93 protein-coding genes, 2 tRNA genes, 1 pseudogene and 1 riboswitch (2 of these 97 only partly in view) are annotated in these 115,343 nt (G+C 56.0%); of the genes and pseudogenes, 55 read left to right on the top strand and 41 right to left on the bottom strand.

The window, feature by feature from the left end:
- Both macA and macB read left to right on the top strand, forming a co-directional pair.
- Window positions 1–156 carry the final stretch of a macrolide transporter subunit MacA gene (macA, locus tag I6L58_RS04795; protein ID WP_006174387.1) on the top strand. 960 nt of this gene lie to the left of the window's left edge, so 156 of the gene's 1,116 nt are visible here — the last part of the coding sequence; the start codon falls outside the window, past its left edge; its stop codon occupies window positions 154–156.
- Entirely contained in the window at window positions 153–2,093 is a 1,941-nt protein-coding gene (gene macB / locus I6L58_RS04790) for a macrolide ABC transporter ATP-binding protein/permease MacB (protein WP_088207579.1), read from the top strand. The genes macA and macB overlap by 4 nt, the downstream gene beginning before the upstream one ends.
- Before the next feature lie 70 nt (window positions 2,094–2,163).
- Here macB and cspD read toward each other — a convergent pair whose 3' ends face one another.
- Window positions 2,164–2,385, bottom strand: a complete 222-nt coding sequence (cspD, locus tag I6L58_RS04785; RefSeq protein ID WP_006174390.1) for a cold shock-like protein CspD — start codon at window positions 2,383–2,385, stop codon at window positions 2,164–2,166.
- 267 nt (window positions 2,386–2,652) lie between these two features.
- Between cspD and clpS the strand changes: the two genes are divergently transcribed.
- Window positions 2,653–2,973 (top strand): ATP-dependent Clp protease adapter ClpS, encoded by a 321-nt coding sequence (clpS, locus tag I6L58_RS04780; protein WP_006174393.1) that lies wholly within the window; start codon window positions 2,653–2,655, stop codon window positions 2,971–2,973.
- A 27-nt stretch (window positions 2,974–3,000) separates the two neighbouring features.
- Window positions 3,001–5,280, top strand: a complete 2,280-nt coding sequence (gene clpA, locus I6L58_RS04775; protein ID WP_088207578.1) for an ATP-dependent Clp protease ATP-binding subunit ClpA — start codon at window positions 3,001–3,003, stop codon at window positions 5,278–5,280.
- A gap of 205 nt (window positions 5,281–5,485) precedes the next feature.
- Here clpA and infA read toward each other — a convergent pair whose 3' ends face one another.
- The 5 genes from infA to trxB form a co-directional block, all read right to left on the bottom strand.
- Complete coding sequence (gene infA / locus I6L58_RS04770; protein WP_002211347.1) at window positions 5,486–5,704, bottom strand: translation initiation factor IF-1; 219 nt, start codon at window positions 5,702–5,704, stop codon at window positions 5,486–5,488.
- A 284-nt stretch (window positions 5,705–5,988) separates the two neighbouring features.
- On the bottom strand, window positions 5,989–6,696 hold the full coding sequence (aat, locus tag I6L58_RS04765; RefSeq protein WP_088207577.1) for a leucyl/phenylalanyl-tRNA--protein transferase: 708 nt from the start codon (window positions 6,694–6,696) through the stop codon (window positions 5,989–5,991).
- Between the two features lie 45 nt (window positions 6,697–6,741).
- Entirely contained in the window at window positions 6,742–8,463 is a 1,722-nt protein-coding gene (gene cydC / locus I6L58_RS04760; protein WP_088207576.1) for a heme ABC transporter ATP-binding protein/permease CydC, read from the bottom strand.
- A complete protein-coding gene (cydD, locus tag I6L58_RS04755) occupies window positions 8,463–10,229 on the bottom strand; it encodes a heme ABC transporter permease/ATP-binding protein CydD (RefSeq protein ID WP_088207575.1) in 1,767 nt (588 codons plus the stop codon). Before cydD ends, cydC begins: the two co-directional genes overlap by 1 nt.
- 114 nt (window positions 10,230–10,343) lie before the next feature.
- A complete protein-coding gene (gene trxB / locus I6L58_RS04750; RefSeq protein ID WP_006174416.1) occupies window positions 10,344–11,312 on the bottom strand; it encodes a thioredoxin-disulfide reductase in 969 nt (322 codons plus the stop codon).
- Between the two features lie 544 nt (window positions 11,313–11,856).
- On the opposite strand from trxB, the gene lrp reads away from it, so the two are divergent.
- The 10 genes and pseudogenes from lrp to I6L58_RS04700 all read left to right on the top strand — a co-directional run bounded on the left by lrp (window position 11,857) and on the right by I6L58_RS04700 (window position 26,127).
- Window positions 11,857–12,351, top strand: coding sequence for a leucine-responsive transcriptional regulator Lrp (lrp, locus tag I6L58_RS04745; protein WP_002439523.1), 495 nt, complete (start codon window positions 11,857–11,859; stop codon window positions 12,349–12,351).
- Window positions 12,352–12,486: 135 nt separating this feature from the next.
- The gene (gene ftsK / locus I6L58_RS04740) at window positions 12,487–16,335 is read left to right on the top strand and encodes a DNA translocase FtsK (RefSeq protein WP_088207574.1); all 3,849 of its coding nucleotides are present in this window, start codon (window positions 12,487–12,489) and stop codon (window positions 16,333–16,335) included.
- 125 nt (window positions 16,336–16,460) lie between these two features.
- Window positions 16,461–17,072 carry an outer membrane lipoprotein chaperone LolA gene (lolA, locus tag I6L58_RS04735; RefSeq protein ID WP_006174426.1) on the top strand — a complete coding sequence of 204 codons (612 nt, stop codon included), beginning with the start codon at window positions 16,461–16,463 and terminating at the stop codon, window positions 17,070–17,072.
- A 9-nt stretch (window positions 17,073–17,081) separates the two neighbouring features.
- Window positions 17,082–18,425 carry a replication-associated recombination protein RarA gene (gene rarA / locus I6L58_RS04730; RefSeq protein WP_058609241.1) on the top strand — a complete coding sequence of 448 codons (1,344 nt, stop codon included), beginning with the start codon at window positions 17,082–17,084 and terminating at the stop codon, window positions 18,423–18,425.
- Window positions 18,426–18,642: 217 nt separating this feature from the next.
- On the top strand, window positions 18,643–19,935 hold the full coding sequence (serS, locus tag I6L58_RS04725) for a serine--tRNA ligase (RefSeq protein WP_006174430.1): 1,293 nt from the start codon (window positions 18,643–18,645) through the stop codon (window positions 19,933–19,935).
- Window positions 19,936–20,144: 209 nt separating this feature from the next.
- Window positions 20,145–22,589, top strand: coding sequence for a dimethylsulfoxide reductase subunit A (gene dmsA, locus I6L58_RS04720; protein WP_088207573.1), 2,445 nt, complete (start codon window positions 20,145–20,147; stop codon window positions 22,587–22,589).
- A gap of 10 nt (window positions 22,590–22,599) precedes the next feature.
- Window positions 22,600–23,217 carry a DMSO/selenate family reductase complex B subunit gene (locus I6L58_RS04715; RefSeq protein ID WP_058609238.1) on the top strand — a complete coding sequence of 206 codons (618 nt, stop codon included), beginning with the start codon at window positions 22,600–22,602 and terminating at the stop codon, window positions 23,215–23,217.
- Window position 23,218: 1 nt separating this feature from the next.
- Window positions 23,219–24,082, top strand: a complete 864-nt coding sequence (locus tag I6L58_RS04710; RefSeq protein ID WP_058609237.1) for a dimethyl sulfoxide reductase anchor subunit family protein — start codon at window positions 23,219–23,221, stop codon at window positions 24,080–24,082.
- Between the two features lie 274 nt (window positions 24,083–24,356).
- Window positions 24,357–25,505 (top strand): MFS transporter, encoded by a 1,149-nt coding sequence (locus I6L58_RS04705; protein WP_006174438.1) that lies wholly within the window; start codon window positions 24,357–24,359, stop codon window positions 25,503–25,505.
- A 123-nt stretch (window positions 25,506–25,628) separates the two neighbouring features.
- Window positions 25,629–26,127: pseudogene (locus I6L58_RS04700) on the top strand (anti-virulence regulator CigR family protein).
- Between the two features lie 34 nt (window positions 26,128–26,161).
- Here I6L58_RS04700 and pflA read toward each other — a convergent pair.
- The 4 genes from pflA to ycaO form a co-directional block, all read right to left on the bottom strand.
- A complete protein-coding gene (gene pflA, locus I6L58_RS04695; protein ID WP_006174441.1) occupies window positions 26,162–26,902 on the bottom strand; it encodes a pyruvate formate lyase 1-activating protein in 741 nt (246 codons plus the stop codon).
- A 203-nt stretch (window positions 26,903–27,105) separates the two neighbouring features.
- Window positions 27,106–29,388, bottom strand: coding sequence for a formate C-acetyltransferase (pflB, locus tag I6L58_RS04690; RefSeq protein WP_006174442.1), 2,283 nt, complete (start codon window positions 29,386–29,388; stop codon window positions 27,106–27,108).
- A gap of 51 nt (window positions 29,389–29,439) precedes the next feature.
- Window positions 29,440–30,297: a formate transporter FocA gene (gene focA / locus I6L58_RS04685; RefSeq protein WP_042319447.1), complete on the bottom strand. Its 858-nt coding sequence runs from the start codon at window positions 30,295–30,297 to the stop codon at window positions 29,440–29,442.
- Window positions 30,298–30,703: 406 nt separating this feature from the next.
- Window positions 30,704–32,464, bottom strand: a complete 1,761-nt coding sequence (gene ycaO, locus I6L58_RS04680; RefSeq protein ID WP_088207572.1) for a 30S ribosomal protein S12 methylthiotransferase accessory factor YcaO — start codon at window positions 32,462–32,464, stop codon at window positions 30,704–30,706.
- A gap of 127 nt (window positions 32,465–32,591) precedes the next feature.
- Here ycaO and I6L58_RS04675 point away from each other — a divergent pair, with 127 nt between their 5' ends.
- The 13 genes from I6L58_RS04675 to I6L58_RS04615 all read left to right on the top strand — a co-directional run bounded on the left by I6L58_RS04675 (window position 32,592) and on the right by I6L58_RS04615 (window position 47,516).
- The gene (locus I6L58_RS04675; protein WP_006174448.1) at window positions 32,592–33,284 is read left to right on the top strand and encodes a DUF421 domain-containing protein; all 693 of its coding nucleotides are present in this window, start codon (window positions 32,592–32,594) and stop codon (window positions 33,282–33,284) included.
- Window positions 33,285–33,446: 162 nt separating this feature from the next.
- Entirely contained in the window at window positions 33,447–34,535 is a 1,089-nt protein-coding gene (serC, locus tag I6L58_RS04670; RefSeq protein ID WP_088207571.1) for a 3-phosphoserine/phosphohydroxythreonine transaminase, read from the top strand.
- 68 nt (window positions 34,536–34,603) lie between these two features.
- Window positions 34,604–35,887, top strand: coding sequence for a 3-phosphoshikimate 1-carboxyvinyltransferase (gene aroA, locus I6L58_RS04665; protein ID WP_088207570.1), 1,284 nt, complete (start codon window positions 34,604–34,606; stop codon window positions 35,885–35,887).
- A gap of 185 nt (window positions 35,888–36,072) precedes the next feature.
- Window positions 36,073–36,756 (top strand): (d)CMP kinase, encoded by a 684-nt coding sequence (gene cmk, locus I6L58_RS04660; RefSeq protein WP_006174460.1) that lies wholly within the window; start codon window positions 36,073–36,075, stop codon window positions 36,754–36,756.
- A gap of 111 nt (window positions 36,757–36,867) precedes the next feature.
- Window positions 36,868–38,541 carry a 30S ribosomal protein S1 gene (gene rpsA, locus I6L58_RS04655; protein ID WP_006174462.1) on the top strand — a complete coding sequence of 558 codons (1,674 nt, stop codon included), beginning with the start codon at window positions 36,868–36,870 and terminating at the stop codon, window positions 38,539–38,541.
- Window positions 38,542–38,711: 170 nt separating this feature from the next.
- A complete protein-coding gene (ihfB, locus tag I6L58_RS04650) occupies window positions 38,712–38,999 on the top strand; it encodes an integration host factor subunit beta (protein WP_003858233.1) in 288 nt (95 codons plus the stop codon).
- 211 nt (window positions 39,000–39,210) lie between these two features.
- Window positions 39,211–41,475, top strand: coding sequence for a ComEC family protein (locus tag I6L58_RS04645; RefSeq protein WP_088207569.1), 2,265 nt, complete (start codon window positions 39,211–39,213; stop codon window positions 41,473–41,475).
- Between the two features lie 36 nt (window positions 41,476–41,511).
- Window positions 41,512–43,260, top strand: a complete 1,749-nt coding sequence (msbA, locus tag I6L58_RS04640) for a lipid A ABC transporter ATP-binding protein/permease MsbA (protein ID WP_088207568.1) — start codon at window positions 41,512–41,514, stop codon at window positions 43,258–43,260.
- A complete protein-coding gene (lpxK, locus tag I6L58_RS04635) occupies window positions 43,257–44,234 on the top strand; it encodes a tetraacyldisaccharide 4'-kinase (RefSeq protein ID WP_088207567.1) in 978 nt (325 codons plus the stop codon). The genes msbA and lpxK overlap by 4 nt, the downstream gene beginning before the upstream one ends.
- A gap of 44 nt (window positions 44,235–44,278) precedes the next feature.
- A complete protein-coding gene (locus tag I6L58_RS04630; RefSeq protein WP_088207566.1) occupies window positions 44,279–45,508 on the top strand; it encodes a winged helix-turn-helix domain-containing protein in 1,230 nt (409 codons plus the stop codon).
- A 45-nt stretch (window positions 45,509–45,553) separates the two neighbouring features.
- A complete protein-coding gene (gene ycaR / locus I6L58_RS04625; RefSeq protein ID WP_006174474.1) occupies window positions 45,554–45,736 on the top strand; it encodes a protein YcaR in 183 nt (60 codons plus the stop codon).
- Window positions 45,733–46,479, top strand: coding sequence for a 3-deoxy-manno-octulosonate cytidylyltransferase (kdsB, locus tag I6L58_RS04620; protein WP_088207565.1), 747 nt, complete (start codon window positions 45,733–45,735; stop codon window positions 46,477–46,479). Before ycaR ends, kdsB begins: the two co-directional genes overlap by 4 nt.
- A 143-nt stretch (window positions 46,480–46,622) precedes the next feature.
- A complete protein-coding gene (locus I6L58_RS04615; protein ID WP_058609227.1) occupies window positions 46,623–47,516 on the top strand; it encodes a YcbJ family phosphotransferase in 894 nt (297 codons plus the stop codon).
- On the opposite strand, the gene elyC is transcribed toward I6L58_RS04615, so the two are convergent.
- The gene (gene elyC, locus I6L58_RS04610; RefSeq protein ID WP_088207564.1) at window positions 47,493–48,272 is read right to left on the bottom strand and encodes an envelope biogenesis factor ElyC; all 780 of its coding nucleotides are present in this window, start codon (window positions 48,270–48,272) and stop codon (window positions 47,493–47,495) included. The genes I6L58_RS04615 and elyC overlap by 24 nt on opposite strands.
- Before the next feature lie 124 nt (window positions 48,273–48,396).
- Here elyC and cmoM point away from each other — a divergent pair, with 124 nt between their 5' ends.
- The 7 genes from cmoM (at window position 48,397) to I6L58_RS04575 (ending at window position 59,038) form a co-directional block, all read left to right on the top strand.
- The gene (cmoM, locus tag I6L58_RS04605; protein WP_006174481.1) at window positions 48,397–49,176 is read left to right on the top strand and encodes a tRNA uridine 5-oxyacetic acid(34) methyltransferase CmoM; all 780 of its coding nucleotides are present in this window, start codon (window positions 48,397–48,399) and stop codon (window positions 49,174–49,176) included.
- A gap of 3 nt (window positions 49,177–49,179) precedes the next feature.
- A complete protein-coding gene (mukF, locus tag I6L58_RS04600) occupies window positions 49,180–50,502 on the top strand; it encodes a chromosome partition protein MukF (RefSeq protein ID WP_088207562.1) in 1,323 nt (440 codons plus the stop codon).
- The gene (mukE, locus tag I6L58_RS04595) at window positions 50,483–51,187 is read left to right on the top strand and encodes a chromosome partition protein MukE (protein ID WP_042319452.1); all 705 of its coding nucleotides are present in this window, start codon (window positions 50,483–50,485) and stop codon (window positions 51,185–51,187) included. The genes mukF and mukE overlap by 20 nt, the downstream gene beginning before the upstream one ends.
- Window positions 51,187–55,635 carry a chromosome partition protein MukB gene (gene mukB, locus I6L58_RS04590; protein ID WP_088207561.1) on the top strand — a complete coding sequence of 1,483 codons (4,449 nt, stop codon included), beginning with the start codon at window positions 51,187–51,189 and terminating at the stop codon, window positions 55,633–55,635. Before mukE ends, mukB begins: the two co-directional genes overlap by 1 nt.
- A 184-nt stretch (window positions 55,636–55,819) precedes the next feature.
- Window positions 55,820–57,643 carry a L,D-transpeptidase gene (gene ldtD / locus I6L58_RS04585; RefSeq protein ID WP_088207560.1) on the top strand — a complete coding sequence of 608 codons (1,824 nt, stop codon included), beginning with the start codon at window positions 55,820–55,822 and terminating at the stop codon, window positions 57,641–57,643.
- Window positions 57,644–57,818: 175 nt separating this feature from the next.
- Window positions 57,819–58,370: a YcbK family protein gene (locus I6L58_RS04580; RefSeq protein ID WP_006174497.1), complete on the top strand. Its 552-nt coding sequence runs from the start codon at window positions 57,819–57,821 to the stop codon at window positions 58,368–58,370.
- Between the two features lie 20 nt (window positions 58,371–58,390).
- Entirely contained in the window at window positions 58,391–59,038 is a 648-nt protein-coding gene (locus I6L58_RS04575) for an MBL fold metallo-hydrolase (protein WP_088207559.1), read from the top strand.
- A 47-nt stretch (window positions 59,039–59,085) separates the two neighbouring features.
- Here I6L58_RS04575 and I6L58_RS04570 read toward each other — a convergent pair whose 3' ends face one another.
- The 4 genes from I6L58_RS04570 to pncB all read right to left on the bottom strand — a co-directional run bounded on the left by I6L58_RS04570 (window position 59,086) and on the right by pncB (window position 64,898).
- A complete protein-coding gene (locus I6L58_RS04570; protein ID WP_006174501.1) occupies window positions 59,086–60,276 on the bottom strand; it encodes an amino acid aminotransferase in 1,191 nt (396 codons plus the stop codon).
- Between the two features lie 184 nt (window positions 60,277–60,460).
- Entirely contained in the window at window positions 60,461–61,519 is a 1,059-nt protein-coding gene (ompF, locus tag I6L58_RS04565) for a porin OmpF (protein WP_006174505.1), read from the bottom strand.
- A gap of 607 nt (window positions 61,520–62,126) precedes the next feature.
- Complete coding sequence (gene asnS / locus I6L58_RS04560) at window positions 62,127–63,527, bottom strand: asparagine--tRNA ligase (RefSeq protein ID WP_042319454.1); 1,401 nt, start codon at window positions 63,525–63,527, stop codon at window positions 62,127–62,129.
- A gap of 168 nt (window positions 63,528–63,695) precedes the next feature.
- Window positions 63,696–64,898 (bottom strand): nicotinate phosphoribosyltransferase, encoded by a 1,203-nt coding sequence (gene pncB / locus I6L58_RS04555; RefSeq protein WP_088207558.1) that lies wholly within the window; start codon window positions 64,896–64,898, stop codon window positions 63,696–63,698.
- A 253-nt stretch (window positions 64,899–65,151) separates the two neighbouring features.
- Between pncB and pepN the strand changes: the two genes are divergently transcribed.
- Complete coding sequence (gene pepN / locus I6L58_RS04550) at window positions 65,152–67,764, top strand: aminopeptidase N (protein ID WP_088207557.1); 2,613 nt, start codon at window positions 65,152–65,154, stop codon at window positions 67,762–67,764.
- A gap of 84 nt (window positions 67,765–67,848) precedes the next feature.
- Here pepN and ssuB read toward each other — a convergent pair whose 3' ends face one another.
- The 5 genes from ssuB to ssuE are packed head-to-tail and all read right to left on the bottom strand — an operon-like array spanning window position 67,849 to window position 72,086.
- Entirely contained in the window at window positions 67,849–68,619 is a 771-nt protein-coding gene (gene ssuB / locus I6L58_RS04545; RefSeq protein ID WP_088207556.1) for an aliphatic sulfonates ABC transporter ATP-binding protein, read from the bottom strand.
- The gene (ssuC, locus tag I6L58_RS04540; protein WP_088207555.1) at window positions 68,616–69,407 is read right to left on the bottom strand and encodes an aliphatic sulfonate ABC transporter permease SsuC; all 792 of its coding nucleotides are present in this window, start codon (window positions 69,405–69,407) and stop codon (window positions 68,616–68,618) included. Before ssuC ends, ssuB begins: the two co-directional genes overlap by 4 nt.
- Window positions 69,408–69,416: 9 nt before the next feature.
- The gene (gene ssuD / locus I6L58_RS04535) at window positions 69,417–70,562 is read right to left on the bottom strand and encodes an FMNH2-dependent alkanesulfonate monooxygenase (protein ID WP_088207554.1); all 1,146 of its coding nucleotides are present in this window, start codon (window positions 70,560–70,562) and stop codon (window positions 69,417–69,419) included.
- Window positions 70,559–71,521 carry a sulfonate ABC transporter substrate-binding protein gene (locus I6L58_RS04530; RefSeq protein ID WP_088207553.1) on the bottom strand — a complete coding sequence of 321 codons (963 nt, stop codon included), beginning with the start codon at window positions 71,519–71,521 and terminating at the stop codon, window positions 70,559–70,561. The genes ssuD and I6L58_RS04530 overlap by 4 nt, the downstream gene beginning before the upstream one ends.
- The gene (gene ssuE, locus I6L58_RS04525; RefSeq protein ID WP_006174520.1) at window positions 71,514–72,086 is read right to left on the bottom strand and encodes an NADPH-dependent FMN reductase; all 573 of its coding nucleotides are present in this window, start codon (window positions 72,084–72,086) and stop codon (window positions 71,514–71,516) included. Before ssuE ends, I6L58_RS04530 begins: the two co-directional genes overlap by 8 nt.
- A gap of 249 nt (window positions 72,087–72,335) precedes the next feature.
- Here ssuE and pyrD point away from each other — a divergent pair, with 249 nt between their 5' ends.
- Entirely contained in the window at window positions 72,336–73,346 is a 1,011-nt protein-coding gene (pyrD, locus tag I6L58_RS04520) for a quinone-dependent dihydroorotate dehydrogenase (RefSeq protein ID WP_088207552.1), read from the top strand.
- Window positions 73,347–73,512: 166 nt separating this feature from the next.
- Window positions 73,513–74,055, top strand: a complete 543-nt coding sequence (gene zapC, locus I6L58_RS04515; protein WP_006174525.1) for a cell division protein ZapC — start codon at window positions 73,513–73,515, stop codon at window positions 74,053–74,055.
- Here the strand turns inward: zapC and I6L58_RS04510 are convergent.
- The gene (locus I6L58_RS04510; protein WP_088207551.1) at window positions 74,052–75,161 is read right to left on the bottom strand and encodes a YcbX family protein; all 1,110 of its coding nucleotides are present in this window, start codon (window positions 75,159–75,161) and stop codon (window positions 74,052–74,054) included. The two genes, zapC and I6L58_RS04510, sit on opposite strands and share 4 nt — an antisense overlap.
- A gap of 98 nt (window positions 75,162–75,259) precedes the next feature.
- On the opposite strand from I6L58_RS04510, the gene rlmKL reads away from it, so the two are divergent.
- From rlmKL to rmf, 6 genes are all read left to right on the top strand, one after another.
- Window positions 75,260–77,368: a bifunctional 23S rRNA (guanine(2069)-N(7))-methyltransferase RlmK/23S rRNA (guanine(2445)-N(2))-methyltransferase RlmL gene (gene rlmKL, locus I6L58_RS04505; protein ID WP_006174528.1), complete on the top strand. Its 2,109-nt coding sequence runs from the start codon at window positions 75,260–75,262 to the stop codon at window positions 77,366–77,368.
- Between the two features lie 12 nt (window positions 77,369–77,380).
- Window positions 77,381–79,288, top strand: coding sequence for an ABC transporter ATP-binding protein (locus I6L58_RS04500; protein ID WP_088207550.1), 1,908 nt, complete (start codon window positions 77,381–77,383; stop codon window positions 79,286–79,288).
- 12 nt (window positions 79,289–79,300) lie between these two features.
- A complete protein-coding gene (pqiA, locus tag I6L58_RS04495; protein ID WP_042319461.1) occupies window positions 79,301–80,569 on the top strand; it encodes a membrane integrity-associated transporter subunit PqiA in 1,269 nt (422 codons plus the stop codon).
- A complete protein-coding gene (gene pqiB / locus I6L58_RS04490; protein WP_006174533.1) occupies window positions 80,559–82,199 on the top strand; it encodes an intermembrane transport protein PqiB in 1,641 nt (546 codons plus the stop codon). The genes pqiA and pqiB overlap by 11 nt, the downstream gene beginning before the upstream one ends.
- On the top strand, window positions 82,196–82,762 hold the full coding sequence (pqiC, locus tag I6L58_RS04485) for a membrane integrity-associated transporter subunit PqiC (RefSeq protein WP_088207549.1): 567 nt from the start codon (window positions 82,196–82,198) through the stop codon (window positions 82,760–82,762). Before pqiB ends, pqiC begins: the two co-directional genes overlap by 4 nt.
- Window positions 82,763–83,015: 253 nt before the next feature.
- Complete coding sequence (rmf, locus tag I6L58_RS04480) at window positions 83,016–83,183, top strand: ribosome modulation factor (RefSeq protein ID WP_010429337.1); 168 nt, start codon at window positions 83,016–83,018, stop codon at window positions 83,181–83,183.
- Between the two features lie 73 nt (window positions 83,184–83,256).
- On the opposite strand, the gene fabA is transcribed toward rmf, so the two are convergent.
- Window positions 83,257–83,775, bottom strand: coding sequence for a 3-hydroxyacyl-[acyl-carrier-protein] dehydratase FabA (gene fabA / locus I6L58_RS04475; RefSeq protein ID WP_006174537.1), 519 nt, complete (start codon window positions 83,773–83,775; stop codon window positions 83,257–83,259).
- A 68-nt stretch (window positions 83,776–83,843) separates the two neighbouring features.
- Window positions 83,844–85,604 (bottom strand): AAA family ATPase, encoded by a 1,761-nt coding sequence (locus I6L58_RS04470; protein ID WP_006174539.1) that lies wholly within the window; start codon window positions 85,602–85,604, stop codon window positions 83,844–83,846.
- A gap of 186 nt (window positions 85,605–85,790) precedes the next feature.
- On the opposite strand from I6L58_RS04470, the gene matP reads away from it, so the two are divergent.
- Window positions 85,791–86,243 carry a macrodomain Ter protein MatP gene (gene matP, locus I6L58_RS04465; RefSeq protein ID WP_006174540.1) on the top strand — a complete coding sequence of 151 codons (453 nt, stop codon included), beginning with the start codon at window positions 85,791–85,793 and terminating at the stop codon, window positions 86,241–86,243.
- A 63-nt stretch (window positions 86,244–86,306) separates the two neighbouring features.
- On the opposite strand, the gene ompA is transcribed toward matP, so the two are convergent.
- Both ompA and sulA read right to left on the bottom strand, forming a co-directional pair.
- Entirely contained in the window at window positions 86,307–87,359 is a 1,053-nt protein-coding gene (gene ompA / locus I6L58_RS04460; RefSeq protein ID WP_127463528.1) for a porin OmpA, read from the bottom strand.
- Between the two features lie 355 nt (window positions 87,360–87,714).
- A complete protein-coding gene (sulA, locus tag I6L58_RS04455; protein ID WP_088207548.1) occupies window positions 87,715–88,224 on the bottom strand; it encodes an SOS-induced cell division inhibitor SulA in 510 nt (169 codons plus the stop codon).
- 217 nt (window positions 88,225–88,441) lie between these two features.
- Between sulA and I6L58_RS04450 the strand changes: the two genes are divergently transcribed.
- A complete protein-coding gene (locus I6L58_RS04450; RefSeq protein WP_088207547.1) occupies window positions 88,442–89,068 on the top strand; it encodes a TfoX/Sxy family DNA transformation protein in 627 nt (208 codons plus the stop codon).
- On the opposite strand, the gene yccS is transcribed toward I6L58_RS04450, so the two are convergent.
- Window positions 89,025–91,187, bottom strand: coding sequence for a YccS family putative transporter (yccS, locus tag I6L58_RS04445; RefSeq protein WP_088207546.1), 2,163 nt, complete (start codon window positions 91,185–91,187; stop codon window positions 89,025–89,027). The genes I6L58_RS04450 and yccS overlap by 44 nt on opposite strands.
- 19 nt (window positions 91,188–91,206) lie before the next feature.
- A complete protein-coding gene (locus tag I6L58_RS04440; protein ID WP_006174548.1) occupies window positions 91,207–91,653 on the bottom strand; it encodes a YccF domain-containing protein in 447 nt (148 codons plus the stop codon).
- 121 nt (window positions 91,654–91,774) lie between these two features.
- On the opposite strand from I6L58_RS04440, the gene helD reads away from it, so the two are divergent.
- Window positions 91,775–93,829 carry a DNA helicase IV gene (helD, locus tag I6L58_RS04435; protein ID WP_088207545.1) on the top strand — a complete coding sequence of 685 codons (2,055 nt, stop codon included), beginning with the start codon at window positions 91,775–91,777 and terminating at the stop codon, window positions 93,827–93,829.
- An 84-nt stretch (window positions 93,830–93,913) separates the two neighbouring features.
- Here the strand turns inward: helD and mgsA are convergent, their stop codons facing one another.
- Complete coding sequence (gene mgsA, locus I6L58_RS04430; protein ID WP_042319468.1) at window positions 93,914–94,372, bottom strand: methylglyoxal synthase; 459 nt, start codon at window positions 94,370–94,372, stop codon at window positions 93,914–93,916.
- Window positions 94,373–94,452: 80 nt separating this feature from the next.
- The gene (gene csgI, locus I6L58_RS04425; protein WP_088207544.1) at window positions 94,453–95,115 is read right to left on the bottom strand and encodes a curli synthesis inhibitor; all 663 of its coding nucleotides are present in this window, start codon (window positions 95,113–95,115) and stop codon (window positions 94,453–94,455) included.
- A gap of 170 nt (window positions 95,116–95,285) precedes the next feature.
- Here csgI and I6L58_RS04420 point away from each other — a divergent pair, with 170 nt between their 5' ends.
- Window positions 95,286–95,699 carry a CoA-binding protein gene (locus I6L58_RS04420; RefSeq protein WP_042319470.1) on the top strand — a complete coding sequence of 138 codons (414 nt, stop codon included), beginning with the start codon at window positions 95,286–95,288 and terminating at the stop codon, window positions 95,697–95,699.
- A gap of 37 nt (window positions 95,700–95,736) precedes the next feature.
- Here I6L58_RS04420 and hspQ read toward each other — a convergent pair whose 3' ends face one another.
- Window positions 95,737–96,054, bottom strand: coding sequence for a heat shock protein HspQ (gene hspQ, locus I6L58_RS04415; protein ID WP_006174557.1), 318 nt, complete (start codon window positions 96,052–96,054; stop codon window positions 95,737–95,739).
- Window positions 96,055–96,114: 60 nt separating this feature from the next.
- On the bottom strand, window positions 96,115–97,305 hold the full coding sequence (rlmI, locus tag I6L58_RS04410; RefSeq protein WP_042319473.1) for a 23S rRNA (cytosine(1962)-C(5))-methyltransferase RlmI: 1,191 nt from the start codon (window positions 97,303–97,305) through the stop codon (window positions 96,115–96,117).
- A 93-nt stretch (window positions 97,306–97,398) separates the two neighbouring features.
- Between rlmI and yccX the strand changes: the two genes are divergently transcribed.
- Window positions 97,399–97,680, top strand: a complete 282-nt coding sequence (yccX, locus tag I6L58_RS04405; RefSeq protein ID WP_088207543.1) for an acylphosphatase — start codon at window positions 97,399–97,401, stop codon at window positions 97,678–97,680.
- Here the strand turns inward: yccX and tusE are convergent.
- Together tusE and yccA are read right to left on the bottom strand one after the other, a co-directional pair.
- A complete protein-coding gene (tusE, locus tag I6L58_RS04400) occupies window positions 97,677–98,006 on the bottom strand; it encodes a sulfurtransferase TusE (protein WP_006174562.1) in 330 nt (109 codons plus the stop codon). The two genes, yccX and tusE, sit on opposite strands and share 4 nt — an antisense overlap.
- 87 nt (window positions 98,007–98,093) lie before the next feature.
- Window positions 98,094–98,753, bottom strand: a complete 660-nt coding sequence (gene yccA, locus I6L58_RS04395) for an FtsH protease modulator YccA (protein ID WP_042319476.1) — start codon at window positions 98,751–98,753, stop codon at window positions 98,094–98,096.
- Between the two features lie 269 nt (window positions 98,754–99,022).
- On the opposite strand from yccA, the gene I6L58_RS04390 reads away from it, so the two are divergent.
- The 3 genes from I6L58_RS04390 to I6L58_RS04380 all read left to right on the top strand — a co-directional run bounded on the left by I6L58_RS04390 (window position 99,023) and on the right by I6L58_RS04380 (window position 101,093).
- Window positions 99,023–100,651, top strand: a complete 1,629-nt coding sequence (locus I6L58_RS04390; RefSeq protein ID WP_088207542.1) for an ABC transporter substrate-binding protein — start codon at window positions 99,023–99,025, stop codon at window positions 100,649–100,651.
- Window positions 100,652–100,796: 145 nt separating this feature from the next.
- A tRNA-Ser gene (locus tag I6L58_RS04385) sits at window positions 100,797–100,884 on the top strand.
- Window positions 100,885–101,005: 121 nt separating this feature from the next.
- Window positions 101,006–101,093: transfer RNA gene (locus tag I6L58_RS04380), tRNA-Ser, on the top strand.
- Between the two features lie 57 nt (window positions 101,094–101,150).
- Here I6L58_RS04380 and puuE read toward each other — a convergent pair.
- From puuE to puuD, 5 genes are all read right to left on the bottom strand, one after another.
- On the bottom strand, window positions 101,151–102,416 hold the full coding sequence (gene puuE / locus I6L58_RS04375) for a 4-aminobutyrate transaminase (RefSeq protein ID WP_088207541.1): 1,266 nt from the start codon (window positions 102,414–102,416) through the stop codon (window positions 101,151–101,153).
- Between the two features lie 39 nt (window positions 102,417–102,455).
- Window positions 102,456–103,736, bottom strand: coding sequence for an NAD(P)/FAD-dependent oxidoreductase (locus tag I6L58_RS04370; RefSeq protein ID WP_088207540.1), 1,281 nt, complete (start codon window positions 103,734–103,736; stop codon window positions 102,456–102,458).
- 2 nt (window positions 103,737–103,738) lie between these two features.
- Window positions 103,739–105,226: an aldehyde dehydrogenase PuuC gene (puuC, locus tag I6L58_RS04365; RefSeq protein ID WP_058609194.1), complete on the bottom strand. Its 1,488-nt coding sequence runs from the start codon at window positions 105,224–105,226 to the stop codon at window positions 103,739–103,741.
- 159 nt (window positions 105,227–105,385) lie between these two features.
- On the bottom strand, window positions 105,386–105,943 hold the full coding sequence (puuR, locus tag I6L58_RS04360) for an HTH-type transcriptional regulator PuuR (protein ID WP_006174575.1): 558 nt from the start codon (window positions 105,941–105,943) through the stop codon (window positions 105,386–105,388).
- 25 nt (window positions 105,944–105,968) lie between these two features.
- Window positions 105,969–106,721, bottom strand: a complete 753-nt coding sequence (gene puuD / locus I6L58_RS04355; protein ID WP_161975893.1) for a gamma-glutamyl-gamma-aminobutyrate hydrolase — start codon at window positions 106,719–106,721, stop codon at window positions 105,969–105,971.
- Between the two features lie 224 nt (window positions 106,722–106,945).
- Here puuD and I6L58_RS04350 point away from each other — a divergent pair, with 224 nt between their 5' ends.
- Window positions 106,946–108,364 (top strand): glutamine synthetase family protein, encoded by a 1,419-nt coding sequence (locus I6L58_RS04350; protein WP_006174579.1) that lies wholly within the window; start codon window positions 106,946–106,948, stop codon window positions 108,362–108,364.
- Between the two features lie 359 nt (window positions 108,365–108,723).
- Complete coding sequence (locus tag I6L58_RS04345) at window positions 108,724–110,115, top strand: APC family permease (protein WP_088207539.1); 1,392 nt, start codon at window positions 108,724–108,726, stop codon at window positions 110,113–110,115.
- A 52-nt stretch (window positions 110,116–110,167) separates the two neighbouring features.
- Here I6L58_RS04345 and I6L58_RS04340 read toward each other — a convergent pair whose 3' ends face one another.
- A complete protein-coding gene (locus I6L58_RS04340) occupies window positions 110,168–111,169 on the bottom strand; it encodes a magnesium transporter (RefSeq protein WP_088207538.1) in 1,002 nt (333 codons plus the stop codon).
- A gap of 60 nt (window positions 111,170–111,229) precedes the next feature.
- Window positions 111,230–111,399: riboswitch (M-box (ykoK) riboswitch) on the bottom strand.
- A gap of 142 nt (window positions 111,400–111,541) precedes the next feature.
- Window positions 111,542–112,996, bottom strand: coding sequence for a UbiD family decarboxylase (locus I6L58_RS04335; RefSeq protein WP_088207537.1), 1,455 nt, complete (start codon window positions 112,994–112,996; stop codon window positions 111,542–111,544).
- Between the two features lie 130 nt (window positions 112,997–113,126).
- Here I6L58_RS04335 and I6L58_RS04330 point away from each other — a divergent pair, with 130 nt between their 5' ends.
- Window positions 113,127–113,591 (top strand): MarR family winged helix-turn-helix transcriptional regulator, encoded by a 465-nt coding sequence (locus I6L58_RS04330; RefSeq protein ID WP_058609191.1) that lies wholly within the window; start codon window positions 113,127–113,129, stop codon window positions 113,589–113,591.
- On the top strand, window positions 113,591–114,604 hold the full coding sequence (locus tag I6L58_RS04325; protein WP_058609190.1) for a GlxA family transcriptional regulator: 1,014 nt from the start codon (window positions 113,591–113,593) through the stop codon (window positions 114,602–114,604). The genes I6L58_RS04330 and I6L58_RS04325 overlap by 1 nt, the downstream gene beginning before the upstream one ends.
- A gap of 46 nt (window positions 114,605–114,650) precedes the next feature.
- On the opposite strand, the gene I6L58_RS04320 is transcribed toward I6L58_RS04325, so the two are convergent.
- On the bottom strand, window positions 114,651–115,343 hold the end of the coding sequence (locus I6L58_RS04320; RefSeq protein ID WP_088207536.1) for an MFS transporter. Its footprint extends 693 nt past the window's final position; the window shows 693 of its 1,386 coding nt (coding positions 694–1,386); its start codon lies beyond the right edge, outside the window; its stop codon occupies window positions 114,651–114,653.

The raw sequence follows: 115,343 nt of genomic DNA, 5'->3' as shown, positions 1-115,343 counted from the left end.
CGCCGCTATAAGGTTAAAGTGCTGCGCAACGGCGAGACCCGCGAGCGTGAGGTCACAATCGGCGCGCGTAACGATACCGACGTGGTGATCGAGAAAGGGCTGGAAGAGGGCGAAGAGGTGGTTATCAGCGAAAGTTTACCCGGAGCCGCTAAATGACGGCGCTGCTTGAGCTGAATGATATTCGTCGCAGCTATCCTTCCGGAGACGGGCCGGTGGAGGTGCTCAAGGGTATCTCCCTGCGCGTTGAAGCGGGCGAGATGGTGGCGATTGTGGGGGCCTCCGGCTCCGGCAAATCCACGCTGATGAACATCCTCGGGTGTCTGGATAAGCCGACCAGCGGCACCTATCGGGTGGCCGGGACGGACGTCTCTACGCTGGACAGCGACGCGCTGGCGAAGCTGCGTCGGGAACACTTCGGGTTTATCTTCCAGCGCTATCATCTGCTGTCGCACCTGAGTGCGGCGCAAAACGTGGAAGTGCCTGCCGTCTATGCGGGTGTGGAACGTAAAAAACGCCTGGAGCGTGCGAAGGCGCTGCTCACGCGGCTGGGGCTGGCGGAGCGGGTGGACTATCAGCCGTCGCAGCTATCCGGGGGCCAGCAGCAGCGCGTGAGTATCGCGCGCGCCCTGATGAACGGCGGGCAGGTGATCCTCGCGGATGAACCCACCGGGGCGCTCGACAGCCATTCCGGCGAAGAGGTGATGGCGATCCTCCACCAGCTGCGCGATCAGGGGCATACGGTGATTATCGTTACCCACGATCCGCAGGTGGCGGCGCAGGCGGAGCGGATTATTGAGATCCACGACGGCGAGCTGGTCAGCAATCCGCCGCCGCGTGCGTCCAAAGCGGCCGCGCCGAAAGAAGCGCTGCCTGTTTCAACGGGCTGGGGACAATTCTCCAGCGGATTTCGCGAGGCGCTGACCATGGCCTGGCTGGCGATGGCGGCCAATAAGATGCGCACATTGCTGACCATGCTCGGCATCATCATCGGCATCGCCTCGGTGGTGTCGATTGTGGTGGTGGGAGATGCCGCCAAACAGCTGGTGCTGGCGGATATCCGCGCGATTGGCACCAACACCATTGATGTCTATCCCGGCAAGGATTTTGGTGACGACGAGCCGCAGAATCAGCAGGCGCTGAAATATGACGACCTGGCGGCGCTCCAGAAGCAGCCGTGGGTTAACTCGGCGACGCCTGCAGTATCGCAGAACCTGCGTTTGCGCTACGGCAACATTGACGTCGCGGCCAGCGCCAACGGCGTGAGCGGGGACTATTTCAACGTCTACGGCATGACCTTCAGCGAGGGCGCAACCTTTAATGCCGAACAGCTGGCGGGCAGGGCGCAGGTGGTGGTGCTGGACGCCAACTCGCGCAAGCAGCTGTTCCCGGATAAGACCAGCGTGGTGGGCGAAGTGATCCTCGTCGGAAATATGCCGGCCACGGTCATCGGCGTGGCAGAAGAAAAGCAGTCTATGTTTGGCAGCAGCAAGATCCTGCGCGTCTGGCTGCCCTACAGCACCATTTCCGGGCGCATTATGGGACAGTCGTGGCTTAACTCCATTACCGTTCGCGTGAACGAGGGCTACGACAGCGCGCTTGCTGAGCAGCAGATTGAGCGGCTGTTAACTTTACGCCACGGGAAGAAAGATTTCTTCACCTGGAACATGGACGGGATCTTGAAAACGGCAGAAAAGACCACACGTACTCTGCAGATGTTCCTGACGCTGGTGGCGGTGATCTCTTTAGTCGTCGGCGGTATTGGGGTGATGAATATCATGCTGGTGTCGGTCACGGAGCGTACGCGCGAAATTGGCATCCGTATGGCGGTGGGCGCCCGTGCCAGCGACGTGTTGCAGCAGTTTTTGATTGAAGCGGTGCTGGTGTGTCTGGTGGGCGGCGCGATGGGTATTGCGCTGTCGATGATGATTGCTTTCGCGCTCCAGCTCTTTTTACCCGGCTGGGAGATTGGTTTTTCGCCGCTGGCAATTCTCACCGCGTTTTTGTGCTCAACCTTTACCGGCATCCTGTTCGGCTGGCTACCGGCACGCAATGCGGCGCGGCTCGATCCGGTGGATGCCCTGGCGCGGGAATAGCCCGAAAATAAAAATGCCAGCCGATCGGGCTGGCATTTTGCCTGCAGGGTGTACACAATGAAACTAAGCGCTATGCAACCGCTTCAGCTTCTACGGGCACGATAAGACTGGCGTGATTGCCTTTTGGCCCCTGGTGTACATCGAACCGAACGGATTGCCCGGCTTTGAGCGTCCTGTAACCATCCATCTGAATGGTGGAATAGTGAGCGAAGATATCTTCGCCGCCGCCTTCAGGGCAGATGAAGCCAAACCCTTTGGCGTTGTTGAACCACTTAACAGTACCCATTTCCATGCTTCGACATCCTTCGTAAATCTTATAAATTAAGATGGAATGAACCGGTGGTGGAGTGGGGGCTGTTCAAAACCTCGCCAACTCACGCTTGTACAATTTAGATAAACGAAAGAAGCCGTCAAGCGTTTGGCGCTGGAGTTGGGACAATAATCAACCAAAATTTGAGGCAGTTAACGCTATTGCAGCGGTTTGTGACAGACATCGCGGATGACAGTAATAGATGATTGTTATCTAACTTCTGAGGTAGATTCAACGTGGTTATGCAAAATGGGTAAGACCAACGATTGGCTGGATTTTGACCAGCTGGCGGAAGATAAAGTGCGCGACGCGCTAAAACCGCCATCTATGTATAAAGTTATGTTAATGAACGATGATTACACGCCGATGGAATTTGTTATTGACGTGCTACAAAAGTTCTTTTCTTATGATGTAGAACGTGCAACGCAACTGATGCTTACCGTTCATTATCGAGGCAAAGCCATCTGCGGCATCTTTACGGCAGAAGTGGCGGAAACCAAAGTGGCGATGGTGAACGATTATGCGAGGGAGAACGAGCATCCGTTGCTGTGTACGCTGGAAAAAGCCTGATAAGGCATAAAATTGGGGGAGGTGCCTATGCTCAATCAAGAACTGGAACTCAGTTTAAACATGGCTTTCGCCAGAGCGCGTGAGCACCGACATGAGTTTATGACCGTCGAGCATTTACTGCTCGCACTGCTTAGCAACCCATCTGCCCGCGAAGCGCTGGAAGCCTGCTCCGTGGATCTGGTGGCGCTACGTCAGGAACTCGAGGCCTTCATCGAACAAACCACACCGGTGCTGCCAGCCAGTGAAGAAGAGCGCGACACGCAGCCGACGCTCAGCTTCCAGCGCGTGTTGCAGCGTGCGGTATTCCACGTCCAGTCTTCCGGGCGTAGCGAAGTGACTGGCGCGAACGTATTGGTCGCCATCTTCAGCGAGCAGGAGTCTCAGGCGGCTTATCTGCTGCGCAAACATGAAGTCAGCCGACTCGACGTGGTGAACTTTATCTCTCACGGTACGCGAAAAGACGAGCCGAATCAGGCATCCGATCCCGGCAACCAGATTAACAACACCGACGAGCAAGCAGGCGGGGAGGATCGTATGGAAAACTTCACCACCAACCTTAACCAGCTTGCTCGCGTGGGCGGTATCGACCCGCTGATTGGCCGCGACAAAGAGCTGGAGCGCGCAATCCAGGTGCTGTGTCGCCGCCGTAAAAACAACCCGCTGCTGGTGGGGGAATCCGGCGTCGGTAAAACGGCGATTGCCGAAGGCCTGGCCTGGCGGATCGTGCAGGGTGACGTGCCGGAAGTGATTGCCGATTGCACCATCTACTCGCTGGACATCGGCTCGCTGCTGGCGGGCACCAAATACCGCGGCGATTTTGAAAAACGTTTCAAGGCGCTGCTGAAACAGCTGGAACAGGACACCAACAGTATCCTGTTTATCGATGAAATCCATACCAACATCGGAGCAGGTGCCGCCTCCGGTGGCCAGGTGGATGCCGCTAACCTGATCAAACCGCTGCTTTCCAGCGGCAAGATCCGCGTGATGGGCTCCACTACGTACCAGGAGTTCAGCAACATTTTCGAGAAAGACCGTGCGCTGGCGCGTCGCTTCCAGAAAATCGACGTCACCGAACCGTCGGTTGACGAAACGGTGCAGATCATCAACGGCCTGAAAACCAAGTACGAAGCGCACCACGACGTGCGTTATACCGCGAAAGCGGTGCGTGCGGCGGTGGAGCTGGCGGTGAAATACATCAACGATCGTCACCTGCCGGATAAAGCCATTGACGTGATTGATGAGGCAGGGGCGCGTGCGCGTCTGATGCCGGTCAGTAAGCGTAAGAAAACCGTTAACGTGGCCGATATTGAGTCCGTGGTGGCACGTATCGCGCGTATCCCTGAGAAAAGCGTTTCTCAGAGCGACCGCGACACGCTTCGCACCCTCGGCAATCGCCTGAAAATGCTGGTCTTTGGTCAGGATAAAGCCATTGAGGCCTTAACCGAAGCGATCAAGATGGCCCGCGCCGGGCTGGGGCATGACCATAAGCCTGTTGGTTCCTTCCTGTTCGCTGGCCCAACCGGCGTCGGGAAAACCGAGGTGACGGTGCAGCTCTCCAAAGCGCTGGGCATTGAGCTGCTGCGCTTTGATATGTCCGAGTATATGGAGCGTCACACCGTCAGCCGTCTGATTGGTGCGCCTCCGGGCTACGTGGGCTTTGATCAGGGCGGCCTGCTCACCGACGCGGTGATCAAGCATCCGCATGCGGTACTGCTGCTCGATGAAATCGAGAAAGCGCACCCGGACGTGTTCAACATCCTGCTGCAGGTGATGGACAACGGGACGCTGACCGATAATAACGGGCGCAAGGCGGACTTCCGCAACGTGGTGCTGGTGATGACCACCAACGCCGGCGTGCGTGAAACCGAGCGTAAATCCATCGGCCTGATCCACCAGGATAACAGCACCGATGCGATGGAAGAGATCAAGAAGATCTTCACGCCGGAGTTCCGTAACCGTCTGGACAACATTATCTGGTTCGATCACCTCTCTACCGAAGTGATCCATCAGGTGGTGGATAAGTTCATCGTCGAGCTGCAGGTTCAGCTGGATCAGAAAGGCGTGTCGCTGGAAGTCAGCCAGGAGGCCCGCAACTGGCTGGCCGAGAAAGGCTACGACCGTGCGATGGGCGCGCGTCCGATGGCGCGAGTGATTCAGGATAACCTGAAGAAACCGCTGGCGAACGAGCTGCTATTTGGCTCGCTGGTGGACGGCGGCCAGGTCACCGTAGCGCTGGATCAGGCCAAGAATGAGCTCACCTACGACTTCCAGAGTGCGGCGAAGCACAAGCCGGAAGCGGCTCACTGATTTGTTTTAGTTTACAAGCCGGGTTAAAAACCCGGCTTTTTTTGTGCCTGCTTTTCTTCCTCTCCCACCGGGAGAAGGCTGGGATGAAGACACTGGCGACAATACATCTTCCATTTAGGCCACACTAAAGCCATTAATAAAAAAGGCCGGGGTTATCCCGACCTTTTCAATTTCAATATTCATCTGCCATTACAGGCGAAAACGATTAGCGACTACGGAAGACAATGCGGCCTTTGCTCAGGTCGTACGGGGTCAGTTCAACAGTCACTTTGTCGCCCGTTAAAATGCGGATGTAGTTTTTGCGCATTTTACCGGAGATGTGCGCAGTTACCACGTGACCGTTTTCCAGCTCTACGCGAAACATGGTATTAGGCAACGTATCAAGTACGGTACCCTGCATTTCAATATTGTCTTCTTTGGCCATCTAATCCTCTGGGGTATCACTACCAAGTTTTGAACCGGCAAGATAATGCCGAAATTCATCAATTAAGTAAAGAATTGCGCGTTTAAAACGCAGCAAAACAGTCTCAGCGTATTGCCCAGGCGTCACGGTACAACCGAACAGGAAGCGCATTCGTAAAGGGGAGACAACAGGATAAACGTCAGGACGTTATCTGAAGCGGGGGTCCCAAACGGCGGCGGGGCAACAGGCAGAACCTATTCTGCGGCGTAATTATAACACCCTCATAAAAAATGTGCGGAAAACATTTAGGCTCCGGGCATAAAGAGTGTTCTGGGTAGCCAAAAATCGCGTGGGAGCGTCTCCTGGCGGCAGGTATCCAGGTGCTCAATGTAATGGCGACGGGGGATTTCAACCGCGCCCAGCGAGGCGGTATGGTCGTTAAGTACCTGACAATCCATTAGCTTTCCGCCGCGCCCGGCAAATTCCTCGCAAAAAACCAGCAGCGCCGTTTTGGATGCGTTTACGGCGCGGGAGAACATCGATTCACCGCAGAACAGCGTGCCTTGAGCAACGCCGTACATGCCGCCAATCAGTTCGCCGCCCTCATTCCAGACCTCGATTGAATGCGCATAGCCAAGCTCATGCAGCTGATGGTAAGCGGTAATAATGTCGCGCGTGATCCACGTGCCTTCATGACGATCTTCAGCGCAACCTTCAATCACCTGGCCAAAGGCGTGGTTCAGGGTGACGCGCCAGGTTGACCTGGCGTGAAAACGTCTCATGCTGCGGCTCAGGTGAAACTGCGCGGGCCACAGCACGGCACGGGGATCGGGCGACCACCATAAAATGGGATCGCCGGGGGAAAACCACGGGAAAATGCCGCGCTGGTACGCCATCAACAGCCGCGCCGGGCTGAGATCGCCACCCAGGGCCAGCAGCCCGTTAGGCTCACGTAGCGCGCCCTCCGGGGAGGGGAACGCAATATTATGACGAGAAAGCTGGACCAGGCGCATGACAGCAGAACTCCAGTACGCGAGTAGTATCGGTACAATATTAGTCTACAGACGTTGTTTAAACTGGTAGTAGCGACCCTGTTTCGCCAACAATTCTGCGTGACTACCTTGCTCAATAATGTGTCCGTTGTCCATCACAATTATCCGATCAAAGCTCGCCAGGCCGCGCAGACGGTGGGTGACCATCAGCACGGTTTTGCCTTCCATGACGTTTGCCAGTAAATCAAGAATTTGGCTCTCGGTGGTGGCATCCAGCCCCTCGGTGGGTTCATCGAGCAGCATCAGCGGCGCATCGTGCAGCAGCGCGCGTGCAATCGCCAGACGGCGCAACTCGCCGCCGGAGAGCTGACGCCCGCCTTCTCCGAGCCAGCTGTTTAACCCCTCGTCTTCGAGCAGTTTATGCAGCCCGACCTGCTCCAACATCGCACGCAGCGCGTCGTCGGATGCCTGAGGGGCCGCCAGAAGCAGGTTATCGCGAAGCGTAGCGCTAAACAGATGTACGCGCTGTGGCACGACGCTGACGGTCCGACGTAAGCTCTGCTCGCTAAAGTCGGCCAGCGGCGTGGCGTTAAGCTGAATGTGACCCTGCTGCGGATCCCAGGCGCGCGTTAACAGCTGTAAAAGGGTCGATTTGCCGCAGCCAGTGCGCCCAAGAATGGCAATACGCTGGCCCGCCTTCACCGAAAGGTTAATGCCTTCCAGCGCGTTCTGCGCCTGGTTGTCGTAGGCGAAGGTGACATCGCTGAGCGTCAGGGAAACCTGGTCGGGCACGGCAGTTTGCGCTGCGGTGAACGTAACCTGCGGATCCTGCTCAGCGATCTCCGTAATGCGCAGGGCAGAGGCGATAACCTGACCGAGATGCTGAAACGCCCCCGTAACCGGGGCCAGGGCTTCGAAAGCCGCCAGCGCACAGAATACAAAGAGGGCAATCAGTGCGCCGGGCTGGGTATTGCCGCCCACGCCGCCCGAGGCCATCCACAGCATAGCGATGACCGCCACGCCGCCGATTAACATCATCACAGCCTGTGAAAAGGCGGTCAGCTCTGACTGGCGGCGCTGGGCTTCGTGCCAGTTCAGCTCGGTGCTTTCCATGCGCGCGCGGTAGCGTTTGCTGGCACCAAAGATGGTGAGTTCGGCCTGACCCTGCAGCCAGGCGGTCAGCTCCTGACGGTACTCTCCACGCAGGCGCGTCAGGTTTTCGCCGGTGGACTTACCGGCACGATAAAACAGCGGCGGCAGGACAATCAGCGTCAGCAGCATGATCCCGCCGAGCGTCAGGGCAATCGGAACATCGAGAACGCACAGCCCCAGAGTGACCACCACAATCACCACAAACGCGCCGACGATCGGGGAAATCACCCGCAGGTACAGATGGTCCAGCGTATCGACATCCGCCACCACGCGGTTAAGCAGTTCGCCCTGACGAAAACGGGCCAGCCCGGCAGGGGAGAGGGGCAGCAGTTTGCTGAAGGTGTAGATACGCAGGTGCTGAAGCACACGGAACGTCGCATCGTGGCTGACCAGACGCTCAAAATAACGCCCGGCAGTACGGGTAATGGCGGTGCCACGGACGCCCGCTGCCGGAAGCATGTAGTTAAAACTGTATAAGCCGGCGAAACCCGCGACGGCGGAGGCAGACAAGAACCAGCCGGACAGCGTGAGCAGACCAATGCTGGCAAGCAGGGTCACGATGGCGAGGATTATCCCCAGCGTCAGCATCCATTTGTGGCGTTTATACAGTGCGAGGTAAGGTAACAGGGCGCGCATCAGATATCCTCCTGACGGTTCGCCAGCAGAGTGGCAAACGCCCCCTGCGAAGCAACAAGAGAGGCGTAATCGCCTTGTTCCACGAGCTGACCGTTTTCCATAACCCAGATCTGATCCCACTCGGCAATCCCTTCCAGATGGTGCGTAACCATCAGGGTGGTTTGCTGCACTGACGCGGCATTCAGGGCCGCCATCACGCGCTGTTCACTGTGTGCATCCAGGCTGGCGGCAGGTTCATCCAGCAGCATTAGCTGGCAGGGATTCAGTAACGCACGGGCAACCGCAATGCGCTGCGCCTGACCAACGGATAGCCCGGCGGACTGATCGCCGACCACCGTGTCTACGCCCTGCGGGAGCAGCGGCAGAAACTCGCTGACCCAGGCGCGATCCAGCACCGACTGCAGCTCATCTTCACGGGCATCCGGGCGAGCCAGAAGCACATTTTCGCGAAGCGTAGAGGCAGGCAGTTGCGGATTTTGACCGACCCAGCTCAGCTGTTTGCGCCAGGCGTCGGGGTCCAGATCGCGCAGCTCGGTTTTGTTGATTTGCAGCGAGCCGGTATAGGCCATAAACCCGGCGAGGGCGTTCAGCAGGGAGCTTTTCCCGGAACCACTGATCCCGACCAGAACCACACGTTGCCCGGCCTGGAGAGTAAAGTCCAGCGGGCCTGCCAGAACGTTGCCCTCGGGGGACAGGACGCAAAACTGACGCGCTTCGATGGTCACCGGCTCTTTGGCATTCAGCGTGATTTCACCGCGCTCCGGATGCGCCAGCGGCGTCTCCATGAAGGTTTTCAGGCTATCGGCTGCGCCTACCGCCTGCGCTTTGGCATGATAAAAGGTGCCGAGATCGCGAAGCGGCTGGAAAAATTCCGGTGCCAGGATCAGGGCGAGGAAACCGGCGGAAAGGGTGACCGCCGTGCCGTAATGGCCGAAATCCAGGGCACCGAGATAGGAGAAGCCAAAGTAAACCGCCACCAGAGCAATCGACAGGGAGGTAAAGAACTCAAGCACACCGGACGAAAGAAACGCCAGACGGAGCACTTCCATGGTGCGCTGGCGAAAATCCTGCGAGGCCAGACGAATGTTCTCGGTTTCTGCTTCACCCCGGCCAAAGACGCGCAACGTTTCCATGCCGCGCAGGCGGTCAAGGAAATGGCCGCTTAAACGGCCCAGTGCGAGGAAGTTACGGCGGTTGGCATCCGCAGCGCCCATTCCGACCATTGCCATGAATAACGGGATCAGCGGGGCGGTGCCCAGCAGAATCAGTGCCGCGACCCAGTTAATCGGGAATATCGTGATAACGATAAGCAAGGGGACGAAAACAGCCAGCGCCATCTGGGGAAGGTAGCGGGCATAGTAGTCGTGCATATCGTCAATCTGTTCCAGGATCAGCGTCGCCCAGCTTCCGGCAGGCTTACCCTGGATCCACGCAGGGCCAGCTTCCTGAAGGCGATCCAGCACCTGACGGCGTATCGCATAGCGAATTTGCTGCCCGGCGTGGAAGCCGACGCGCTCGCGCAGCCAGACCACCCACGCGCGCAGGACAAAAACCAGCACCAGAACGACAAACGGCATCAGCAGCGCTTCGCGCGGGATGTTCTCCATGATCATATGGTTGAGAATGCGGGCCAGCAGCCATGCCTGGGCAACAATCAACAGACCGCTGATTAGCCCCAGAACGCGGGAAAACATAAGCCAGCGGCGGGAAAGAACGCTTTGCTGTTTTAGCCAGCGGGTTAATTCTTGTTGACGGTTTTTTTCCATTGCGTACTTTGCAGGTGACGTTATAAGAAATTAGACACCAGCATGTTACACGCGGGGCAAAATAAAGGCGACCAGTGGCCGCCTTTATTTACGTTTGTTACTGACTTGTAAAGATTATTTGGCCTGCTCAGCCAGTCCGTCCAGATAGCGTTCGGCGTCCAGCGCGGCCATGCAGCCGGTGCCCGCAGAGGTGATCGCCTGGCGGTAAATATGGTCCATCACGTCGCCTGCAGCGAACACGCCCGGGATGCTGGTCTGGGTCGCGTTGCCGTGAATACCAGACTGAACCTTGATGTAGCCGTTTTCCAGCGCCAGTTGACCTTCGAAGATGCCGGTGTTCGGGCTGTGACCGATTGCCACAAACAGACCCGCCACGTCCAGGGATTCGATGTTATCCGCGTTCTGGGTATCGCGCAGACGCAGGCCGGATACGCCCATCTGATCGCCGGTGACCTCTTCCAGCGTGCGGTTGGTGTGCAGCACGATGTTGCCGCTCGCCACTTTATCCATCAGACGTTTGATCAGGATCTTCTCCGCGCGGAAGGTTTCACGACGGTGGATCAGGTGAACCTCTGAGGCGATGTTCGCCAGATACAGCGCTTCTTCTACCGCCGTGTTGCCACCGCCAATGACCGCCACTTTCTGATTACGATAGAAGAAACCATCGCAGGTTGCGCAGGCAGACACGCCGCGGCCTTTAAACGCTTCTTCAGACGGCAGGCCGAGGTAGCGAGCAGATGCGCCGGTCGCGATGATCAGCGCGTCGCAGGTGTATTCGCCGCTGTCGCCCGTCAGGCGGAACGGACGGTTCTGCAGATCGACTTTGTTGATATGGTCGAAGAGAATTTCAGTTTCGAACTTGGTCGCATGCTCGTGCATACGCTCCATCAGCAGCGGCCCGGTCAGGTCGTTCGGGTCGCCTGGCCAGTTTTCGACTTCGGTCGTGGTGGTCAACTGACCGCCTTTTTCCATGCCGGTGATTAATACCGGCTGCAGGTTAGCGCGTGCAGCGTAGACCGCTGCGGTATATCCCGCAGGTCCAGAGCCAAGGATTAGCAGCTTACTGTGTTTAGCCGTGCCCATGAGATCCCCATTGTTGTTGGCAGACGTTTGGCTGGATTGTAGGGAATTTGTTGCCGTAAAAAAAGAGCACAGCAGTTTTGATACCGATATGTGCAATAGCCACGAGCGATGGAAGTGGCGCTATAACATAACGCTTCATCTGTTAATCCGCTCGTTTATAAGACAATAAAATGAGGATTAATACCCTGCCGTAATGAATATCCGGCATGTTGTACTAAAAATCGATGTTTTGCTTTGACAATCCCCTGCGCTTTTGCGAAAACATTCAAGGAAGAAAAAAAACCGCGTTAACTGCATGTCGCATAGACATGCACGTAAATGCCATTTTTACCGGGTCAGTGAAATCTACGCATGGCGTGGACAGACGCCATACGTGATGTCGGTGACAGCCTTCGGGCAACGGTTTTCTTACCATCAGAACCCGAATCTGCGTCGCGTCTAATACATAACCAGGCGATGTGATAAACAACGGGTACAGGCTCTGAACAGTGATGTGCACAGGGTCCAGGCAGGAGTAGGGAAGGAATACAGAGAGACAATAATAATGGTAGATAGCAAGAAGCGCCCTGGCAAAGATCTCGACCGTATCGATCGTAACATTCTTAATGAATTGCAAAAGGATGGGCGTATTTCCAACGTCGAGCTTTCAAAACGTGTGGGACTTTCCCCGACGCCGTGCCTCGAGCGTGTGCGCCGACTGGAAAGACAGGGTTTTATTCAGGGCTATACGGCTCTGCTGAACCCGCATTATCTGGATGCCTCACTTCTGGTATTTGTTGAGATTACTCTGAATCGTGGCGCACCGGATGTGTTTGAGCAATTTAACTCCGCTGTACAAAAACTTGAAGAGATTCAAGAGTGTCACCTGGTTTCCGGTGATTTCGACTACCTGTTGAAAACCCGTGTGCCTGATATGTCCGCCTACCGTAAGTTGCTGGGTGAAACCCTGCTGCGTCTGCCAGGCGTGAACGACACCCGTACCTACGTGGTGATGGAAGAGGTCAAACAGAGTAATCGTCTGGTTATTAAGACCCGCTAACACGGAACAGGTGCATTATCAGCGTAGTTTGATTACACTCCTGTTAATCCATACAGCAACAGTGCCGGGGATACCCGGCGCTGTTGTCCGTTTTAGCAAACAGGCAGGATATGCCTGATACCTGGAGAGCCTTTCTTGAGCCAGGAATACACTGAAGACAAAGAAGTCACACTATCGAAGCTAAGCAGCGGACGTCGTCTCCTTGAGGCGTTACTGATTGTTATTGCCCTTTTTGCCGTCTGGCTGATGGCAGCGTTACTGAGTTTCAATCCTTCCGATCCCAGCTGGTCGCAAACCGCCTGGCATGAGCCTATCCATAATTTAGGCGGCGTTCCCGGTGCCTGGCTTGCTGACACGCTCTTTTTCATTTTCGGTGTGATGGCGTACACCATTCCCGTCATTATTATTGGCGGATGCTGGTTTGCCTGGCGTCACCGTCAGAACGACGACTACATCGACTATTTTGCGGTTTCACTGCGCCTGATAGGGGCGCTGGCGCTGATCCTGACCTCCTGTGGCCTGGCGGCCATTAACGCCGATGATATCTGGTACTTTGCTTCCGGCGGGGTGATTGGCAGCCTGTTAAGCTCCGCCTTGCAACCGATGCTTCACAGCAGCGGCGGCACGCTGGCGTTGCTTTGCATCTGGGCCGCCGGTTTGACGCTGTTCACCGGCTGGTCGTGGGTGAGCATCGCCGAGAAGATTGGCAGCTTTATCCTGACGGTTCTCACTTTTGCCAGCAACCGCACCCGCCGCGATGATACGTGGGTCGATGAAGACGAATATGAAGATGACTATGAGGATGACGATGCACCCGTTGAGCGTCGTGAATCCCGCCGTGCGCGCATTCTGCGCGGTGCGCTGGCGCGTCGTCAGCGCGTAGCGGAAAAATTTGCCAACCCGCTTGGCCGTAAAACGGATGCGGCGCTTTTCTCCGGCAAACGTATGGATGAAGAGGATCGGGTTGAGTACCGCGCCGGGGGCAGCGCCGTTGACCCGGATGACGTTCTTTTCTCAGGGCATCGCGCAACGCCAGACGATTATGACGAGTACGATCCGCTAATGAGCGGTCACTCTGTCACGGAGCCGGTTGCCGCTGCTGCCGCGGCGACAACCGCTGCGCAGGCTTATGCTGCACCGGCTGATGCAGTCATGCCGTCCGCGGCTGTACCCGCGCCGGATTCTGTGATTCAGCAGCCGCAGGTTGCCTGGCAAACCGCGCCGGGTGTCCACACGCCTGAACCGACTATTGCGCCGGAGCCGGAAAGCTATGTGCCCGTGCAGCAGGAGCCGTGGCAGCAGCCTTATCAGCCAGAGCCTGCTTACGCACCGCAAGAGTATCCGCACTACGAGCAGCCGGTGGCCCAGCCGTATCATGAACCTGTGTATGAGCCGGTGGAACCTGCCCAGCCGTATGCTGCGCCTGAGCCGGTTGAATCCGTGCAGCCGTATGTCGCTCCTGCGCCAGAACCGGAACCAGTAGAAGAGGCGAAACCGTCTCGTCCGCCAATGTATTACTTTGAAGAGGTTGAAGAGCGCCGCGCCCGCGAACGCGAGCAGCTGGCGGCCTGGTATCAACCTGTGCCGGAACCGGCGCAGCCAACGTCATCACCTGCACCGTCTGTTTCCGTACCACCGGTCGACCCAACGCCAGCCGTTGCGCCAGTGGCTGAAAGCGTTAAACAGGCGACGGCTGCCGCCGCCGCAGCGGCACCGGTATTTGGCCTGGCCGGAGGCGCACCGCGTCCCCAGGTAAAAGAAGGCATTGGCCCACAGCTGCCTCGCCCTAACCGCGTGCGCGTACCTACTCGCCGCGAGCTGGCCTCCTACGGTATCAAGCTGCCTTCTCAGCGCATGGCGGAAGAGAAAGCGCGCGAGGCTGACTACGAAGATGATGGCGATGAGCTGCATCAGGATGAGCTGGCTCGCCAGTTCGCCGCACAGCAGAATCAGCGTTACGGTGATGAGTATCAGCACGATGTGCAGACTGCCGAAGACGATGACGATGCCGCAGAGGCAGAATTAGCACGTCAGTTTGCGGCCACGCAGCAGCAGCGCTACTCCGGTGAGCAGCCTTCTGGCGCAAATCCGTTCTCGCTGTCGGATTTCGAATTCTCGCCGATGATAGATCTGGTGGATGATGGCCCGAGCGAACCGCTGTTTACGCCGAGCGTCATGCCGGAAGCGGAACCCGTTCGTCAGCAACCGGCTCCACAGGCTTATTCGCAGCCGCAGCAGCCGGCTCCGCAGACTTATGCCCAGCCGCAGCAGCCGGCTCCGCAGGCTTATGCGCAGCCGCAGCAACCGGCTCCACAGGCTTATGCGCAGCCGCAACAGCCGGCCCCACAGGCTTATGCACAGCCGCAGCAACCGGCTCCACAGCCGTATGCACAACCGCAACCGCAGCAGCCGCAGTTCCAGCAGCCACCGGCACAGCCGCAGGAGAGCCTTATTCATCCGCTGCTGATGCGTAACGGCGACAGCCGTCCGCTGCAGCGTCCGAGCACGCCGCTGCCGTCTCTGGATCTGTTAACGCCGCCACCGGCAGAAGTCGAGCCAGTCGATACTTTTGCGCTGGAGCAGATGGCCCGTCTGGTGGAAGCTCGCCTCGCGGACTTCCGCATCAAGGCCGATGTGGTGAACTACTCACCGGGTCCGGTGATCACCCGCTTCGAGCTGAATCTGGCCCCGGGCGTTAAGGCGGCACGGATTTCAAACCTGTCCCGTGACCTGGCGCGTTCGCTGTCGACGGTTGCGGTGCGTGTGGTTGAAGTGATCCCAGGCAAGCCGTACGTCGGGCTTGAACTGCCGAATAAAAAGCGCCAGACCGTTTACCTGCGCGAAGTGCTGGATAACACCAAGTTCCGTGACAACCCATCCCCGCTGACCGTGGTGCTGGGCAAAGATATCGCGGGCGACCCGGTGGTCGCCGATCTGGCGAAAATGCCGCACCTGCTGGTAGCGGGTACCACTGGTTCCGGTAAATCCGTCGGTGTGAACGCCATGATCCTGAGCATGCTTTACAAAGCACAGCCGGAAGACGTGCGCTTCATTATGATCGACCCGAAAATGCTGGAACTCTCCGTCTACGAAGGTATTCCGCATCTGCTGACCGAAGTTGTGACCGACATGAAAGATGCTGCTAACGCGCTGCGCTGGAGCGTCAATGAGATGGAACGTCGCTACAAACTGATGTCGGCGCTGGGCGTGCGTAATCTGGCGGGCTATAACGAGAAAATCGCCGAGGCGGCACGCATGGGCCGCCCGATCCCGGATCCTTACTGGAAGCCGGGCGACAGCATGGATGCGCAGCATCCTGTACTGGAAAAACTGCCTTACATCGTGGTGCTGGTGGACGAGTTCGCCGATCTGATGATGACCGTGGGTAAGAAAGTCGAAGAGCTGATTGCTCGCCTGGCGCAGAAAGCGCGTGCGGCCGGTATTCACCTCGTTCTGGCGACCCAGCGTCCGTCCGTTGACGTTATTACCGGGCTTATCAAAGCGAACATCCCGACCCGTATTGCGTTTACCGTCTCCAGTAAAATTGACTCGCGTACCATCCTCGATCAGGGCGGCGCAGAGTCATTGCTGGGTATGGGTGACATGCTGTACTCCGGCCCGAACTCGACGTCTCCGGTGCGCGTACACGGCGCATTTGTCCGCGATCAGGAAGTGCACGCGGTTGTTCAGGACTGGAAGGCCCGCGGTCGTCCGCAATACGTGGATGGCATTACCAACGACACCGAAAGCGAAGGCGGCGGTGGCGGGTTTGACGGCGGCGAGGAGCTGGATCCGTTATTCGATCAGGCGGTTAATTTCGTCACCGAAAAACGCAAGGCCTCTATCTCCGGCGTGCAGCGTCAGTTCCGTATCGGCTACAACCGCGCGGCGCGCATCATCGAGCAGATGGAAGCGCAGGGGATTGTCAGCGAGCAGGGGCATAATGGTAACCGTGAGGTGCTGGCTCCGCCGCCGTTTGAATGATCCTTCGAGATTGCAAAGAAGGGTAAATCAGTCAAAATTAAGCATATTCTTCTGTCACCTGCCTGCGGGCAGGTCCAGAATAGAAACGGAACCCGCTTCGGGACGACGTATTTTAAGGAATAAGAATGAAAAAAATCGCAATCGCCTGTGCATTACTTACCAGTTTTGTTGCCAGCAGCGTCTGGGCTGATGCCGCCAGCGACCTTAAAAGCCGCCTGGATAAAGTGAGCAGCTTCCACGCCAGCTTTACCCAAAAAGTCACAGACGGCAGCGGCAACGCGGTGCAGGAAGGCCAGGGAGATTTATGGGTAAAACGCCCTAATCTGTTCAACTGGCATATGACACAGCCGGATGAAAGCATCCTTGTGTCTGACGGCAAAACGCTGTGGTTCTATAACCCGTTTGTTGAGCAGGCTACCGCGACCTGGCTGAAAGACGCCACGGGCAACACGCCGTTCATGTTGATTGCCCGTAACCAGGCCAGCGACTGGCAGCAGTACAATATCAAGCAGACCGGTGACGAGTTTGTTCTGACGCCAAAAGGCAACAACGGTAACCTGAAACAGTTCACCATCAACGTGAGCAGCAACGGGACCATTAATCAGTTCGGTGCAGTTGAGCAAGACGATCAGCGCAGCAGTTATCAGCTCAAATCACAGCAAAACGGCGCTGTCGATGCATCGAAATTCACCTTTACCCCGCCGCAGGGCGTAACGGTGGACGACCAACGTAAGTAAGAGGCATGAGTGGGCAACCTGTCGCTCGATTTTTCAGATAACGCGTTTCAACCTCTGGCCGCGCGTATGCGGCCAGAAAATTTAGCGCAGTACATCGGCCAGCAGCATCTGCTGGCTGCGGGAAAACCCTTGCCGCGCGCCATTGAGGCCGGGCATCTGCACTCCATGATCCTCTGGGGGCCGCCGGGAACCGGTAAAACCACCCTCGCAGAAGTGATTGCCCGCTACGCTAACGCGGACGTTGAACGTATCTCCGCCGTCACCTCCGGCGTGAAGGAGATCCGCGAGGCTATCGAACGCGCGCGACAGAATCGCAACGCCGGGCGGCGTACCATTCTTTTTGTCGACGAAGTCCATCGCTTCAACAAAAGCCAGCAGGATGCTTTCCTGCCGCACATTGAAGATGGCACCATCTTCTTCATTGGTGCGACCACCGAAAACCCGTCGTTTGAACTCAATTCAGCGCTGCTTTCCCGGGCGCGTGTCTATCTGCTTAAATCGCTGACGACCGAGGATATTGAGCACGTCCTGACGCAGGCCATGAGCGATAAAGCGCGCGGCTACGGCGGACAGGATATCGTTCTGCCTGACGAAACGCGTCTGGCGATAGCGCAGCTGGTGAACGGCGATGCGCGGCGGGCACTCAATACGCTGGAAATGATGGCCGATATGGCCGAAGTTGACGATGCCGGCAAGCGCGTGCTGAAACCCGAACTGCTCACTGAAATTGCGGGTGAGCGCAGCGCGCGGTTCGATAATAAAGGCGATCGTTTTTACGATCTTATCTCGGCGCTGCATAAATCCGTGCGCGGCAGCGCGCCGGATGCGGCGCTGTACTGGTATGCGCGCATTATCACCGCCGGTGGCGATCCGCTGTACGTGGCGCGTCGCTGCCTGGCCATTGCCTCGGAAGATGTCGGCAATGCCGATCCGCGTGCGATGCAGGTGGCGCTCTCCGCCTGGGATTGTTTCACCCGCGTCGGGCCTGCTGAAGGCGAGCGCGCCATTGCCCAGGCGATTGTTTATCTTGCCTGTGCCCCGAAAAGCAACGCCGTCTATACCGCCTTTAAAGCGGCTATGGCCGACGCGCGCGAGCGCCCGGATTACGATGTCCCGGTTCATCTGCGCAACGCCCCGACCAAACTGATGAAAGAGATGGGTTACGGGCAGGCGTACCGCTACGCCCATGATGAACCCAACGCCTATGCTGCCGGAGAGGAGTATTTTCCGCAGGAGATGGCACAAACTCGCTACTATCAGCCGACAAACAGAGGTCTTGAGGGCAAGATTGGCGAAAAGCTCGCCTGGCTTGCCGGACAGGATCAAAATAGCCCTATAAAACGCTACCGTTAGCGCTAACGTTGCGGTAATGTTGGCAATCTATACCCGTTATACTTCAAGTTGCATGTGCGTTGGCTGCGCTTGCTCACCCCAGTCACATAGTTTTCTATGCTCTTGGGGAATTCGCTCGCTTGCCGCCTTCCTGCAACTCGAATTATTTAGGGTAAAACCTTGTGGCCGCAGGCTGTGGTCACTTTTCCTCTTTTAATTCGATAAGCACAGGATAAGCATGCTCGATCCCAATCTGCTGCGTAATGAGCCAGACGCAGTCGCTGAAAAACTGGCACGCCGGGGCTTTAAGCTGGATGTAGATAAGCTGCGCGCTCTTGAAGAGCGTCGTAAAGTTCTGCAGGTACAAACTGAAAATCTGCAGGCAGAGCGTAATTCTCGATCGAAATCCATCGGCCAGGCGAAAGCGCGCGGGGAAGACATTGAGCCATTACGCCTGGAAGTGAACAAACTGGGTGAAGAACTGGATCAGGCGAAAGCCGAACTTGACGTTCTTCTGGCCGAAATTCGCGATATTGCGCTGGCGATCCCGAACATTCCTGACGACAGCGTGCCTGTGGGTAAAGACGAAAACGACAACGTTGAAGTGAAACGCTGGGGTACGCCTCGCGAGTTCGACTTCGAGGTTCGCGATCACGTTACGCTGGGCGAAATGCACGCGGGGCTGGACTTTGCGGCCGCGGTTAAGCTGACCGGCTCACGCTTTGTGGTGATGAAAGGCCAGATTGCCCATCTGCACCGCGCGCTGGCGCAGTTCATGCTGGATCTGCACACTGAACAGCACGGCTACAGTGAAACCTACGTCCCGTATCTGGTTAACCACGATACGCTGTACGGTACGGGCCAGCTGCCGAAATTTGCCGGCGATCTGTTCCATACCCGTCCGCTGGACGAAGAAGCGGACAGCAGCAACTACGCGCTGATCCCGACGGCGGAAGTGCCGCTGACCAACCTGGTACGCGATGAGATCATCGACGAAGACGATCTGCCGATCAAACTGACCGCGCACTCTCCGTGCTTCCGTTCTGAAGCGGGTTCTTACGGTCGCGATACCCGCGGCCTGATCCGTATGCACCAGTTCGATAAAGTCGAGATGGTGCAGATCGTGCGTCCGGAAGACTCCATGGATGCGCTGGAAGAGATGACCGGTCACGCGGAGAAAGTGCTGGAGCTGCTCGGCCTGCCGTACCGCCGTATGGCGCTCTGCACGGGCGACATGGGCTTTGGTGCCTGCAAAACCTTCGACCTTGAAGTCTGGGTGCCTGCGCAGAACACCTATCGTGAAATCTCCTCCTGCTCTAACGTCTGGGATTTCCAGGCGCGCCGTATGCAGGCACGTTGCCGCAACAAATCCGACAAGAAAACCCGTCTGGTTCATACCCTGAACGGTTCGGGTCTGGCTGTAGGCCGTACGCTGGTTGCCGTCCTGGAAAACTACCAGCAGGCGGACGGTCGTATTGAGATCCCGGAAGTGCTGCGCCCGTATATGAAAGGCCAGCAGTTCATCGGCTAACGAAAGCCGTAATGTAAAAAGCGCCTCCCGGCGCTTTTTTTATGCCCCTCGTTTGATACTAAGCAATAACCCATCCCTCTAAAGTAGTAATACTTCGGTAGATGATATTTAGCGTAACTCGCTGAAAACGAAGTACTTCGTTATAAATAAAAATATACAGCGGCTGGGGCCGCCTCTCTTTTCTTTGTGAGCAACCAAAGTGAGTTTTTATGAAAATCAAAGCGCCTGATGCATTAATGGCTGCCGAGGTCACTCGCCGTGGGTTAATGAAAACCACGGCAATAGGCGGCCTGGCCGTTGCCAGCAGCGCCTTCACGCTCCCTTTTTCTCGTCTGGCTTCGGCGGCGGATGCACTGTCTCCGTCTGCTGCCCAGGAAAAAGTGGTGTGGAGCGCCTGTACCGTGAACTGCGGAAGCCGCTGTCCACTGCGTATGCATGTGGTGGACGGTGAAATCAAATATGTCGAAACCGATAACACCGGGGATGACAACTACGAAGGGCTACACCAGGTCCGTGCCTGCCTGCGCGGGCGCTCGATGCGCCGTCGGGTCTATAACCCGGATCGTCTGAAGTATCCGATGAAGCGCGTAGGCAAGCGCGGGGAAGGTAAGTTCGAGCGCATCAGCTGGGACGAAGCCTACGACATCATCGCGACCACGATGCAGCGGTTGATTAAAGACTACGGCAACGAGTCCATCTACCTGAACTACGGTACGGGCACGCTGGGCGGCACCATGACCCGTTCATGGCCACCTGGAAAAACGCTTATCGCCCGCCTGATGAACTGCTGTGGCGGTTATCTTAACCATTACGGCGACTACTCTTCAGCGCAGATCGCTGCGGGGCTTAACTACACCTACGGCGGCTGGGCCGACGGCAACAGCCCGTCCGATATCGAAAACAGCAAGCTGGTGGTGCTGTTCGGTAATAACCCCGGCGAGACGCGCATGAGCGGCGGTGGGGTAACCTACTATCTTGAGCAGGCGCGCGCCAAATCAAACGCCCGAATGATCATTATCGATCCGCGCTACACCGATACCGGGGCAGGGCGAGAAGATGAATGGATCCCGATTCGTCCTGGCACCGATGCGGCACTGGTCAACGCCCTGGCGTGGGTGATGATCACCGAAAATCTGGTCGATCAGCCTTTCCTCGATAAATACTGCGTCGGCTACGATGAGAAAACCTTGCCTGCCAGCGCCCCGGCCAACGGTCACTATAAAGCCTATATTCTCGGCCAGGGCAGCGACGGCGTGGCGAAAACGCCGGAGTGGGCTTCCACCATCACTGGTATTCCGGCTGAGCGCATTGTTCAACTGGCGCGCGAAATCGGCTCGGCGAAACCGGCTTATATCAGCCAGGGCTGGGGGCCGCAGCGTCACGCCAACGGTGAAATCGCCACCCGCGCGATCTCTATGCTGTCGATTCTGACGGGTAACGTCGGCATTCACGGCGGTAACTCCGGCGCGCGTGAAGGCTCTTATGAAGTGCCGTTTGAACGTATGCCCACGCTGGACAACCCGGTACAGACCAGTATCTCCATGTTTATGTGGACCGATGCCATTGAGCGTGGCCCGGAAATGACCGCCCTGCGCGACGGTGTGCGGGGCAAAGACAAGCTGGACGTGCCGATCAAGATGATCTGGAACTACGCCGGAAACTGTCTGATCAACCAGCACTCTGAGATCAACCGCACGCACGAGATCCTGCAGGACGACAAGAAGTGCGAAATGATTGTGGTGATCGACTGCCACATGACCTCGTCGGCGAAATATGCCGACATTCTGCTGCCGGACTGCACCGCCTCCGAGCAGATGGACTTCGCGCTGGACGCCTCATGCGGCAACATGTCCTACGTGATCTTCACCGACCAGGCCATCAAGCCGCGCTTCGAGTGCAAAACCATCTATGAGATGACTACCGGGCTGGCGAAACGTCTGGGCGTGGAGCAGCAGTTTACCGAAGGGCGTACTCAGGAAGGGTGGATGCGCCACCTGCATGAACTGTCCCGCCAGGCCATCCCGGACCTGCCTGACTTCGACACCTTCCGCAAGCAGGGGATGTACAAGCAGCGCGACCCGGAAGGGCACCATGTGGCTTACAAAGCCTTCCGTGAAGATCCGCAGGCGAATCCGCTGACCACGCCGTCGGGCAAAATTGAAATTTACTCTGAAGAACTGGCCAAAATTGCCTCTACCTGGGAGTTGCCGGACGGGGATGTTATCGATCCGCTGCCTGTCTATACGCCTGGATTCGAAAATTATAACGATCCGCTGACGGCGAAATTCCCGCTGCAGCTGACAGGCTTCCATTACAAAGCCCGCGTTCACTCCACCTATGGCAACGTTGACGTTCTGAAAGCCGCCTGCCGTCAGGAGATGTGGATCAACCCGATGGATGCTAAAGCGCGTGGCATCAGCAACGGCGACCGCGTGCGCATCTTCAATGGCCGCGGTGAGGTGCACATTGAGGCCAAAGTCACACCGCGCATGATGCCTGGCGTTGTCGCGCTGGGGGAAGGGGCCTGGTATAGCCCGGATGCAAACCGCATCGACCAGGCAGGCAGTATTAACGTACTGACCACGCAGCGCCCGTCGCCGCTGGCGAAAGGCAACCCGTCCCACACGAACCTTGTTCAGGTTGAAAAGGTGTAAGGAGTAACCGATGACAACCCAGTATGGATTTTTTATTGATTCGAGTCGGTGCACCGGGTGCAAAACCTGCGAGCTGGCCTGTAAGGACTACAAAAACCTCACCCCGGACGTCAGCTTCCGCCGTATCTACGAATACGCGGGCGGCGACTGGCAGGAGGATAACGGCGTCTGGCACCAGAATGTGTTTGCCTACTATCTGTCCATTGCCTGTAACCACTGCGAAGATCCGGCCTGTACCAAGGTCTGCCCGAGCGGCGCGATGCACAAGCGTGAGGACGGTTTTGTGGTGGTGGATGAAGATGTCTGTATCGGCTGCCGCTACTGCCACATGGCCTGCCCGTACGGCGCACCGCAGTATAACGCCGCCAAAGGCCACATGACCAAGTGCGACGGCTGCCACACCCGCGTGGCGGACGGCAAAAAGCCGATCTGCGTTGAGTCCTGCCCGCTGCGCGCGCTGGACTTTGGCCCGATTGAGGAGCTGCGTAAAAAGCACGGCCAGCTGGCGGCGGTTGCGCCGCTGCCGTCCGCGCACTTCACGAAGCCGAGCATTGTGATAAAACCTAACGCCAACAGCCGCCCGACCGGGGATACCACCGGCTATCTGGCAAACCCGAAGGAGGTGTGAGATGGGAAGTGGATGGCATGAATGGCCGCTGATGATCTTCACGGTCTTTGGGCAGTGCGTGGCGGGCGGGTTTATCGTGCTCGCGCTGGCGATGTTAAAGGGCAATCTGAATGCCGAACAGCAGCAGCGTCTGGTACTCAGCATGTTTGGCCTGTGGGTGCTGATGGGGATTGGCTTTATCGCCTCTACGCTGCACCTGGGTTCGCCGATGCGCGCCTTTAACTCCCTGAACCGCGTGGGTGCCTCTTCGCTCAGTAACGAGATTGCCAGCGGGGCGATCTTCTTTGCCGTCGGCGGCCTTGGCTGGCTGCTCGCGGCGCTGAAAAAACTCCCAGCAGGGCTGCGTAGCCTGTGGCTTATCGTGACGATGGTGCTCGGCGTTGTGTTCGTCTGGATGATGGTGCGGGTGTATAACACCATCGACACCGTGCCGACGTGGTACAGCGTCTGGACGCCGATGAGCTTCTTCCTGACGATGTTTATCGGCGGGCCGATCCTGGGCTTCCTGCTGCTGCGTGTGGCGGGTGTGGATGGCTGGGCAATGCGTCTGCTGCCGGCGGTTTCGCTGCTGGCGCTGGTGGTCAGTGCGATGGTTGCCCTGATGCAGGGCGCTGAACTGGCAACCATTCACAGCTCTATTCAGCAGGCGTCCGCGCTGGTGCCGAATTACGGCACGCTGATGGCCTGGCGTCTGGCGTTGCTGGTGGTTGCGTGCGTATGCTGGATTGCACCTCAGTTGAAAGGCTATCAGCCTGCGCTGCCGTTGTTGTCGCTGGCCTTCGTGCTGGTGCTGGCAGGGGAGCTCATTGGTCGTGGTGTCTTCTACGGTTTGCATATGACCGTGGGTATGGCTATCGCCAGTTAATCATACTCTTCGTTATAAAAAGCCGGGACAGCGTGCCCGGCTTTTCATTTTTCAATCATGAAATTTTTCGACTGTCGTTTGGCTTCGATTTTAGCCATAAATAAATAAAAACAAATACATAATAAAAATTTATAACTCGCCCGGCATGGGCTGGATGAGTTTTTTAAATCGACGAGGAACATATTGTGCGAGCGGCCTGAAACGGCGGATTGACTTTGTTTTTGCCAGTGGCATGATGCGCACGAAATCTGAACTTCCTCACGGTTTTTAATCCATGACCACCTATACCCGGCCAGTGCTCCTGTTGCTCTGTGGCCTGCTTTTGTTGACCCTGGCGATCGCCGTGTTAAACACGCTCGTCCCGCTTTGGCTCGCCCATGAAAACTTACCGACCTGGCAGGTGGGTATGGTTAGCTCGTCCTTTTTTACGGGTAACCTGCTCGGCACGCTGCTTACCGGCAGCCTGATAAAGCGCGTGGGATTTAACCGCAGCTACTATCTGGCCTCGCTGATTTTCGCCGCCGGATGCGCCGGACTGGGCCTGATGGTCGGCTTCTGGAGCTGGATGGCCTGGCGCTTTATCGCGGGCGTCGGCTGCGCGATGATCTGGGTGGTGGTGGAAAGCGCCCTGATGTGCAGCGGCACCTCGCGCAACCGTGGACGCCTGCTGGCGGCCTACATGATGGTCTATTACATCGGTACCGTACTGGGGCAACTGATGGTCAGCAAACTGCCGACCGATCTGGTGAGCGTCCTGCCGTGGGTGACGGGCATGGTCCTGGCTGCGATCCTGCCGCTGCTGTTCACCCGCATCGTGAACCAGCACAGTGAACATCAGGAAGCCACGCACGTCTGGCCGATGCTCAGATTGCGCCAGGCGCGTCTGGGCGTGAACGGCTGTATCATCTCCGGTATTGTGCTCGGCTCGCTCTATGGCCTGATGCCGCTTTATCTTAACCACCAGGGCGTCAGCGACTCCGGCATTGGCTTCTGGATGGCGGTGATGGTCAGCGCAGGCATCGTCGGGCAGTGGCCTGTTGGTCGCCTGGCCGATCGCTTTGGCCGTTTGCTGGTTCTGCGCGTGCAGGTCTTCGTGGTTATCATGGGATGCCTGGCGATGCTCAGCAACGCCGCGATGGCGCCCGCGCTGTTTATCCTGGGCGCAGCGGGCTTTACTCTCTATCCGGTGGCGATGGCCTGGGCCTGTGAAAAGGTCGAGCACCACCAGCTGGTGGCGATGAACCAGGCGCTGCTGCTGAGCTACACCATCGGCAGTTTATTAGGGCCAACCTTTACCGCCATGCTGATGCAAAATTATTCTGACAATCTGCTGTTTATTATGATCGCCAGCGTGTCGTTTATTTACCTGCTCATGCTTTTGCGAAAAGTGGGAGAGCACCCGACGCCGGTTGCGCATGCCTGATGAAATAAAAGCCTGTCGATGACGGGCTTTTTTGTCTCCATCACATATCAGAGTTTTACGCATTGTGTGTTTATTGCGCCAGGCGATAATTCAGGTGAGTTCTATCACTAAAAGGCAGCCATCATGTCTACTCGTCGTCTTACCACTACTGCCCTGGCCGTAGTGTTGTCTTTAACCTTTGCCAGTGCGCCGGTTATGGCCAACCCCGGAAACGGGAATGGAAATGGTCACGGTAATAAGCAAGGCAATAGCGGCAACCATAGGAACGGTAATTCCGGCAACCATGGCAATAAGCACAATAACGATAACCAAAAACCGGGGAAATCGAATAAGAGCGTGAGTGATGATGTCGACGCCCGCGTGAGCTTCGATCATGCCCGTCATCTGGCGTTGAACTACGGTTTGACGGGTTATGATTCACTGCCGCCGGGCATTGCAAAGAACCTCGCGCGCGGTAAACCGCTGCCTCCGGGCATTGCGAAAAAAACGGTACCCGCCTCTATGCTCGGCCAGCTTCCGTCTTATCCCCGGATATGAATGGCGGGTGGTGGGGGACGACCTGGTCTTAATTGCGCTCAGCACGGCCATCGTCACGACCATTATTAACGGCGTATTTAAATAGAATACAAAAAGGCCCGGTTTAACCGGGCCTTTTATTAATACATCACCTTGTGACCGTACTGCTCAAGAATACCTTTGACGCGCTCCATGGTCTCTTTCTTCGGCGGCTTAACGCCATCGAGCTTATACTCTTCACCCATCGCCACCCACTTATGTTTACCCAGTTCGTGATAGGGCAGCAGCTCAATTTTTTCGACATTGCCCATGTCGCGGGTAAATTCGCCCAGACGATGCGCGGAGTCGTCATCATCTGACCAGCCCGGCACCACCACATAGCGGATCCAGGTTTTAATGCCTTTGCCCGAGATGTATTTCGCAAACTCCAGCGTACGGTGGTTGGACACGCCCACCAGATTCTGGTGGATCTCGTCGTTCATCTGTTTGAGATCGAGCATCACAAGATCGGTCACTTCAAGCAGCTCATCAATGACCGGATCGTAACGGCGCACAAAGCCGTTGGTATCGAGGCAGGTATGAATGCCTTCTTTGCGGCAGGCGCGGAACCAGTCACGCACGAACTCTGCCTGCAGGATCGCCTCGCCGCCGGATGCGGTCACGCCGCCGCCGGATGCGTTCATAAAGTGGCGGTAGGTCACCACCTCTTTCATTAAATCTTCAACGGTGACTTCTTTTCCGCCGTGGGTATCCCACGTGTCGCGGTTGTGGCAGTACAGGCAGCGCATCAGGCAGCCCTGGAAGAAGGTAATAAAGCGGATCCCCGGGCCATCGACGGTGCCACAGGATTCAAAGGAGTGAATGCGACCAATAGTTGACATTGCGGTGATATCTCCGAATTTGGCCCATCCGGGGGCCTATGTAGTTGCACAGCTCAAAGGCTATGTCGAGTCTGTTTTGGCTGTTATCCATTAAGTATAGATAGCGGACAAAAGAGACTGATGAAGCGAGGGTGTTAAAAAGGCCCCACTTGCGTGGAGCCTTTATTGTACGCCTTTTAACGCGTGATTTCAGTCAAATCCACTTACATGGACTGAGTGAAAGTACGGGTGATAACGTCCTGCTGCTGTTCTTTAGTCAGGGAGTTAAAACGTACTGCATAGCCAGATACGCGGATGGTCAGCTGAGGATATTTCTCAGGATGTTCCATTGCGTCGAGCAGCATTTCACGGTTCATCACGTTCACGTTCAGGTGTTGACCACCTTCGATGGACGCTTCGTGGTGGAAGTAACCATCCATCAGACCCGCGAGGTTGGTTTTACGCACTTCGTCGTCTTTACCCAGCGCGTTTGGCACGATGGAGAAGGTATAAGAGATACCATCTTTCGCGTAGGCAAACGGCAGTTTAGCAACGGAGGTCAGAGAGGCAACAGCACCTTTCTGGTCACGACCGTGCATTGGGTTAGCACCTGGGCCGAATGGCGCGCCAGCACGACGACCGTCTGGGGTATTACCGGTTTTCTTACCATACACAACGTTAGAGGTGATGGTCAGAACAGACTGAGTCGGGATAGCGTTACGGTAAGTCGTCAGTTTCTGAATTTTCTTCATGAAACGTTCTACCAGGTCAACCGCCATGTCATCAACGCGTGAATCGTTGTTACCAAACTGCGGATATTCGCCTTCGATTTCGAAGTCGACAGCCAGACCGTCTTCGTCACGAATTGGCTTAACTTTCGCATATTTGATTGCAGACAGGGAGTCAGCTGCAACGGACAGACCCGCGATACCGCATGCCATGGTGCGAACAACGTCACGGTCGTGCAGCGCCATCAGAGAAGCTTCGTAGCTGTACTTGTCGTGCATGTAGTGGATAACGTTCAGCGCAGTCACGTACTGCTTAGCCAGCCAGTCCATGAAGTGGTCCATGCGTTCCATGACTTCGTCATAGTTCAGCACGTCGCCTTTGATTGGTTCAGACTTAGGACCAACCTGCATTTTCAGTTTTTCATCAACGCCGCCGTTGATTGCGTACAGCATGGTTTTCGCCAGGTTTGCACGCGCACCGAAGAACTGCATTTGCTTACCAACAACCATTGGGCTTACGCAGCAAGCGATAGCGTAGTCGTCGTTGTTGAAGTCCGGACGCATCAGGTCATCGTTCTCGTACTGCAGAGAAGAGGTATCGATGGACACTTTAGCGGCGAATTTCTTGAAGTTCAGAGGCAGTTTTTCAGACCACAGAACGGTGATGTTCGGCTCCGGAGAAGGACCCATGGTGTACAGGGTGTTCAGGAAGCGGAAGCTGTTTTTGGTTACCAGGGTACGGCCATCAACGCCCATACCGCCGATAGATTCGGTTGCCCAGATTGGGTCACCAGAGAACAGCTCATCATATTCTGGGGTACGCAGGAAGCGAACCATACGCAGTTTCATGACCAGGTGGTCAATCATTTCCTGAGCGTCTTGCTCGGTGATTTTGCCAGCTTTGATGTCGCGTTCGATGTATGCATCCAGGAAGGTGGATACACGGCCGAAGGACATGGCTGCACCGTTCTGAGACTTAACTGCGGCCAGGTAGCCGAAGTAGGTCCACTGGATAGCTTCCTGAGCGTTAGTCGCAGGACCAGAGATATCGCAGCCGTATTTCGCTGCCATTTCTTTGATCTGACCCAGCGCACGGTGCTGTTCAGCAATCTCTTCGCGCAGACGGATAGTCGCTTCCAGGTTTACGCCGTTTTCCAGATCAGACTGCAGGGAAACAAACTGCGCGTATTTGTCTTTCATCAGGAAGTCGATACCGTACAGCGCAACGCGACGGTAGTCACCGATGATACGGCCACGGCCATACGCATCTGGCAGACCGGTCAGAACGCCAGACTTACGGCAGTTCAGAATGTCTTTGGTGTAAACATCGAATACGCCCTGGTTGTGGGTTTTGCGGTATTCGGTGAAGATTTTTTTCAGCATTGGGTCCAGCTCGCGGTTATACGCTTTGCAGGAACCTTCAACCATTTTGATACCACCGAACGGGATAATCGCACGTTTCAGTGGCGCTTCAGTTTGCAGACCAACGATTTTCTCAAGGGCTTTGTTGATGTAGCCAGCATCGTGAGAAGTGATGGTGGAAGCAACGGAGGTGTCAAAATCAACTGGCGCGTGAGTGCGGTTTTCCAGTTTAACGCCTTCCATTACGCTGTCCCACAGCTTGGTGGTCGCGTCAGTTGCGCCAGCCAGGAAGGATTCGTCACCTTCATACGGGGTATAGTTTTTCTGAATGAAGTCACGGACGTTTACTTCATTCTGCCAGTCACCTTTAGTAAAACCTTCCCAGGCTGTGGCTAACTTTTCATTAAGCTCGGACATGTAACACCTACCTTCTTAAGTGGATTTTTTATTTACTGCCTGAGGAAACCATTAATGATGGTCGCCGCCACGCAGGTAAATGACCCAGTATGTCAACCCAACTAATAAACCCCCACCGATAATGTTCCCTATAGTGACTGGGATCAGGTTATCAGTAATGAAATTCATAATAGTCAGGTGAGAGAAACTATCCGGGGTTGAACCAACTGCAGTCCAAAACTCCGGGCTCGCAAAGTTGCGGATTACGATACCCATCGGGATCATAAACATGTTCGCGATACTGTGCTCAAAGCCGCTGGCAACAAACATCGCAACCGGCAGAACCATAATCATGGCTTTGTCCATCAGGCTACGACCCGAGTAGCTCATCCATACAGCCAGGCAGACCATCAGGTTAGCCAGGATGCCGAGAGCAACGGCTTCGATAAATGTGTGATGCATTTTGTGGTCGGCGGTTTGCAGGACGTTCAAGCCCCAGCCGCCGTTGGCGGTCATGTACTCGCCAGAGAGCCACATCAACAGAACAAAGAGCAGACAGCCAATCAGGTTGCCAACGTATACGTTAAGCCAGTTGATTGCCAGTTGACCCCAGGTAATTCGTCCGCTGGCTTTCGCCACAACAATCAGCACCGTCGAGGTGAAGAGGTCGGCGCCGCAGATGACGCAGAGGATAAGACCCAGTGAGAAGCAGATACCGCCAATCAGTTTGGCTATGCCGAAAGGCATGGCAGCAGTACCGGTAGTGGCAGTGATGTAGAAGACGAAGGCGATTGAGATGAACACACCGGCCGTGATCGCCAGATAGAACGTCTTCATCGGGTGCTTCGTTGCTTTATAGACGCCCGCTTCCTCGGCAACTTTTGCCATCGCAGCAGGGAGTAAAAGATCAAAAGGGTTGTCAGCTTTCACACTAACTCTCTCTTTATTAAGTCGGCGACGAGATACTAACAAAGCATTATAGAAGAGAAATTGATATAGATCATATCTCGCCTGGCTTATAGGCCCGCTATGTGTATGGTTTTACAGCAAAAGCGGAGTAAGTATTTGATTATCCGTATAAAAATAAATTTTAAAAGTTACAAAAAGAGTTGAGTTTTTTTGGTCCACCCCCTCTGAAACGGTTAATTAAAATGGAGTATTTGCCATAATAAGTAACAGTAATACCCAGGTAAGTATTCATATATTTACCCGTATTTAACTTAATTATTACATTCAAACATCATTGCTTATAAAATAAAAAAACGGGGCAATGAAATTGCCCCGTAATATAGCCCAGACGACAGAATACGCCTACTGCCAATAATGTTATATGCGCTTATTTTGACCAGTACGCCGCTTTGGCTTTCTGCAGCTTCTCATAGGCTTTCAACAGCGACTGATGTGCAGGGAAGGCGTGAAGATCGCTGTCGACAGCCTGCAAACCGTAGAATGGCTCTTCACCGCTCAGCGCCGCGCTGGCCGCTTCAACCGCCTCTGCGCCGTACATACGCACGAAGGCATTAAGATATTGCAGCGGCTCGCGGTCTTCTTCCTGAGAGAGCAGCAGCAGCGTCTGCAGGCAGCGGTAGTAATTGGTGCGCTCGGGAGAGAATACGGACTGGTTGAATTCCATGGTCCATTCCGTCCACGCAAGAGCCTGATCCAGATCGCCGCCCGCCAGCGCCAGCATTGCCTTCAGCTCGCCAATGCGCAGGGTATACCAGCCGTTGTCTTTTCCGGTTGCCAGACCCAGCAGTTCACGCACGCGGGTAAAGTCATCGTGACCTTCTTCGTCCAACTGAGCGATCAGGTTCAGATAATCTTCTTTCTCCCACTCGCTGCCCGGCAGGGACAGCAGCGTTTCACGCAGGTGTGCGCCCATGCTGTTATTTGCCAGCCACAAATCTTCTGACGGATAGATGTCGGACATGCCCGGAACAATAATGCGGCACGCGTAAACGCTCAGGTGTTCGTAATCCGCGATGTAAACGTCCTGGTCTTCCGCTTTAAAGATGGCCATCAGGGTGGCGAACTCTTCTTCCGTGGTGCCGGCAAAGCTCCAGTCCACGAATGGATAGTCTGCGTCCTGCTTAAACATATCCCAGGAGATCAGGCCGCTGGAGTCGATGAAGTGCGTTTCGAGGTTAGTGTGCTCGGCCACTTCTTCGTCATCAAACGTAGGCGGCGTGAACACGTCCAGATCTTTCAGGCTACGGCCCTGCAGTAGTTCGGTTACCGTACGCTCCAGCGCCACGCCGAAGTCCGGGTGAGCACCGAAGGAGGCGAAGCAGGTTCCGTTTGCCGGGTTAAACAGCACCACGCAGATAACCGGATACTTGCCGCCCAGCGAGCCATCGTAGGCAAAGATAGGGAAACCTTCCGCTTCGAGTTTGGCGATGGATTCCACCACGCCCGGATAACGCGCCAGCACATCGGCCGGGATTTCAGGCAGGCTGATAGATTCGGCAATAATGCGGTTTTTAATATGGCGTTCAAACACTTCAGACAGGCCCTGAACGCGCGCTTCGTTGCGAGTGTTCCCGGCGGACATCCCGTTGGATACGTACAGGTTGCCGACGATGTTCATCGGTATATAGACGGTCTGTTCATCCGACTGGCGGGTGAACGGCAGGGCGCAGATCCCACGATCTTCATTACCTGACTGCAGATCGATCAGCATGCTGGCGGTCAGTTCGTTTTCCGGATCGTAAAACGCACGCAGGCGCGCATCCAGAATGCCCTCCGGCAGTGCGTCGTCTTCGGTCAGCGGGAACCATTTTTCGTTCGGATAGTGTACGAACGGGCCATTGGCAATGGTTTCGCCCAGCCAGAAATCGGCGAAAAAGTAGTTGGTCGACAGACGTTCAAAATACTCACCCAGCGCAGAGGCCAGTGCCGCTTTTTTGGTCGCACCTTTACCGTTGGTAAAGCACAGCGCACAGTCTTTGTCGCGAATATGGACGGACCAGACGTGAGGCACCGGGTTCAGCCAGGAGGCTTCTTCGATATTAAAGCCCAGGTCGGTCAGTTTCTGCTGGAAGCGAGCGATGGAATCTTCCAGAGCGGCGTCTTTGCCGGGGATAAACGTTTGAGTCATGGCGTTCACTTTTATCGTACGTAAAGCGCGCAATGATACGGGTTTTGCGTGACGGGTGCTATCTTCGGCGAAAATAAAAGGCTGGACTATGCTTAGAGTCAGTAACCTACTGTTAAGGCATAGAAAAATGAAAGCATTTGATCTCCAGCGGATGGCGTTTGATAAAGTTCCTCCCGAGTTTTTAGGCGAAGTGGCGCTGCGCAGCCTCTATACCTTCGTGTTGGTCTTTCTGTTTCTCAAAATCACTGGCCGCCGCGGCGTCCGCCAGATGTCGCTCTTTGAGGTGCTGATCATCCTGACGCTCGGCTCGGCGGCGGGGGACGTGGCCTTTTATGACGATGTCCCCATGGTGCCGGTGTTTATCGTCTTCCTCTCGCTTGCCCTGCTGTACCGGCTGGTGATGTGGCTGATGTCGAAAAGCGAAAAGCTGGAAGATTTGTTTGAAGGCAAGCCGGTGGTTATCGTGGAAGAAGGGCAACTGGCGTGGGAAAAAGTGCAACGCGCCAACATGACGGAATTTGAATTCTTCATGGAACTGCGTCTGAACAGCGTCGAGCAGCTGGGCCAGGTCCGGCTGGCTATTATGGAAACCAATGGGCAAATCAGCGTTTACTATTATTCTGACGATGAGGTTAAGCCCGGTCTGTGTATCTTGCCCGATAATTTAATTGAGCGATTTACCACCGTGCCCGACGCCGGAGAATATGCCTGCATAAAATGCAGCCATGTAATTACGATGCAGGCAGGTTCTCATCAATTATGTCCGCGCTGTGCCAATCCAGAATGGACCAGGGTTAGCAGGGCTAAACGTATCACCTGACAGCCATTTTGTCGGTTTCTTATGACCAGGGTGGCAGATTGTTTTGTGTGACGGCGGACACATTTTACCGCTCGTCAGTTTTAGACATTGCGGCGCGTGTCACTGAATGATAAAACCGATATCCACAGTTATAACTTATGGCTTTTAGCGTGGTGAGGGGAAATGACTCAAGTCTTTAATTTCAGTTCAGGTCCGGCAATGTTACCGGCGGATGTACTCAAGCAGGCTCAGCAGGAACTGTGTGACTGGAACGGTCTGGGTACGTCGGTGATGGAGATCAGCCACCGTGGTAAAGAATTTATTCAGGTGGCGGAAGAGGCAGAAAAGGATTTTCGCGATCTGCTGAACATCCCCTCGAACTACAAAGTATTGTTCTGCCACGGCGGGGGACGCGGTCAGTTTGCTGGCGTTCCGCTCAATATTCTGGGCGACAAAACGACCGCTGACTACGTTGATGCGGGATACTGGGCTGCCAGCGCGGTGAAAGAGGCGCATAAATACTGCACCCCAAACGTCATCGACGCCAAAGTGACCGTTGACGGCCTGCGTGCCGTGAAGCCAATGAGCGAATGGCAGCTCTCCCGCAATGCGGCTTACCTTCACTACTGCCCGAATGAAACCATTGACGGCATCGCCATTCACGAAGAGCCAGATTTCGGCGAAAACGTGGTCGTGGCGGCGGATTTCTCCTCCACCATTCTCTCCACACCGCTGGATATCAGCCGCTACGGCGTGATTTACGCCGGTGCGCAGAAGAATATCGGTCCTGCCGGCCTGACGCTGGTTATCGTGCGGGAAGACCTGCTCGGAAAAGCGCATAAAGCCTGCCCGTCGATTCTGGATTACACCGTCCTGAACGATAACGATTCGATGTTCAACACCCCGCCGACCTTTGCCTGGTACCTCTCTGGCCTGGTCTTCAAATGGCTGAAACAGAACGGCGGCGTGGCGCAGATGGACAAAATCAACCGGCAGAAAGCTGAACTGCTGTATGGCGTCATTGATAAGAGCGACTTCTACCGCAACGATGTCGCAAAAGCCAACCGCTCCCGCATGAACGTGCCGTTCCAGCTGGCGGACAACGGCCTGGATAAGCTTTTCCTGGAAGAGTCCTTTGCTGCAGGCCTGCACGCGCTGAAAGGCCACCGTGTTGTTGGCGGCATGCGTGCCTCCATTTATAACGCCATGCCGCTGGAAGGCGTTCAGGCGCTGACCGACTTCATGATTGACTTCGAACGTCGTCACGGTTAATTGCACCGTTTTCACCCCCGTAGCCTGGCTGCGGGGTTTTTATTCAGTTGAGTTGAGAGTTAAGTTTCATGGAATCCCTGACGTTACAACCTATCGCGCGGGTAGATGGCACCATCAATCTGCCTGGTTCAAAAAGTGTCTCGAACCGCGCTCTGCTGCTGGCAGCTCTGGCAAACGGCACCACCGTCCTCACGAATCTGCTGGACAGCGATGACGTGCGCCATATGCTCAATGCGCTGAAAGCGTTGGGAGTTCACTACACGCTCTCCGAAGACCGTACCCGCTGTGACGTCACCGGCAACGGCGGCGCGTTACGCTCGTCTGAGGCGCTGGAACTGTTTCTCGGCAACGCCGGGACGGCAATGCGCCCGCTGGCGGCGGCGTTGTGTCTCGGCAGTGGCGACGTTGTGCTGACCGGCGAGCCGCGCATGAAAGAGCGTCCGATTGGTCATCTGGTGGATGCCCTGCGTCAGGGCGGCGCGCAGATTGACTATCTGGAGCAGGAAAATTATCCGCCGCTGCGTCTGCGCGGAGGTTTTACCGGCGGTCATGTTGAGGTTGACGGCAGCGTGTCAAGCCAGTTCCTGACGGCACTGCTGATGACCGCGCCGCTGGCACCGCAGGACACGACGATTGTCATCAAAGGCGACCTGGTCTCTAAGCCCTACATCGATATTACGCTGCACCTGATGAAGACCTTCGGTGTTGAGGTCGACAACCAGTCGTATCAGCGTTTCGTGGTGCGCGGTGCGCAGCAGTATCAGTCGCCGGGCCACTATCTCGTTGAAGGGGACGCCTCGTCAGCCTCCTATTTCCTGGCGGCGGGCGCGATTAAAGGCGGCACCGTAAAAGTCACCGGTATTGGTCGCAACAGCGTGCAGGGCGATATTCGTTTTGCTGACGTGCTGGAGAAAATGGGCGCGGTTGTGACCTGGGGAGAGGATTTTATCGCCTGCACCCACGGTGAACTGAACGCCATTGATATGGACATGAACCACATTCCGGATGCGGCGATGACCATTGCGACGGCGGCGCTGTTCGCCAAAGGTACCACGACGTTACGTAACATCTACAACTGGCGCGTGAAAGAGACTGACCGCCTGTTTGCGATGGCGACCGAGCTGCGTAAAGTGGGCGCAACGGTTGAAGAGGGTGAAGATTACATTCGCGTCACACCGCCAAAAACGCTGCAATTCGCCGAGATTGGGACTTACAACGATCACCGCATGGCGATGTGCTTCTCGCTGGTGGCGCTGTCCGATACGCCGGTCACCATCCTCGATCCGAAATGCACGGCAAAAACCTTCCCGGACTATTTCGAACAGCTGGCCCGCATAAGCACGCTGGCCTGATAACGTTCTGCCGCATCTCCCGGTGCGGCATTTCCTTACGCTTTCTGACACGCATTCCCGTCCATTTCTTCTACACTCTGCTTCATTAATTCCGTAATTTGCACGCAAAGGTAACAGTTGCGTACATTGGCGCGTATAATGCGCGGCGTTTATGTTAACGGTATGCCTTTATTAAGGAGAAAACGATGACGGCAGTTGCCCCGGTAATCACCATTGATGGGCCAAGTGGCGCAGGGAAAGGGACCTTGTGCAAAGCGATGGCAGAAGCCTTGCAATGGCATCTTTTAGATTCGGGAGCAATCTATCGCGTGCTGGCTCTGGCTGCACTGCATCACCATGTAGATGTTGCCTCAGAAGAGGCCCTGGTTCCCCTGGCCGCGCATCTGGATGTCCGTTTTGTCTCAACCAACGGCAATCTTGAAGTGATCCTTGAAGGGGAAGACGTCAGCGGTGAAATCCGCACCCAGGACGTCGCGAATGCGGCCTCTCAGGTCGCCGCGTTCCCACGCGTACGCGAAGCACTGCTGCGTCGCCAGCGAGGTTTCCGTGAGGCCCCTGGGCTGATTGCTGACGGACGTGACATGGGAACGGTGGTTTTCCCTGATGCACCGGTGAAGATTTTCCTTGATGCCTCTTCGGAAGAACGTGCTCAACGCCGCATGCTTCAGTTGCAGGAAAAGGGGTTTAGTGTTAACTTTGAACGCCTTTTATCCGAGATAAAAGAGCGCGATGACCGCGATCGTAACCGCGCCGTCGCCCCACTTGTTCCCGCAGAAGATGCATTAGTTCTGGATTCCACCAGTTTAACTATTGAGCAAGTGATTGAAAAAGCGCTACAATATGCGCGCCAAAAACTGGCACTCGCGTAATCGCGACAGATTTAGCAGTACCCCCGCTGCAAAGGATTGACGGCGGGTATGTGAAACAACCCCATCCGGCACGGAGCCAGGTGGACGTTAATATTAACCTGAAGATTAAACATGACTGAATCTTTTGCTCAACTATTTGAAGAATCCTTAAAAACAATCGAAACCCGTCCGGGTTCCATCGTTCGCGGTGTTGTTGTTGCTATCGACAAAGACGTAGTACTGGTTGACGCCGGTCTGAAATCTGAGTCCGCCATTCCGGCTGAGCAGTTCAAAAACGCCCAGGGCGAGCTGGAAATCCAGGTCGGTGACGAAGTTGATGTTGCACTGGACGCAGTAGAAGACGGCTTCGGCGAAACCCTGCTGTCTCGTGAGAAAGCTAAACGTCACGAAGCATGGATCACGCTGGAGAAAGCTTACGAAGAAGCTGAAACTGTGGTCGGTGTTATCAACGGCAAAGTTAAAGGTGGCTTCACTGTTGAGCTGAATGGTATTCGTGCGTTCCTGCCAGGTTCACTGGTAGACGTTCGTCCAGTCCGTGACACCCTGCACCTCGAAGGCAAAGAGCTTGAGTTCAAAGTAATCAAGCTGGACCAGAAGCGTAACAACGTTGTTGTATCCCGTCGTGCCGTTATCGAATCCGAAAACAGCGCAGAACGCGATCAGCTGCTGGAAAACCTGCAGGAAGGCATGGAAGTCAAAGGTATCGTTAAGAACCTCACTGACTACGGCGCATTCGTTGACCTGGGCGGCGTTGATGGCCTGCTGCACATCACCGACATGGCGTGGAAACGCGTTAAGCACCCAAGCGAAATCGTGAACGTGGGCGACGAAATCACTGTTAAAGTGCTGAAGTTCGACCGCGAGCGTACTCGTGTATCCCTCGGCCTGAAACAGCTGGGCGAAGATCCATGGGTAGCTATCGCTAAGCGTTACCCAGAAGGTACTAAACTGACTGGTCGCGTTACCAACCTGACTGACTACGGCTGCTTCGTTGAAATCGAAGAAGGCGTTGAAGGTCTGGTGCACGTTTCCGAAATGGACTGGACCAACAAAAACATCCACCCATCCAAAGTTGTTAACGTTGGTGATGTAGTGGAAGTGATGGTTCTGGATATCGACGAAGAACGTCGTCGTATCTCCCTGGGCCTGAAACAGTGCAAAAACAACCCATGGCAGCAGTTCGCGGAAACCCACAACAAGGGCGACCGTGTTGAAGGTAAAATCAAGTCTATCACTGACTTCGGTATCTTCATCGGCCTGGACGGCGGCATCGATGGCCTGGTTCACCTGTCTGACATCTCCTGGAACGTTGCAGGCGAAGAAGCAGTACGTGAATTCAAGAAAGGCGACGAAATCGCTGCAGTTGTTCTGCAGGTTGACGCAGAACGTGAGCGTATCTCCCTGGGCGTTAAACAGCTCGCAGAAGATCCGTTCAACAACTGGGTTGCACTGAACAAGAAAGGCGCAATCGTAAACGGTAAAGTGACTGCAGTTGACGCTAAAGGCGCAACCGTAGAACTGGCTGACGGCGTTGAAGGTTACCTGCGCGCTTCCGAAGCTTCACGTGACCGCGTTGAAGATGCAACTCTGGTTCTGAGCGTTGGTGACGACGTTGAAGCTAAGTTCACCGGTGTTGACCGTAAGAACCGTGCAATCAGCCTGTCTGTTCGTGCGAAAGACGAAGCTGATGAGAAAGATGCAATCGCAACTGTTAACAAACAGGAAGATGCAAACTTCTCTAACAACGCAATGGCTGAAGCTTTCAAAGCAGCTAAAGGCGAGTAATATCAGGTTCTCTCCTTCTCTTGACCTGTAAAGCATTTACAGCGCAAAGGATGTGAGGCGGACTTGACAGATTGCAGGATTCATCCTGTAATCAATAACAAAGGGCGGCTACGGCCGCCCTTGTTTAATGAGCTGTTAAGCTAATTGGTTTGAAAGGAACCGGAGGAATCATGACCAAGTCAGAATTGATTGAAAGACTTGCCAGTCAGCAACCGCATATCCCTGCCAAGGCAGTGGAAGATGCCGTAAAAGAGATGCTGGAGCATATGGCCACCACTCTTGCCCAGGGCGAGCGCATTGAAATCCGCGGTTTCGGTAGTTTTTCTCTGCACTATCGTGCACCACGTACCGGGCGTAACCCGAAGACGGGCGATAAAGTTGAGCTGGAAGGCAAGTACGTTCCGCACTTTAAGCCGGGTAAAGAGCTGCGCGATCGCGCCAATATTTACGGTAACTGAGTTTAGCCATCGGGTTAAACTGGGTTTAAAAGAAAGCACCTGCGGGTGCTTTTTTTGTTTTTCTCGCCTTAGATCCTGAAGGCGCCTCGCAACGCTTTCTGTCCTTCCTGCAAACGCGTGAAAAAGTTTACAGCCAGGGCTGTAACGTGCATTTTTTCTGTCTGACCACGCCCTGAACTGCCCGCATACTTCCCAAAACAGGGAGGGACATGTGGGAATATCCGTCATCAGCGTCTGCGCCATACTGGCCATTATTCCATTGTATTGGTTACCCGTACTGCCAGGGCTTCATAGCGTCTGGGTGTTGATTGCGGCCGGGGTAGCACTTGGCGTTCAGAAAAAAAATGCACTGAAACTAACGGGGGCAGGATTACTCTTTTTTTGCTGGGGCATTCTCGCCGCGCAAGAAAGCGTCTGGCCTATGGCGCATTTAACCGCGGGGCCACAGCAGGCCGAGGTGATGATCACCGCCACCGATGGGGCAACGATGCATCAGGGAAAGATCGTTACCCTGAACGGAAAACGCTGGTGGGCCTCAACGGGTATCACGCTGTATGGAAACTATCTGCCGCAGCCCGTGTGCGTGGGACAGCGCTGGGCCATGACGTTTCGCCTGCGGGCGGTGCATGGTGAACTCAATGATGGAGGCTATGACACGCAGCAAAGCGCCATTGCCCGCCATCAAACGCTGAGCGGGCGGTTTACTCAGGCCACCATCGTCGACGCGCATTGCAGTTTACGCGCAACCTATCTGACATCACTGCAAAACAGGCTCACATCCTATGTATGGGGGCCGGTAATGTTGGGGTTGGGGATGGGAGAGCGGCTTAACGTCACGCGCGAAATAAAGGACCTGATGCGTGAGACAGGGACGCTGCATCTGATGGCGATATCAGGATTGCACATTGCGCTGGCGGCATCCCTCGCCTGGTTGCTCGCCCGGGGGCTTCAGTTTTTATTACCGGTGCACTTGATCTGCTGGCAGGTACCGGTGCTGGCGGGGCTGCTCTTCGCTGTGTTTTATTCGTGGCTTACCGGCATGCAGCCGCCCGCATTGCGAACGGCTGTTTCGCTTGCCGTGCTCGCCGCGCTGCGAATAAGTGGCCGCCAGTGGTCCTCCTGGCAGGTCTGGCTGAGCTGTGTCGCAATGTTTTTGATCCTCGACCCGCTGGCCGTGCTGTCACAAAGCTTTGCGCTGTCGGCTTTTGCCGTAGCCGCGTTAATTTTCTGGTTCCAGTGGCTGCCGTTGCCAGACTGGCGCTGGAGCCGTCGGTTACGCCCAATCGTGAATCTGGTTCACCTGCAGGCGGGAATGCTGGTGCTGCTTCTGCCGCTGCAGGTATTGATATTTCACGGCGTGAGTCTCTCCTCGCTGGTGGCAAACCTTTTTGCCGTGCCGCTGGTGACGTTTGTTTCGGTCCCGTTGATTCTGCTCGGCATGGCACTGCATTTACTTCCGCTGACCTCGCTGGAAACCATAATCTGGTTTGCCGCGGATAAATCCCTCGGTGTGCTCTTCTGGCTGTTAATGCGCTTGCCGGATGGCTGGCAGGGGGTCGATCAGCGCTGGCAATATCTCACCTTATTCCCCTGGTTTGCCCTGATTGGGTGGCGTTTCCGTGCATGGCGTGTTGTTCCTGCGGTGTGTCTGGCCACAAGCGTGATGCTGGCATTTCCACTCTGGCGCATGGATAAAAACGCGGGCTGGACCCTGCATATGCTGGATGTCGGACAGGGGCTGGCGATGGTGGTGGAACGCCACGGCAAAGCGATCCTGTACGATACAGGTCTCGCCTGGCCCGGGGGAGACAGCGGCCAGCAGCTCATCATTCCCTGGCTACGCTGGCATAACCTGAAACCAGAAGGGATTGTCCTCAGCCACGAGCACCTCGATCACGCTGGAGGGTTAGCATCTTTGCAGAAAACGTGGCCACAGCTGTGGGTCAGAAGCCCGTTGGGGTGGGCCGGACATCTTCCATGCTTTCGTGGGCAGCGGTGGCAGTGGCAGGGCTTAATCTTTACCGTGCACTGGCCTCCGGCGGGCTTTGTGGGGAAGGGCAATAATCGCTCCTGCGTTGTTAAAATTGATGATGGTGAGCAAAGCGTGCTTCTGACAGGGGATATTGAGGCAGCGTCTGAACAGGCGATGCTGAGCCATCGCTGGCGCGATCTTACGTCTACACTGATTCAGGTACCTCACCATGGCAGTAATACATCGTCATTTGCCCCCATGGTGCAGCGTGTTGAAGGCAAAATAGCGTTAGCTTCCGCGGCGCGTTATAACGCCTGGCATTTTCCTTCAGCGAAAGTGGTCAGGCGCTACAGGAAAGAGGGATATGCCTGGTTTGACACGCCGCATTCCGGGCAAATTTCGGTAACATTTTCGCTACACGGCACGCAAATCCGACGGTTACGGGATGGCTGTTTAACTCGTTGGTATCATCAGTGGTTTGGCGTGCGCGTAGATAACGGGTAGAATATGCGGCTATTTCAACAAATGCTGGTTTTTTGAATGCATAACGACAAAGATCTCTCCACGTGGCAAACGTTCCGCCGACTCTGGCCGATGATTGCACCTTTTAAATCAGGCTTGATCGTGGCGGGCGTAGCGTTAATCCTCAACGCAGCCAGCGATACCTTTATGCTATCGCTTCTTAAACCGTTACTGGATGACGGTTTTGGTAAAACAGATCGATCGGTGCTGCTATGGATGCCGCTGGTGGTTATTGGCCTGATGATCCTGCGCGGTATCACCAGCTACGTCTCCAGCTACTGCATCTCCTGGGTATCGGGAAAAGTGGTAATGACCATGCGTCGTCGACTGTTCAGCCACATGATGGGCATGCCGGTCGCATTCTTTGACAAGCAGTCTACCGGCACATTGCTGTCGCGTATTACCTATGATTCAGAACAGGTTGCCTCTTCCTCGTCCAGCGCGTTGATCACCGTGGTGCGTGAAGGTGCTTCGATCATCGGCCTGTTTATCATGATGTTCTACTACAGCTGGCAGCTGTCGATCATTCTTATCGTCTTAGCGCCGATTGTTTCGTTCGCTATCCGCCTTGTTTCTAAGCGTTTCCGCAATATCAGTAAAAACATGCAGAATACGATGGGGCAGGTGACTACCAGCGCAGAGCAGATGCTCAAAGGTCATAAAGAAGTGTTGATATTTGGTGGCCAGGAAGTCGAAACCAAACGTTTTGATAAGGTCAGCAATAAAATGCGTCTGCAGGGGATGAAGATGGTGTCGGCCTCTTCCATTTCCGATCCGATTATTCAGCTGATTGCTTCTCTGGCGCTGGCCTTTGTTCTGTATGCGGCGAGCTTCCCGAGCGTGATGGATACCCTGACGGCAGGTACAATTACCGTTGTCTTCTCGTCTATGATTGCGCTGATGCGTCCGCTGAAATCGCTGACTAACGTCAACGCGCAGTTCCAGCGCGGGATGGCGGCGTGCCAGACCTTGTTCAGCATCCTCGATTCCGAGCAGGAAAAAGACGAAGGTACGCGCGAAATTGTCCGCGCCAAAGGAGACCTTGAGTTCCGCAACGTCACTTTCACCTATCCTGGCCGCGAAACGCCTGCGCTGCGTGATATCAGCCTTAACCTCCCGGCGGGTAAAACCGTTGCGCTGGTTGGGCGTTCTGGCTCCGGTAAATCAACGATTGCCAGCCTGATCACCCGCTTCTACGACATCGACCAGGGCGAGATTCTGCTGGACGGTCACGATCTGCGGGAATATACCCTGCAGTCGCTGCGTAACCAGGTTGCGCTGGTTTCCCAGAACGTACATCTGTTTAACGACACGGTTGCCAACAACATTGCGTATGCGCGTACGGAAGAGTACAGCCGCGAGCAGATCGAAAACGCCGCTCGCATGGCCTATGCCATGGACTTTATCAACAAGATGGATAACGGCCTGGATACGATCATCGGCGAGAACGGCGTTCTGCTCTCTGGTGGTCAGCGCCAGCGTATTGCCATTGCGCGTGCCCTGCTGCGCGACAGCCCAATCCTGATCCTTGATGAAGCCACCTCTGCGCTGGATACCGAGTCTGAGCGTGCCATCCAGTCCGCGCTGGATGAGCTGCAAAAGAACCGTACGTCGCTGGTCATTGCGCACCGTCTGTCGACCATTGAAAAGGCTGACGAAATTGTTGTCGTTGAAGATGGCGTTCTCGTTGAACGCGGCAGCCATGCGGATCTGCTGGCTCACCGCGGCGTGTATGCCCAGCTTCATAAGATGCAGTTTGGTCAATGATTGCACGCATCTGGTCAGGTGAATCTCCTCTCTGGCGACTGCTGCTGCCGCTCTCCTGGCTGTATGGCCTGGTGAGCGGTGCTATTCGCTTGCTGTACCGGCTTGGGCTGAAACGTGCATGGCGAGCGCCGGTGCCGGTTGTTGTGGTGGGGAATTTAACCGCAGGCGGAAACGGTAAAACGCCGGTGGTGATCTGGCTGGTAGAGCAATTGCAAAAACGCGGTATCCGCGCCGGGGTTGTGTCGCGGGGGTATGGCGGAAATGCGGTGCAGTATCCGTTGCTGCTGACCCCTGACACCACTACCGCCGAAGCGGGTGATGAGCCGGTGCTGATTTTTCAGCGTACCCACGCGCCGGTAGCAGTCTCGCCGGTGCGCAGCGAGGCCGTGCAGGCCCTGTTGGCAGAACATCCGGTTCAGATTGTCATCACTGACGATGGCCTGCAGCATTATGCCCTTGCGCGTGACAAAGAGATTGTTGTGATTGACGGTGTTCGCCGTTTCGGGAACGGCTGGTGGTTACCGGCCGGGCCAATGCGTGAGCGAGCCTCTCGCCTGAAAAGCGTTGATGCGGTTATTGTCAACGGCGGTGAAGCCAGAGCGGGGGAGATCCCGATGCACCTTCATCCGGGGCTGGCGGTAAATCTGCTTACCGGTGAAAGGAAAGCGGTCGCCCAACTGACGTCACTGGTGGCGATGGCGGGCATCGGCCATCCTCCGCGTTTCTTCGCGACGCTGGAACAGTGCGGCGCAAAACTTGAAAAGCGTGTTCCGCTAGCCGACCATCAGGCGCTGATATCGGAGCAGGTTAACGCCCTGGCGTCGCCTGAGCAGACGCTGATCATGACCGAAAAAGACGCGGTGAAATGCCGTGCCTTCGCGAAAGAAAACTGGTGGTATCTGCCGGTTGACGCTGAGCTTAGCGGCGAGCAACCGGAGCAACTGCTTAAAGAACTGATTGCGTTAGTGCATTAACAGCAACTGCGGTTCTGGTGGCGCTTTTACGGACAGGAAAACGCATGTCTTTACCGCAACTCTCGCTTTCAGCCGCACGTCATCTTCACCTTGCCGCGCAGGGGCTTTTGAAAAAGCCGCGTCGTCGCGCTCAGCCCACTGATATTCTCTCTACCGTGCAGCGCATGTCGCTACTGCAAATCGAAACCATCAATATCGTGGCGCGCAGCCCTTATCTGGTGCTGTTTAGCCGTCTGGGGAACTATCAGCCTCAGTGGCTCGACAACGCCCTCAGGCAGGGCGAGCTGATGGAATATTGGGCGCACGAGGCCTGTTTCCTTCCGCGCAGCGACTTCGCGCTGGTCCGCCATCGGATGCTCTCCCCGGATAAGATGGGCTGGAAATACCGCCAGGAGTGGATGCTGGAGCACGCCGCTGAAATTGAGCAACTGATCGCGCATATTCAGGAGAAGGGGCCGGTACGGTCCGCTGATTTTGAACATCCCCGTAAAGGGGCCAGCGGCTGGTGGGAATGGAAGCCGCACAAACGTCATCTGGAAGGGTTATTTACTTCCGGCAAAGTCATGGTGATTGAGCGGCGTAACTTTCAGCGTGTATATGACCTGACGCACCGCGTGATGCCGCACTGGGACGACCTGCGCGATCTCCTCACTCAGGAGGCGGCTGAGGCCGTCATGCTTGAGAACAGCGCCCGCAGCCTGGGGATTTTCCGCCCGCAATGGCTGGCGGATTACTATCGTCTTCGCCAGCCAGCGCTGAAACCGCTGCTGGAGAGGTGGCAGCAGGAGCAGCGCGTCGTCCCCGTTTCGGTGGACACGCTGGGCGAAATGTGGCTGCATGCGGATCTCCTCCCGCTGCTGCCACAGGCGCTTGATGGCAAACTGCAGGCAACCCACAGCGCGGTACTCTCGCCATTCGACCCGGTAGTCTGGGACAGAAAACGGGCTGAGCAGCTCTTTAATTTCAGCTACCGGCTGGAGTGCTATACCCCGGCACCGAAACGCCAGTTCGGTTACTTCGTGTTACCGTTACTGCACAAAGGGCAGCTTGTCGGGCGGATGGATGCCAAAATGCACCGTAAAACCGGCACGCTTGAAATCATTGCGCTTTACCTTGAGGACGGCGTGAAAGTCACCGCGACCTTAGAAAAAGGATTAACGTCCGCGATTAGCGAGTTTGCGCGCTGGCAGGACGCCCACCGCGTGACGCTGGAGCGTCTGCCCGACGGGCTGTTTAACGCCTGTCGACATGGCTGGGAAACAGGCACTCCCTGAAAAAGGAATGTGTTAAGATTTAGCGATTACCCCTACGGAGGAACTATGGATCACCGTTTACTTGAAATCATTGCCTGCCCGGTATGCAACGGCAAGCTGTACTACAGCCAGGACAAACAAGAGCTGATTTGCAAACTGGATAGCCTGGCGTTCCCGCTGCGTGACGGTATTCCGGTCCTGCTGGAAAACGAAGCCCGTTCCCTGGTCGCGGAAGAGAGCAAACCATGAGTTTTGTTGTCATCATTCCTGCCCGCTACGCCTCAACGCGCCTGCCGGGTAAACCGCTGGTGGACATCAACGGCAAGCCGATGATTGTGCACGTTCTTGAGCGTGCCCGTGAATCGGGGGCCGAGCGCGTGATTGTTGCCACCGATCACCCGGACGTAGCGCGTGCGGTGGAAGCGGCAGGCGGAGAAGTTTGCATGACCCGTGCCGATCATCAGTCCGGTACCGAACGTCTGGCGGAAGTGGTTGAAAAATGCGGCTTCAGTGACGACACGGTTATCGTGAATGTCCAGGGCGACGAGCCGATGATCCCGGCGGTTATCATTCGTCAGGTGGCGGAAAACCTGGCGCAGCGTGATGTGGGGATGGCGACGCTCGCCGTGCCGATTCACCACGTAGAAGAAGCCTTCAATCCGAATGCGGTGAAAGTGGTGATGGATGCCGAAGGGTATGCCCTCTATTTTTCACGCGCCACCATTCCCTGGGATCGCGATCGTTTTGCCGTCTCAAAAGAGGCGATTGGCGACACCTTCCTGCGCCATCTGGGCATCTACGGCTATCGCGCCGGTTTCATTCGCCGTTATGTCACCTGGGCACCAAGCCCGCTGGAACATATCGAGATGCTGGAGCAGCTTCGCGTCCTGTGGTACGGGGAGAAGATCCACGTTGCGGTTGCCCAGGAAGTGCCGGGTACTGGCGTAGATACCCCTGACGATCTTGAGCGCGTTCGCGCCGAAATGCGTTAATTTTTCCGTCGTCCCCCCGCCTGGGGGGACAGTTTCCCGCCAGGTTATTTCCCTTTTCAGTGCCTTAATTGATCTCTATCGGGTGACATCTTTCCCTGACGCGCTCATTATAAAAGCAGTAGTCTTAATGGGGGTAATCTCATATGGAACAACTGCGTGCCGAACTCAGCCATCTGCTCGGGGAGACATTAAGCCGGGTGGAGTGCGTGAATGAAAAGGCCGATACCGCGCTTTGGGCGTTGTATGACAGTCAGGGAAACCCGATGCCGCTAATGGCGAGGAGTTTTTCCTCGCCGGGCGTTGCCCGACAGCTGGCCTGGAAAATGTCGATGCTGGCGCGCGAAGGGACGGTCCGTATGCCGACAGTCTACGGTGTGATGACCCATGAAGAACATCCCGGCCCGGACGTGTTGTTGATTGAGCGGTTACGCGGTGTCCCGGTGGAAGCCCCGGCGCGCACGCCAGAGCGCTGGGAGCAGTTAAAAGACCAGATTGTGGAAGCGCTGCTCGCCTGGCACCGGCAGGACAGCCGTGGTCTCGTTGGCCCGGTCGACAGCACGCAGGAGAACCTGTGGCCGCTCTGGTATCGCCAGCGCATTGAGGTGCTGTGGGGAACCTTAAACCAGTTCAACAACACCGGTTTAACCATGCAGGACAAACGCATTCTGTTCCGCACCCGGGAATGCCTGCCGGCCCTGTTCGAAGGTTTTAACGACAACTGTGTGCTGGTACACGGTAATTTTACCCTGCGCAGCATGCTTAAAGATCCGCGCAGCGACCAACTGCTGGCAATGGTCGGGCCGGGCATCATGCTTTGGGCACCGCGTGAGTACGAGTTGTTCAGGCTAAGCGACAGCGGCGCGGCAGAAGGTTTACTCTGGCACTACTTGCAGCGCGCGCCGGTGGCAGAGGCCTTCCTGTGGCGGCGCTGGCTCTACTTGCTCTGGGATGAAGTCGCGCAACTGGTCAATACCGGGCGTTTCAGTCGCGCCAACTTCGATCTTGCGGCGAAATCACTCCTGCCGTGGCTCGCCTGACACACCTTTGAGCCACTGCCAGATCCGCCCAAGCGTCTCATAGCCCACGCGATCGCTGTGCATTAACCACACCGGGGACGGGATCGCCCGCTCCCACGGATTCAGCGGTGCGGTGATGGCCAGTTGGTTAGCCGGTGCCGGCAGCGGGTGTAGCCCCTGGCTCTCAAAGAAAATCATCGCTCTCGGCAGATGGGAAGCAGAGGTTACCAGCAGGAACGGAACGTCGCCGATGGCTTTTTTCACCGCGGCGGCCTCTTCTTCAGTGTCTTTGGGGCTGTCCAGCGTGATGATTGACGAGCGCGGTACACCCAGTGATTCCGCCACTCTCGCCCCGGCTTCCGCCGTGCTGACCGGGTTCGTTTTCGCGGTGGCACCGGTGAAAATCAGTTTGGCACCCGGATTAGCCAGCCACAGGCGAATGCCTTCATTAAGCCGCGGCAGGCTGTTGTTGATCAGATTTGAACTGGGCGCCCAGTCCGGGTCCCAGGTATACCCTCCGCCGAGCACGACGATATACCCCACTTTCTGATTGCCCTGCCAGGTTGGATATTTATTCTCAATGGGGCGCAACAGCCCATCCGCCACCGGCTGCAGGCTTAACAGCAGCAGCGCCAGCCAGCCCAGGGTAATAAGCGATTTTCCACTTTTCTGGAAACGGCTAAACCACACCAGCGCCAGACCAAGCGCGATGACGAGCAGCAGCAGGGGAAGGGGAAGCATCATGCCGCCGATGTATTTTTTTAGGGTAAAAAGCATCCTTTTTGGTTCCTTTTTTAACCATATAGCAGATGAATGCCAGTGATATTACACCAGAGAGGTTCATTCTCCGCTCGGGTGTGACAAAATAGCGGTTTTGCAGTTAGCGAGTGGAACTCTCCCAATGCGGGATCGCAATTTTGATGACATCGCGGAAAAGTTTTCGCGCAACATTTATGGCACGACTAAAGGCCAGCTGCGTCAGACGATCCTCTGGCAGGATCTCGACAAGCTTCTTGCCGACTATCCGGGCCAGAGATTGCGTGTGCTTGATGCGGGCGGTGGCGAAGGCCAGACTGCCATCCTGATGGCACAGCGGGGTCATCACGTCACCTTGTGCGATCTCTCTGCTGAAATGGTGGCGCGTGCCCGGCAGGCGGCAGACGAGAAAGGTGTGAGCGACAACATGCATTTTATACATTGCGCCGCTCAGGACATTGCGCAGCATTTGGAAACGCAGGTTGATCTGATATTGTTTCATGCTGTGCTGGAATGGGTGGCCGATCCGCAGGCGGTGCTAAAAACGCTGTGGTCGATGTTGCGCCCGGGCGGGGCGTTATCGCTGATGTTCTACAACGCAAACGGCTTGTTAATGCGAAACGTGCTGGTGGGCAATTTCGGCTACGTTCAGCAGGGCATGTATAAAAAGAAACGGCGCACGCTGTCGCCGGATTTCCCGCGTGAACCGCAGCAGGTCTATGGCTGGCTGGAGGAGATCGGCTGGGAGATCACCGGTAAAACGGGCGTGAGGGTGTTTCATGACTATCTGCGTGATAAACAAAAACAGCATGACTGCTTAGACGCCTTAACAGAAATTGAAACGCGGTACTGCCGCCAGGAGCCTTATTTAAGCCTTGGCCGCTATATCCACGTCACCGCGCGCAAGCCGCAGATGCAAGGATAATCTATGAGTGAATTTTCCCAGACAGTCCCCGAACTGGTTGCCTGGGCCAGAAAAAATGATTTCTCCATCTCGCTGCCGGTAGACAGACTCTCTTTCCTGCTGGCGGTGGCTACGCTGAACGGCGAGCGGCTTGATGGTGAAATGAGCGAGGGTGAACTGGTGGATGCCTTCCGCCATGTCAGTGATGCGTTTGAGCAAACCAGCGAAACCATTAGCGTGCGTGCCAACAACGCGATCAACGACATGGTGCGTCAACGTCTGCTGAACCGCTTTACCAGCGAGCAGGCGGAAGGAAACGCCATTTATCGTCTGACGCCACTGGGTATCGGCATTACCGACTATTACATCCGCCAGCGTGAGTTTTCGACGCTGCGCCTCTCTATGCAGCTCTCGATTGTCGCGGGCGAGCTGAAGCGTGCCGCCGATGCGGCAGATGAGAATGGCGATGAATTCCACTGGCACCGCAACGTCTACGCGCCGCTGAAATATTCGGTAGCCGAGATCTTTGACAGTATCGATCTGACCCAGCGTCTCATGGACGAACAGCAGCAGCAGGTGAAAGACGATATCGCACAACTGCTGAATAAAGACTGGCGGGCGGCCATCTCCAGCTGCGAACTCCTGCTGTCAGAAACCTCTGGTACGCTGCGCGAACTGCAGGACACCCTCGAGGCGGCAGGGGATAAGCTGCAGGCTAACCTGCTGCGTATTCAGGATGCCACGCTTGCCCATGACGATCTGCACTTTGTCGACCGTCTGGTATTTGATTTACAAAGCAAGCTTGACCGCATTATTAGCTGGGGCCAGCAGTCGATTGACCTGTGGATTGGCTACGACCGCCACGTGCATAAATTTATCCGTACCGCGATTGATATGGATAAAAACCGCGTCTTTGCTCAGCGTTTGCGCCAGTCGGTACAGACCTATTTCGATGCGCCCTGGGCGCTGACCTACGCAAGTGCCGATCGCCTGCTGGATATGCGCGATGAAGAGATGGCGTTGCGTGATGAAGAAGTGACCGGTGAACTGCCACCGGATCTGGAATTCGAAGAATTCAACGAAATTCGCGAGCAGCTTGCGGCGATGATCGAAGAACAGCTCGCGGTCTACAAAACCAGACAAGTGCCGCTGGATCTTGGTCTCGTGGTGCGCGACTATCTGGCGCAATATCCTCGGGCGCGCCATTTCGATATCGCCCGCATTGTCGTCGACCAGGCCGTACGCCTGGGCGTCGCGCAAGCAGATTTCACCGGGCTGCCGCCGAAGTGGCAGCCGATTAACGATTACGGAGCCAAGGTACAGGCGCATGTCATTGACAAATATTGAAAACGTGATGCCAGTTAAGCTGGCACAGGCGCTGGCGAATCCGTTGTTTCCGGCGCTGGACAGCCAGCTACGTGCCGGTCGTCACATTGGCCTTGACGAGCTGGATAATCACGCCTTTTTGATGGACTTCCAGGAGTATCTGGAAGAGTTTTACGCGCGTTACAACGTTGAGCTTATTCGTGCGCCGGAAGGTTTTTTCTATCTGCGCCCGCGCTCCACGACGCTCATTCCGCGCTCCGTGCTTTCCGAGTTAGACATGATGGTCGGGAAAATTCTCTGCTATCTCTATCTCAGCCCGGAACGTCTGGCGAACGAAGGTATCTTCACGCAACAGGAGCTTTACGATGAGCTGCTGGCGCTGGCGGATGAAAGCAAGCTGCTCAAGCTGGTGAACAACCGTTCGACGGGGTCCGACCTTGATCGTCAGAAATTGCAGGAAAAAGTTCGCTCTTCTCTGAACCGTCTGCGCCGACTGGGTATGGTCTGGTTTATGGGCCATGACAGCAGCAAGTTCCGCATTACGGAATCGGTCTTCCGCTTTGGTGCCGACGTGCGCGCGGGCGACGATGCGCGTGAGGCGCAGCTACGCATGATCCGTGACGGTGAAGCGATGCCGGTGGAAAACCATTTGCAGCTCAATGATGAGCATGAAGAGAATCAGCCGGAAAGCGGGGAGGAAGAGTAATGATTGAACGCGGTAAATTTCGCTCACTGACGCTGATTAACTGGAACGGCTTCTTTGCCCGAACCTTCGATCTGGATGAGCTGGTCACCACGCTCTCCGGCGGTAACGGGGCGGGTAAATCTACCACCATGGCGGCGTTCGTCACGGCGCTGATCCCCGATTTGACCCTGCTGCACTTCAGAAACACCACCGAAGCGGGCGCGACAAGCGGCTCCCGTGACAAAGGCCTGCACGGTAAGCTGAAAGCGGGCGTCTGTTATTCGGTGCTGGACGTGATCAACTCCCGTCACCAGCGCGTGGTGGTTGGCGTGCGTCTGCAGCAGGTGGCGGGCCGTGACCGTAAGGTTGATATCAAACCTTTCGCCATTCAGGGCCTGCCGACTTCCGTGCAGCCGACCGCGCTGCTGACGGAGACCTTAAACGAACGTCAGGCGCGCGTGCTGACGCTTCAGGAACTGAAAGACAAGCTTGAAGCTATCGAAGGCGTGCAGTTTAAGCAGTTCAACTCCATTACCGAATACCACTCCCTGATGTTCGATCTGGGCGTGGTTGCCCGACGTCTGCGGACTGCATCCGACCGTAGCAAATATTACCGTCTGATCGAAGCGTCCCTGTACGGCGGTATCTCCAGCGCCATTACCCGCTCGTTGCGCGACTACCTGTTGCCAGAAAACAGCGGCGTGCGTAAAGCCTTCCAGGACATGGAAGCCGCACTGCGTGAAAACCGCATGACGCTGGAAGCGATCCGCGTGACCCAGTCTGACCGCGATCTGTTTAAACATCTGATCAGCGAAGCCACTAACTACGTGGCGGCAGACTATATGCGTCACGCCAACGAACGCCGCATACACCTCGATCAGGCCCTGGAGTACCGCCGCGAGCTGTTCACATCCCGTAAGCAGCTGGTGGCTGAGCAGTATAAGCACGTCGAAATGGCGCGCGAACTGGGTGAGCACAACGGTGCGGAAGGGGATCTGGAAGCCGATTACCAGGCCGCCAGCGATCACCTGAACCTGGTGCAGACCGCGCTGCGTCAGCAGGAAAAAATCGAGCGCTACGAAGCGGATCTCGATGAGCTGCAAATTCGTCTTGAAGAGCAAAACGAAGTGGTGGCCGAAGCCGCCGATCTGCAGGAAGAGAACGAAGCGCGCGCCGAAGCGGCCGAACTGGAAGTGGATGAGCTGAAAAGCCAGCTCGCCGATTACCAGCAGGCGCTGGACGTGCAGCAGACCCGTGCGATTCAGTACACCCAGGCGCTGCAGGCCCTGCAGCGTGCGAAAGAGCTGTGTCACCTGCCGGACTTAACGCCAGAGAGCGCGGAAGACTGGCTGGACACCTTCCAGGCGAAAGAGCAGGAAGCCACCGAAAAGCTGCTGTCGCTCGATCAGAAAATGAGCGTGGCGCAAACGGCGCACAGCCAGTTTGAGCAGGCATACCAGCTGGTCGTGGCGATCAATGGCCCGGTTGCGCGTAGTGACGCCTGGAGCGTTGCCCGCGAACTGCTGCGTGACGGTATGAACCAGCGCCATCTGGCCGAACAGGTTCAGCCGCTGCGTATGCGTCTGAACGAACTGGAACAGCGTCTGCGCGAGCAGCAGGAAGCCGAGCGTCTGCTGGCCGATTTCTGCAAACGTCAGGGCAAAAATTACGATTTCGACGATCTTGAAGCCCTGCATCAGGAGCTGGAAGCGCGAATTGCTTCACTTTCTGACAGCGTTTCCAGCGCCAGCGAACAGCGCATGAACCTGCGTCAGGAAATGGATCAGCTCCAGTCTCGTTCGCAAAAGCTCCTGCAACGCGCGCCGATCTGGCTTGCCGCGCAAAGCAGCCTGAGCCAGCTCAGCGAGCAGTGCGGGGAAACGTTTGAATCCGGCCAGGACGTTACGGAATACCTGCAACAACTGCTGGAGCGTGAGCGTGAAGCGATCGTTGAGCGTGATGAAGTCGGTAACCGTAAACGTGAAGTTGACGAAGAGATTGAACGCTTAAGCCAGCCGGGCGGTGCAGAAGATGCGCGCCTGAATGCGCTGGCGGAACGTTTTGGCGGCGTACTGCTGTCGGAAATTTATGACGACGTGGGTCTGGATGACGCGCCGTACTTCTCGGCGCTGTACGGCCCGTCGCGTAATGCGATCGTCGTGCCCGATCTGTCGCAGATTTCTGAGCAGCTGGCCGGTCTGGAAGATTGCCCGGAAGATCTCTATTTAATCGAAGGGGATCCGCAGTCATTCGATGACAGCGTGTTCAGCGTGGACGAGCTTGAAAAAGCGGTGGTGGTGAAAATTGCCGACCGCCAGTGGCGCTATTCTCGCTTCCCGGAACTGCCGCTGTTTGGCCGTGCCGCGCGTGAAAACCGTATCGAAAGTCTGCATGCCGAGCGTGAAACGCTGTCAGAGCGTTTTGCCACCCTGTCGTTCGACGTTCAGAAAACCCAGCGCCTGCATCAGGCCTTTAGCCGCTTTATCGGTAGCCATCTGGCGGTGGCGTTTGACGCCGACCCGGAAGCCGAAATTCGCAAGCTCAACACCCGCCGGGGTGAACTGGAACGCGCGCTGGCGAATCATGAAAATGATAATCAGCAGAGCCGCGTACAGTTCGAACAGGCGAAAGAGGGCGTAGCCGCGCTCAACCGCATTCTGCCGCGTCTTAACCTGCTGGCGGACGAGACGCTGGCCGATCGCGTCGATGAAATTCAGGAACGTCTGGATGAAGCGCAGGAAGCGGCACGTTTCATTCAGCAGCATGGCAATCAGCTGGCGAAACTGGAACCGGTGCTCTCGGTGCTCCAGAGCGATCCGGAACAGTATGAGCAGCTGAAAGAAGATTACGCCTGGTCTCAGCAGGTACAACGCGAAGCCCGCCAGCAGGCATTTGCCCTGACGGAAGTGGTGCAGCGTCGCGCCCACTTTGGCTACTCTGATTCCGCTGAAATGCTCAGCGGTAACAGCGATCTTAACGAGAAACTTCGCCAGCGTCTTGAGCAGGCGGAAGCGGAACGTACTCGCGCCCGTGAAGCTATGCGTACGCACGCCGCGCAGCTGAGTCAGTACAGCCAGGTCATGGCCTCGCTGAAAAGCTCCTATGACACCAAGAAAGAGCTGCTTAACGATTTACACAAAGAGCTGCAGGATATCGGGGTTCGCGCCGACAGCGGCTCGGAAGAGCGGGCGCGTATTCGCCGCGACGAATTGCATGCCCAGTTAAGCAACAACCGCGCGCGCCGTAATCAGCTGGAAAAAGCACTGACCTTCTGTGAAGCGGAGATGGACAACCTGACGCGTCGCCTGCGCAAGCTGGAACGCGACTATCACGAAATGCGCGAGCAGGTTGTGACCGCCAAGGCGGGCTGGTGCGCGGTGATGCGCATGGTGAAAGACAATAACGTTGAGCGTCGTCTGCACCGTCGCGAGCTGGCGTACCTTTCCGGGGATGAACTGCGCTCCATGTCGGATAAGGCATTGGGTGCGCTGCGTCTGGCGGTGGCGGATAACGAACATCTGCGCGACGTGCTGCGCATGTCCGAAGATCCAAAACGTCCAGAGCGTAAAATCCAGTTCTTCGTGGCGGTTTACCAGCACCTGCGCGAGCGTATTCGCCAGGATATCATCCGCACCGACGATCCGGTCGAAGCCATCGAGCAGATGGAAATCGAGCTGGGTCGCCTGACGGAAGAGTTAACCTCCCGCGAGCAGAAGCTGGCAATCAGCTCCCGCAGCGTGGCAAATATCATCCGCAAAACCATTCAGCGCGAGCAGAACCGTATTCGTCAGCTGAACCAGGGACTGCAGAGCGTGTCGTTTGGTCAGGTTAACAGCGTGCGTCTGAACGTGAACGTGCGTGAAGCCCACTCGACGCTGCTTGATGTGTTGTCCGAGCAGCACGAACAGCATCAGGATCTGTTTAACAGCAACCGCCTGACCTTCTCGGAAGCACTGGCGAAGCTGTACCAGCGCCTGAACCCGCAGATTGATATGGGGCAGCGCACGCCGCAAACCATCGGCGAAGAACTGCTGGATTACCGTAACTATCTTGAGATGGAAGTGGAGGTCAACCGTGGTTCAGACGGCTGGCTGCGCGCCGAGTCCGGTGCGCTCTCAACAGGTGAGGCTATCGGTACCGGGATGTCTATTCTGGTGATGGTGGTGCAGAGCTGGGAAGATGAGGCGCGTCGTCTGCGCGGCAAAGATATCTCCCCATGCCGCCTGCTGTTCCTTGATGAAGCGGCGCGTCTTGATGCCCGCTCTATCGCCACGCTGTTTGAGCTGTGCGACCGTCTTGATATGCAGCTTATCATCGCGGCACCAGAGAACATCAGCCCGGAAAAAGGCACTACCTATAAGCTGGTGCGTAAAGTCTTCCAGAACAGCGAGCACGTACACGTCGTGGGTCTGCGCGGCTTTGCACCGCAGCCACCGGAGTCGTTACCCGGCACGGCTGACGCTTCCTGAGGCGTTTTGTTACAAAGAGCGGCGCAGTAGCGCCGCTTTCTTTTATTCACTTAACTTGTGCTGATAGCGGGGTTATCTTTAAACTTCTTTACATAAGGCAAGGCAACTGCGGTTATGCCTTCCTATACTAACTAAACATAAGCCCCAGAATGATGGGCATGTCGTGAAAAACAGGGGGCAAGGGATGTTGCTAAAGAAAAATCGTGGTCGTCAGCTGTCAGCGCTGGGTTTGTGCCTGACAGTGATGTTTGCTCCACTGTTTACCGCACAGGCGGATGAGCCTGAAGTTGTACCTTCGGACAGCTCTGCAACGACGGGTACACAACCGATGTCGCTGTCTCTGCCGCTGGATCAATCTCCGGCGACGGCGATCATGGCGGGAATCCGGCCGCTACCCGAAGGGATCGACACCGGTTCACTTCGCCAGCAGCTGATGACGGGCTTGCCGTCAGGCTACACGCCAGCCTATATCAACCAGCTCACGCTGCTGTATGCCGCGCGTGATATGAAACCTATGTGGGAAAACCGCGACGCGGTGCGTGCGTTTCAGCAACAGCTTGCGGAAGTCGCGATTGCAGGTTTCCAGCCGCAGTTCACCACCTGGGTAGAGCTGCTGACTGACCCTTCCGTTACCGGCCAGGCGCGGGATGTGGTGTTGTCTGATGCGATGATGGGCTACCTGCAGTTTGTGGCGGGCATTCCGGTTAATGGCAACCGCTGGCTGTATAGTCAAAAGCCGTACAAGCTGGCGACCCCGGCGCTGTCAGTGATTAACCAGTGGCAGCTGTCGCTGGATAATGGTGAACTGCCGCGCTTTATCGCAAGCCTTGCGCCTGCGCATCCGCAATACGCCACGATGCATCAATCCTTACTGGCGCTGGTGGCGGACTCGCGGCCGTGGCCGCAACTGCGCGCCACCGCGACGCTTCGCCCTGGCCAGTGGAGCAGCGATGTTCCCGCCCTGCGTGAAATCCTCAGCCGTTCCGGCATCCTCGACGGCGGGCCTAACATTGCTCTTCCTGGCGACGATTCGCAAAACGTGGTGGTCAGCCCGTCTGCCCCGGTCAAAGAGAAAAAAGCCGTAGGGCTAAACAACAAGCCCGCGGCGTACGATCGTGAACTGGTGGCAGCCGTGAAGCAATTTCAGGCCGCGCAAGGGCTGGGGGCTGATGGCGTCATTGGTCAGTCCACGCGTGACTGGCTGAACGTCTCTCCTGCGCAGCGGGCAGGGGTGTTGGCGCTGAATATCCAGCGTTTGCGTTTGCTGCCGGGTACGCTTTCGACCGGCATCATGGTGAATATTCCTGCTTACTCTCTGGTTTATTATCAGGACGGAAACGAAGTGCTGGCGTCCCGCGTCATTGTCGGGCGGCCAGATCGTAAAACGCCGATGATGAGCAGCGCGCTGAACAATGTCGTGGTGAACCCGCCGTGGAACGTTCCGCCGACGCTTGCGCGCAAAGACATCCTGCCTAAGGTGTGGAACGATCCGGGCTATCTGGAACGCCACGGTTATACGGTGATGCGCGGCTGGAACAGTAAAGAAGCGATTGACCCGTATATGGTCGACTGGTCTACGATTACGGCCTCGAACCTGCCGTTCCGTTTCCAGCAGGCACCGGGCGCGCATAACTCGCTGGGACGTTACAAGTTCAATATGCCGAGTTCCGACGCTATCTATTTGCACGATACGCCAAACCACACCCTGTTCCAGAAAGACACCCGCGCACTCAGCTCCGGCTGCGTTCGTGTAAACAAAGCGTCTGAACTGGCGAACATGCTGTTGCAGGATGCCGGCTGGAACGATACGCGGATCTCTGATGCGCTGAAACAAGGTGATACCCGGTATGTGAATATCCGCCACAATATTCCCGTCAATCTTTACTACCTCACGGCGTTTGTCGGGGCCGACGGGCGTACCCAGTATCGTACAGATATTTACAATTATGATCTCCCCGCGCGATCCGGCGCACAAATTTTGCCAAAAGCGGAACAATTAATCAGGTAAATGAAGTAGTTCGGGAAAAATGATTGTCGTAAGTTATGGTGAATACGGGGCAATATGGCTGTAGGCCGCGTATTTACTGGGGTTGGGCGCCTTGACGTTGTCGGCTTTGCCAGTTAAGGTGCCCTTCGTGCGCTAAGCATATTGACGATTTCATTGACCTGTAGACCTGATTATCATGGACAAATTTGACGCTAATCGCCGCAAACTGCTGGCGTTAGGTGGTGTTGCGCTGGGCGCAGCGGCCATCTTGCCGACGCCAGCATTTGCCACCCTCTCGACCCCACGTCCGCGTATTTTAACGCTCAACAATCTTCACACCGGTGAGTCGCTTAAAGCGGAGTTTTTCGATGGCAGAGGCTATATTCAGGATGAATTAGCAAAACTAAACCATTTTTTCCGTGATTTCCGCGCGAATAAAATAAAAGCCATCGATCCAGGACTGTTTGATCAGTTGTTTCGCCTTCAGGGCCTGTTGGGGACCAGCAGACCTGTGCAGCTCATTTCTGGCTATCGCTCGCTCGATACCAATAACGAACTGCGTGCCCACAGCCGTGGGGTAGCGAAAAAAAGCTACCACACCAAAGGGCAGGCAATGGATTTCCACATTGAAGGCGTTTCGTTAGCCAATATTCGCAAAGCTGCGTTATCTATGCGCGCAGGTGGTGTAGGATATTACCCACGTAGCAACTTTGTGCATATTGATACCGGGCCGGTCAGGCACTGGTAATAACGAAACACAGGAGCAGTATGAACTATCGTATTATTCCGGTTACCGCGTTCTCCCAGAACTGTTCATTAATCTGGTGTGAGCAAACCAAACTGGCCGCGCTTGTTGATCCCGGCGGCGACGCTGAGAAAATCAAGCAGGAAGTCGCTGCAAGCGGCGTCACGCTGATGCAGATCCTGCTCACTCACGGTCACCTTGACCACGTGGGGGCAGCAGCTGAACTGGCGCAGCACTACGGTGTGCCGGTTATCGGTCCGGAAAAAGAAGATGAGTTCTGGCTTGAGGGGTTACCTGCCCAAAGTCGCATGTTTGGCCTTGATGAGTGTCAGCCGTTGACGCCCGATCGCTGGCTGAACGAAGGAGATCGTGTAAGCGTAGGGAATGTGACGTTACAGGTGTTGCATTGTCCCGGGCACACGCCGGGCCATATCGTCTTTTTTGATGACCATTCGCGTCTGCTGATTTCCGGCGATGTGATTTTCAAAGGTGGGGTAGGACGCAGTGATTTTCCGCGCGGCGATCACGGACAGCTGATCCAGTCGATTAAGCAGAAGTTATTGCCGTTAGGCGATGACGTGACGTTTATCCCCGGACACGGCCCGATGTCGACGCTGGGCTATGAACGGGTACACAATCCGTTCCTTCAGGATGAAATGCCTGTCTGGTAACCAGAATGAAAAAAGCCTGCATATGCAGGCTTTTTTGTGGGCGCGAGTTACAGAACGGCGACAATCGCCTCGCACAGCGGTGCCATATTATCTGGCGTCATGCCCGCCACGTTTACGCGGCCAGAGGCAACGGCGTAGACGCCGAACTCTTCACGCAGACGCAGAACCTGTTCTTTAGTCAGGCCGCTGAACGAGAACATGCCGTTTTGCTTGATGATGAAGCTGAAATCACGGTCAGCCCCTTTCTCCGCCAGCGTGCTCACAAACAGCAGACGCATGCGCTGGATACGCTGGCGCATATCGTTCAGCTCCTGCTCCCAGATCGCGCGCAGCGCGTCGTTGCTCAGGATGGTCGCGACCACAGAGGCACCGTGTGCCGGTGGGTTAGAGTAGTTTGCACGGATCACGGATTTCATCTGGCTGAACGCGCGGTCGACGGTCTGGTCGTCGGCGGCGACCAGCGTACAGGCACCCACGCGCTCATTGTACAGACCGAAGTTCTTGGAGTATGAGCTTGCGACAATCAACTCCTGATGAACAGCCGCGAACGCGCGCAGGCCTTCGGCATCTTCTTCCAGCCCGCGAGCAAAGCCCTGGTAGGCGAAGTCGAACAGCGGCAGCCAGCCTTTTTCAACGGACAGTTTTGCCAGCTGTTCCCACTGTTCCAGCGTCGGATCGATACCGGTTGGGTTATGGCAGCAGCCATGGAACAGAACAACGTCACCCGCCTGCGCGTCGTTCAGGCTGGTCAGCAGACCGTCAAAGTCCAGCGCGTGGTTTGCTGCATCGTAGTAGGCGTATTCACGCACTTCCAGACCCGCAGAGTTAAAGACGCTTTTATGGTTTGGCCAGCTTGGGTTGCTGACCCAGACGCGCTTAACGGAGGTGTTTTTCGCCAGGAAATCCGCCGCAACGCGCAGGGCACCGGTGCCGCCTGGCGTTTGCGCTGTACGAGCGCGTTTGCTGCTCACAATCTCACTGCCTTTACCGAACAGCAGTTCCTGCGTGCAGCGACCAAATTCAGGGATACCATCAATACCGAGGTAGTTCTTGGTGGTTTCGTTTTCCAGCAGGTACTGTTCCGCTTTTTTAACGCTGGTCAGTACCGGTGTTTTGCCGGTTTCATCTTTATATACACCAATACCCAGGTTGATTTTGCCAGGGCGGTCATCGGCACGAAACAGATCGGCCAGGCCCAGAATTGGGTCGGCAGGAGCGGCGGTAATGTTCTCAAACATGACGAAGTTCCATTGTGATTACAGAAGTGAAATCCGCTATCAGGTTAACGGTAGATTTACAAAATGCCAACCGTTTGCGACGAAAAGCGTGCAGCTTCTCAAAAGTCGCCATTTTTTGCTTTCAGGCAAAAAAAAACAGGGCCGAAGCCCTGTTCATTAAGCATATAACATTGTGGCGTGCTGATTAGAACTGGTAAACGATACCCAGAGCAACGGTGTCATCATTGTTGATACCGAGCTTGTTGTCGTCTTTCAGCTGGTTGATCTGGTAGTCAACATAGGTGGACATGTTTTTGTTGAAGTAGTAAGTCGCACCCACTTCGATGTAGTTGATGAAGTCTTCGTCGCCGATACCTTCTACGTCTTTCGCTTTAGATTTGTAGTAGGAAATGGACGGACGCAGGCCGAAATCGAACTGGTACTGTGCAACAACAGAGAAGTCCTGAGACTTGTTAGCGAAGCCACGGCTGCCCAGACGCGCTGCGTTCTGCATTTCGCCGTACAGTGCTGCCAGGTAGATGTTGTTCGCGTCGTATTTCAGACCGGTCGCCCACTGCTCAGCTTTATCACCGTTACCCCATTCCAGAGTCTGCTGGTTGTTGGTACGGTCAGCGGCGCCGTAAGCACCCAGTACTGCGAAGCCATCAAACTCGTAGCTCAGAGAGGTTGCCCAGCCGTCACCGTTAGAACGGGTAGCGTCGGTACGCTCGTTTTTACCCAGGTACTGAACGCCGAAGTTCAGACCGTCAACCAGACCGAAGAAGTTGTTGTTACGGTAAGTTGCCAGACCACCGGTACGGCCCGCGAAGAAGTCATCGCTTGCGCCAGTGTCGCCGCCGAACTCAGGCAGCATATCGGTGATACCGATAACGTCATACACCAGGCCATAGTTACGACCGTAGTCGAAGGAGCCTGCGTCACCGAATTTCAGACCTGCGAATGCCAGACGGGTTTTGTTGCCGCTCTGCGCGTCGCTGCCTTCAGAGTTGTTACCCTGGAAGTTGTATTCCCACTGGCCGTAACCGGTCAGCTGGTCGTTGATCTGGGTTTCGCCTTTGAAGCCCAGACGCGCGTAAGTCATGTCGCCATCGTTGCCATCATTGTCAGAGAAGTAATGCAGGCCAACAGCTTTCCCGTAAAGATCTAATTTGTTGCCGTCTTTGTTATAGATTTCTGCAGCGTTAGCTGCACCGGCTACCAGCAGGGCAGGGATAACCACTGCCAGGATATTGCGCTTCATCATTATTTATTACCCTCATTGGTTTTTTTATGACACTCGCCACTGCCGCCAATAAATTCTGTCAATAAATATTTCCGGAACTATTGATGAGAGTTAGGTGTCTTTATGTGTCTGACAGGCATCTTTCCATTCATAGAACCGTTTCGCTAGCCTGAAAGTGCTACAATCCTCAATATTCAGTAACAAAAAGAAATAATGTGTAAGAATTTGTGTATTTTCGGGAACTTTGTGAACCACCTCAAACTTCAGAACTGATTGCCTAAATAAACAGCGTTTTCATTCCTATATATATGAAATGCTTATATTTATTTTCGATAAAAGGATTTCATATAAACAGAAGTTAAACGGTACATCTTTTCTTATGACCACGAATAGCCTTCCGGAAGGCTGCATAATGGCGTTAATTTTGTGCTATTGCTTAAGAATTCAATAAGCACAATAAGACTGTGGTTTATTTTTTGTTCGCAGATGTTTCGTGGAAATAAAACGTAACAAGCAGGGGATTTGACGGGGTTGCAGCTTAAGCAAGCTGACTTTGACCTGACGAAAATTGACATTGCAGAATAAAATAATGGCCAGCATGTGCTGGCCATTATCATTAATAACGCGATTAGAAACTGGCGTTACGCGGCGTGCGTGGGAAAGGAATCACATCACGCACGTTCTGTACACCGGTGACGTAGGCAATAAGACGTTCAAAGCCAAGGCCAAAACCGGAGTGCGGAACGGTGCCGTAACGACGCAGATCGCGATACCAGCCGTAGTCAGCAGGGTTAAGCCCCATCTCTTCCATACGGGCGTCCAGCACGTCCAGACGCTCTTCACGCTGAGAACCGCCGATGATTTCGCCGATGCCCGGCGCAAGCACGTCCATCGCTGCCACGGTTTTACCGTCTTCGTTAAGGCGCATGTAGAAGGCCTTAATGTCTTTCGGATAGTTTTTCACAACCACCGGTGCTTTGAAGTGTTTCTCTGCCAGATAACGCTCGTGTTCGGAGGAGAGGTCAACGCCCCAGTAAACCGGGTTCTCAAACTTCTCGCCGCATTTTTCGAGGATAGCAACCGCATCGGTGTAATCCACCTGCGCAAAGTCAGCGGAAACGAAACGCTCAAGACGGGCAATCGCGTCGTTATCCACGCGTTCAGCGAAGAATTTCATATCATCAGCACGTTCTTCAAGAACCGCTTTGAACACGTACTTCAGCATGGCTTCTGCCAGACCTGCTACGTCATTCAGATCCGCGAAAGCCACTTCTGGCTCCAGCATCCAGAACTCCGCCAGGTGGCGGCTGGTGTTGGAGTTTTCGGCACGGAAGGTTGGGCCGAAGGTGTAGATTTTAGACAGCGCACAGGCGTAGGTTTCGCCGTTGAGCTGGCCGGACACCGTCAGGAAGGCTTCTTTTCCGAAGAAGTCTTTGTCGTAATCCACTTTGCCTTCCGGCGTGCGCGGCAGGTTTTCCATATCCAGCGTTGAAACGCGGAACATTTCGCCGGCACCTTCGGTGTCAGACGCGGTGATAAGCGGGGTAGAAACCCAGAAATAACCCTGCTCGTCGAAGAAGCGATGCAGCGCCTGCGCCAGCGTGTGACGCACGCGGGCAACCGCCCCAATCAGGTTGGTGCGCGGACGCAGGTGCGCCACTTCACGCAGATACTCAATGCTGTGGCGTTTTGCCGCCATCGGGTAGGTATCAGGATCTTCAACCCAGCCCGTGACTTCGATAGCGGAAGCCTGAATTTCGAAACTCTGACCCTGACCAGGCGATGCCACAACCACGCCGGTGACAATAACGGAACAACCCGTTGTCAGGTGCAGAACGTCATCATTGTAATTGGGCAGAGAATTATTGATGACGGCCTGTACAGGATCAAAGCAGGAACCGTCATAGACGGCGAGGAAGGAGATGCCAGCTTTAGAATCTCGGCGAGTACGCACCCATCCGCGCACGGTGACTTCTTGGTCAACGGCGACACGGCCCTGGAGTACGTCGGCTACAGGCACAACGCTCATAATATTCTCTCTGTTAATAGTCGGAAAAAATAAACACTTGTCCGCCCTTATAGGGGGGATATCTATGTTACCTGGCATCCGCCATCAGACAAGCAGATTTCGCAGTCAAAAGAGAAGAAATCAGAAATAAATAAGGTGAGAGGGAGCCTGAAAGGCTCCCTGAGGCGGTCAGCTTGCTTTTTTAACCTGCGGCAGATCGAAGGCTTCGCGCAGGGCGCGGACAAATGCTTTGTCGTGACAGATGGTTTTGCCCGGGCTGTCAGAGAGTTTTGCCACCGGCTTGCCGTTACATTCCACCAGCTTTATGACGATGTTCAGCGGTTTTACCTGTGGGATATCACAGGTCAAACGGGTCCCGATACCGAAACTCAGGTTCACTCGGGAAGAGAAGTGGCGATAAAGGTCGACGGCTTTCGCCAGATCGAGGTTATCGGAGAAGACCAGCACCTTGCTCATTGGGTCGATGCCCAATTTTTGGTAATGGGCGATGGCCTTCTCGCCCCATTCAACCGGGTCGCCGGAGTCATGACGCAAGCCCTGATAGCGTTGTGCAAACTCAGGACCAAAGTCACGCAGGAACGCGTCCATGGTAATGCAGTCGGTGAGGGCGATACCCAGCTGGTCAGGGTACTCGTCCAGCCAGGCGGCAAGCGCAGCGCGCTGGCTGTTGGCAAGATCGGGGCTGATCTGCTGGTGTGCCTGGAACCATTCGTGTGCCTGGGTGCCCATGGGGGTCAGATCCAGACGACGGGCCAGGTCATAATTGCTGGTGCCTACAAACCACGGTTCCTGCTTCAGACGCTCAACAATGGCTTGCTGTACCTCGCGGGAGAAACGGCGGCGCGTGCCGAAGTCCATCAGACGGAAGCGGGACATATCCAGCCCTTCGGTCAGATGCGAGAATTCAACGAGTTTATGTTCAAGCGAAGCAATCGCCTGCTCAACGCCGGTGTCGGGCGAGCGGTAGCGGTGGGCCAGTTCACTGATGACGGCCAGCAGCGGCACTTCCCACATAATGACTTCACGCCACGGGCCTTCAAGGCGAATGTCCAGCTTGCCATTGTCATTGGTCACGGTCACCTGATCGGGGTTATAGCGGAACTCGCGCAGCCAGTTCAGGTAATCGGCGTGGAAGAAAGGCAGGCCCGAAAGCCAGTGATATTCGTCGTCCTGCAGCGCCAGATGCCGCATGGCATCGACCTGCTCACGAATGGAATCTGCGTAGATACCCAGCAAGTCGTCGCCCCGGCAGCGAAACTCAGCCGCAACCTGAACGTCATGGTAATGGTGAAAAACGGCTTGCTGCATATGCAGTTTATACGCGTCGGTATCCAGCAACGTATGCAGAACAGGAGAAGCGAATCGAGTCATAGGTGCGCAGTAGCATCCTCTCACAGGAGCGTTTAGTACATTAAACAACTCCGGAGTATACCTTGTTTAGTGATTTATTGAACCCCGATCACAACATAAGCTGACTTTAGGGTCGAGCGCATTTCGTGCCCCTGTTAAATAAATGTAGCGAAAAAGCGGTTTGTAACTGAAAAGATGAACATTCTGCGTAGCGCGTTTTACGCAACAGGAATATATTGAAACGTTACTCGACAAACGATGCATAAGGTTTTCTATGACACAACAGCCTCAAGCCAAATACCGCCACGACTACCGTGCGCCGGAATACCTGATTAGCGATATCGATCTGACTTTTGACCTGGATGCCACTAAAACCGTTGTAACGGCGGTAAGCCAGGTGACGCGTCAGAGCGCGACGGCCGTCCCGCTGCGTCTTGATGGTGAAGACCTGACGCTGGTTTCTCTGCATATTAATGACGCCGCCTGGACCGACTATAAAGAAGAAGACAATCAGCTGGTCATTAACAACCTGCCTGAACGCTTTACCCTGCGCATCGTGAATGAAATTAGCCCTGCCGCCAACACCGCGCTGGAAGGGCTTTACCAGTCAGGCGTGGCGCTGTGCACCCAGTGTGAAGCGGAAGGTTTCCGCCACATTACCTGGTATCTGGATCGCCCGGACGTTCTGGCGCGCTTCACCACCAAAATCATCGCCGATAAAACTCTCTATCCGTTCCTGCTCTCCAACGGTAACCGTGTGGGCGAGGGTGAGCTGGAAAACGGACGTCACTGGGTACAGTGGCAGGATCCGTTCCCGAAACCATGCTACCTGTTTGCGCTGGTGGCGGGCGATTTCGACGTGCTGCGCGACACCTTTAAAACCCGCTCCGGACGCGACGTGGCGCTGGAACTGTTCGTTGACCGTGGCAACCTCGATCGTGCGCCGTGGGCGATGACCTCGCTTATCAACTCCATGAAGTGGGACGAGGAGCGTTTTGGCCTCGAATACGACCTCGACATCTACATGATCGTCGCCGTCGACTTCTTCAACATGGGGGCGATGGAGAACAAAGGTCTTAACGTCTTTAACTCGAAATATGTGCTGGCGCGTACCGATACCGCGACCGATAAAGATTACCTGGATATCGAACGCGTCATTGGCCACGAATATTTCCACAACTGGACCGGTAACCGTGTGACCTGCCGCGACTGGTTCCAGCTGAGCCTGAAAGAGGGCTTAACCGTGTTCCGCGATCAGGAGTTCAGCTCCGATCTGGGTTCGCGTGCGGTTAACCGCATCAACAACGTGCGCACCATGCGCGGCCTGCAATTTGCCGAAGATGCCAGTCCGATGGCGCACCCGATTCGTCCGGACAAAGTGATTGAGATGAACAACTTCTACACCCTGACGGTGTATGAGAAGGGCGCTGAAATCATCCGCATGATCCACACCCTGCTGGGCGAAGAGAATTTCCAGAAAGGGATGCAGCTCTACTTCGAACGTCACGACGGCAGTGCCGCCACCTGCGACGACTTCGTGCAGGCGATGGAAGATGCCTCAAACGTCGACCTGTCTCATTTCCGCCGCTGGTACAGCCAGGCCGGTACGCCGATTGTGAGCGTAAAAGACGACTACAACCCGGAAACCGAGCAGTATTCTCTGACCATCAGCCAGCGCACGCCGCCAACGGCTGAGCAGGAAGAGAAACACCCGCTGCACATTCCGTTCAGCATTGAGCTGTACGATAACGAAGGGAACGTCATCCCGCTGCAGAAGGGCGGCCATCCGGTGCACCACGTGCTGAACGTTACCCAGGCAGAGCAGACCTTTATCTTCGATAACGTTTACTTCCAGCCGGTGCCAGCGCTGCTGTGCGAATTCTCTGCCCCGGTCAAGCTGGAGTACAAGTGGAGCGATCAGCAGCTGACGTTCCTGATGCGTCACGCGCGCAATGACTTCTCTCGCTGGGATGCGGCACAAAGCCTGCTGGCAACCTACATTAAGCTCAACGTCAACCGTTACCAGCAGGGCCAACCGCTGACGCTGCCGGTGCATGTGGCCGACGCGTTCCGTGCCATCCTGCTCGATGAGCAGATCGATCCGGCCCTGGCGGCGGAAATTCTGACGCTGCCTTCTGCCAGTGAAATCGCTGAGCTGTTCGACATCATCGACCCGATTGCGATCGTGACCGTTCGCGAAGCGCTGACCCGCACTTTGGCGACCGAGCTGGCAGACGAATTCCTGGCGATTTACAACCTCAACAAGCTGGATGCCTATCGCGTAGAGCATGAGGACATCGGTAAGCGCTCCCTGCGTAACACCTGCCTGCGCTACCTGGCCTTCGGTGACGTCGAGCTGGCGAATACGCTGGTGAGCAAACAGTATCACGAGGCGGACAACATGACCGATGCGCTGGCGGCGCTGGCGGCAAGCGTTGCTGCCGAACTGCCGTGTCGCGATGCGCTGATGCAGGAGTACGATGACAAATGGCATCAGGACGGCCTGGTGATGGACAAGTGGTTTGTTCTGCAGGCCACCAGCCCGTCGGCAGATGTGCTGAGCACCGTGCGCAGCCTGCTGAAGCACCGCTCCTTCACCATGAGCAATCCGAACCGCGTACGTTCTCTGATTGGCGCGTTTGCCAGCGCCAACCCGGCAGCGTTCCACGCCGAAGACGGCAGCGGTTATCAGTTTATGGTTGAAATGCTGACCGAGCTGAACAGCCGTAACCCGCAGGTGGCGTCACGTCTGATTGAGCCGCTGATCCGCCTGAAGCGTTATGATGCCGAGCGTCAGGCGAAAATGCGCGCCGCGCTGGAGCAGCTGAAAGGGCTGGAAAACCTGTCTGGCGATCTGTACGAGAAGATCGCTAAAGCGTTAGCGTAAAAAAATTGCCCGGTGGCGCTGCGCTTACCGGGCCTACATAGGGTTTTCTCCCTCTCCCTGTGGGAGAGGGCCGGGGTGAGGGCATCAGGCATTAGCCGTAATTAACGCCCGCACATTCACCCCGCGCTTCATCACCCGATCCAACACCTCTGCTTCCAGTTCCGCCAGCCTTGCCGAGCCCACGCGGCGCGGGCGCGGGATATCCACGTTCAAATCCAGGCCAATTTTCCCTTCTTCTATAAGCAACACGCGATCGGCCATCGCAACGGCTTCGCTAACGTCATGCGTTACCAGCAGTACCGTAAACCCATGTTCCTGCCATAGGGACTCAATCAAGGCCTGCATCTCAATCCGCGTCAGGGCATCAAGCGCGCCGAGCGGCTCATCCAGCAGCAACAGCCCCGGACGGTGGATCAGCGCGCGCGCCAGCGCCACGCGCTGCTTCTGCCCACCGGATAACGCCGCAGGCCATTCACCGGCGCGATCCGCCAGGCCCACGGCGGCCAGCGCCTGCCTTGCCGCCTCCCGCCAGTCACCTTTCAGGCCCAGCCCAACGTTATCGATAACCGTTTTCCACGGCAGCAGGCGCGCGTCCTGAAACATCATGCGGGTATCGTCCTGAATATTTGCCAGCGGCGTGGTACCAGCCAGAATATCGCCGCCGTTTGGCACCTCCAGCCCGGCCAAGAGCCGTAGCAAGGTACTCTTTCCGCCGCCGCTGCGGCCCACTACCGCCACAAACTGTCCGGCGGGAATATGTAAATCCAGCGCGTTCAGAATGGTGTTATCGCCGTAGCGTTTCGTGACGCCGCTGAGCAACAGCGGCGTTCCCTGGTTAATTCGGGCAGTGTTCATGCTTTAGCCTCCTGAGGGGAATAGGCCGGGTTCCAGCGAAGCCAGCTGCGTTCCAGCCACTGGGCGCTGACGTCGGCGAGTTTGCCGAGCAGGGCGTAAAGAACGATGGCGACCACCACCACGTCCGTTTGCAAAAACTCGCGGGCATTCATCGCCAGATAGCCGATGCCGGAGTTGGCCGAAATGGTTTCTGCCACAATCAGCGTCAGCCACATCAGCCCGAGCGCGAAGCGCACGCCAACCATGATTGAGGGCAGGGCACCCGGCAGGATCACATGGGTAAAGAGCGCAAAGCCGGAAAGCCCATAGCTGCGCGCCATCTCCACCAGGCCACGATCGATATTACGTATGCCATGCCAGGTGTTGATGTAAATCGGGAACAACGTCCCGAGCGCCACGAGGAAAATTTTGGCGCTTTCATCAATGCCAAACCACAGGATCACCAGCGGGATCAGCGCCAGATGCGGCACGTTGCGCAGCATCTGTATCGAGGTATCCAGCAACCGCTCACCCCAGCGGGACAAACCGCTAATCAGCCCAAGCGTCAGGCCGATGCTTCCACCGATCGAGAAGCCGATCACCGCGCGCCATGAGCTGATTGCCAGGTGCTGCCACAGCTCACCGCTCACGCTCAGCGACCAGAACGCTTCGACCACGCCCTCCGGAGAGGGCAGAATGCGGCTGGATAACCAGCCAGCAGACGACGCCAGCTGCCAGACGAGGACAATACCGACGGGTAAAAACCATGGAGCAGCGCGTAACAGCCATTTTTGCGGGGTGGCAGACATAGCGGCTCCTTAGCTCTGTGCGACGCGGCGCGGAATAAATTCATTCGCTATCGCTTCGCCCTGCAGTTGATGCTGTTGAGGCTGCGGGATCGCCGGAATGGCGACATCCAGATGCGGGAACAACAGCTCGCCGACCTTGTATGCCTCTTCCAGATGCGGATAGCCCGAGAGAATAAAGCTGTCGATACCGAGATCCGCATATTCGTTGATGCGCGCCGCCACGGTCGGGCCATCCCCCACCAGCGCAGTGCCCGCTCCGCCGCGAACCAGGCCAACGCCTGCCCACAGGTTTGGACTGATCTCCAGGTTCTCGCGCTTGCCGTTATGCAGCGAGGCCATGCGGTGCTGCCCGACGGAATCGGTTTTCGCAAACGCCGCCTGTGCTTTCGCGATGGTGGCATCGTCAAGGTGGGATATCAGCTTGTCTGCCGCCTGCCACGCCTCTTCGTTGGTTTCGCGCACAATCACGTGCAGGCGAATACCGAAGCGCACCTGACGGCCATGCGCTGCGGCTTTGGCGCGCACCTGCGCAATCTTTTCTTTTACCAGCTCGGGCGGCTCGCCCCACGTCAGATAGAGATCGACCTGCTCGGCTGCCAGATCCTGCGCGACATCAGACGAGCCGCCGAAATAGAGGGGAGGGCGGGGCTGCTGGAGCGGCGGGAAGTAGAGCTTCGCGTCTCGAACATGAATATGTTTGCCCTCGAAGGTGACGGTTTCACCTTCGAGCAGGCGTCGCCAGACGCGGGTAAACTCTGCGGAGGCTTCGTAACGCTCGGTATGATCGAGAAACACGCCATCGCCCGCCAGTTCCTGCGGGTCGCTGCCGGTCACCAGGTTAAACAGGGCGCGTCCGTTAGAAAGCCTGTCCAGCGTCGCAGCCTGTCGTGCCGCCACGGTGGGGGAAACCACGCTCGGACGCAGGGCGACCAGGAATTTCAGGCGCTGCGTCACCGGGATCATCGACGCGGCCACCAGCCAGGCATCTTCGCACGAGCGTCCCGTCGGGATCAGCACGCCGGTAAACCCGATTCTGTCCGCGGCCTGCGCAATCTGTTGCAGGTAGCCATGGTCAACCGGGCGAGAGCCCGCGTCGGTGCCAAGATAGTGCCCATCGCCGTGGGTCGGTAAAAACCAGAAAAGGTTAAGGCTCATGATTTTGCTCCTTCTTTGCCTGCGGGTTGCCAGATACGGTCGCGGATATCCACCTGTTTGGGGACCAGGCGGTTTTGATAGAAGAGATCGGCGGTTTGCTGCTGGAGAGCGGCGACGTGGGCGTCCACCGGGGCGATGGTGGTGGGTGGCCGATGGTCGAGATAGCTGGCGATCACCGGCTCGGGCAAGCCCATCGTTTTCGCCAGCAGTGTGATGCTCTCCTGGCGCTGGCTTTGCGTCAGCGCATCCGCCTGGGTAAAGGTCTCCAGCACGCCCTGTATAAAGGCTCCGTTCTTTTCGGCATACGGGCGTGCCGCCAGGTAAAACGAGCCGGTCTGTTTCAGCGTGGTACCGTCTTTCAGGACGCGCACGCCACCCTGCAGAAGCGCGGCGGAGTAATACGGGTCCCAGATTGCCCAGGCATCCACGTTTTTCTGCTGGAACGCCGCGCGGGCGTCAGCTGGCGTCAGGTACACAGGCTGGATATCGGCGAACGTAAGTCCAGCCTCCTGCAACGCACGCAACAGCAGGTTGTGCGAGCTGGAACCTTTCTGGAAAGCGACCTTATGTCCTTTGAGGTCGGCGACGCGTTTTATGTCGCTATTTTCCGGCACCAGGATCACTTCGGCCTTAGGCTTGGCAGGTTCAACACCCACGTACACCAGATCGGCCCCAGCCGCCTGAGCAAAGATCGGCGGGATATCGCCGGTGCTGCCAAGATCGATACTGCCGACGTTAAGCGCCTCCAGCATCTGCGGACCGGCCGGAAACTCCACCCACGAAAAGTGCGTATCCGGGTAGCGTTTTTCCAGCAGCTGGTGACTTTTTGCCAGCACCATGCTGACGCTGCCTTTTTGATAGCCGATACGCAGGCTTTCCGGCGCCGTCTCAGCCGCATGGCTCAGAGAGGAAACGGTCAGCACGCCTGCCAGGGCGAGACGGGTCAACATTTTACGCATGGGCCACTCCTTGAGATGTCCACGCGGGTACCTGCACATCACGGCGGTGCAAAGCCTGCCAGAAGGTTTCGAGGGCGCTATCGAGGCGGGTCTGCAGGTTCGGCGTGAACTGCGGTTTATGCTGATAATCGATGACCTGAGAATCGTCGGCGAATACGCCGTGCAGGATCTCCTGGGCCTTCAGGGCGTTCAGCACCGGCTTCAGGGCATAATCGACGGCCAGCAGATGGGCGACCGTTCCCCCTGTCGCCAGCGGCAGCACCACTTTGCCGTCCAGCGCACGTTCGGGCAGCAGGTCGAGCAGGGTTTTCAGCCCGCCGGCAAAAGAGGCTTTATATATCGGCGTCGCGACGATCAATCCGTCTGCGTCCTTGAGTTGCTCGGTCAGGGCCATCAGCGCCGGGCTGTCGAAACGGGCATAAAGCAGATCTTCGGGTTCAAAGTTATGCAGGTTCCAGTGGCACACCTCCACGTCCAGGGCGCTGAGCCTGTCGCGGGCGTACTCCAGCAGGGCGCTGGAACGAGAAGGGAATCGTGGACTTCCGGCCAGGGTGATGACGCGCATGCTTGCTCCTTATAACTAATTGTTTGCTTTTATCTAACATTCATAACAATTTTCAGGAGTGTGACATCGCAGGCTTATTCCACTAAATGATTTATCCGCAATTAAACTGCCGGAAACTGCATAAGAAACGAACGGCGAAGTAAACGATTGCGTTTTAACCCGCTTTTTTTGCCACAGGTCAATTCCCTTTCCGGGCCGGATCGCTGATAATCCCCTCCCGGTTTGCACACCGGGAATCCAGGAGAGTTCATGTACTACCCCTTCGTTCGTAAAGCCCTTTTCCAGCTCGATCCTGAGCGCGCTCATGAATTTACATTCCAGCAATTACGCCGTATCACCGGAACGCCGCTGGCCGCTCTGGTGCGTCAAAACGTGCCGGAAAAACCTGTGCAATGCATGGGGCTGACCTTTAAGAACCCGCTGGGCCTGGCTGCTGGCCTGGATAAAAATGGCGAGTGCATCGATGCCCTGGGCGCGATGGGCTTTGGCGCCATTGAAATCGGTACGGTGACTCCGCGTCCGCAACCGGGTAACGATAAGCCGCGCCTGTTCCGCCTGGTTGAAGCCGAAGGGCTAATCAACCGTATGGGCTTTAATAACCACGGCGTTGATCATCTGGTCGAGAACGTGAAAAAAGCCCATTTCGACGGCGTACTAGGCATCAATATTGGCAAAAATAAAGACACGCCGGTCGAGCAGGGTAAAGATGACTATCTGATTTGTATGGAAAAAATCTATGCCTATGCCGGATATATTGCGGTCAATATCTCCTCACCCAATACGCCGGGCCTGCGTTCACTGCAATATGGTGAAGCGCTGGACGATCTGCTTAGCGCGATAAAAAATAAACAAAATGCACTCCAGGCGATCCACCATAAATATGTGCCGGTGGCGGTGAAGATCGCACCCGATCTTTCAGTTGAAGAATTGATCCAGGTCGCCGACAGTTTAGTGCGCCATAATATTGATGGCGTCATTGCGACCAATACCACCCTCGATCGTTCTCTGGTTCAGGGAATGAAAAACTGTAACGAAGCGGGTGGGTTAAGCGGACGTCCAGTACAATTAAAAAGCACTGAAATTATTCGGGCATTGTCTGCTGAATTAAAAGGTCAGCTGCCGATTATTGGCGTGGGCGGTATCGACTCGGTTATTGCGGCGCGCGAGAAGATGGCGGCTGGCGCTTCGCTGGTCCAGATTTATTCCGGCTTTATTTTTAAAGGCCCGCAACTGATTAAAGAAATCGTCACGCATATCTAATCTTTTCCCTTTATCAGACAACCAGGGCTTTATTTCCAGCCCTGGTTGATTTATATTCCCTCGTTGTTGCTTATTTAGACGTTATGGTCTTTTATTAATGTTGCTAAAAGCGAGACGGCAAACGAGACATTTTTAGAACAGGACGTTCGGGAAGGGGGGAAGTCACATGCGAATTAAACCTGACGATAACTGGCGCTGGTATTATTGTGACGAGCACGATCGAATGATGCTCGATTTAGCCAATGGCATGTTATTTCGCTCACGTTTTGCGCGCCGAATGTTGACCCCGGATGCCTTTGATCCGTCAGGATTTTGCGTTGATGATGCCGCGCTGTATTTCTCTTTTGAAGAAAAATGCCGCGATCTGGAACTCACTAAAGAACAACGCGCTGAGCTGGTGCTAAATGCACTGGTCGCGATCCGTTTCCTGAAACCGCAAATGCCCAAGAGCTGGCATTTTCAGGCGCACGGCATGAGCTGGACGCCTGCCGTGGGTGATGCCGCCAGCGTAAACTTAAGCGATACCGCGGAAGAGGTGAGCCTGCTGGTGGTTGAGCCGGGTGAAAACGCCGCGCTTTGTCTGCTGGCCCAGCCCGGTGTGACCATTGCCGGTCGAGTGATGCAGCTTGGCGATGCGATCAAGGTGATGAATGACAGGCTGAAGCCCCAGCTTCGCGTGGATGCCTTCAGCCTTGAGCAGGCCGTTTAAGCCTCTAACTGTACCGACGTTTTTGGAATACAGCTGCAGCAGAGGATCGTACCGTCATCCCCAATCGCGGATTTCTTCAGACCCTGGACTTCGCCACTCACCAGCTTGATTCGACAACATCCGCAGATGCCCGCCCGACAGGAATACGGCACGCGAATGCCCGCCTGTTCCAGCTGCTCCAGTAACACCTGTTGATTATTGCCACGGATCGCTTTGCCTTCCCAGTGAATATCGACAGGCGCGCTTGCCTCTGTGACGACGTCCACGAACGCGTCTTCCTGACTCGCACCGTACACTCTGGCAGGCCCACGGGCGAGGATCTCCACCTCGTCACCCACGCGGATCACACCGCTGGCGCGGGGGATCAGGTTCTGGCCGAAATCGACATCGCCGTTATCCTGGGCGGTACGGAACGACTGCAGCGTTTTCAGCGGTTCACCGGAAGGATGCTTCTGGCCTTTCTCCGGGCTGACGGTGGTGAAGATACAGCGGCTGCACGGCTTCACCACGTCAAAAATGACGCTGCCGATGCGGATCGTTTTCCAGGTGTCTTCTTCCCAGGCGTCTGCTCCGGTTACGACCAGATTGGGGCGGAACTGTTCCATCTGGACGCTGGCGCGACAGCGGCTCTGCAGATCGCGCAGCGAGGCTTCGTTTGTCAGCAGGTAAGGAAAACCGTCGGCAAAGGAGAGGGGAACTGCATCGTGGCGCTTAACGCGACGCGTCAGCGCCGGACCCACCCAGCGCAACTGGACGTCGCGGGAGAAGTACCCGGTTAGCCAGCGGTTAATCTCGTCCGGGGCAATGCGTGCGGTAAAATGATTCCCCCACACTTCCGTTGGCGCGTCGACTGGCGCAAAATCAGCAAAGCGGATCACCGCGCTGGCACCGTCCGGTGCGGTCAGGTGCAGGCCGTCATGCAGCGGCGAAGGGGTAAAGCGAACCATTTGCGGGAACTGGCGCGCGGTGATAAACGTACCGTCAGGCTCGGTGACCATAAAAATACGATCGAAGGCAAAACCGCTCATGTCAGCGAGTGCGTGAGACACGCCAATCCCGCGCATGGATTTCACCGGATGAATAAAAAGCCTGGATAACGTTGCCACCGCACACTCCTGCAAATGAAAATAAGCCTTCAACTTTATGACATACACGCCATATTAGCTATAATGCGCGACAATTTTCTAAGAGTAAAAGTGACGATATGAATTCTCTGTTTGCCAGTACGGCCCGTGGGCTGGAAGAGCTGTTAAAAACTGAACTGGAAGCCTTAGGCGCGCAAGCGTGTCAGGTGGTTCAGGGTGGTGTCCATTTCGAGGGCGACACGCGGCTTATTTACCAGAGCCTGATGTGGAGCCGTCTGGCGTCGCGCATCATGCTGCCGATGAAAGAGTGCAAGGTCTACAGCGATCTCGACCTCTATACCGGCGTTCAGATGATCGACTGGACAGAGATCTTCTCCCCTGACGCAACCTTTGCGGTGCACTTTAACGGCGTCAACGATGAGATCCGCAACAGCCAGTACGGTGCCCTGCGCGTAAAAGACGCCATCGTGGACTGTTTCACCCGTAAAAATAAGGAACGTCCAAACGTCGATCGTGAAAACCCCGATCTGCGGATCAACGTCTGGCTCAATGGCGACACCGCCAGCATCTCTCTTGATCTGAGCGGAGCGGGCTTACACCTGCGCGGCTACCGCGACAGCACCGGTATGGCACCCATTAAAGAAACCCTCGCCGCCGCCATTGTTATGCGCTCTGGGTGGCAACCGGGTACCCCACTACTCGATCCGATGTGCGGTTCCGGTACGCTGCTGATTGAAGCGGCCATGCTGGCAACCGACCGTGCGCCAGGGCTGCATCGCGGGCACTGGGGCTTCAAAGGGTGGGCACAGCACGACGAAGCGATCTGGAAAGAGGTGAAAGCCGATGCGCAGACCCGTGCGCGTAAAGGCCTGGCAGAATACACCTCCCATTTCTACGGCTCTGACAGCGACGCACGCGTCATTGAACGCGCGCGCAGCAACGCCCGCCGTGCAGGTATCGGCGAGCTGGTGACCTTCGAGGTAAAAGACGTTGCCAACCTGACCAATCCGCTGCCAAAAGGCCCATACGGCACCGTTATCAGCAACCCGCCATACGGTGAGCGCCTTGACAGCGAACCGGCGCTGATTGCCCTGCACAGCCTGCTCGGTCGCAATATGAAAGACCACTTCGGCGGCTGGAACCTGTCGCTGTTTAGTGCCTCGCCCGAGCTGTTAAGCTGCCTGCAGCTGCGCGCCGATCGCCAGTTTAAGGCCAAAAACGGTCCGCTGGATTGCGTGCAGAAAAACTACCATCTGGCAGAGAAAACGGCGGACAGCAAGCCTTCTGGCGTGGCGGAAGATTACGCCAACCGTCTGCGTAAAAACCTGAAGAAGTTTGAAAAGTGGGCGAAACAGGAAGGCATTGAATGTTATCGCCTGTACGATGCCGATCTGCCGGAGTATAACGTCGCGGTAGACCGCTATGCGGACTGGGTAGTCGTTCAGGAATATGCCCCGCCTAAAACTGTTGATGCACAGAAAGCGCGTCAGCGTATGCTGGACGTGATCGCGGCGACCATCAGCGTGCTGGGTATTGCCCCTAACAAGCTGGTCCTCAAAACCCGCGAGCGCCAGAAGGGTAAAAATCAGTACCAGAAGATGAATGAGAAGGGTGATTTTATCGAAGTGGGTGAATACAACGCCCGTCTTTGGGTCAACCTGACCGACTATCTTGATACCGGACTGTTCCTCGATCACCGTATTGCCCGTCGTATGCTGGGCCAGATGAGCAAAGGTAAGGACTTCCTGAACCTGTTCTCCTACACCGGCAGTGCCAGCGTCCATGCTGGCCTGGGCGGGGCGCGCAGCACGACCACCGTCGACATGTCTCGCACCTATCTGGAATGGGCGGAGCGGAACCTGCGCCTGAACGGTTTGACCGGGCGTCAGCATCGTCTGATGCAGGCCGACGTGCTGGGCTGGCTGCGCGACACCCATGAACAGTTCGATCTGATCTTTATCGATCCACCAACGTTCTCTAACTCCAAGCGTATGGAAGATAGCTTTGATGTTCAACGCGATCACCTGCGCCTGATGACCGACCTGAAACGCCTCCTGCGCAAGGGCGGCACCATTATGTTCTCGAATAACAAACGCGGATTCCGCATGGATCACGACGGCCTGGCCGCTCTGGGACTGAAAGCACAAGAAATCAGTCAAAAAACGCTGTCTCAGGACTTTGCCCGTAATCGTCAGATCCATAACTGCTGGTTAATCTCCGCGGTCTGAAAGGAAAATTAAATGTCACTAATTAGCATGCACGGCGCCTGGCTGTCCTTCAGCGATGCGCCTCTTCTCGACGACACAGAACTGCATATCGAAGATAACGAGCGCGTTTGTCTGGTAGGCCGTAACGGCGCGGGTAAATCCACGCTGATGAAGATCTTAAACCGTGAGCAGGGTCTGGATGACGGACGCATCGTTTACGAGCAGGATCTGATTGTTTCCCGCCTGCAGCAGGATCCACCGCGTAACGTGGCGGGGACCGTGTACGACTTCGTCGCGGAAGGGATCTCTGAGCAGGCTGAATACCTGAAGGGCTATCACGAAATTTCGCATCTGGTGATGACCGATCCGAGCGAGAAAAACCTGAATGAGATGGCGCGCCTGCAGGAGCTGCTGGATCACCACGGCCTGTGGCAGCTTGAAAGCCGTATCACCGAAGTGCTGGATCAGTTAGGCCTGGATGCGGACATGGAACTGGCGTCGCTCTCCGGTGGCTGGCTGCGTAAAGCGGCGCTTGGCCGCGCGCTGGTCAGCGGCCCGAAAGTACTGCTGCTGGACGAACCGACCAACCACCTGGATATTGAAGCCATCGACTGGCTGGAAGGGTTCCTGAAAACCTTCAACGGCACGATCATCTTCATCTCGCACGACCGTTCGTTTATTCGCAATATGGCCACCCGCATTGTCGATCTCGATCGCGGTAAGCTGGTGACCTATCCTGGCGATTACGATACCTATCTGCTGGAAAAAGAAGAAAACCTGCGCGTTGAGGAGCTGCAAAACGCCGAGTTCGACCGCAAGCTGGCGCAGGAAGAGGTCTGGATCCGCCAGGGCATTAAAGCCCGTCGTACCCGTAACGAAGGCCGCGTGCGCGCGCTGAAAGCGATGCGCAACGAGCGCAGCGCCCGCCGTGAAGTGATGGGTAGCGCGAAGATGCAGGTAGAAGAAGCCGCCCGCTCAGGCAAGATTGTGTTTGAGATGGAAGATGTCAATTACCAGGTCGACGGCAAAGTTCTGGTGAAAGATTTCTCCGCGCAGGTACAGCGTGGCGACAAAATCGCGCTTATCGGCCCGAACGGCTGCGGTAAAACCACGTTGCTGAAGCTGATGCTGGGTCAGCTGCAGGCTGACAGCGGCCGCGTGCACTGCGGTACTAAGCTGGAAGTGGCCTATTTCGACCAGCACCGCGCGGAGCTGGATCCAGACAGAACGGTGATGGATAACCTTGCCGAAGGTAAGCAGGAAGTGATGGTCAACGGCAAGCCGCGCCACGTGCTGGGCTACCTGCAGGACTTTCTGTTCCACCCTAAACGGGCGATGACGCCGGTACGCGCGCTGTCCGGTGGGGAACGAAATCGTCTCCTGCTTGCACGTTTGTTCCTGAAACCGAGCAATCTGTTAATTCTCGATGAACCGACCAACGATCTGGATGTCGAAACGCTGGAACTGCTGGAAGAGTTGATCGACGGCTATCAGGGCACCGTCATGCTGGTGAGCCACGATCGTCAGTTCGTTGATAACACCGTTACCGAATGCTGGATCTTCGAAGGCGAAGGCCGCATTGGTCAGTACGTGGGCGGGTATCACGACGCGCGTGGACAGCAGACGCAGTCCCTGGCGTTAAAGCAGGCGAAAGCCAAAAACGTCCCAGAACCTGCTGTCGCGAAAGCAGAAAGTGCGAAAAAATCACCTGCTAAAATGAGCTATAACCTGCAGCGCGAGCTGGAAGCATTGCCGCAGCGTCTTGAAGAGCTGGAAGCGGCGCTTGAAGCGCTGCAAACCCAGGTGGCGGATGCCTCCTTCTTTACGCAGCCTCACGACTATACTCAGAAAGTACTGGCAGACCTGACCCAGGCAGAGAAGGCGCTGGAAGAGGCGTTTGAGCGCTGGGAATACCTTGAATCACTGAAAAACGGCGCATAACAGGGATCAACAATGTGTGACCAGCACCATGCCGACCGACATATATTATGTTCGCAATGCGATATGCTCGTGGCGATACCAGAGCTGGGTCACGGACATAAGGCGACGTGCCCGCGCTGCGGAGCAACCTTAACGACGGAGTGGGACGCGCCAAGGCAGCGTCCTACCGCCTACGCTATTGTCGCGCTGTTCATGCTGGTGCTCTCGAATCTCTTCCCCTTCATTTATATGAAGGTGGGAGGGATGACCAGCCAGGTCAAATTACTTGAAATACCGGGCGTGATGTTCACCGAAGATTATGCCAGCCTCGGTACCTTCTTTCTGTTATTCGTCCAAATCGTTCCGGCGTTTTGCCTGATCGCCATCCTGCTTCTGGTCAACCGCGTCCGGATGCCCACGCCCGTTAAAATCAGGCTCGCGCGAACCCTGTTCCTGCTGAAAAGCTGGGGAATGGCAGAGATTTTTCTGGCGGGGATCCTGGTGAGCTTTGTGAAGCTGATGGCCTACGGCGACGTCGGGATTGGCAGCAGCTTTATTCCCTGGTGTCTCTATTGTGTGCTGCAGCTGCGTGCGTTTCAGTGCGTGGACCGACGCTGGACGTGGGACGACATCGCGCCTGCTCCCACCCTTAACCAGACGGTTAAGGTGGGCGTGCCGGGTATCCGCCAGGGGCTGCGCTCCTGCTCTTGCTGTACTGCCGTGCTGCCGGCCGATCGGGAAGTGTGCCCGCGCTGTGGAACGACGGGGCATGTGCGGCGTAAAAATAGCCTGCAGTGGACCATGGCGCTGCTGTTGACGTCGATCATGCTCTATCTGCCCGCCAATATTTTGCCGATCATGATTACCGATCTGCTCGGTGACAAAATGCCCTCGACAATCCTTGCCGGGGTCATTTTGCTGTGGGGGGAGGGGTCCTACCCCGTTGCTGGCGTGATATTCATTGCCAGTATTATGGTGCCCACCTTAAAGATGATCGCCATCGCCTGGCTGTGCTGGGATGCGAAAGGGCACGGCAAGCGCGACAGCGAACGTATGCACCTGATTTATGAAGTGGTGGAGTTCGTCGGGCGCTGGTCAATGATCGATGTCTTTGTGATTGCGGTGCTCTCTGCGCTGGTGCGCATGGGGGGACTCATGAGTATTTATCCCGCGCTGGGCGCGCTAATGTTTGCATTGGTCGTGATTATGACCATGTTTGCGGCCATGACCTTCGACCCTCGTTTATCGTGGGATCGTGAGCCAGATTCAAGCCATGAGGAAGAGTTAGAGCATGGAAAATAAGAGTGGAGAGGCGAAAGTGCGCAAGGTCAAGAACTGGTCACCGGTGTGGATTTTCCCCATCGTGACCGCGCTGATCGGTGCATGGATCCTGTTTTATCATTATAGCCATCAGGGACCGGAAGTCACGCTTATCACCACTAACGCGGAAGGCATTGAGGGTGGGAAAACCACCATCAAAAGCCGCAGCGTGGACGTCGGTGTGGTAGAGAGCGCGACGCTGACGGATGATTTAACGCACGTTGAAATCAAGGCGCGCTTACATGCCGGGATGGAGAAACTGCTTCATAATGATTCCGTATTCTGGGTGGTTAAACCCCAGGTCGGGCGAGAAGGGATCAGCGGCTTAGGCACGCTCTTGTCCGGTGCCTATATTGAGCTGCAGCCGGGGAGCAAAGGCACCCAGCCTGCCCAGTATCAGCTGTTAGACTCACCGCCGCTTGCGCCACCGGATGCAAAAGGGATTCGCGTCATCCTCGACAGCAAAAAAGCCGGGCAGCTTTCGCCTGGCGACCCGGTATTGTTCCGGGGCTATCGCGTTGGCTCGGTTGAAACCAGCACTTTCGATCCGCAAAAACGCACCATCAGCTATCAGCTGTTTATCAATGCACCAAACGATCGTCTGGTGACCAGCAACGTTCGTTTCTGGAAGGACAGCGGGATCGCCGTGGATCTGACCTCTGCCGGAATGCGCGTTGAAATGGGGTCCCTGACCACACTCTTTGGCGGCGGTGTGAGCTTCGATGTGCCTGAGGGGATCGACATCGGCCAGCCTGTTGCGGAAAAAACCGCCTTCAGGCTCTTTGACGATCAGAAAAGCATTCAGGATGCGCTCTATACCGATCACATCGACTACCTGATGTTCTTTAAAGATTCCGTTCGTGGCCTGCAGCCGGGTGCGCCGGTTGAGTTCCGTGGGATCCGCCTGGGTACGGTCGGACAGGTACCGTTCTTCGTTCCTGGCCTGCGTCAGGTGCTGGACGACGATTACCGCATTCCGGTGCTTATTCGCATTGAGCCAGAGCGTCTCATCAACCAGATTGGCGAAAATCAGGATATCGGCGCGCATATCACCGAGCTGATGAACCGCGGGCTGCGCGGCTCGCTGAAGACCGGCAACCTGGTGACGGGCGCGCTGTATGTCGATATGGATTTTTATCCTAAAGCACCTGCCATCACCGGCCAGCGCGAATTTGGCGGCTACAAAATCATTCCAACGGTCAGCAGTGGTCTGGCACAGATCCAGCAGCGTCTGATGGATACGCTGGATAAGATTAATAACCTGCCGTTGAACCCGATGATTGAAGCGGCGACCAACTCGTTGAGTCAGAGCCAGGCGACCATGCGCCGTCTGCAGACCACGCTTGATAATATCAACAAGATCACGGCAAGCCAGTCCATGCAGCAGCTGCCGCAGGACATGCAGAAAACGCTGCGTGAACTGAATCGCAGCATGCAGGGCTTCCAGCCGGGATCGGCGGCCTACAATAAGATGGTGGCCGATATGCAGCGTCTTGATCAGGTGTTGCGTGAACTCCAGCCGGTTCTGAAAACGCTCAACGAGAAGAGCAACGCGCTGGTGTTTGAAGCGAAAGATAAAAAGGATCCTGAGCCTAAGAGGGCGAAACAATGAAAAAATGGCTGGTAATTGTCGGAGCGCTGGTATTAACGGCCTGTAGCTCGGGGAGTGAAAATAAAAGTTACTATCAGCTGCCGTTGAACGTCCAGTCGGGCGCGCAAAGCAGCGCTTCGCAGGGTAACCGTCTGCTGTGGGTAGAACAGGTAGCGGTTCCGGATTATCTGGCGGGTAACGGCGTGGTGTACCAGACCAGCGATGTCCAGTACGTGATTGCCAACAATAATCTGTGGGCCAGCCCGCTGGATCAGCAGTTGCGTAACACGCTGGTGGCGAATCTGAGCAGCCAGCTTCCCGGGTGGATTGTCGCGTCTCAGCCGCTGGGAAGCGATCAGGATACGCTGAACGTCACGGTAACGGGCTTCCATGGCCGCTATGACGGTGCCGTGGTGATCAGTGGCGAATGGCTGCTGAATCACCAGGGACAGCTGATTAAACGCCCGTTCCATCTGGAAATGAAGCAGCAAAAAGATGGTTATGACGAGATGGTGAAAGTGCTGGCCCAGGGCTGGGCACAGGAATCGGCGAATATCGCGCGTGAGATCGCCCGGCTTCCATAAGTAAAATTCATAATCAAAAACCGCCGTCAGCCATCCGCTCACGGCGGTTTTTTTTCGGTTTACCATCAGGTTGTTACTTGTGCTTCATCACATTTTTTGTACAAATGAACTTCCGTATAGTTCACAAATATGACATCCGTATGAATTTTGACCGTTGACGCAGAAGATGATTCGGGTTATTCGTTTACTGTGCTTGCATACTTTGCAACCACTGTTTTCTTTCCACCAGACAAAAGAATGAGGGAAACGAGGCATGAAGAGACAGAAACGAGATCGCCTGGAAAGGGCTCATCAACGTGGTTATCAGGCTGGCATCGCCGGACGTTCAAAAGAAATGTGTCCCTATCAAACCTTAAATCAGAGGTCGCAATGGTTAGGGGGCTGGCGAGAAGCCATCGGAGACAGGGCAGTACTTGCTTGATAACGTCTCTTTAAAAAAGAAACCTCCGCACTGCGGAGGTTTCGCCTTTCTGGGGAGTGCTACAGCGCGGTCATCAGAACGCGGAGGTGTCCTGGAACAGACCCACTTTAAGATCGCTCGCGGAGTAGATCAGACGACCGTCTACCAGCACTTCGCCATCCGCCAGGCCCATGATCAGGCGACGGTTAACAATACGTTTGAAGTGAATACGGTAAGTCACTTTCTTCGCAGTAGGCAGAACCTGGCCGGTGAATTTCACTTCGCCCACGCCCAGCGCGCGGCCTTTACCTTCGCCACCCAGCCAACCCAGGTAGAAGCCAACCAGCTGCCACATAGCGTCCAGGCCCAGGCAGCCAGGCATTACCGGATCACCAATAAAGTGGCAACCGAAGAACCACAGGTCCGGGTTGATATCGAGTTCCGCTTCAACATAACCTTTATCAAAGTTGCCGCCGGTTTCGGTCATTTTCACGACACGATCCATCATCAGCATGCTTGGGGCCGGTAACTGCGGGCCGTTAGCGCCAAACAGTTCACCACGACCAGAGGCAAGAAGGTCTTCTTTTGTATAGGATTCGCGTTTATCTACCATGTTCTCAGTAAGCCTTATTTTAGTGAAGCACGCAGGATAGCTAACACGTGTACGCTGAACAAGTCCGATCAGTTCGGACTAAACCAGCTTAACCAGCGTAACGGCCATGGATAACGATGGCGTGCATCCTGTTGTGTCGCCTGAGCGATGCGTTCCTGAATGGTCTGCATGAGGGTTGTCTGGCCTTCACCATCCCAGTTCAGGTTTGTCAGTAAGGGTAGTGCATCCTCGATGCCTTCGATGGCCCAGATGGCGAATTGCTCCTGTTCTACGGCCTCGAGCAACGCCTGGCTAAGGCTCAGATGGCGAGCGTTCGGCGCAGGAATGATCACACCCTGTTTGCCGTTCAGGCCGCGCTGCTGGCAGATGGAGAAGAAGCCTTCGATTTTCTCGTTCAGGCCGCCAACCGGCTGGGCGCGACCAAACTGATCGACTGAACCCGTAATCGCAATATTCTGGTTAATGGGCACTTCTGCCAGGGCGCTGATTAACGCACACAGCTCCGCCATCGAAGCGCTGTCACCGTCTACTTCACTGTAGGATTGCTCAAAGGTCAGTGAGGCCGAGAAGGGGATCTGCTGCTCAAGCTGCAGTTCCGACATCAGGAACGCCTGCATGATCATCATGCCTTTGGCGTGAATATTCCCGCCCAGCTCTGCTTTACGCTCAATGTCGGTAAACTCACCGTCACCAACGTGAACAACGCAGCTGATACGGGAAGGTTCGCCAAACGCGCGCGGGTGCCCCGGGAACTCAATCACGGAGAGGGCGTTAATCTGCCCAATACGCTCGCCTTCGGTTTCGACGAGGATCTGCTCCAGCAGGATCTCATCCTGCATGCGCTCGGCCAGATACCCTTCGCGCCATTCACGCTGCGCAAGCATCTGGGAAAGTTGCTCGCCGCTGAAGGCCGCGTCACCGCTTATCACGCCCACTTCGCGCAGCTGTCTGGCGATCCACAGCGGAGAGAGCGGCAGGGTTTCCTGATCGCCGGTGTAGCGTACGGCTTCCCGGATGAGACCGGGCCAGGCATCCGGAGCAGGCGTTGGCAGCGAAGCACGCTGCGCCAGGCCCATCACCCACTGGCACCATTGCGCCATATCATCCGCATCGGTTATCTGGAGCGTATCTTCAAATTCGCTGTAAATAGCCTGCTCGGCCAGCTCTGGCTCCATTTCCTGGAAATCGGCCAGAGATTCACGATCGCCGGTCAACACCACGGTAAGGGACAGCGGCATCGACGGTACTGCGACGGGAAGAGGGCGCGATTCATCGTAACTCACCCAGTCGAAGCGTTGCTGGGTCACGATCGTTTTCAGGCGCATCCACAGCAGCGGCTGAGAGAGGAGGGTGCGCAGCGAGATAATCAACACGCCGCCATTTGCGCGGTGCACCAGCCCAGGCTGCAGCGTCAGCTCGCCGTTAAACTGACGGAGGCAGCCAAAGAGCTGTTCTGCTTCTGCCCAGTTGGCGGTAATGACATCCCCTTTCGACGCAAAAAGCCCATCCGCCTCGTCAGCGGGTGTAAAGGTGATATGTTGCCCTGCGATACGATAGTGGCCGCCAAAGACGTCGTTCGTTTCTGACCGCAACTGGCGCATGGCATCACCCAGAAGCGTCAAATACTCGGCTTCTTCCGGGGCTTTGAGCAGCATGAAAGGAGATGTCGCCCACGGGCTTAACACCTGCTCCAGCGCATAATGCAAACGCGGTTGTGTATCGCTAAGTATGAATTCGTTTTCTTTTGTGAGGTCTGGCTGTGCAAACAGCTCCTGATAGCTCTCGGTATCGGGAACCAGGTCACGCCATGCAAGTTTCGTAATGGTCAAAGTTGATGTTTTTTAGTCAGATGTAAAACCGTGGAGTATACCGTAAGCGGAGGCCTCTTCCCAAGCGGGAATGGGGATTTCGACAGGGGATTCTCCTGCAATGCTGCACAGGTTATGATTTCTTTTCAGCAGATTGCTAAAAAACTGATATTCTGAACAGAGTTACGTGGTAACACTGAGATCGCAATGAAATATCAACAACTGGAAAACCTCGAAAGCGGCTGGAAATGGAAGTACCTGGTCAAAAAGCACCGTGAGGGCGAGTTGATCACCTGCTACCTCGAAGCCAGCGCGGCGCAAGACGCCGTAGATATTTTGCTGACCCTCGAAAACGAACCGGTATTGGTTAACGGCTGGATTGAAAAGCATATCAACCCGGCACTGTTGAACCGGATGAAACAGACGATTCGGGCGCGTCGCAAGCGGCATTTTAATGCCGAGCATCAGCACACCCGTAAAAAATCAATCGATCTGGAGTTTATGGTCTGGCAACGGCTGGCGGGGCTTGCGCAACGGCGCGGGAAAACCCTGTCGGAAACGGTGGTGCAGCTGATTGAAGATGCGGAACATAAAGAAAAGTATGCCAGTCAGATGTCGACGCTGAAAAACGATCTGCAGGCCCTGCTGGGCAAAAAATAGTTTCTGGCTTTCTTCAGGCAATAAAAAACCCCGCAATGCGGGGTTTTTTTATAAGACGATAACTTATGCCGCTGGCTGAGTTACAACGTCTTTGATGCCTTTAACTTCGATCTCTACGCGACGATCTGGAGCCAGGCAGTCGATCAGTGCAGCGCGAGGTTTCACGTTGTCACAGGTGTTGCCAGTCACTGGGTTAGATTCGCCCATACCACGTGGGGAGATCTTGTTAGCTGGGATACCTTTAGATACCAGGTAATCAACTACAGACTGTGCACGTTTCTCGGACAGACCCTGGTTGTAAGCGTCAGAACCGATACGGTCGGTGAAGCCCAGAACCACTACAGAACCGTCTTTAGGATCCAGGTTGCTCAGCTGGGTGTACAGCTGATCCAGTGCCTGCTGACCTTCTGGTTTCAGGGTAGCTTTGTTGAAGTTGAACAGAACGTCAGACTTCAGAGTGAAGTGCTTGGTCTGTACTTCTGGCGCTGGAGCCGGTGCTGGAGCTACGACTGGCGCATCTTCCTGCTGACCGAAACGGTAAGAAACACCAACGCTCAGCATGCCGTTGTCTGGACGAACGCCAACGGTAGCACCGTCGCCGATGTTGTTAACCCACTGGTATTCCAGACGGGTAGCGATGTCACGGGTCATAGCCCACTCAACGCCACCAGCGAATACTGGGGAAACGCCAGTGTCATGGTCGTCGCCAGCGATGCTGTTGCTGGAGTCTGCACGCCATACCATGCCGCCCAGACGGGTGTACACGTCCAGATCGTCAGTTACTGGGTAACCCAGTTTAGCGGTCAGCTGAACGCCTTGAGCTTTGAAAGCGCCATTTACGTTGTCGCCTTTGTATGGCATACGACCTAACCAGTCGTAACCCATTTCAAAACCAACATACGGGTTAACCTGATAGCCACCGAACGCGCCTGCACCCAGCTGGCTCTCGTGAGTTGGGCCATCGTTGTTCAGGCTGCTGTTGTACCAGCCGGTGTCATGGAACTGAGACCAGCCCAGTTTACCACCTGCATACCAGGTATTATCTTTCGGAGCGGCCTGCGCTACGGTAGCGAAGCCAGCCAGTGCCACTGCAATCGCGATAGCTGTCTTTTTCATTTTTTGCGCCTCGTTATCATCCAAAATTTGCCATGAAGATCTCCACGGAGAAATCACGGTTAAATCCTTCACCGGGGGGCGTGGTCAAATATAAGTCTACCGATATCTTCGGCTTAGGCCGAGCACCCCTGGCGATGTAAAGTCTACAACGTAGATGAAAACTTACAAGTGTGAACTCTGTCAGGCATATGAAAAAAAAAGTTCCGTATAGCGAATATTTAACATTTTACGAACGAATTTTGTACAGTAAAATTAACGAGAACCGCTCCAGACAAGCCTTGCCGCAGGTTTTGCTTTTTGAACTATTTACACAACTGAGTGTCGAAAAAAATTCCAGGAAAACTCTTAAATTTACTCAGTGATACAAATTCGAGTGAATTTTTAGCCCTGAATGTTGTCCTCTGCGATAAGAATCGGCACGTACGGGACGCATAATGAACCCGATTGCATGACCATCTTCTGCTGCTTCGGTCAAACGATGGTGCTCTTCTTCCGTCAGTTCTTCCGACAGCCACCCGATCACCACGCTGTAATTTCCGGTGCGTAACGCGCGGATCATCGACTCAACCGTATCACACGGAGAGAGTTGGTTGATCTGCATCACCTTGGTCAGCGGCAGGCCCGCAGACTGAACCCATTCCCGGCTCAATTTTTGCTGTGGCGTCAGCCAAAGCTGCCAGCGTGATTGTTGTCCGAGCTGTTGTAACAGCGGCAACAGCAACAGCTGCGTTAACATGGGCTGGTCTTCACGATAAACCACTTCACTGATAAGACCTGTCGACACGCGACCGGTGGAATTTTGCGCGACATCGCCAGCAGTGGTTGAGAGAGATGTTGAGCGATTTGCATAGCCTGAAGTGTACATATTCATTCCAGCCCTGTAGTTACTGTATGGATATACAGTAACCCCTGTGTGCATAAAGATCAACCTCATTTTCGGAAAGCAACTCGCAAATTTAGTCCTTTCCTGGCGTGTCCGAAAAAATCATCTTGCTCATGAGCCATAAGTTGCCTATGTTCCTGCTAACGGATCCGTTAGTGATAAATTTTGTCGTTAATAGTTGATTTTTAATGGAAATATCATGAAAAAGATATCATATGAACGGATTTATAAATCGCAGGAATATCTCTCCCCTCTGGGGGAAATTCACCACCGGGCGCTGTTCGGCGGCTACACCCTGGCGGTAGACGATGCGGTGTTTGCCATGGTGTCAGACGGTGAACTTTACCTACGTGCCTGCGAGGAGAGCGCGACCTATTGCGTTAAGCATCCTGCTTCCTTCTTAACGCTTGTTAAGCGAGGCCGCCCCGTCCTGCTGAATTACTATCGCGTGGATGAAGGGCTGTGGCAGGATCGGCAAAAACTGCTTCAGCTTTCCACTTATGCCCTCGATGCGGCACGAAAAGAGCGTAGCCTGCGCTATCAACGAAACCGGCTCAAGGATCTGCCTAACCTGACTTTCCAGATTGAAGTGTTGCTCTACGAAGCCGGCATTACGAATGAAGAGACGTTGCGGGAGCTTGGCGCAAAGACCAGTTGGCTAAAAATCAGATCGAAAAACCGGGCCCTCAGTATCAAGGTGCTTTTTGCCCTTGAAGGGGCCATTGAGGGGATGCATGAGGCGGCACTCCCGGCGAACATTCGCCGGGAGCTTACGGAGTGGTTTAATACACTGCCTGAGGTGCAGGAGAGTCGTTCCGCCAGGTAGCAATCTGCTGCTGCAGTCGGCAAATTTCCGGCAGCAAAGCAATAAGCAGGCCGATCTGCTGCAAAACCAGCGGAGCTTTGTTGTCGGTTCCCGGATCGAGATGCGCAATTCGCTGGGACAGTTCATCCAGCGCCTGCTGAACTTTAGGCTCGTCGGCTGGCTGATGGTGAAGGGCATCGTCGACGTAGCACACAGCATCATCCAGCAGGTTCAGGATGGCGGTGTTTTTCAGCTTCTCGCGGTGGGCACCCAGCGTGGAAATATAGCTGGTAAACGTATGGTTCAGGCACAGCAGGCGAAAGGCGGTTTCCCGGATGTCGGGTGTGGCCCGGGGTTCCGTAGACATATTCGAGACCACGGAAGCCAGTTCGGCATCGCTGTTGTGCGCATCCCGGCGGGCTATACGGTAGGCCAGACGGTTATCACGCCCCTGGTGGTATTGCTCAAGAATGGCGTCAAGGTAACGACAGTTTGCGTTCATCGCCCTGTCTGTCACGCGCGGCAGATTGCGAAAACGCCAGTCGGGCCAGATAAAACTCACCGCCGCCCAGGCGATAGCGCAGCCGATTAAAGTATCTATTACGCGCGGCAGGGCTACCTCGAAGCCTTCACCCAGCAGGTTGAAGCAGAGCAGCACCAGCAGGGTAATGAACATGGTGGCATGCGCGTACTGGACGTTTCGAAACGCAAAGAACAACACCCCCGTTATGACGATAAGAATGAGTTGCCCTTCAACGGACGGAACGAAATAGAGCACCGGTAGCCCGATAGCGACGCCCACCAGCGTACCGATAACACGCAGCGCAAGGCGGTGTCGCGTGGCGTTATAGTTAGGCTGGCAGACAAACAGGCTGGTCAGCAGGATCCAGTAACCGTGTTGCAGGCCGGTTATCTGAATGAAGGCATAGCCCACACACAGCACCAGCGACATCCTCACCGCGTGGCGAAACAGCGCGGATTCCGGCGTGGAGTTGCGGCTCAGGCGCAGCCACATGTCGCTAAATCCGTGCAGACTATCGTCCGCCAGCTGGTTTTCAGCATCGTTACCCGGCAGGGCCATCGCCTGCTCGGATTCAATGGTCGCCAGCTGAGCATCAATCGCCCGCAGGTTATTGAGCAGAAAACCGAGCGCCTTGATCTGCTCCGGCGACGTTCCACTGGCCTGCACGCGATCGAGCGCCGCATCAAGATGGCTAAAGGCATGTTCAAAACGCGGGTCATGCTGGTAGGGCGTGCGCAGCAGTATGGATCGCGCCAGCTGCTGGCAGGCCTGGGACTGCATCGACAGCAGCCGCTGGAAACGGAACATCACGTCGCTGTAGCGGAACTTCTCGCGCAGAGCCGCATACTGCACGTGCGAGGAGCTGGCGCGCTCGTGGATATCCTGCGCGACAAAGTAATAGTGCAACGTTCGGCGGGTGCCGCGCTGTCCGCGATCGCCGCGCAGACGGGTGAGCAGCGAGGCTTTAGTCTGGTTTAACGTCGCCACCAGTTGGCCGTTCGCCAGCGCCAGATCGTAAAGCGGTGCCTGGCTCTCTTCGTCGATATCCGGGTCAAAAAGCCGGGATTTCAGTTCGAGATACTGGGCAAGCTGTTCATAGCTCCGCGCCAGGTTGTCCTGCAACGCCCGCACGGGAAAAATCAGATGCCCGGTCAACGTCAGCAGGTTATACCAGATTGCGCCGAGTAACAGCAGAACGGGCTGCTGATACCACTGATCGTAAAGAGAGACGCCCAGCATGGTGTAGATCGCAATCAGCAGGGCGCCAAAGGCGATAGTGGCATAGCGTTGTCCCAGCCCGCCCAGCAGGATAAACCCGCTGGTCGAGAGCGTCAGCCCCAGGGCAAACAGCCACGGCCAGGGAAACAGCAGCTCAACCGAGGCTGAAGCAATGAAAAAACAGATCAGGGTGATGACTAAATTGCGCAGACGTCCTGTCAGGCGGTCGTCCAGGTCGGCCAGCGCCCCGGCGACCACGCCGAGGGTGAGCGGAATGGTAAGCTTTACGTCATCGAGCCACCACGGCAGGGCGACCGTGCCACACAGGGCGATAAAAATCCTGGCGTTGTAGAGCCAGGTACTGTTCCAGGTATAACGGCGAATCAGTGGGCTTAGCATGAGCTCGGCCTGTCCTTATTTACTGGAAACGACGACGGGCATTGGCTTCACGCGCGGCGCGCGCCACTTCTACCGGGACGACACGACGCCCAACCGGCCACAGGGCAATGGCGGCAATTTTGAAATTCGCAATCCCAACCGGGATGCCGATGATCGTGATGCACTGGGCGATACCGGCAATGATATGCATTACGCAGAGCCACCAGCCGAAGAAGATCAACCACAGAATATTCAGCAGGGTGCCGCCGGTGTTCATCAGGGCGTTTTTACCGTCGGGGTTCAGTTCGTCAACGTGAACCGCCTCATTCCCGAACGGAATGAATGAAAGCCGGGTGATTTCCCAGCATGAGCGCGTCAGCGGCAGGGTGAAGATGAGCACGATGCTCACCAGCGTGGCAAAAAGCCATGAAAGGGTGGTGGCAAAACCGCCAAGGACAAAATTCAAAACATTCAGAACGGTACGCATAAACCCGCATTTCCTTTCGATATGATTAACGCGAAGTGATTGTAACGTTTTTTGGGCTGGAGCACCTTAAAACTGGCAGTTAAACTGTCAGACAAAATATCACTCGTGGATCCGGCTGGATATGGAACTGAAAGCAACTTCAATGGGCAAACGCCTGGCGCAGCACCCTTATGACAAGGTTGTCCTCCTCAATGCGGGAGTGAAGGTCTCCGGGGAGCGCCATGAATACCTCATTCCGTTTAACCAACTACTGGCAATCCATTGCAAGCGCGGGCTGGTATGGGGGGAGCTGGAGTTTGTGCTGCCGGACGATAAAGTCGTGCGCCTCCACGGGACGGAGTGGGCGCAAACGCAGCGCTTCCATCACCATCTCAGTACGCTCTGGCAGCAGTGGAGCGAGGACATGAGCGTCATTGCCGCCCAGGTGTTGCAGCAGGTGCTGGATGACATCGCCCACAGCAACGAGCAGCAAAAATGGCTAACGCGCCAGCAAACCGCCGGGTTGCAGCAAAAGATAAAGCACGCCCTAACCGCGCTGCCACTTCCCGCATCGCGCCTTGATGAGTTTGAAAATTGCCGTGAAGCATGGCGCACCTGTCAGGCCTGGCTGAATGATATCGATAAGCGTCGTCTGGCGCATAATCAGGCCTGGACCGATGCCATGCTCACGCAATATGCCGATTTCTTCAGCACCGTGGAATCATCGCCGCTTAACCCTGCCCAAGCGCGCGCAGTGGTGAACGGTGAATCGTCGCTGCTGGTACTGGCGGGGGCCGGGAGCGGTAAAACTTCCGTGCTGGTGGCGCGGGCAGGCTGGCTGCTGACAACTGGCGAGGCGGTAGCGGACCAAATTTTACTTCTGGCATTTGGCCGCAAGGCCGCACAGGAGATGGATGAGCGCATTCAGTCGCGTTTGCATACTCAGGATATCGCGGCGCGAACCTTCCATTCGCTGGCATTGCATATTATTCAGCAGGGCAGTAAAAAAGTGCCTGTCGTCAGCAAGCTGGAAAATGACGCACAGGCCCGTCAGGCACTGTTTGTGAAGACGTGGCAGCAGCAGTGCAGCGAGAAAAAAGCTCAGGCAAAAGGGTGGCGTCAGTGGCTGGAAGATGAACTGAACTGGGAGGTGCCGGAAGGCAGTTTCTGGCAGGACGACAAACTGGCACGCCGTCTTGGCTCGCGTCTCGATCGCTGGGTGAGCCTGATGCGCATGCACGGTGGCTCTCAGGCTGAGATGATTGAAAGCGCACCGGAGGCGATCCGCGCCGTATTTTCGAAGCGAATCAAGCTGATGGCCCCGATGCTGAAAGCCTGGAAAACGGCGCTGAAGGCAGAAAATGCCGTCGATTTCTCCGGGCTTATCCATCAGGCGATCATCATTCTGGAAAAAGGGCGCTTTGTCAGCCCGTGGAAGCATATCCTCGTAGATGAGTTCCAGGATATCTCCCCGCAGCGTGCCGCACTGCTTTCAGCGCTACGGGCGCAAAACAAACATACCTCGCTGTTTGCCGTCGGCGATGACTGGCAGGCAATCTACCGATTTAGCGGGGCACAACTCGCGCTCACCACCGCCTTCCACCACTATTTTGGCGAGGGCGATCGCAGCGATCTGGATACCACCTACCGTTTTAACTCGCGCATTGGTGAAATTGCCAACCGCTTTATTCAGCAAAACCCGCATCAGCTGGCGAAGCCGCTCAACAGCCTGACGACCGGCGATAAAAAAGCGGTCACCCTGCTGGCGGACGAACAACTGGAGCCGCTGCTGGATAAACTCAGCGGCTACGCCAAACCCGAAGAGCGCATTCTGGTGCTGGCGCGCTATCACCATCTTAAACCGGCGGCGCTGGAAAAGGCGGTTACCCGCTGGCCGAAGCTTCAGCTCGAATTTATGACCATTCATGCCAGTAAAGGCCAGCAGGCTGACTATGTGATTGTGGTTGGGCTGAAAGAGGGGAGTGATGGGTTCCCGGCGCCGGTGCGCGAGTCGGTGATCGAGCAGGCCCTGCTGCCGGTGCCAGAAGATTTTCCGGATGCCGAGGAGCGACGCCTGCTGTACGTGGCGTTAACCCGCGCGCGTCATCGGGTATGGCTGCTGTTTAATAAAGAGGAGCCTTCAGGCTTTGTGGAGATTTTGAAGGAGATCGACGTGCCGGTGGCGAGGAAGCCGTAGCAAAGTTGCCGGGTGGCGGCTTCGCCTGACCCGGCTGGCAAAATCTGCAGGCCCGCGCAAGCGTAGCGCCGCCGGGCAAACAGGCTACTTCAGTCTTTCAGCCAGATAGCGCGGGTAATCCGGGATCAGGATCTCAACCGGCGCGCTGAACTGCGGTGACTCAATAATGAAATCCGCCGTCGACACGTTGGTCGCCACCGGGATGTTCCACACCGTTGCCAGGCGCAGCAGCGCTTTTACATCCGGGTCGTGGGGAACCGCGTTGAGCGGGTCCCAGAAGAAAATCAGCACGTCAATTTTCCCCTCGGCGATCTGCGCGCCCACCTGCTGATCGCCCCCCATCGGGCCGCTCATCATGGCGTTGACCTCTAACCCCGTTGCCCGGTGGATCAGGTTCCCGGTCGTTCCCGTGGCGGAAAGGGCGTGACTGGCCAGCAGTGGCTGATGGCGGCGCACCCAGTTAAGCAGCATGTCTTTACAGTGATCGTGTGCCACCAGTGCAATGTGTTTACGTGAAGGCAGCGTGCGTGTTGTCAGTTCCATAATCTTATCCGTGAGGTTATCTGACTACACGATGACGGGAACCGCCTGATGCTGCAAGAGAAAGGGCAAAAAAATGTGGCTTATGACGAAGGTTGTTGCTTCACCCATTGCAGAAAACGCGCCCGCGTGTCCGGGTCGGCCTGCTGGAACCAGAACTTCAGGCGCTGCTCGGTGAGCGTCTGGGACTGAGGCGGAATGACATCCAACTCAGAGACGCCGGACAGCAAGGTACTGTCGTCCGCCATCATCGTTGCAAACTGGGGCAGCGACGCGGGTTTACCGGCTTTATTGTAGATCTCGGTATCCGCCTCGTAGTTGGCTCCCTTCGCGGTTGCGGTTATCGCCAGAATGTCCAGCTTCACCGGGATGGGCATGGCATCCCCGTCCAGCAGTTCTATGCGCGGCGCGGAATCAAACGCGACCGACTCTTTTTCGGTTTCCAGGCGCGGCAGATGAAAGTTAACCTGGCTCACGCGCTGGGTGTTAAAGCTGATAATCAGCGGCGGGGAGATGTACATACGCTGTTCGTGATTAGAAAGGCGAACTGTTTTTTCGACCCGGAACACCACCTGATGCAGCCCGTTATCCAGCTCGATGCTGTCAGCACCCCGCAGGAGCGAACTGGACACCTTTTTCCCGTCCAGCACCAGCAAATCGATATCCGTAGAGAGCCGCAGCGTGGTTGCGAAAACGCAAACCGGCATCACTAACGCAATCACAGCAGAGATAATGCCGGTTTTCATAGTGCGCTCCTGTCAAAACGCGTGTCGCAATAATGTATCTAAATTTTTCGATAATCACGTTTACTAACATATAGACATATTCCGCCGTTTTGCCCTCATACATCGGTATGGGATGGATGGTTGGGATGTCCGCGATGGCGTACACTTTAAAAAAAGCCTGGAGAAAGAAGATGAAAGAGAACGATATTGCCGAGATCCTGACATCGACACGCACCATCGCGCTGGTGGGGGCGAGCGATAAACCCGACCGTCCCAGCTATCGGGTGATGAAATACCTGCTGGATCAGGGCTATCACGTTATTCCGGTTTCACCAAAGGTCGCCGGTAAAACCTTGCTGGGCCAGCAGGGTTACGCGTCGCTCGCCGACGTGCCGGAGAAAGTGGATATGGTTGATGTCTTCCGCAACTCTGAGGCGGCATGGGGTGTAGCGCAGGAGGCAATCGCCATCGGGGCAAAAACGCTGTGGATGCAGCTGGGTGTGATCAATGAACAGGCTGCGGTGCTGGCGCGCGAGGCGGGGCTGGCAGTGGTGATGGACAGATGCCCGGCAATTGAAATTCCCCGACTGGGGCTGACAAAGTAATATAAAAAAAGCCCGGTTATCGGGCTTTTTTACAGCGTTAGTTACGCAGCCTTGGAGCCTGTAACTGTTTGCGGATGGTTTGCGCTAGCTCATCCATGGTAGGTTGTTCCGGATGCTCATCCCGCTGTTCGCCGCTCAGCTGCGCTTCGGCAAGATAGGTGTGAACGGCCTGACCGTCATCATCTTCCATTACCACATGATACCAGGGCGCGGCGCGAAGCTCTGCGTTAACCGCCAGCTCATCTGCCGACGGTTCATCAAGGGAATACTCCGGGTCGATATCCACGACCACACCCAAATACCCTAGCAAGGTGTGGCGGACCTGCTGGCCGATACCGAATTTGCTGGCAATCATAGTCACCTCCCGGGAAACATTACTTACACTCTATGTGCGGGCAATATTTCTCTTTTCAAGTTACATGACGCGACAGGCAAACCCTTTCAGATACAGCCCTTCCGGGTAGGTAGCGATCACAGGATGGTCTGCTGCCTGACGGAACTGCTCTATAAATTGTACATCACGACCCGCATCTATTGCGGCATCCGCGATGATTTTCTGAAATAAATCGGTGGTCATCAGCCCCGAGCAGGAGAAGGTCAACAGCACGCCGCCAGGATTCAGCAGCTGAATAGCCAGCATGTTGATGTCTTTATACCCACGGCACGCGCCCATCAGCTGGCTTTTGTTCTCAACGAATTTCGGCGGGTCCATCACGATGACGTCGAATTTTTCGCCCTGATCGCGGTATTTGCGCAGCAGCTTAAAGACGTCGTCACGCACGAACTCGGCTTTGCTCAGGTCCAGCTTGTTCAGCTCGACGTTTTGCTTTGCCACGTCCAGCGCTTCCTGAGACGTATCCACGCTCACCACCTGAGCACAGCCGCCCATCAGCGCAGAGACGGCAAACCCGCCGGTGTAGGAGAAGCAGTTCAGGACGCGTTTGTTGGCAACGTACTGGCGCGTCGCCAGACGGCTGTCGCGCTGGTCGAGGTAATAACCGGTTTTATGCCCGCCCTGGATGTCCACCAGCAGCTTCATGCCGTGCTCTTCAATAGGCAGCAGGGCAGGTGGCAGTTCGCCGGTGACCGGGCCTTGCGTCAGCTCCATGCCCTCTTTTTTACGCACCGCCACGTCGCTGCGGTCGTAAATGGCACATTCCGGGAACTGAGACTGTAAGGCGCTGATCAGCGCGGCACGTTGGTATTCCGCACCTGCGCTCAGCAGCTGCAGCACCAGGAAGTTGCCGAAGCGGTCAATGGTCACGCCCGGCAGACCATCGGACTCGCCGGCAATCAGACGATAGCTGTCCAGCCCGTCACGCTGTGCCAGCCACTCGCGCCACTGGTGCGCCTGCTGCAGGCGACGAACAAAGAAATCGATGTCGATGGTTTCATCTTTATCGAAGGTCCACACGCGAGCGCGGATCTGAGACGCAGGCGAGTATGCGCCGCGCGCTAACCATTTCCCTTGATGGTCAACGATATCAATGGTCTCACCGAGGCTGGCTTTGCCTTCCATGCGGGCAACCGCGCCGGAGAAGACCCAGGGATGACGGCGCAGTAATGACTTCTCGCGCCCTTTGGCTAACACTAAACGTACACTCATAATTTGCTATTCTGTCGATTCCAATGAAATGGCCGCCATTTTCCCGAGTTCAGTGAGGAAATGCAACGCGCCAGACGGATAAGGGGAAGGAAGATGTCAAAAGTCTGCACAATCGCGTGGGTTCACGGCATGGTTCAGGGCGTCGGGTTTCGTTACAGCACCCAGCGGGAAGCACTCCAGCTTGGGCTGACGGGCTATGCGCGCAATCTGGACGACGGCAGCGTGGAGGTTTTAGCCTGTGGCGAGGCGGAGCGGGTGGAAACCCTGATAGCCTGGCTGAAGGCGGGCGGGCCGCGTAGCGCCCGGGTTGATAAAGTCTTAACGCAACCGCATCAACCCGACCGGGAATACGCTGACTTCGGTATTCGCTATTAAATACACTTCACCGGTTTTGGCAGGCCGGCAATTTTGGTCGCCTGCTTGGCCGGGCCTTTCGGGAACAGACGGTACAGATAACGGCTGTTGCCTTTCTCTTCACCAAATGTGTTCGCCATCGCCTTCACCAGCATACGGATTGCGGGTGAGGTGTTAAATTCGAGATAAAACTCGCGAACGAAGCGCACCACTTCCCAGTGCTCGGGGGAGAGGGTAATGCCTTCTTTTTCGGCAATCACTTCCGCCAGCGCTTCGCTCCACTGACCGCTCTCTTTGAGATAACCGTCGTTATCGGTTTCGATCTCTTTACCTTCAAAGTTCAACATAGCCTTTCACACGTCAGTCAAAAACCGCGGCAGTGTACCAAAAAACAAAGCCCCGCATAAGCGGGGCTGAGTTCATAGCACTGTTGATTAATCGCGGCTTGCAAAGCCCAGGATGCTCAGCAGGCTGACGAAGATATTGTACAGCGACACATACAGGCTCACGGTAGCGCGGATGTAGTTGGTCTCACCGCCGTGAATGATGTTGCTGGTTTCATACAGGATGGCACCCGATGAAATCAGGATGAACACCGCGCTGATAGCCAGGTGCAGGGCAGGCAGCTGCAGGAAGATGTTCGCCACCATACCAATCAGCACCACCACGATACCTGCCATCAGCATCCCGCCGAGGAAGGACATGTCTTTCCGGGTGGTCAGCACGTAGGCTGAGCAGCAGAAGAACACCAGCGCGGTACCGCCCAGCGCCATGCCGATCACGTCACCCATACCGGCCGACAGATAGGCGTTCAGAATCGGCCCCAGAATGTAGCCCAGGAAGCCGGTAAAGGCGAACGCGGACAAAATTCCCACCGGTTTGTCAGCGGTTTTGTAGGTCAGGAACATCAGACCGTACATGCCCACCAGCGTCAGGATCAGACCCGGAGACGGCAGCATCAGCACGGTGCTGGCCGTGGCGGTGATAGCGGAAAACGCCAGCGTCAGGCTGAGCATGAAATAGGTGTTGCGCAGCACTTTATGCGTGCTGAGTAGCGATGTGCGGTCGCGTGAAGAACTTACAATACGATCCATGAGTCACTCTCTTATGACAGATGTAATTAACGGCAAGAATAGGAAACGGGACGCCAGACTCAAAATGGTTTTACCCATCTTTACTCAGCGCCTTAGCGCCGTGGCTGGTTATTTATTCTACAAAAATGGCATTTGGCAGAATGAACGGCGTTTTAAAGATTTTATCCAGATCGGGCTCTTATAGGTTACTGAAAAATATTGCGTTATTACAGCCGCGGCGCTAAGAGTTATTGCGGGATCGTCAGAATACAGACAATAAGGCGAAGGAAATGAAACCACAAACACGCAATATCTTTACACTCTCTTTGGTCACCGCCGCGCTTCTCGGTGCGAGCGCACCCTCCTGGTCCGCCAGCGTGCCGGCAGGGACTGAGCTTGCGCAAAAGCAGGAGTTGGTCCGCAACAACGGTAATGAACCGGCGTCGCTGGATCCACATAAGGTGGAAAGCGACGTCGAATTCAATATTATCAGCGATTTATTCGACGGGCTGGTAAGCGTTTCTCCGAAGGGCGAGATCCAGCCGCGGCTGGCGGAAAAATGGGACAATAAAGACAACACCGTCTGGACGTTCCATTTGCGTCCGGGCATCACCTGGAGCGACGGTACGGCCATCACCGCGCAGGATGTCGTCTGGAGCTGGCAGCGTCTGGTTGACCCAAAAACGGTGTCACCTTACGCCAGCTATCCCGGCAGCATGCACATTGCTAACGCTGCCGACATTGCCGCAGGCAAAAAGTCTCCCGAGACGCTGGGCGTAAAGGCGATTGACGATGCCACGCTCGAGGTGACCTTAAACCAGCCAAACGCGGCCTTCCTGGCGATGCTGGCGCACCCGTCGCTGGTGCCGATTGATAAGGTGCTGGTGGGACGCTACGGCGAGAAGTGGACTAAACCTGAGCACATTGTCACCAGCGGGGCGTACAAACTGTCGCAGTGGGTGGTGAACGAACGCATCATCGCTGAGCGCAACCCACACTACTGGGATAACGCCCATACCGTCATCAATAAAGTCACCTATTTGCCCATTACCTCCGAGGCTTCGGACGTCAACCGCTACAAGGCGGGCGAAATCGATATCGTTTATACGGTCCCGATCAACCAGTTTGCGCTGCTGAAAAAAACGCTGGGCAGCGAGCTGGACGTTTCGCCGCAGCTTGCAACCTACTACTACGAATTCAACACCGCTCGTCCGCCGTTCAACGATGCCCGCGTGCGCAAGGCGCTGAACCTGGCGCTGGATAAAGAGATCATTGCGGAGAAGGTGTTGGGGCAGGGGCAGCGTCCCGCCTGGCTTATCAGCCAGCCGGATATCGGCGGCGTGACGTTAAAGAACCCGGATTATGCCAGCTGGCCGATGGACAAGCGCATTGCCGAGGCGAAAAAGCTGCTGGCAGAGGCCGGATTTAATGCCGATCATCCCCTCAGCTTTAATCTGCTCTATAACACCTCCGAATCGCATCAGCGCATCGCAATCGCCGCCAGCTCAATGTGGAAGAAAAATCTCGGCGTGGAGGCGAAGCTGCAAAACCAGGAGTGGAAAACCATGCTGGATACCATGCACACCCACAACTTTGACGCGGTGCGCTACGCGTGGATTGCAGACTACGACGACGCCTCCACCTTCCTGAACAACTTCCGGACCGGCGATAGCCAGAATACCACCCAGTACAGCAATCCAGAGTATGACCAGGCGATGATAAGCGCCGCTAAGGCCAAAACGGCGGAGGAGCGCGGTACGTTTTATCAGAAGGCGGAAGATCTGCTGAGCCGCGACGTGCCAGCCATACCGGTTTATCACTACGTTCGTACGCACCTGGTGAAGCCGTGGGTCGGCGGGTTTACGCCGGATAAGCTCGGGTACTACTACACCAAAGATATGTACATTAAGAAGCACTAAGCCGTAGCGGGAGGATTTTGTGCTGAGAAAATGGCCGATTTGTCGTCTATTCAACCGATTAAACGCATTTTGGCTATTTTTCAGGCGAACGATAAGGCTGATGCTTTACAGGGCGCGGGCAGGTGTTTATAGTTCGCCTCACTTAGGAAGCGTGGCCGAGCGGTTGAAGGCACCGGTCTTGAAAACCGGCGACCCGAAAGGGTTCTAGAGTTCGAATCTCTACGCTTCCGCCAAATTTGAAAGCCCTGCGATAGCAATATCGCGGGGCTTTTTGCTTTTTTGACCCTGAATCGAAAAATAGAAAAAATGTTGCTTTACAACGCGCTAATAGATGTTTATAGTGCGCCTCACTTTGGAAGCGTGGCCGAGCGGTTGAAGGCACCGGTCTTGAAAACCGGCGACCCGAAAGGGTTCTAGAGTTCGAATCTCTACGCTTCCGCCAAATTCGAAAACCCTGTGATAGCAATATCACAGGGTTTTTTCGTTTCTAACGCCCAGCTTAGTCGCGAACGACCTCCTGCAGGATCCCCAACGCCTGGCTGAACTGCGCGTCTGGGATGGTCAGCGGATAGAGGAAGCGGATAACGTTGCCGTACTGCCCGCAGGTCAGCAGCAGCAGCCCTTTCTCGAGCGCTTTCTGCTGGATCCGCTGCGCAATGGCGGCGGAAGGTTCGCGCGTCGTCGGGTCAAAAAATTCGGCGGCAATCATCGACCCTACGCCACGCACGGCGGCAAGCGACGGACAGCCGCTTTTGATCTCCTCAAGCGTTGACTTCAATCTGTCGCCCAACTGCCGGGCACGTTCGCACAGCGCCTCGTTATCGATGATGTTCAGCACCGCATGCGCGGCGGCTATCGACAGCGGGTTCCCGGCATAGGTACCGCCCAGGCCGCCCGGCGCAGGAGCGTCCATGATGTCCGCTTTACCGACGACGCCTGAAAGCGGCATGCCGCCCGCCAGGCTTTTCGCCATCGTCATGATATCGGGCTTGTCGTCATAGTGGTCCATGGCGAACAGTTTGCCGGTGCGGGCGAAGCCGCTCTGCACTTCGTCGGCAATCATCACAATGCCGTGGGTGTCACAGAGGCGGCGAATGGCGGCAACCAGTTCCGCTGGCGCAACGTTAAAACCGCCTTCACCCTGCACGGGTTCGAAGATAATGGCTGCCACCTGTTTCGCCTCGATATCGGCCTTGAACAGGCGTTCAATCGCGGTGAGGGAATCCTGGGTGGTCACGCCGTGCAGTTCAGAAGGGTACGGAACGTGGTAAACGGAGCCGGGGAAGGGGCCAAATCCCAGTTTATAAGGCGCGACTTTGCCGGTCAGCGCCATGGTCATGTAGGTCCGGCCATGGAAGCCGCCGCCAAAGGCAATCACACCAGGGCGGCCGGTATGGGCGCGAGCGATTTTAATCGCGTTTTCTACCGCTTCTGCCCCCGTTGAGAAGAAGGCGGTTTTCGCCGGGCCCGGGATAGGCGCCAGCTCGTTAAGTTTCTCGGCTAAGGAGACGTAGCTCTCGTAGGGCACAATCTGATACGCCGTATGGGTAAACTGCTGGAGCTGTTTTTCCACCGCGCTTACCAGTTCAGGGTGGCAATGGCCGGTGTTCAGCACCGCAATCCCGGCGGCAAAGTCGATATAGTCATTGCCTTCCACATCGGTGAGCGTGGCATTCCTGGCCGAGCGGGCAAAGAAATTGCACATTACGCCCACGCCGCGCGGCGTGGCAGAGAGTCGACGCTGATGAAATTCATTATTGCTCATGATAAAGACCCTTTCTAAAACGCCAGTCGATGAAGGAAATTACACGCCGAGACGGTCGCGCAGGCTGTAGTACGCCGCACCCATGGCGGTAAACGGAATGCGCAGGCTGCGTCCGCCGGGGAACGGGTAATGCGGCAGGTTGGCAAAGGCATCAAAACGCTCGGCGTCGCCGCGCAGCAGCTCTGAAATCAACCGACCGGCGAGGTGCGTACAGGTCACCCCGTGCCCGCTGTAGCCCTGCATGTAGTAGATGTTGCTGTCGAGGCGGCCAAACTGCGGCATGCGCGACAGCGTTAGCAGGAAGTTGCCGGTCCAGCGATAGTCAATTTTTACGCCTTCAAGCTGCGGGAAGGTTTTCAGCAGTTTCGGCATGACCAGACGCTCCACGTCCTCGGGATCGCGCGCGCCATAGACGACACCGCCACCGTACAGCAGTCGGTTGTCGGCGGTCAGGCGGTAATAATCCAGCAGATAGTTACAGTCTTCCACGCAGTAGTTGTTAGGCAGCAGCGAACGGGCAAGATCGTCAGAGAGCGGGGCGGTCGTGACTACCTGCGTGCCGCAGGGCATGCTGCGCTTCGCCAGGTCCGGCTCTACTTTATCGCCCAGATAGGCGTTACCGGCGACGATAACGTAGCGCGCGGTCACTTGCCCTTTAGCCGTGGAGACCACCGCCGGGCTGGTGTGCGCAATGTGGGTCACCGGAGACTGCTCGTAGACGCGTCCGCCGTTCAGACGAATTGCGTCCGCTTCGCCGATGGCTAAGTTCAGGGGATGGATATGCCCGCCGCTGCGATCCAGCAGCGCGCCGGTGTAGCGTTCGCTGCTCACCTCGCGGCGGATAGCGCTGGCGTCAAGCAGCTCCAGCTGCGTGTTGCCGTAACGCTCCCAGTTCTCCTTTTGCTCTTCCAGTGTTTCGAGCTGTTTATGGTTGAGCGCCACGAACAGGCCGCCGGGGCGATAATCGCACTGGATCTGGTAGCGCTGAATACGCTCACGAATAATCTCCCCGCCTTCGAACATCATGCTGCCCAGCATGCGGGCCGTATCGGGACCGTAGGTTTTCTCGATAACGTCGATGTCGCGGCTGTAGGAGTTAACCAACTGGCCGCCGTTGCGCCCGCTGGCGCCAAAGCCGATGCGCGCCCCTTCCAGCAGCACCACGTCGTAGCCCATTTCGGCAAGGTGCAGGGCAGAGGAGAGGCCGGTGTAACCGCCGCCGACCACGCAGACGTCGCAGCTGATTGATTCGCTCAGCGTCGGGAAGGGTTCATATTTATTGGCGCTGGCGGCGTAATAGCTGGTGGTATGTTCAGTCATGATTAAGGCTCCAGGGCAATCCAGATGGTTTTCAGTTCGGTGAATTTTTCAAGCGCGTGCAGGGACTTGTCCCGCCCGTTTCCGCTCTGCTTATAGCCGCCAAAGGGGACGGTCATATCGCCATCGTTGTAGTTGTTCACAAAGACCGATCCCGCTTTCAGACGGCGGCTCATGCGGTGGGCGCGGGAGAGATCGCGCGTCCATACCGCCGCGCCAAGGCCGTACTGGCTGTCGTTCGCCAGGCGCAGCGCCTCCTCTTCAGTTTTAAAACGGGTAACAACCAGCACCGGGCCAAAAATTTCCTCCCGGCAGATAGCCGCCTCGGGCTTGACGTCGACAAACAGGGTGGGACCAACGGCGGCAGGCCAGGCGCTGTTACGCCCGTCGAGCAGCAGAGTGCCGTTATTCATTCCGTCGCGAATAAAACCGTGCACCGCGTCGGCGTGACCGGCGTCAATCAGCGTACCCATGGTGGTGTCAGGATCCAGCGGGTTGCCCGGCTGCCAGTTCTGCGCCTCGGCTTTCAGGCGGCTGAGAAACGCGTCAGCGATGCTCTCCTCCAGCAGCAGGCGTGTACCGGCGATGCAGACCTGACCCTGGTTGTAGAAAATGCCCGCTGCGGTGGTGCTGACGGCTTTGTCGAGATCCGGGCAATCAGCGAAAACGATATTGGCGCTCTTACCACCCGCCTCCAGCCAGACGCGCTTCATATTGCTGTCACCCGCATCTTTCAGCAGCTGTTTCCCGGTGCGGGTTGAGCCGGTAAAGGTCATCACCTCCACGTCCGGATGCAGTGCCAGCGCCTGGCCCGCCTCGTGACCAAAACCGCTGATCACGTTGAGCACGCCGTCCGGTAGCCCGGCCTCTTTCGCCAGCGCTGCCAGCCGGATAGCCGTCAGCGGCGATTTTTCAGAAGGCTTGAGGATGACGCTGTTGCCCGCCACCAGCGCCGGGCCGAGCTTCCAGCAGGCCAGCAGCAGCGGGAAATTCCACGGCACAATGGCCGCCACCACGCCGACCGGCTCGCGAACGATCATGGCCAGATCGTTATTCCCCGTGGGCGCAACTTCGCCATACACCTTATCGGCCGCTTCGGCGTACCAGCGAATGGCGCGCGCGGCACCGGGAATATCGTCCCGCAGGCTGTGACGGACAGGCTTGCCGGTATCCAGCGTTTCCAGCAGCGCTAATGTTTCGCGGTCGCGCTCGATCAGGTCTGCAAGGCTGTTGAGCACCGCTTTACGTCGGGCAGGAGAGGCCTGCGACCAGTCGCCACGATCGAAGACCGCACGCGCGGCCTCAACCGCCCGGTCGACATCGGCCTGTTTGCCGCGTGCCACCTGCGCCAGCGTCTTTTGCGCCGCCGGGTCCAGCGTGTCGAACGTGGAATTATCGGCGGCATCGCAATATTCGCCGTTAATAAATAAACGCGTTTCGATGTGGATATTTTTCGCTTTATCCTGCCAGTAGGTCAGGTCCTGAAAATGCATATTCACTCCTTCCTGTCGCAATCAGATAAATAAAGGCGGTCGCAGATAACAGGCGTCAAAAGGCCGCAGGGCGTCCCAGGTGATGACCTGTTAAATACCGTCAATAGGGCTTTTTATAAGCCCCGACAATAAGGCGTTATCGTCGGGGCGGGTCTGAAATCAGAATGTGGTGGGGGTGTGGGCACTGATAATTCGGCAAATCCCTGCCGAGGTGTTGCTGAAGCTGTGCGGTATGCCGGTATTAATGGCATAGCTCTGCCCTGCAACCAGGTGATAGTGCTGACCGTTAATGGTCAACATAATTTCACCTTCCAGAACGGTGCCTATCTCCTCACCCTGATGTTTGATTCTCTCCCCGGTTGTGGTTCCAGGCTGGTAAGTTTCAAAAATCATCGCCAGCGTACGGTTCGGGTTTCCGTTATGAACCAGTTTCATCGAAACGCCCTGACTGCCCATTTCGATAAGATCGTCCTGATTGATAACCACCTGCGGTTCATCAGGCTTTTCGGGTTCAGAAAAGAATTCCGAGAGCGATAGCCCATAGACTTTCAGCAGCTTTTGCAGCGTACTGATGGCAGGACTGACTTTGTCCTGCTCTATGGTGCTGATGGCACTGTGTGTCAATCCAGACAGTTCGGCGGCACGGCGTTGTGAGAGACCCAGCTGTTGGCGGATCTCAGACAGACGTTTCCCTGGCGCCAGTCCGTCATCGCTCATAGTTGCATTTCCTTAACTGTAGTGGTCAAAGCCGCTGTTTTTCAGCAATGTGGCTCTGACAGGCGGTGATAAAACCCTCAAACAACATACGCGACAGGGCGTATTCGCTACTGTTCCATTCGGGATGCCATTGTACGCCAAGCGCGAAAGGATGGTCATTTACGCTGACCGCTTCCACCAGCCCGTCTGTGGAACGTGCTTCCACACGCAGCCGTGGCCCTAACGTTTTTGCTCCTTGTCCGTGCAGCGAGTTTACCCAAAACGTGTTGCAGCCCGGTATCAACTGAGAAAGTAATCCTCCTTCCTGAACTTGTACTTCATGAGAGGGCGCGTACTGCATCTCAACCGGCAGTTCAGGATCTTCGCGATGTTCAAGCAGCGCTGGCTCATCGAAAAGACGACGATACAGAGTCCCTTCGGTGGCGACAACCAGTTCCTGTAAACCACGGCAGATGGCGAAAATGGGGATGCGCCTTTCGAGCGCGGCGCGGATCAACGCCATGCTCAGAAGATCACGCCCGGGATCGGCGTCAGGCTCATCGCCGTTTTCACCATAAAGGTGCGGCTGCACGTTGCTGGGGCTGCCCGGCAGGTAAATGCCGTCAAGCTTTGAGAGTAAAACAGAAAGCAGCTCTGGCTCGGCCAGCGCGTGGGGCAGGGCAATCGGTAATCCGCCTGCGTGAATAATGGCATTCAGGTACTTTTCTTGCAGGGTCTGGGTCTCATGACCCTTAAGCCTGTTTCGACACATCACCACGCCAATAACTGGCTTGTACATTATATTTTCCATGATCGCCCTCACAAAGTGGACTAAATTTAGGCCGGTTTCGCATATTAAACGGCCATTTCGTTCAATATTTTCTCAATCTAGCAGTGGGATCTGCCATTTGCAAACTTAATTTAACATTTGACAAACAATTTGTTTGCATACAGATTCGATAGTATGGACATTATATTTGACAGTCGAAGTCCGCGAACGCAAACCCAAAACGGTGGTAAATCATGGAAACCAATATCGTAGAAGTTGAGAACTTTGTGCAGCAGTCGGAAGAGAGGCGGGGCAGCGCATTTAGCCAGGAGGTGAAGCGCTATCTGGAAAACTATCCGAATACCCAGTTTATCGACGTACTGCTTACCGATTTGAACGGGTGTTTCCGCGGCAAGCGCATTCCGGTTGCTGGCCTGAGCAAGCTGGAAAAAGGCTGCTACTTCCCGGCGTCGGTCTTTGCCATGGACATTCTCGGTAATGTGGTGGAAGAGGCCGGATTAGGGCAAGAGCTGGGTGAGCCGGATTGCACCTGCGTCCCGGTGCCGGGCACCTTAACCCCATCAGCTGCCGACCCTGAATATATTGGTCAGGTTCAGCTGACGATGATTGATGAAGATGGCGCTCCCTTTGACGTTGAGCCACGGAACGTTCTCAACCGACTCTGGCAGCAGCTGCGCCAGCGCGGTCTGTTCCCGGTGGTAGCGGTAGAGCTGGAGTTCTATTTACTCGATCGCAAACGCGACGCCGAAGGGTATCTCCAGCCACCGTGCGCGCCGGGTACCGACGTGCGTAATACCCAGAGCCAGGTCTATTCCGTCGACAACCTTAACCACTTTGCCGACGTGCTGAACGACATTGACGAGCTGGCGCAGCTCCAGCTGATCCCCGCCGATGGCGCGGTGGCGGAAGCGTCGCCGGGGCAGTTTGAAATCAACCTTCACCATACCGAAAACGTGCTTGATGCCTGCGATGATGCGCTGGCCTTAAAACGTCTCGTGCGTCTGATGGCGGAAAAACATAAGATGCACGCCACGTTTATGGCGAAGCCGTACGAAGAGCATGCGGGAAGCGGGATGCACATCCACATCAGCATGCAAAACAGCAAAGGCGAGAACGTGCTGGCTGATAAAGACGGGGAAGATTCCGCGCTGCTGAAGCGGGCGCTGGCGGGGATGATCGACCTGATGCCTGCATCGATGGCGCTGCTGGCACCCAACGTCAATTCGTATCGCCGTTTCCAGCCGGGGATGTATGTGCCAACCCAGGCGTCCTGGGGGCATAACAACCGCACGGTTGCCCTGCGCATTCCGTGTGGCGATCGCCATAACCATCGCGTCGAATATCGCGTGGCGGGAGCGGACGCTAACCCGTATCTGGTGATGGCCGCTATTTTCGCCGGGATCCTGCACGGGCTGGACAATGATTTACCGCTGCAGGAAGAAGTGGAAGGTAACGGGCTTGAGCAGGACGGGTTGCCGTTCCCTATCCGCCAGAGCGACGCGCTGTGGACGTTTATGCAAAACGACGATCTGCGCGAACGTCTGGGCGAGCGTTTCTGCCATGTTTATCACGCCTGCAAAAACGATGAACTGCTGCAGTTTGAGCGTCTTATCACAGAAACCGAAATTGAGTGGATGTTGAAAAACGCCTGATAACGTGCCCCGCGAGGGGCCAGTTGAGACAGTCTAATAAGTAGCATCATACGGTCTGCGCGGAGCCTGGCCGAAAAAACTGCTGGTGATCCAGCCATTTCCCGGGTGTCGCGTTAAGGAGCGCAGGCGGCAACGGGGCTTCAGTTAACGACACTGTGTGTGACGAGGAAATGAAATGATGCAGATGTTTAAATATCCGCAAGGTGAGGGAGGCCACGCTCTCCTTCGCCCTGAATGCCAGACCGCGCTGTCCTGCTGCGACGTTCTCTCTCCCTTTTTATTATTTCCTCCCTTGCCAGGCAGGTGTGTCCTGAGGCGCATGCCCCGACACGCAACCCTAAGCATGGGAGGTCAGGTCTATGGCGACTAATACCTCTCTGAACGCCCCGTCTGCCGTTGAAAAACCCCGCCTGCGCAAGTCGCTAAAGCTTTGGCAGGTGGTGATGATGGGGCTGGCTTACCTGACGCCCATGACGGTTTTCGACACCTTCGGGATTGTCTCCGGCATCAGTAACGGCCACGTGCCGGCCTCTTATCTGCTGGCCCTGGCGGGCGTGCTGTTCACCGCCATCAGCTACGGCAAGCTGGTGCGCCAGTTCCCGGAAGCGGGATCGGCGTACACTTACGCGCAAAAATCAATTGGCCCGCACGTAGGCTTTATGGTCGGCTGGTCGTCGCTGCTCGACTACCTGTTCCTGCCGATGATCAACGTCCTGCTGGCGAAAATTTATCTCTCCGCCATGTTCCCGGAGGTGCCGCAGTGGATCTGGGTGGTTGGTTTTGTCACGATCCTGACGCTGGCAAACCTGAAAAGCGTGAGCCTCGTTGCCAACTTCAACACCCTGTTCGTCCTGGTGCAGGTGTCGATCATGGTGGTCTTCGTGGTGCTGGTGGTGCACGGGCTGCACAACGGCGAGGGGGTGGGGACCGTCTGGTCGCTCCAGCCGTTTATCAGCCAGAACGCCCATCTGATACCGATCATCACCGGGGCAACCATCGTCTGCTTCTCGTTCCTTGGATTTGATGCCGTTACGACGCTCTCCGAAGAGACGCCGAACGCCGCGCGGGTCATTCCGAAAGCGATCTTCCTGACCGCGCTGTACGGCGGGCTGATCTTCATCATCGCCTCGTTCTTTATGCAGCTCTTTTTCCCGGACATTAGTCGCTTCAAAGACCCCGACGCGGCGCTGCCGGAAATTGCGCTGTACGTGGGCGGCAAACTGTTCCAGTCGATTTTCCTCTGCACCACGTTTGTTAATACGCTGGCGTCGGGGCTGGCGTCGCACGCCAGCGTTTCTCGTCTGCTGTATGTCATGGGGCGCGACAACGTCTTCCCGGAGCGCGTGTTTGGCTACATCCACCCGAAGTGGCGCACGCCTGCTTTGAACGTGGTGATGGTTGGCGTCGTTGCGCTTTCCGCGCTGTTCTTTGATCTCGTCACCGCCACGGCGCTGATCAACTTTGGTGCGCTGGTGGCCTTTACCTTCGTCAATCTGTCGGTGTTTAACCACTTCTGGCGGCGCAAAGGCTACAACAAAACGTGGAAAGATCGTTTTCACTATCTGCTGCTGCCGCTGATCGGCGCAGCAACGGTCGGCGTGCTGTGGATCAACCTTGAAGCGACGTCCCTGACGCTGGGGCTGGTGTGGGCCGCAGTGGGTATTCTGTACCTGACCTACCTGACCCGACGCTTCCGTAAGCCACCCCCGCAGTATCAGGCCGCCAAGGTTGAGCAGGCCTGGGATTCCTGATTGCTCCCCATGGCGCGCGCCGTCGTTGAAAAAGGCGCGCGCCGTTCACCCATTACTCCAGGCCCAGCGTGTACTGCGCAATTTTGAAGTAGATAATCAGACCGGTGCCGTCGATAAGCGTGGCGATAAACGGCGCGGAAACCACCGCCGGATCGATACCGCAGCGCTTAAGCACCATCGGGATCACCGAGGAGACAATCGCGCTCCACAGGGTGATGCAGACAAGCGTCAGGCTGACGATGATCGTAATCTCGACCCCGATACCCATCATCCAGGCGCGGAAACAGCCCGCCATGCCCATAGTGATGGCAATCATCATTGAGGTGGTCATCTCTTTACGCAGCACGCGTCCGACATCCTTCAGCCCGACTTCCCCCAGCGCCATGGCGCGTACCAGCGTGGAGGTGATCTGCGTCCCGCTGTTCCCGCCGGTGCCGATCAGCAGCGGAATAAAGAACGCCAGCGCGATGGCGGACTCCAGCGCTTCTTCGAAATGCTGGAGCACCGTGCTGGTGTAAGCCTCTGCCACAAACAACAGCAGCAGCCAGACCGCGCGCTTCTTCCACAGACTGAACGCGCTGGTCTCAAGATAGGGCTTTTCCAGCGGCAGGGTGGCACCCTGAAGCTGGGCATCCTCGGTGACATCGTCTTCCAGCAGATGGGCAATTTCGCGCTCGGTCAGGCAGCCCACCAGCTTGCCATGGGTGACCACGGGTACGACATCTGCGCTACCGTGGGCCAACAGCCCGGCGATATCAGCGCGCTCATCTTCCGGTTTTACCTGCACAAACTGTGAAATCATCAGCCCTTTTACCGGCTGCTCCGTATCGGCGGCCTGTAATAATTTACGCACGGCAACCATGCCCGCCAGGCGGCCACTGTCTTCGATAAAAATATGCGACGGAATATCATCGTCTTTTAATTTTTCGAAAAAATGCGCGCGTGCCAGCGCCACGCTTAATGAAATATCGAGAACAATAAAGTCGGTATTCATATATTGCGCAACGGCGCTGTCATTGAATGCCAGAGAGTGATTGTGAATAGCGTAAGACATAGTGAATTCCCTTTGAATAATAAAATCTCTCAGGGGCGAGCAAGACAGGGCATGTCGAAGAAGAGATCCCCACGTCCTGGGTTCAGCACTGTACACCGTATCCCGCAAGGGAAGTTATACTGACAAAGCCTTGATTCGACAGTGCCTGTTTTACCCTGTGCCGGTTCTCTCGAACCCACCAGAGCGATAACGTGTATTTGTACAGGAGCCTCGCCATAACGAGATCGTTGTAAATCGAGGGGAATAATACGCATTTTTTAACGGCGTGCTGTGGAATTTAAATGACGTTTATGAAGCGTTTAAAAGAATATATTTTTTAAGATGATTGATGTGCGGTTTAATAACGCCTCCGTAGAGGCGTTGATTGTTCACTTATTCGTTATCCAGTACGCGCTGGCGAATTTCCGCAGGATAACCCTGGTCAAAAGAGGCATGCAGATGGCGAGTGGTTTGCAGGGTATCAAAGACCACTTTCGGCCCTTTGCCCGCGACGTACTCCTCTTCGTCGTAGCACTGGGGCAGGCGAATCACCCGCCGATCGTGAAACACCGCGCGGCGGCCAACAGGATGCACGCGGGTCGACAGCACCCACACCACCTCGCGCAGATTGGTGGGGTCGAAATCGTCATCCACCACGTACACTTTCGGGATAAAGACCATCGCGTCGGTACTAAACAGCACCTCACCGATACGCTGTGACAGCGCATCGCTGGTCATGCCCGGCAGACGTTCCCGCCAGTTTTGCGGCATCACTACCAGCAGCCAGTGCACGGTTGAATCCTCCGGGATCCAGGCAGTTTTGACGGGCAGGTTTGCGTCGCGCAGATGGGTTAACGCATCGGCAGCCAGCCCCATGGCCCACAGGGTATGAGACTCATCGGTTGGCCGTCCGGTGATCGACATCGGCCAGATCGGGTCATCGCGGTGGGTAATGGTGTCGACGTGGAAGGTGGGCTGCGCCGAAGAACCTTCGCCGAGATAACCGCCGTACTCCCCGTACGGGCCTTCCTGGCAGTCGCGCTCGATGGAGACGTGCCCTTCAATGACAATTTCCGCGGTAGCCGGCACGTCCAGATCGATACTCACGGCCCTGACCACCGGGACCGGCGCACCTGCCAGCGTGCCGATGTAGTCAGCCTCATCGGCGTGGGCCGGAATGGGGATCCCGGAGACGCAGGAGATGGCAGGGGCGGGCCCCTGAACCAGCGCATAGGGCATCGGCTGCCCCCGTTTGACCCATTCGGTCCAGATTTGCCCGATATGCTGGCTTGGCACGATCAGCCCTACCATGCGCTTACCGTCAACCTTCATCACCCGGGCAATCGACCAGTTGACCCATTTGCCGTCTGGCGTTTTGACGATCAGCGAGCCCCAGGTATTAGCATAGCGACCGCCGTCTTTATCATGCGCAAAGGGGATTGGGAAGCGGTCCAGCGTGGCCTCGTCACCGCGTAAAATATTCTGCTGGCAGGGGGCGTCGGCGGATCCCACACGCACGGGCGGGATACCGGGCTGGCTGCGCGCTGCCGACAGGGCTTCGATAATCTCGGGTCCGCTGGCGTTGGGGGCCAGCCCTAACGACATGGCAACCCGGGCGTAGGGCATGTCGGCGCGGGAGGAGAGGCTCGCCGGGGCACCAAACAGGCGAAAGCCCGGAGCCACTCCCGCAACGTTGTGGAACAGCGGGGCAGGAGACTGAGTTTCGTAGCTGCGGCGGGTTATCGCGCTCGGTTCATAATCGCAATCAACTTCACGAGTAACGTGCGCAATGTCGCCCATCTCATCCAGCGCAGTGATAAAACTTCTTAAATCATCATAATATTTCATGCGGCACTCCTCAGGCCTGGCATGGAAACATCCTGTAGAATGCGATAAAGTCCGTTCAGGTTTATAGTTTAAGTTCAAACTGTTTGTGTTCGAACTATATGTTTGTCGTTATCTGGAGTCAAGAGAGCCGATGTCAGAAAAGCCCGATCTCATTCTTGCCGCGCCGCTATGGCCACACGGTGACAGTTCGTTAATGCATCTGATGCGTCGGGCAGGGCAGTACTCCTCGACGTGCTGGTCAAAGTGCGTTGATACCGGGCTTTCTGCGGTGCAATACGCCATACTGGTGGTGCTGGCCGAAGAAACCGTCTGCGACCAGCAAACGCTGGGCAACCGGGCGGGGTTTGATAAAGCCACCGGAACCTATGTCATCGATCGCATGACCAAAAGCGGACTGCTCAACGTGCAGACCGACCCTGCCAATCGTCGCCGCAAGCGGGTCACGATGACCGCCGACGGCGAAGCGATGCTCGCCCGGATGATTGAGCAGGCGAAAAATGCCGAAAAAACTATCGCAGCGGGGCTGGACGCGCAGGACATCGCCGACCTCAAGCGCTTGCTGAGCAAGCTGGGCGGATTGCAGGAGCCAACCTAATGTCCTTACTCCACGCCGGACCGAAGCCGGATTTGACCATCGGTTTTTTGCTGATGCCCCAGTTCACCCTGGCATCCGTTGCCGGGCTGGTGGAGTCTTTGCGCTTTGCGGCAGATGAATCCTTCTCCAGTCGCCAGATATTCTGCCGCTGGGAGTGGATGACCTGCGATAACCAGCCGGTCACGGCCAGCTGCGGGCTGCCGGTCTCCCCGACGGCGACGCTCGATTTCAGTAAAGCGTGGGACTACTTTGTGGTGGCGGGCGGGCTGCTTGAGGAGACGCGCAACCCGCCGCCCTGGCTGCTGCAGGCGCTGCGCGAGTTGCACGCGAGGAATATCCCGATAATCACCCTGTGCAGCGGGGCATTTGTGGCGGGTAACGCCGGGCTGCTGGACGGGCGTCACTGCGCGATCCACTTCACCACCCGCGACGAGTTCCGCATGCGTTTCCCCAGGGCGATTCCGGTCATCGACAAAACCTACATCAAGGACGGCGGCATTATCTCCTGTCCCGGCGGCACGGCGATCGATCTGGCGGCCGATCTTATCCGTCAGCACTGCGGGCTGGTTCGCTCCCAGAAGGTACTGAAATATCTGCTGGTGGACGACGCCAGTCAGCCCGCCGGTAAGGCGAAGCAGAAAGCCCCACTCAACGCCCCGGACGTGTATGAAAACGAACTGGTGAGCAAGGTGATCGGCTTTATGAAACATCATCTTGATTCACCGATCCCGCTGAGCGACGTAGCGACGTTTGCGGGCGTCACCTTCCGCCAGCTCAATTTGATTTTTACCAAGTGCACCGGCCATTCCGCAGCGGTTTACTGGCGCACCCTGCGCCTTGAGCAGGCCCGTAAGCTGATGGCAGACTCAAGCAACAGCATTACGGCCATCGCTGCCGCCACCGGCTTTTCGGACGCCTCGCATCTGATCGCGTGGTTTCGCAAGCAGTACGGCGAAACGCCCAGCTCGTTTCGCAAACGGCGTCGGGAAGTTGAGAAGCTGGTGAGGGAATAACGCAGTTTGCGTGCCGGGCCAGCGCAGCGCTACCCGGCGTAAGACGTCAGAAACTCTGCCGTTTCGGCATGACCGCCTGCATGGAGACCTTGTCACGCGGGGGGGTCTCTTCAAGCGATGAGGCATCTTCCAGGCTACGGGCAGCGGTCTCAGGTGCAAGGAACCATGACACTACCAGGCCAAAGAAGGTGATGGCCGCCGCAATATACATCGTCGGGCCTATGCCCAGGCTTTGCAGTGATACCGGCACCAGCCAGGTCCCCACGGCCGCGCCAATACGCGACAGCGAAGTGCCAACGCCGACTGCGCCCGCGCGGATTTCGGTGGGGAAAATCTCGTTCGGGTAGACCAGCTGCAGCACCTGTGCGCCGCCAATGAACAGGGCGTACAGGCCAAACATCAGCAGGATCACCGCAGAGGGGCCGTCGCGCAACAACCCTAGCAGCAGCAGCGCCAGACCCGACCACAGGAAACTGTGCAGCAGCAGCCTACGGCGGCCAAGGATGTTTACCAGGCGGGTAGCGATAACGCAGCCGACCACAAACAGCAGGGTAATGGCAACCGAGCCGTAGGATGCCCAGCCGCCGGTCAGGTGCAGCGCGTCCAGCACTTTTGGGGCAAAGGCGTACACGGCGAAAACAGGGATGACGGAGCAGGTCCAGAAGACGGTGACAAACGCCATCCGTTTGCCATAGCCGGAATGCAGCAGGCTGGCAAAGGAGAGGTTTTTGCTCTCGGC

Source organism: Enterobacter cancerogenus, from assembly GCF_019047785.1.
Lineage (GTDB): Bacteria > Pseudomonadota > Gammaproteobacteria > Enterobacterales > Enterobacteriaceae > Enterobacter > Enterobacter cancerogenus.
This window is presented reverse-complemented; position numbering and strand designations above follow the sequence as displayed.

Coding starts and splice junctions, on each gene's coding strand:
- fabA (WP_006174537.1), bottom strand. CDS start 83,775: ATGGTAGATAAACGCGAATCCTATACAAAAGAAGACCTTCTTGCCTCT.
- mgsA (WP_042319468.1), bottom strand. CDS start 94,372: ATGGAACTGACAACACGCACGCTGCCTTCACGTAAACACATTGCACTG.
- ssuE (WP_006174520.1), bottom strand. CDS start 72,086: ATGCGCGTCATCACCCTGGCCGGAAGTCCACGATTCCCTTCTCGTTCC.
- tusE (WP_006174562.1), bottom strand. CDS start 98,006: ATGTTGAACTTTGAAGGTAAAGAGATCGAAACCGATAACGACGGTTAT.
- ycaR (WP_006174474.1), top strand. CDS start 45,554: ATGGATCACCGTTTACTTGAAATCATTGCCTGCCCGGTATGCAACGGC.
- I6L58_RS04580 (WP_006174497.1), top strand. CDS start 57,819: ATGGACAAATTTGACGCTAATCGCCGCAAACTGCTGGCGTTAGGTGGT.
- I6L58_RS04325 (WP_058609190.1), top strand. CDS start 113,591: ATGTCCTTACTCCACGCCGGACCGAAGCCGGATTTGACCATCGGTTTT.
- I6L58_RS04440 (WP_006174548.1), bottom strand. CDS start 91,653: ATGCGTACCGTTCTGAATGTTTTGAATTTTGTCCTTGGCGGTTTTGCC.
- rlmI (WP_042319473.1), bottom strand. CDS start 97,305: ATGAGTGTACGTTTAGTGTTAGCCAAAGGGCGCGAGAAGTCATTACTG.
- puuD (WP_161975893.1), bottom strand. CDS start 106,721: ATGTACAAGCCAGTTATTGGCGTGGTGATGTGTCGAAACAGGCTTAAG.
- csgI (WP_088207544.1), bottom strand. CDS start 95,115: ATGAAAACCGGCATTATCTCTGCTGTGATTGCGTTAGTGATGCCGGTT.
- hspQ (WP_006174557.1), bottom strand. CDS start 96,054: ATGATTGCCAGCAAATTCGGTATCGGCCAGCAGGTCCGCCACACCTTG.
- yccX (WP_088207543.1), top strand. CDS start 97,399: ATGTCAAAAGTCTGCACAATCGCGTGGGTTCACGGCATGGTTCAGGGC.
- puuR (WP_006174575.1), bottom strand. CDS start 105,943: ATGAGCGATGACGGACTGGCGCCAGGGAAACGTCTGTCTGAGATCCGC.
- pyrD (WP_088207552.1), top strand. CDS start 72,336: ATGTACTACCCCTTCGTTCGTAAAGCCCTTTTCCAGCTCGATCCTGAG.
- ssuB (WP_088207556.1), bottom strand. CDS start 68,619: ATGAACACTGCCCGAATTAACCAGGGAACGCCGCTGTTGCTCAGCGGC.
- ldtD (WP_088207560.1), top strand. CDS start 55,820: ATGTTGCTAAAGAAAAATCGTGGTCGTCAGCTGTCAGCGCTGGGTTTG.
- I6L58_RS04710 (WP_058609237.1), top strand. CDS start 23,219: ATGGGAAGTGGATGGCATGAATGGCCGCTGATGATCTTCACGGTCTTT.
- I6L58_RS04335 (WP_088207537.1), bottom strand. CDS start 112,996: ATGAAATATTATGATGATTTAAGAAGTTTTATCACTGCGCTGGATGAG.
- cmoM (WP_006174481.1), top strand. CDS start 48,397: ATGCGGGATCGCAATTTTGATGACATCGCGGAAAAGTTTTCGCGCAAC.
- pflA (WP_006174441.1), bottom strand. CDS start 26,902: ATGTCAACTATTGGTCGCATTCACTCCTTTGAATCCTGTGGCACCGTC.
- clpS (WP_006174393.1), top strand. CDS start 2,653: ATGGGTAAGACCAACGATTGGCTGGATTTTGACCAGCTGGCGGAAGAT.
- pqiA (WP_042319461.1), top strand. CDS start 79,301: ATGTGTGACCAGCACCATGCCGACCGACATATATTATGTTCGCAATGC.
- ompA (WP_127463528.1), bottom strand. CDS start 87,359: ATGAAAAAGACAGCTATCGCGATTGCAGTGGCACTGGCTGGCTTCGCT.
- I6L58_RS04370 (WP_088207540.1), bottom strand. CDS start 103,736: ATGACTGAACATACCACCAGCTATTACGCCGCCAGCGCCAATAAATAT.
- I6L58_RS04615 (WP_058609227.1), top strand. CDS start 46,623: ATGGAACAACTGCGTGCCGAACTCAGCCATCTGCTCGGGGAGACATTA.
- sulA (WP_088207548.1), bottom strand. CDS start 88,224: ATGTACACTTCAGGCTATGCAAATCGCTCAACATCTCTCTCAACCACT.
- ihfB (WP_003858233.1), top strand. CDS start 38,712: ATGACCAAGTCAGAATTGATTGAAAGACTTGCCAGTCAGCAACCGCAT.
- I6L58_RS04575 (WP_088207559.1), top strand. CDS start 58,391: ATGAACTATCGTATTATTCCGGTTACCGCGTTCTCCCAGAACTGTTCA.
- aat (WP_088207577.1), bottom strand. CDS start 6,696: ATGCGCCTGGTCCAGCTTTCTCGTCATAATATTGCGTTCCCCTCCCCG.
- infA (WP_002211347.1), bottom strand. CDS start 5,704: ATGGCCAAAGAAGACAATATTGAAATGCAGGGTACCGTACTTGATACG.
- I6L58_RS04420 (WP_042319470.1), top strand. CDS start 95,286: ATGAAAGAGAACGATATTGCCGAGATCCTGACATCGACACGCACCATC.
- asnS (WP_042319454.1), bottom strand. CDS start 63,527: ATGAGCGTTGTGCCTGTAGCCGACGTACTCCAGGGCCGTGTCGCCGTT.
- zapC (WP_006174525.1), top strand. CDS start 73,513: ATGCGAATTAAACCTGACGATAACTGGCGCTGGTATTATTGTGACGAG.
- pqiC (WP_088207549.1), top strand. CDS start 82,196: ATGAAAAAATGGCTGGTAATTGTCGGAGCGCTGGTATTAACGGCCTGT.
- ssuC (WP_088207555.1), bottom strand. CDS start 69,407: ATGTCTGCCACCCCGCAAAAATGGCTGTTACGCGCTGCTCCATGGTTT.
- puuC (WP_058609194.1), bottom strand. CDS start 105,226: ATGCATTTTCAGGACCTGACCTACTGGCAGGATAAAGCGAAAAATATC.
- aroA (WP_088207570.1), top strand. CDS start 34,604: ATGGAATCCCTGACGTTACAACCTATCGCGCGGGTAGATGGCACCATC.
- I6L58_RS04350 (WP_006174579.1), top strand. CDS start 106,946: ATGGAAACCAATATCGTAGAAGTTGAGAACTTTGTGCAGCAGTCGGAA.
- ssuD (WP_088207554.1), bottom strand. CDS start 70,562: ATGAGCCTTAACCTTTTCTGGTTTTTACCGACCCACGGCGATGGGCAC.
- I6L58_RS04570 (WP_006174501.1), bottom strand. CDS start 60,276: ATGTTTGAGAACATTACCGCCGCTCCTGCCGACCCAATTCTGGGCCTG.
- msbA (WP_088207568.1), top strand. CDS start 41,512: ATGCATAACGACAAAGATCTCTCCACGTGGCAAACGTTCCGCCGACTC.
- cydD (WP_088207575.1), bottom strand. CDS start 10,229: ATGGAAAAAAACCGTCAACAAGAATTAACCCGCTGGCTAAAACAGCAA.
- puuE (WP_088207541.1), bottom strand. CDS start 102,416: ATGAGCAATAATGAATTTCATCAGCGTCGACTCTCTGCCACGCCGCGC.
- dmsA (WP_088207573.1), top strand. CDS start 20,145: ATGAAAATCAAAGCGCCTGATGCATTAATGGCTGCCGAGGTCACTCGC.
- elyC (WP_088207564.1), bottom strand. CDS start 48,272: ATGCTTTTTACCCTAAAAAAATACATCGGCGGCATGATGCTTCCCCTT.
- yccA (WP_042319476.1), bottom strand. CDS start 98,753: ATGGATCGTATTGTAAGTTCTTCACGCGACCGCACATCGCTACTCAGC.
- cmk (WP_006174460.1), top strand. CDS start 36,073: ATGACGGCAGTTGCCCCGGTAATCACCATTGATGGGCCAAGTGGCGCA.
- I6L58_RS04630 (WP_088207566.1), top strand. CDS start 44,279: ATGTCTTTACCGCAACTCTCGCTTTCAGCCGCACGTCATCTTCACCTT.
- mukE (WP_042319452.1), top strand. CDS start 50,483: ATGTCATTGACAAATATTGAAAACGTGATGCCAGTTAAGCTGGCACAG.
- pncB (WP_088207558.1), bottom strand. CDS start 64,898: ATGACTCGATTCGCTTCTCCTGTTCTGCATACGTTGCTGGATACCGAC.
- I6L58_RS04330 (WP_058609191.1), top strand. CDS start 113,127: ATGTCAGAAAAGCCCGATCTCATTCTTGCCGCGCCGCTATGGCCACAC.
- I6L58_RS04340 (WP_088207538.1), bottom strand. CDS start 111,169: ATGTCTTACGCTATTCACAATCACTCTCTGGCATTCAATGACAGCGCC.
- rmf (WP_010429337.1), top strand. CDS start 83,016: ATGAAGAGACAGAAACGAGATCGCCTGGAAAGGGCTCATCAACGTGGT.
- matP (WP_006174540.1), top strand. CDS start 85,791: ATGAAATATCAACAACTGGAAAACCTCGAAAGCGGCTGGAAATGGAAG.
- yccS (WP_088207546.1), bottom strand. CDS start 91,187: ATGCTAAGCCCACTGATTCGCCGTTATACCTGGAACAGTACCTGGCTC.
- clpA (WP_088207578.1), top strand. CDS start 3,001: ATGCTCAATCAAGAACTGGAACTCAGTTTAAACATGGCTTTCGCCAGA.
- mukF (WP_088207562.1), top strand. CDS start 49,180: ATGAGTGAATTTTCCCAGACAGTCCCCGAACTGGTTGCCTGGGCCAGA.
- cspD (WP_006174390.1), bottom strand. CDS start 2,385: ATGGAAATGGGTACTGTTAAGTGGTTCAACAACGCCAAAGGGTTTGGC.
- lolA (WP_006174426.1), top strand. CDS start 16,461: ATGAAAAAAATCGCAATCGCCTGTGCATTACTTACCAGTTTTGTTGCC.
- ompF (WP_006174505.1), bottom strand. CDS start 61,519: ATGATGAAGCGCAATATCCTGGCAGTGGTTATCCCTGCCCTGCTGGTA.
- lpxK (WP_088207567.1), top strand. CDS start 43,257: ATGATTGCACGCATCTGGTCAGGTGAATCTCCTCTCTGGCGACTGCTG.
- I6L58_RS04705 (WP_006174438.1), top strand. CDS start 24,357: ATGACCACCTATACCCGGCCAGTGCTCCTGTTGCTCTGTGGCCTGCTT.
- I6L58_RS04715 (WP_058609238.1), top strand. CDS start 22,600: ATGACAACCCAGTATGGATTTTTTATTGATTCGAGTCGGTGCACCGGG.
- pflB (WP_006174442.1), bottom strand. CDS start 29,388: ATGTCCGAGCTTAATGAAAAGTTAGCCACAGCCTGGGAAGGTTTTACT.
- I6L58_RS04450 (WP_088207547.1), top strand. CDS start 88,442: ATGAAAAAGATATCATATGAACGGATTTATAAATCGCAGGAATATCTC.
- pqiB (WP_006174533.1), top strand. CDS start 80,559: ATGGAAAATAAGAGTGGAGAGGCGAAAGTGCGCAAGGTCAAGAACTGG.
- helD (WP_088207545.1), top strand. CDS start 91,775: ATGGAACTGAAAGCAACTTCAATGGGCAAACGCCTGGCGCAGCACCCT.
- lrp (WP_002439523.1), top strand. CDS start 11,857: ATGGTAGATAGCAAGAAGCGCCCTGGCAAAGATCTCGACCGTATCGAT.
- serS (WP_006174430.1), top strand. CDS start 18,643: ATGCTCGATCCCAATCTGCTGCGTAATGAGCCAGACGCAGTCGCTGAA.
- trxB (WP_006174416.1), bottom strand. CDS start 11,312: ATGGGCACGGCTAAACACAGTAAGCTGCTAATCCTTGGCTCTGGACCT.
- serC (WP_088207571.1), top strand. CDS start 33,447: ATGACTCAAGTCTTTAATTTCAGTTCAGGTCCGGCAATGTTACCGGCG.
- I6L58_RS04390 (WP_088207542.1), top strand. CDS start 99,023: ATGAAACCACAAACACGCAATATCTTTACACTCTCTTTGGTCACCGCC.
- rlmKL (WP_006174528.1), top strand. CDS start 75,260: ATGAATTCTCTGTTTGCCAGTACGGCCCGTGGGCTGGAAGAGCTGTTA.
- kdsB (WP_088207565.1), top strand. CDS start 45,733: ATGAGTTTTGTTGTCATCATTCCTGCCCGCTACGCCTCAACGCGCCTG.
- mukB (WP_088207561.1), top strand. CDS start 51,187: ATGATTGAACGCGGTAAATTTCGCTCACTGACGCTGATTAACTGGAAC.
- rpsA (WP_006174462.1), top strand. CDS start 36,868: ATGACTGAATCTTTTGCTCAACTATTTGAAGAATCCTTAAAAACAATC.
- cydC (WP_088207576.1), bottom strand. CDS start 8,463: ATGCGCGCCCTGTTACCTTACCTCGCACTGTATAAACGCCACAAATGG.
- I6L58_RS04675 (WP_006174448.1), top strand. CDS start 32,592: ATGAAAGCATTTGATCTCCAGCGGATGGCGTTTGATAAAGTTCCTCCC.
- ycaO (WP_088207572.1), bottom strand. CDS start 32,464: ATGACTCAAACGTTTATCCCCGGCAAAGACGCCGCTCTGGAAGATTCC.
- I6L58_RS04345 (WP_088207539.1), top strand. CDS start 108,724: ATGGCGACTAATACCTCTCTGAACGCCCCGTCTGCCGTTGAAAAACCC.
- I6L58_RS04530 (WP_088207553.1), bottom strand. CDS start 71,521: ATGCGTAAAATGTTGACCCGTCTCGCCCTGGCAGGCGTGCTGACCGTT.
- macB (WP_088207579.1), top strand. CDS start 153: ATGACGGCGCTGCTTGAGCTGAATGATATTCGTCGCAGCTATCCTTCC.
- I6L58_RS04500 (WP_088207550.1), top strand. CDS start 77,381: ATGTCACTAATTAGCATGCACGGCGCCTGGCTGTCCTTCAGCGATGCG.
- pepN (WP_088207557.1), top strand. CDS start 65,152: ATGACACAACAGCCTCAAGCCAAATACCGCCACGACTACCGTGCGCCG.